This window comes from Streptomyces cadmiisoli (assembly GCF_003261055.1).
Lineage (GTDB): Bacteria > Actinomycetota > Actinomycetes > Streptomycetales > Streptomycetaceae > Streptomyces > Streptomyces cadmiisoli.
Window position 1 is genome coordinate 4,475,511 of sequence record NZ_CP030073.1, and the last position, 115,343, is coordinate 4,590,853.

Annotated in this window: 95 protein-coding genes, 3 tRNA genes and 3 pseudogenes (1 of these 101 only partly in view); 45 read left to right on the plus strand and 56 right to left on the minus strand. The window is 71.6% G+C overall.

Going from position 1 to position 115,343, the window contains the following annotated elements; genetic code table 11:
• Positions 1-58 precede the first annotated feature (58 nt).
• The gene (locus tag DN051_RS19250; RefSeq protein WP_112439157.1) at positions 59-841 is read left to right on the plus strand and encodes a hypothetical protein; all 783 of its coding nucleotides are present in this window, start codon (positions 59-61) and stop codon (positions 839-841) included.
• Between the two features lie 18 nt (positions 842-859).
• Here DN051_RS19250 and DN051_RS19255 read toward each other — a convergent pair whose 3' ends face one another.
• Positions 860-1,591 carry a GAF and ANTAR domain-containing protein gene (locus tag DN051_RS19255; protein ID WP_053756655.1) on the minus strand — a complete coding sequence of 244 codons (732 nt, stop codon included), beginning with the start codon at positions 1,589-1,591 and terminating at the stop codon, positions 860-862.
• An 88-nt stretch (positions 1,592-1,679) separates the two neighbouring features.
• On the minus strand, positions 1,680-1,889 hold the full coding sequence (locus DN051_RS19260; protein WP_112439158.1) for a hypothetical protein: 210 nt from the start codon (positions 1,887-1,889) through the stop codon (positions 1,680-1,682).
• Positions 1,890-2,030: 141 nt separating this feature from the next.
• Here DN051_RS19260 and DN051_RS19265 point away from each other — a divergent pair, with 141 nt between their 5' ends.
• Positions 2,031-3,380, plus strand: coding sequence for a helix-turn-helix domain-containing protein (locus tag DN051_RS19265; RefSeq protein WP_053756657.1), 1,350 nt, complete (start codon positions 2,031-2,033; stop codon positions 3,378-3,380).
• Positions 3,381-3,390: 10 nt separating this feature from the next.
• Here the strand turns inward: DN051_RS19265 and DN051_RS19270 are convergent, their stop codons facing one another.
• From DN051_RS19270 to DN051_RS19290, 5 genes are all read right to left on the minus strand, one after another.
• Positions 3,391-4,743: an extracellular solute-binding protein gene (locus DN051_RS19270; RefSeq protein WP_053756658.1), complete on the minus strand. Its 1,353-nt coding sequence runs from the start codon at positions 4,741-4,743 to the stop codon at positions 3,391-3,393.
• A complete protein-coding gene (locus tag DN051_RS19275) occupies positions 4,743-7,334 on the minus strand; it encodes a vWA domain-containing protein (RefSeq protein WP_112439159.1) in 2,592 nt (863 codons plus the stop codon). Before DN051_RS19275 ends, DN051_RS19270 begins: the two co-directional genes overlap by 1 nt.
• A gap of 4 nt (positions 7,335-7,338) precedes the next feature.
• Positions 7,339-7,680, minus strand: coding sequence for a hypothetical protein (locus tag DN051_RS19280; protein WP_234388621.1), 342 nt, complete (start codon positions 7,678-7,680; stop codon positions 7,339-7,341).
• A gap of 96 nt (positions 7,681-7,776) precedes the next feature.
• The gene (locus DN051_RS19285; RefSeq protein ID WP_053756661.1) at positions 7,777-8,838 is read right to left on the minus strand and encodes a hypothetical protein; all 1,062 of its coding nucleotides are present in this window, start codon (positions 8,836-8,838) and stop codon (positions 7,777-7,779) included.
• A 461-nt stretch (positions 8,839-9,299) separates the two neighbouring features.
• Positions 9,300-10,499, minus strand: a complete 1,200-nt coding sequence (locus DN051_RS19290; protein ID WP_053760707.1) for a PP2C family protein-serine/threonine phosphatase — start codon at positions 10,497-10,499, stop codon at positions 9,300-9,302.
• Between the two features lie 132 nt (positions 10,500-10,631).
• On the opposite strand from DN051_RS19290, the gene DN051_RS19295 reads away from it, so the two are divergent.
• Positions 10,632-11,072 (plus strand): hypothetical protein, encoded by a 441-nt coding sequence (locus tag DN051_RS19295; RefSeq protein ID WP_053760702.1) that lies wholly within the window; start codon positions 10,632-10,634, stop codon positions 11,070-11,072.
• A gap of 336 nt (positions 11,073-11,408) precedes the next feature.
• Positions 11,409-12,392, plus strand: a complete 984-nt coding sequence (locus tag DN051_RS19300; RefSeq protein WP_234388888.1) for a hypothetical protein — start codon at positions 11,409-11,411, stop codon at positions 12,390-12,392.
• Here the strand turns inward: DN051_RS19300 and DN051_RS19305 are convergent.
• A complete protein-coding gene (locus DN051_RS19305; protein ID WP_112439160.1) occupies positions 12,298-13,620 on the minus strand; it encodes an aminotransferase-like domain-containing protein in 1,323 nt (440 codons plus the stop codon). The two genes, DN051_RS19300 and DN051_RS19305, sit on opposite strands and share 95 nt — an antisense overlap.
• Before the next feature lie 86 nt (positions 13,621-13,706).
• On the opposite strand from DN051_RS19305, the gene DN051_RS19310 reads away from it, so the two are divergent.
• Positions 13,707-14,489, plus strand: coding sequence for an alpha/beta fold hydrolase (locus DN051_RS19310; RefSeq protein ID WP_053760699.1), 783 nt, complete (start codon positions 13,707-13,709; stop codon positions 14,487-14,489).
• A gap of 92 nt (positions 14,490-14,581) precedes the next feature.
• Positions 14,582-16,525 (plus strand): FUSC family protein, encoded by a 1,944-nt coding sequence (locus DN051_RS19315; RefSeq protein ID WP_053760698.1) that lies wholly within the window; start codon positions 14,582-14,584, stop codon positions 16,523-16,525.
• 30 nt (positions 16,526-16,555) lie between these two features.
• On the opposite strand, the gene DN051_RS19320 is transcribed toward DN051_RS19315, so the two are convergent.
• Positions 16,556-18,622 (minus strand): PhoX family protein, encoded by a 2,067-nt coding sequence (locus DN051_RS19320; protein WP_112439161.1) that lies wholly within the window; start codon positions 18,620-18,622, stop codon positions 16,556-16,558.
• A gap of 281 nt (positions 18,623-18,903) precedes the next feature.
• Here DN051_RS19320 and DN051_RS19325 point away from each other — a divergent pair, with 281 nt between their 5' ends.
• On the plus strand, positions 18,904-20,733 hold the full coding sequence (locus DN051_RS19325) for a VWA domain-containing protein (protein WP_112439162.1): 1,830 nt from the start codon (positions 18,904-18,906) through the stop codon (positions 20,731-20,733).
• Between the two features lie 216 nt (positions 20,734-20,949).
• On the plus strand, positions 20,950-22,665 hold the full coding sequence (metG, locus tag DN051_RS19330) for a methionine--tRNA ligase (protein ID WP_112439163.1): 1,716 nt from the start codon (positions 20,950-20,952) through the stop codon (positions 22,663-22,665).
• 78 nt (positions 22,666-22,743) lie between these two features.
• Here metG and DN051_RS19335 read toward each other — a convergent pair whose 3' ends face one another.
• Both DN051_RS19335 and DN051_RS19340 read right to left on the minus strand, forming a co-directional pair.
• Positions 22,744-22,953: a DUF397 domain-containing protein gene (locus DN051_RS19335; protein ID WP_053760694.1), complete on the minus strand. Its 210-nt coding sequence runs from the start codon at positions 22,951-22,953 to the stop codon at positions 22,744-22,746.
• The gene (locus DN051_RS19340) at positions 22,950-23,765 is read right to left on the minus strand and encodes a helix-turn-helix domain-containing protein (protein WP_112439164.1); all 816 of its coding nucleotides are present in this window, start codon (positions 23,763-23,765) and stop codon (positions 22,950-22,952) included. Before DN051_RS19340 ends, DN051_RS19335 begins: the two co-directional genes overlap by 4 nt.
• 44 nt (positions 23,766-23,809) lie before the next feature.
• Between DN051_RS19340 and DN051_RS19345 the strand changes: the two are divergent.
• The 4 genes and pseudogenes from DN051_RS19345 to DN051_RS19360 all read left to right on the plus strand — a co-directional run.
• Positions 23,810-24,067 (plus strand): annotated as a pseudogene (locus DN051_RS19345) (ATP-binding protein); the annotation flags it as partial.
• Positions 24,068-24,393: 326 nt separating this feature from the next.
• A pseudogene (locus DN051_RS19350) lies at positions 24,394-25,272 on the plus strand (helix-turn-helix domain-containing protein); the annotation flags it as partial.
• A 703-nt stretch (positions 25,273-25,975) separates the two neighbouring features.
• Entirely contained in the window at positions 25,976-26,341 is a 366-nt protein-coding gene (locus DN051_RS19355) for a PH domain-containing protein (RefSeq protein WP_053760690.1), read from the plus strand.
• Between the two features lie 129 nt (positions 26,342-26,470).
• Positions 26,471-29,575 (plus strand): FG-GAP repeat domain-containing protein, encoded by a 3,105-nt coding sequence (locus DN051_RS19360; protein ID WP_162624956.1) that lies wholly within the window; start codon positions 26,471-26,473, stop codon positions 29,573-29,575.
• A gap of 92 nt (positions 29,576-29,667) precedes the next feature.
• Here DN051_RS19360 and aspS read toward each other — a convergent pair whose 3' ends face one another.
• On the minus strand, positions 29,668-31,431 hold the full coding sequence (gene aspS, locus DN051_RS19365) for an aspartate--tRNA ligase (protein WP_053760688.1): 1,764 nt from the start codon (positions 31,429-31,431) through the stop codon (positions 29,668-29,670).
• 146 nt (positions 31,432-31,577) lie between these two features.
• Between aspS and DN051_RS19370 the strand changes: the two genes are divergently transcribed.
• Positions 31,578-33,725, plus strand: a complete 2,148-nt coding sequence (locus tag DN051_RS19370; RefSeq protein WP_053760687.1) for an ATP-binding SpoIIE family protein phosphatase — start codon at positions 31,578-31,580, stop codon at positions 33,723-33,725.
• A gap of 63 nt (positions 33,726-33,788) precedes the next feature.
• On the opposite strand, the gene DN051_RS19375 is transcribed toward DN051_RS19370, so the two are convergent.
• The 4 genes from DN051_RS19375 to DN051_RS19390 all read right to left on the minus strand — a co-directional run bounded on the left by DN051_RS19375 (position 33,789) and on the right by DN051_RS19390 (position 38,604).
• Positions 33,789-34,832, minus strand: coding sequence for an AI-2E family transporter (locus DN051_RS19375; protein WP_053760686.1), 1,044 nt, complete (start codon positions 34,830-34,832; stop codon positions 33,789-33,791).
• A gap of 101 nt (positions 34,833-34,933) precedes the next feature.
• Positions 34,934-35,911, minus strand: a complete 978-nt coding sequence (locus DN051_RS19380) for a pirin family protein (protein WP_053760685.1) — start codon at positions 35,909-35,911, stop codon at positions 34,934-34,936.
• A gap of 109 nt (positions 35,912-36,020) precedes the next feature.
• Positions 36,021-37,955 carry a YncE family protein gene (locus tag DN051_RS19385; RefSeq protein WP_112442350.1) on the minus strand — a complete coding sequence of 645 codons (1,935 nt, stop codon included), beginning with the start codon at positions 37,953-37,955 and terminating at the stop codon, positions 36,021-36,023.
• Positions 37,956-38,127: 172 nt separating this feature from the next.
• On the minus strand, positions 38,128-38,604 hold the full coding sequence (locus DN051_RS19390; RefSeq protein WP_053760683.1) for an SseB family protein: 477 nt from the start codon (positions 38,602-38,604) through the stop codon (positions 38,128-38,130).
• 230 nt (positions 38,605-38,834) lie between these two features.
• Between DN051_RS19390 and DN051_RS19395 the strand changes: the two genes are divergently transcribed.
• The 3 genes from DN051_RS19395 to DN051_RS19405 all read left to right on the plus strand — a co-directional run bounded on the left by DN051_RS19395 (position 38,835) and on the right by DN051_RS19405 (position 42,453).
• A complete protein-coding gene (locus DN051_RS19395; RefSeq protein WP_112439166.1) occupies positions 38,835-40,661 on the plus strand; it encodes an acyl-CoA dehydrogenase in 1,827 nt (608 codons plus the stop codon).
• Positions 40,662-40,748: 87 nt separating this feature from the next.
• Entirely contained in the window at positions 40,749-42,044 is a 1,296-nt protein-coding gene (locus tag DN051_RS19400) for a M18 family aminopeptidase (RefSeq protein ID WP_053760681.1), read from the plus strand.
• A gap of 157 nt (positions 42,045-42,201) precedes the next feature.
• Positions 42,202-42,453 carry a DUF6458 family protein gene (locus tag DN051_RS19405; protein WP_053760680.1) on the plus strand — a complete coding sequence of 84 codons (252 nt, stop codon included), beginning with the start codon at positions 42,202-42,204 and terminating at the stop codon, positions 42,451-42,453.
• Positions 42,454-42,465: 12 nt separating this feature from the next.
• Here DN051_RS19405 and DN051_RS19410 read toward each other — a convergent pair whose 3' ends face one another.
• Positions 42,466-44,295, minus strand: a complete 1,830-nt coding sequence (locus DN051_RS19410) for a thioredoxin-like domain-containing protein (protein ID WP_112439167.1) — start codon at positions 44,293-44,295, stop codon at positions 42,466-42,468.
• A gap of 156 nt (positions 44,296-44,451) precedes the next feature.
• On the opposite strand from DN051_RS19410, the gene DN051_RS19415 reads away from it, so the two are divergent.
• Positions 44,452-44,946, plus strand: coding sequence for an LURP-one-related/scramblase family protein (locus DN051_RS19415; RefSeq protein ID WP_112439168.1), 495 nt, complete (start codon positions 44,452-44,454; stop codon positions 44,944-44,946).
• A gap of 10 nt (positions 44,947-44,956) precedes the next feature.
• Here the strand turns inward: DN051_RS19415 and DN051_RS19420 are convergent, their stop codons facing one another.
• On the minus strand, positions 44,957-45,787 hold the full coding sequence (locus tag DN051_RS19420) for a carbon-nitrogen family hydrolase (RefSeq protein WP_112439169.1): 831 nt from the start codon (positions 45,785-45,787) through the stop codon (positions 44,957-44,959).
• A gap of 181 nt (positions 45,788-45,968) precedes the next feature.
• On the opposite strand from DN051_RS19420, the gene DN051_RS19425 reads away from it, so the two are divergent.
• Positions 45,969-46,793 (plus strand): maleylpyruvate isomerase family mycothiol-dependent enzyme, encoded by an 825-nt coding sequence (locus tag DN051_RS19425; protein ID WP_053760676.1) that lies wholly within the window; start codon positions 45,969-45,971, stop codon positions 46,791-46,793.
• 86 nt (positions 46,794-46,879) lie between these two features.
• Entirely contained in the window at positions 46,880-47,713 is an 834-nt protein-coding gene (locus tag DN051_RS19430) for an SAM-dependent methyltransferase (RefSeq protein WP_112439170.1), read from the plus strand.
• 4 nt (positions 47,714-47,717) lie between these two features.
• Here the strand turns inward: DN051_RS19430 and DN051_RS19435 are convergent, their stop codons facing one another.
• Both DN051_RS19435 and DN051_RS19440 read right to left on the minus strand, forming a co-directional pair.
• Entirely contained in the window at positions 47,718-49,028 is a 1,311-nt protein-coding gene (locus DN051_RS19435; protein ID WP_112439171.1) for an MFS transporter, read from the minus strand.
• Positions 49,025-49,675 (minus strand): GntR family transcriptional regulator, encoded by a 651-nt coding sequence (locus DN051_RS19440; RefSeq protein ID WP_053760705.1) that lies wholly within the window; start codon positions 49,673-49,675, stop codon positions 49,025-49,027. Before DN051_RS19440 ends, DN051_RS19435 begins: the two co-directional genes overlap by 4 nt.
• A 206-nt stretch (positions 49,676-49,881) precedes the next feature.
• Here DN051_RS19440 and DN051_RS19445 point away from each other — a divergent pair, with 206 nt between their 5' ends.
• Positions 49,882-50,781 (plus strand): D-alanyl-D-alanine carboxypeptidase family protein, encoded by a 900-nt coding sequence (locus DN051_RS19445; protein ID WP_053760674.1) that lies wholly within the window; start codon positions 49,882-49,884, stop codon positions 50,779-50,781.
• Between the two features lie 80 nt (positions 50,782-50,861).
• Here the strand turns inward: DN051_RS19445 and DN051_RS47285 are convergent, their stop codons facing one another.
• Genes DN051_RS47285 through pdhA (DN051_RS19460) form a run of 3 tightly spaced genes read right to left on the minus strand, consistent with a single transcriptional unit; the run spans position 50,862 to position 54,602 of the window.
• A complete protein-coding gene (locus DN051_RS47285) occupies positions 50,862-52,286 on the minus strand; it encodes a dihydrolipoamide acetyltransferase family protein (RefSeq protein WP_162624957.1) in 1,425 nt (474 codons plus the stop codon).
• Between the two features lie 10 nt (positions 52,287-52,296).
• The gene (locus DN051_RS19455; RefSeq protein ID WP_053760672.1) at positions 52,297-53,280 is read right to left on the minus strand and encodes an alpha-ketoacid dehydrogenase subunit beta; all 984 of its coding nucleotides are present in this window, start codon (positions 53,278-53,280) and stop codon (positions 52,297-52,299) included.
• A 2-nt stretch (positions 53,281-53,282) separates the two neighbouring features.
• The gene (pdhA, locus tag DN051_RS19460; RefSeq protein WP_112439172.1) at positions 53,283-54,602 is read right to left on the minus strand and encodes a pyruvate dehydrogenase (acetyl-transferring) E1 component subunit alpha; all 1,320 of its coding nucleotides are present in this window, start codon (positions 54,600-54,602) and stop codon (positions 53,283-53,285) included.
• A gap of 605 nt (positions 54,603-55,207) precedes the next feature.
• Here pdhA (DN051_RS19460) and DN051_RS19465 point away from each other — a divergent pair.
• Positions 55,208-56,251 carry a phosphotransferase gene (locus DN051_RS19465; protein ID WP_199314954.1) on the plus strand — a complete coding sequence of 348 codons (1,044 nt, stop codon included), beginning with the start codon at positions 55,208-55,210 and terminating at the stop codon, positions 56,249-56,251.
• Positions 56,252-56,277: 26 nt separating this feature from the next.
• On the opposite strand, the gene DN051_RS19470 is transcribed toward DN051_RS19465, so the two are convergent.
• Complete coding sequence (locus DN051_RS19470) at positions 56,278-57,852, minus strand: protein kinase domain-containing protein (RefSeq protein WP_053760669.1); 1,575 nt, start codon at positions 57,850-57,852, stop codon at positions 56,278-56,280.
• A 370-nt stretch (positions 57,853-58,222) separates the two neighbouring features.
• Here DN051_RS19470 and DN051_RS19475 point away from each other — a divergent pair, with 370 nt between their 5' ends.
• A complete protein-coding gene (locus DN051_RS19475) occupies positions 58,223-59,860 on the plus strand; it encodes a protein kinase domain-containing protein (protein ID WP_112439173.1) in 1,638 nt (545 codons plus the stop codon).
• A gap of 82 nt (positions 59,861-59,942) precedes the next feature.
• Here DN051_RS19475 and DN051_RS19480 read toward each other — a convergent pair whose 3' ends face one another.
• A complete protein-coding gene (locus tag DN051_RS19480; protein WP_053760667.1) occupies positions 59,943-60,482 on the minus strand; it encodes a bacterial proteasome activator family protein in 540 nt (179 codons plus the stop codon).
• Between the two features lie 327 nt (positions 60,483-60,809).
• Between DN051_RS19480 and DN051_RS19485 the strand changes: the two genes are divergently transcribed.
• Positions 60,810-61,274, plus strand: a complete 465-nt coding sequence (locus DN051_RS19485) for a hypothetical protein (protein ID WP_112439174.1) — start codon at positions 60,810-60,812, stop codon at positions 61,272-61,274.
• 16 nt (positions 61,275-61,290) lie between these two features.
• Here DN051_RS19485 and DN051_RS19490 read toward each other — a convergent pair whose 3' ends face one another.
• The gene (locus DN051_RS19490) at positions 61,291-62,271 is read right to left on the minus strand and encodes an NAD(P)H-quinone oxidoreductase (RefSeq protein ID WP_053760665.1); all 981 of its coding nucleotides are present in this window, start codon (positions 62,269-62,271) and stop codon (positions 61,291-61,293) included.
• Between the two features lie 182 nt (positions 62,272-62,453).
• Between DN051_RS19490 and DN051_RS19495 the strand changes: the two genes are divergently transcribed.
• Both DN051_RS19495 and DN051_RS19500 read left to right on the plus strand, forming a co-directional pair.
• Positions 62,454-63,476, plus strand: a complete 1,023-nt coding sequence (locus DN051_RS19495; RefSeq protein WP_053760664.1) for an ATP-binding cassette domain-containing protein — start codon at positions 62,454-62,456, stop codon at positions 63,474-63,476.
• The gene (locus DN051_RS19500) at positions 63,473-64,321 is read left to right on the plus strand and encodes an ABC transporter permease (protein WP_112439175.1); all 849 of its coding nucleotides are present in this window, start codon (positions 63,473-63,475) and stop codon (positions 64,319-64,321) included. Before DN051_RS19495 ends, DN051_RS19500 begins: the two co-directional genes overlap by 4 nt.
• Positions 64,322-64,357: 36 nt before the next feature.
• Here the strand turns inward: DN051_RS19500 and DN051_RS19505 are convergent.
• Positions 64,358-65,032: pseudogene (locus DN051_RS19505) on the minus strand (potassium channel family protein); the annotation flags it as partial.
• Between the two features lie 168 nt (positions 65,033-65,200).
• Here DN051_RS19505 and DN051_RS19510 point away from each other — a divergent pair.
• Positions 65,201-66,307: a potassium channel family protein gene (locus DN051_RS19510; protein WP_199314955.1), complete on the plus strand. Its 1,107-nt coding sequence runs from the start codon at positions 65,201-65,203 to the stop codon at positions 66,305-66,307.
• Between the two features lie 190 nt (positions 66,308-66,497).
• Here the strand turns inward: DN051_RS19510 and DN051_RS19515 are convergent, their stop codons facing one another.
• From DN051_RS19515 to pdhA (DN051_RS19535), 5 genes are read right to left on the minus strand one after another with little or no spacing between them, the layout of a single operon-like run.
• Positions 66,498-67,919 (minus strand): molybdopterin molybdotransferase MoeA, encoded by a 1,422-nt coding sequence (locus tag DN051_RS19515; RefSeq protein ID WP_112439177.1) that lies wholly within the window; start codon positions 67,917-67,919, stop codon positions 66,498-66,500.
• Complete coding sequence (locus tag DN051_RS19520) at positions 67,916-68,836, minus strand: NTP transferase domain-containing protein (protein WP_112439178.1); 921 nt, start codon at positions 68,834-68,836, stop codon at positions 67,916-67,918. The genes DN051_RS19515 and DN051_RS19520 overlap by 4 nt, the downstream gene beginning before the upstream one ends.
• A gap of 54 nt (positions 68,837-68,890) precedes the next feature.
• Positions 68,891-70,366, minus strand: coding sequence for a dihydrolipoamide acetyltransferase family protein (locus tag DN051_RS19525; RefSeq protein ID WP_112439179.1), 1,476 nt, complete (start codon positions 70,364-70,366; stop codon positions 68,891-68,893).
• Complete coding sequence (locus DN051_RS19530) at positions 70,366-71,370, minus strand: alpha-ketoacid dehydrogenase subunit beta (RefSeq protein WP_053760659.1); 1,005 nt, start codon at positions 71,368-71,370, stop codon at positions 70,366-70,368. The genes DN051_RS19525 and DN051_RS19530 overlap by 1 nt, the downstream gene beginning before the upstream one ends.
• Positions 71,367-72,503 carry a pyruvate dehydrogenase (acetyl-transferring) E1 component subunit alpha gene (gene pdhA, locus DN051_RS19535; protein ID WP_053760658.1) on the minus strand — a complete coding sequence of 379 codons (1,137 nt, stop codon included), beginning with the start codon at positions 72,501-72,503 and terminating at the stop codon, positions 71,367-71,369. The genes DN051_RS19530 and pdhA (DN051_RS19535) overlap by 4 nt, the downstream gene beginning before the upstream one ends.
• A 175-nt stretch (positions 72,504-72,678) precedes the next feature.
• Between pdhA (DN051_RS19535) and DN051_RS19540 the strand changes: the two genes are divergently transcribed.
• Positions 72,679-73,179, plus strand: coding sequence for an Lrp/AsnC family transcriptional regulator (locus DN051_RS19540; RefSeq protein WP_199314956.1), 501 nt, complete (start codon positions 72,679-72,681; stop codon positions 73,177-73,179).
• Between the two features lie 10 nt (positions 73,180-73,189).
• Here the strand turns inward: DN051_RS19540 and DN051_RS19545 are convergent, their stop codons facing one another.
• Positions 73,190-73,780, minus strand: coding sequence for a TetR/AcrR family transcriptional regulator (locus tag DN051_RS19545; protein ID WP_112439180.1), 591 nt, complete (start codon positions 73,778-73,780; stop codon positions 73,190-73,192).
• Positions 73,777-75,294, minus strand: coding sequence for a 3-hydroxyacyl-CoA dehydrogenase (locus DN051_RS19550; protein ID WP_112439181.1), 1,518 nt, complete (start codon positions 75,292-75,294; stop codon positions 73,777-73,779). Before DN051_RS19550 ends, DN051_RS19545 begins: the two co-directional genes overlap by 4 nt.
• A 160-nt stretch (positions 75,295-75,454) precedes the next feature.
• On the opposite strand from DN051_RS19550, the gene paaN reads away from it, so the two are divergent.
• Positions 75,455-77,146, plus strand: coding sequence for a phenylacetic acid degradation protein PaaN (gene paaN / locus DN051_RS19555; protein WP_053760654.1), 1,692 nt, complete (start codon positions 75,455-75,457; stop codon positions 77,144-77,146).
• Positions 77,147-77,172: 26 nt separating this feature from the next.
• Here the strand turns inward: paaN and DN051_RS19560 are convergent, their stop codons facing one another.
• The 3 genes from DN051_RS19560 to DN051_RS47800 are packed head-to-tail and all read right to left on the minus strand — an operon-like array spanning position 77,173 to position 80,398.
• Positions 77,173-77,961, minus strand: a complete 789-nt coding sequence (locus DN051_RS19560; protein ID WP_112439182.1) for a TrmH family RNA methyltransferase — start codon at positions 77,959-77,961, stop codon at positions 77,173-77,175.
• Entirely contained in the window at positions 77,958-79,184 is a 1,227-nt protein-coding gene (locus DN051_RS19565) for an HTTM domain-containing protein (RefSeq protein WP_053760652.1), read from the minus strand. Before DN051_RS19565 ends, DN051_RS19560 begins: the two co-directional genes overlap by 4 nt.
• Positions 79,181-80,398 (minus strand): DUF5819 family protein, encoded by a 1,218-nt coding sequence (locus DN051_RS47800; RefSeq protein WP_425471785.1) that lies wholly within the window; start codon positions 80,396-80,398, stop codon positions 79,181-79,183. Before DN051_RS47800 ends, DN051_RS19565 begins: the two co-directional genes overlap by 4 nt.
• 224 nt (positions 80,399-80,622) lie before the next feature.
• Between DN051_RS47800 and paaA the strand changes: the two genes are divergently transcribed.
• From paaA to DN051_RS19600, 6 genes are all read left to right on the plus strand, one after another.
• Entirely contained in the window at positions 80,623-81,654 is a 1,032-nt protein-coding gene (paaA, locus tag DN051_RS19575; protein WP_112439183.1) for a 1,2-phenylacetyl-CoA epoxidase subunit PaaA, read from the plus strand.
• Positions 81,651-81,938, plus strand: coding sequence for a 1,2-phenylacetyl-CoA epoxidase subunit PaaB (gene paaB, locus DN051_RS19580; protein WP_037735018.1), 288 nt, complete (start codon positions 81,651-81,653; stop codon positions 81,936-81,938). The genes paaA and paaB overlap by 4 nt, the downstream gene beginning before the upstream one ends.
• Positions 81,935-82,654: a 1,2-phenylacetyl-CoA epoxidase subunit PaaC gene (paaC, locus tag DN051_RS19585; protein WP_112439184.1), complete on the plus strand. Its 720-nt coding sequence runs from the start codon at positions 81,935-81,937 to the stop codon at positions 82,652-82,654. The genes paaB and paaC overlap by 4 nt, the downstream gene beginning before the upstream one ends.
• Positions 82,648-83,175 carry a 1,2-phenylacetyl-CoA epoxidase subunit PaaD gene (gene paaD, locus DN051_RS19590; RefSeq protein WP_112439185.1) on the plus strand — a complete coding sequence of 176 codons (528 nt, stop codon included), beginning with the start codon at positions 82,648-82,650 and terminating at the stop codon, positions 83,173-83,175. The genes paaC and paaD overlap by 7 nt, the downstream gene beginning before the upstream one ends.
• On the plus strand, positions 83,175-84,236 hold the full coding sequence (locus tag DN051_RS19595) for a 2Fe-2S iron-sulfur cluster-binding protein (protein ID WP_053760648.1): 1,062 nt from the start codon (positions 83,175-83,177) through the stop codon (positions 84,234-84,236). The genes paaD and DN051_RS19595 overlap by 1 nt, the downstream gene beginning before the upstream one ends.
• Positions 84,237-84,345: 109 nt before the next feature.
• Positions 84,346-85,491, plus strand: coding sequence for an acyl-CoA dehydrogenase family protein (locus tag DN051_RS19600; RefSeq protein WP_112439186.1), 1,146 nt, complete (start codon positions 84,346-84,348; stop codon positions 85,489-85,491).
• 208 nt (positions 85,492-85,699) lie between these two features.
• On the opposite strand, the gene DN051_RS19605 is transcribed toward DN051_RS19600, so the two are convergent.
• The 4 genes from DN051_RS19605 to DN051_RS19620 all read right to left on the minus strand — a co-directional run bounded on the left by DN051_RS19605 (position 85,700) and on the right by DN051_RS19620 (position 89,584).
• Positions 85,700-86,047, minus strand: a complete 348-nt coding sequence (locus DN051_RS19605; RefSeq protein WP_053760646.1) for a rhodanese-like domain-containing protein — start codon at positions 86,045-86,047, stop codon at positions 85,700-85,702.
• A gap of 167 nt (positions 86,048-86,214) precedes the next feature.
• Positions 86,215-87,063, minus strand: coding sequence for a hypothetical protein (locus DN051_RS19610; protein WP_053760645.1), 849 nt, complete (start codon positions 87,061-87,063; stop codon positions 86,215-86,217).
• A 67-nt stretch (positions 87,064-87,130) separates the two neighbouring features.
• Entirely contained in the window at positions 87,131-88,582 is a 1,452-nt protein-coding gene (locus DN051_RS19615) for a DUF2252 domain-containing protein (RefSeq protein WP_053760644.1), read from the minus strand.
• A gap of 915 nt (positions 88,583-89,497) precedes the next feature.
• A tRNA-Leu gene (locus DN051_RS19620) sits at positions 89,498-89,584 on the minus strand.
• A 400-nt stretch (positions 89,585-89,984) separates the two neighbouring features.
• On the opposite strand from DN051_RS19620, the gene DN051_RS19625 reads away from it, so the two are divergent.
• The 6 genes from DN051_RS19625 (at position 89,985) to pknB (ending at position 98,139) form a co-directional block, all read left to right on the plus strand.
• Positions 89,985-90,842, plus strand: a complete 858-nt coding sequence (locus DN051_RS19625; RefSeq protein WP_053760643.1) for an FHA domain-containing protein — start codon at positions 89,985-89,987, stop codon at positions 90,840-90,842.
• A gap of 10 nt (positions 90,843-90,852) precedes the next feature.
• Positions 90,853-91,362: an FHA domain-containing protein FhaB/FipA gene (locus DN051_RS19630; protein ID WP_053760642.1), complete on the plus strand. Its 510-nt coding sequence runs from the start codon at positions 90,853-90,855 to the stop codon at positions 91,360-91,362.
• 132 nt (positions 91,363-91,494) lie between these two features.
• Positions 91,495-93,033 carry a Stp1/IreP family PP2C-type Ser/Thr phosphatase gene (locus DN051_RS19635; RefSeq protein WP_112439187.1) on the plus strand — a complete coding sequence of 513 codons (1,539 nt, stop codon included), beginning with the start codon at positions 91,495-91,497 and terminating at the stop codon, positions 93,031-93,033.
• Between the two features lie 27 nt (positions 93,034-93,060).
• Positions 93,061-94,497, plus strand: coding sequence for an FtsW/RodA/SpoVE family cell cycle protein (locus DN051_RS19640; RefSeq protein ID WP_053760640.1), 1,437 nt, complete (start codon positions 93,061-93,063; stop codon positions 94,495-94,497).
• Positions 94,494-95,969: a penicillin-binding transpeptidase domain-containing protein gene (locus DN051_RS19645; RefSeq protein WP_112439188.1), complete on the plus strand. Its 1,476-nt coding sequence runs from the start codon at positions 94,494-94,496 to the stop codon at positions 95,967-95,969. The genes DN051_RS19640 and DN051_RS19645 overlap by 4 nt, the downstream gene beginning before the upstream one ends.
• A gap of 169 nt (positions 95,970-96,138) precedes the next feature.
• The gene (gene pknB, locus DN051_RS19655) at positions 96,139-98,139 is read left to right on the plus strand and encodes a Stk1 family PASTA domain-containing Ser/Thr kinase (protein ID WP_053760638.1); all 2,001 of its coding nucleotides are present in this window, start codon (positions 96,139-96,141) and stop codon (positions 98,137-98,139) included.
• A gap of 76 nt (positions 98,140-98,215) precedes the next feature.
• Here the strand turns inward: pknB and DN051_RS19660 are convergent, their stop codons facing one another.
• From DN051_RS19660 to DN051_RS19685, 6 genes are read right to left on the minus strand one after another with little or no spacing between them, the layout of a single operon-like run.
• A complete protein-coding gene (locus DN051_RS19660) occupies positions 98,216-98,974 on the minus strand; it encodes a class E sortase (RefSeq protein WP_112439189.1) in 759 nt (252 codons plus the stop codon).
• Positions 98,975-98,993: 19 nt separating this feature from the next.
• Positions 98,994-100,091: a class E sortase gene (locus DN051_RS19665; protein WP_112439190.1), complete on the minus strand. Its 1,098-nt coding sequence runs from the start codon at positions 100,089-100,091 to the stop codon at positions 98,994-98,996.
• Positions 100,022-100,660 carry an aminodeoxychorismate/anthranilate synthase component II gene (locus DN051_RS19670; RefSeq protein WP_053760635.1) on the minus strand — a complete coding sequence of 213 codons (639 nt, stop codon included), beginning with the start codon at positions 100,658-100,660 and terminating at the stop codon, positions 100,022-100,024. The genes DN051_RS19665 and DN051_RS19670 overlap by 70 nt, the downstream gene beginning before the upstream one ends.
• Positions 100,657-100,818 carry a hypothetical protein gene (locus tag DN051_RS19675; protein ID WP_199314957.1) on the minus strand — a complete coding sequence of 54 codons (162 nt, stop codon included), beginning with the start codon at positions 100,816-100,818 and terminating at the stop codon, positions 100,657-100,659. Before DN051_RS19675 ends, DN051_RS19670 begins: the two co-directional genes overlap by 4 nt.
• 52 nt (positions 100,819-100,870) lie before the next feature.
• Entirely contained in the window at positions 100,871-101,560 is a 690-nt protein-coding gene (locus DN051_RS19680) for a class E sortase (RefSeq protein ID WP_112439191.1), read from the minus strand.
• 20 nt (positions 101,561-101,580) lie between these two features.
• On the minus strand, positions 101,581-102,360 hold the full coding sequence (locus DN051_RS19685; RefSeq protein ID WP_053760633.1) for a DUF881 domain-containing protein: 780 nt from the start codon (positions 102,358-102,360) through the stop codon (positions 101,581-101,583).
• A 141-nt stretch (positions 102,361-102,501) separates the two neighbouring features.
• On the opposite strand from DN051_RS19685, the gene crgA reads away from it, so the two are divergent.
• Positions 102,502-102,756, plus strand: a complete 255-nt coding sequence (gene crgA, locus DN051_RS19690) for a cell division protein CrgA (protein WP_053760632.1) — start codon at positions 102,502-102,504, stop codon at positions 102,754-102,756.
• Positions 102,757-103,045: 289 nt separating this feature from the next.
• Here crgA and DN051_RS19695 read toward each other — a convergent pair whose 3' ends face one another.
• Both DN051_RS19695 and DN051_RS19700 read right to left on the minus strand, forming a co-directional pair.
• On the minus strand, positions 103,046-103,969 hold the full coding sequence (locus tag DN051_RS19695) for a rhomboid family intramembrane serine protease (RefSeq protein ID WP_112439192.1): 924 nt from the start codon (positions 103,967-103,969) through the stop codon (positions 103,046-103,048).
• A 147-nt stretch (positions 103,970-104,116) separates the two neighbouring features.
• Positions 104,117-104,650, minus strand: coding sequence for a peptidylprolyl isomerase (locus DN051_RS19700; protein WP_112439193.1), 534 nt, complete (start codon positions 104,648-104,650; stop codon positions 104,117-104,119).
• A gap of 319 nt (positions 104,651-104,969) precedes the next feature.
• Here DN051_RS19700 and DN051_RS19705 point away from each other — a divergent pair, with 319 nt between their 5' ends.
• Complete coding sequence (locus DN051_RS19705; protein ID WP_053760629.1) at positions 104,970-105,671, plus strand: DUF5324 family protein; 702 nt, start codon at positions 104,970-104,972, stop codon at positions 105,669-105,671.
• 225 nt (positions 105,672-105,896) lie between these two features.
• Here DN051_RS19705 and DN051_RS19710 read toward each other — a convergent pair.
• Positions 105,897-105,969 (minus strand) — tRNA-Ala (locus DN051_RS19710).
• Between the two features lie 184 nt (positions 105,970-106,153).
• On the opposite strand from DN051_RS19710, the gene DN051_RS19715 reads away from it, so the two are divergent.
• On the plus strand, positions 106,154-106,702 hold the full coding sequence (locus DN051_RS19715; protein WP_053760628.1) for a helix-turn-helix domain-containing protein: 549 nt from the start codon (positions 106,154-106,156) through the stop codon (positions 106,700-106,702).
• Positions 106,703-106,837: 135 nt separating this feature from the next.
• Positions 106,838-108,604 carry a serine/threonine-protein kinase gene (locus DN051_RS19720; RefSeq protein WP_112439194.1) on the plus strand — a complete coding sequence of 589 codons (1,767 nt, stop codon included), beginning with the start codon at positions 106,838-106,840 and terminating at the stop codon, positions 108,602-108,604.
• Between the two features lie 105 nt (positions 108,605-108,709).
• Here the strand turns inward: DN051_RS19720 and DN051_RS19725 are convergent, their stop codons facing one another.
• Positions 108,710-109,984 carry a hypothetical protein gene (locus tag DN051_RS19725; protein WP_246041080.1) on the minus strand — a complete coding sequence of 425 codons (1,275 nt, stop codon included), beginning with the start codon at positions 109,982-109,984 and terminating at the stop codon, positions 108,710-108,712.
• Positions 109,985-110,272: 288 nt separating this feature from the next.
• Positions 110,273-110,401: a DLW-39 family protein gene (locus tag DN051_RS46085; protein ID WP_003999697.1), complete on the minus strand. Its 129-nt coding sequence runs from the start codon at positions 110,399-110,401 to the stop codon at positions 110,273-110,275.
• 348 nt (positions 110,402-110,749) lie between these two features.
• Here DN051_RS46085 and DN051_RS19735 point away from each other — a divergent pair, with 348 nt between their 5' ends.
• On the plus strand, positions 110,750-111,133 hold the full coding sequence (locus DN051_RS19735; protein ID WP_053760625.1) for a DUF6344 domain-containing protein: 384 nt from the start codon (positions 110,750-110,752) through the stop codon (positions 111,131-111,133).
• Between the two features lie 607 nt (positions 111,134-111,740).
• On the opposite strand, the gene DN051_RS45105 is transcribed toward DN051_RS19735, so the two are convergent.
• The 4 genes from DN051_RS45105 to gyrA all read right to left on the minus strand — a co-directional run.
• On the minus strand, positions 111,741-111,911 hold the full coding sequence (locus DN051_RS45105) for a hypothetical protein (RefSeq protein ID WP_162624958.1): 171 nt from the start codon (positions 111,909-111,911) through the stop codon (positions 111,741-111,743).
• A gap of 73 nt (positions 111,912-111,984) precedes the next feature.
• Positions 111,985-112,061, minus strand: a tRNA-Ile gene (locus DN051_RS19740).
• Between the two features lie 168 nt (positions 112,062-112,229).
• A complete protein-coding gene (locus DN051_RS19745; RefSeq protein WP_079001789.1) occupies positions 112,230-113,036 on the minus strand; it encodes a DUF3566 domain-containing protein in 807 nt (268 codons plus the stop codon).
• 18 nt (positions 113,037-113,054) lie between these two features.
• Positions 113,055-115,343, minus strand: the 3' portion of a protein-coding gene (gene gyrA, locus DN051_RS19750) for a DNA gyrase subunit A (RefSeq protein WP_112439196.1). It continues 300 nt past the right edge of the window; the window shows 2,289 of its 2,589 coding nt (coding positions 301-2,589); its start codon lies beyond the right edge, outside the window; the stop codon is at positions 113,055-113,057.

A 115,343-nucleotide genomic window follows, 5' to 3' on the forward strand; every position in this document is an offset into this window, starting at 1 on the left:
CCCGGGCCGGTGGTGCGGTGGGCGTACCACCGTCGGAGTTCCCTGGAGGCACCCCCCGATGACCCGACTCCCGGCCGCCCGCACCCTCCTGGCCGGCGCGCTCACCACGAGTGCGCTGCTGACGGTGGGCGCCTGCTCCGGCATGCAGTCCTGGACGGCACCGCGGGCCGCCCCCGCCTCGCGCGGTGCCACCGCCCCGGTCACCGCACCCCCGTCGGCCACCGCGTCGCCCGCCCTCACCGAGGCCCAGGCCCGGTCGGCGCTGATCACGGAGGTCGACCTGGGTGAGCCCTGGGCGCCGATGCAGGGGACGGCGACCTGGCGGGACGGCCTCCTCAAGGCCAAGACCCCGGACGACCGGCCGGACTGCCAGCGTCTCCTGGAAGGCCTCTACACCGACGAACTGCTCGGCGCCCCGGCCCGCGCGGTGGTCGGCCTGGACGGCGGGTACGCGCAGACCCAGCTGCGCTACCAGGTCACCGCGCAGCGGCCCGCGGACGTGGACCGGACGCTGGCGTGGCTGAAGACGCTGCCGGAGAAGTGCGGGACGTTCACGGCGGTCACGGCCGGTGGCGCCACACAGGAGGTCGAGGTCTTCGAGGCCGAGCTGCCCGAGGTCGGGGACGCGCGGCAGGGCCTGCGGGTCGTGCTCACCGGCGAGCAGGCCGACGAACCCAGCGTCCTCACCGTGGACGTCGCCGCGGTCCGGGTGGGCGTGGACGCCTTGACCCTCACCAACGGCGGGCTCGGCGAGGTGTACAACGAGATCACCACCGGGGTGACCGAGCTGGGCGCGCAACGGCTCGCGGAGGTCAGAAAGCAGGCCAGGGCCGAGGTGTGAGCCCCCGGAAGGAACGGCTCAGTCCCGCTCGAAGCGTTCCCGGTGTGCCACCACCTCGTGTGCCACGTCCAGCACGGTCAGGCCGCGCGCGAACGCGTGCCCGCGCAGCCGGGCCAGCGCCTCGTCGGAGGCGACGCCCAGCTGGGCCATGATCATGCCGATGGCCTGGTGCACCTCGTCGTGCTCGGTGGCCAGTTCGCTCAGCCAGAACCCGTCGACGGTCCGGCTGCCGGTCGGGTCATCGGTCGGCAGCGCCGACAGGGCGACCGTCATGACCCCCGCCATCAGGGTCGCGGTGTGCAGTTCACGGGTGCTGAGCACACCGGGGGTGTCGCGGTACAGGTCGAGGGTGCCCACGCATCCGCCGCTGTCCCCGAGGGGCAGCGCGTAGACGGCCCGTACGCCGGCCGCGGTGGCCTGCTGGGCGAAGACCGGCCAGCGGTGCGCGTCCCGGCCGGACAGGTCGGCGGCGATCACGGGCGCGCCGGTGCGGGCGGCGTGCAGACAGGGTCCGTCGCCGAGGGTGGCCTGGATCTCCATCAGCAGGGCGGCCCGCTCGTCGCCGGCGCCGAGCGGCACGGGCATGCCTCCGCTGCACAACGACACACTCGCGCCGCTCACCGGCAGCAGCCGGACCGCGACATGGCACAGCCTCTTCGGGATCTCCCCGGGACCGGCGCCCCGGACCCCTTCGGCGATCGCGTCGGCGGCCCACGCCCGGTCCGGTTCGTCCCAGGGCCGCACGGTCACTCCCTCCTCCGGCGAGTTGACGGCGCGACACCGCCACCCGCACGGAAACGAGGGCCGACTACCCCTGAGGGCTGACCCGAAACCGCCGCTACCCGGGGCGCCCCGGCTCGTGCGGCGCCGTCGCTCCCTGACCGGGCCGGACCTGGCCGACCGTCGGTACGGGTTCCGGTTCGGTCGCGCGCGCCGGGCCCGCGTTGGCCGCGGTGATCAGCGCGGCGACCGCGACGACGGCGGCGGCGGCCGCCCTGGCGTAACGGGCCGAAGGGCGTCCGTGGGGGGCGGAGCCGGGTCCGGGCACGGCAACCTCGCAACGACAGCGACGGATTAAGCGGCCTTAATCTCCTTCCTAACCTAGGGGGTCGGGGCCCCGGATCGGAAGAGGGACAAGGAGAGTTGAACGGCCTCTGATGTAAGTCCACTTACTGGCATGATTAAGCACATGGCTAAGCGGGACGACCCCGAGACCATCGGACGCAGAGTGCAACAGCTGCGGCACGAGCGCGGCTTGACCCAGCGGCAGTTGGCGGAACCCGCCTACACACCCGCGTACATCTCCACGTTGGAGGCCGGCCGGGTCCGCCCGTCCGACACCGCGCTGCGGCATCTCGCCGAGCGGCTCGGTGTCGCCTTCGACGAACTGGCCACGGGGCGCCCCGCCCATGTCGCCACCGATCTGCGGCTGCGGCTGACCGAGGCGCAGCGCACGCTCGCCACGGGCGCGGCGCAGGAGGCGGCCGACCTGTACGCCGCGCTGCTCGCGGAGGCGGAGACGTACGGACTGGTGGAGGAGCGGGCCACCGCGCTGCTGGGGCTCGGCGAGTGCGGTCTGGACACCGGTGACCTGACCGCCGCCCGCCGCCACTTCGAACGCGCCGAACAGGCGCTGAGCGAGGCCGACGCCCCGCTGCCGGCCCGGGTCCCCGCCCTGCGCGGCAGGGCCGTCTCCCACTACCTGGCCGGGGAGCTGCGGTACGCGGTCTACCTCCTCGAATCCACCCTCGACGAACTCAACCGCGGCGGGCTGCACGACCCGGACGCCCTGCTGCTGCTCTACGCCAGCGCGATAGGCCCGTACATGGACATGGGCGCCCACGCGCGGGCCGCCCAGGCCGCGGAGGTGGCGCTCGCCCTGGCGCCACAGGCGGGCGACCCGGCGCTGGTGGCACGGATGCACCGCCAGGTCGCCCGCACCCTGGTCGCCGAGGGCCGGCTCGCCGAGGCCGACGCCTCGCTGGCCAAGGCCGCCGAGATGTACCGCCAGCTCCAGATCCGCACGGAACTCGCCAACTGCCACTGGATGCGCGGCTACGTCTACGCCCAGAACGGCCAGCTGGAGCGCGCCGAGGAGGAACTGCGCGCCGCCCAGACCATGCTGTCCGCCAAGCGCGCCGCCCTCTACAGCAGCCAGGTCGCCGTCGAGCTCGCGGACGTGCTGCACCGGCGCGGCAAGTCCGACGAGGCCGGCACCCTGCTGCGCGACGTGCTGGGGGACCTGTCCTCCGAGCGCGGCGCCGTGCACGCGGCCGCCGCGCACCGTCTGCTCGGCCGGATCGCGGAGGACGCCCGGAACACGGACGCGGCCGAGGAGCACTACGTACGGGCGCTCAGCCTGCTGGAACGCGCGGGTGCCGCCGGTGACCTGGCCGATCTGTGCCGGCTCCTGGGCGACCTGCTGCGCCGCACCGGCCGGGTGGAGGCGGCCCTGGACGCCTACCGCACCGGCCTGGGTCACCGTACGGCCCCCGGCACCACCACGCTGGGCCCCGCACCCGCCCAACCGCCCCTGTAGGAGGGGGCGCTCAGTCCGGCAGGGCCCTGCGCAGCGCCTCGTCGAGGTCCGCCGCCAGCGCGGCGTCGCCCGGCGGGCGGTCGGAGAACAGCGCGCCCAGGCGCGCGGTGAAGGTCTGGGTGAACGCGCCGTACAGCGCGGTGCGCGGACGCTGCACGGCCCGGCGCAGCGCCGGGAGCAGGATGCGGGCGGCGTGGGCGGGGCGGCCCGCGGCGTCGCGCGGTATGCGGTCGGCGCTCTCCCCGGACGGCGAGGGCGAGCCGGGGGCCGCGGTGCAGCGCACCGAGTCGTCGGTGTAGGCCGACACCCGCGTCGCCGCGAACCCCGCGTCCAGCAGGCAGCGTTCGCTGTCCTCGCCGGTGAGGAACTTGATCAGCTCGACCGCCTTCGCCGACCGCTGGGAGCCCTCGGCCACCGCGAGGTTCTGGCCGCCGAGCACCGCCCGGCCGGGCAGCGGGGCCACCCCTAGCTGCTCGTCGGTCAGCGACTGGTGCAGGGCGCCGTAGGCGTACGGCCAGTGCCGCAGGAACGTGGTGCGGCCCTCGGCGAAGTCCGCCATCGACGCGGCCTCGTCGGAGTGGACGGCGTCCTGGAGGAGGTACGGCGCCTGGGTGCGCCGGCGCAGCTCGGCGACGCCCTCCGTCAACTGGGCGACGGTGGCCCGGTAGCGGCCGTCGCCGTCGGTGAGGGCGAGGTCCGGCACGGCGGACGCGAACGCCTCGACGGCGTTGACGGTGCGCCCCTCGTACGGGGCGAGCTGCGTGGTCCAGCCCTTCTCGTAGCCCTCGGGCCGGTGCTCGTCCAGGGTGTTGACCAGTTCCTCCAGCTCCCGCCAGTCGAGGCCGCCGCTCAGGTCGGTGCGCTGCACGCCGCCGTCCCGGAGGTGGTCGCGCCGGTAGTAGAGCAGACCGACGTCGCTGTTGAAGGGCGCCGCGTACACGCGCCCGTCCCATCGGGCCGTACCGGCGACGGACTCGATCACGTCGGAGTCCAGCACGTCGTCGGGCAGCGCGCGGACCAGACCGGCCGCGGCGAACTCCGGCACCCAGGTCACGTCGAGGTTCACCACGTCGTAGGACGCGCTGCCGGACTGGAGGGCGCCGAGGAGCTGGCTGCGCTGTTCGTCGGCGCTGCCGGGGAGTTCCACGAGCCGGGCGCGGTAACCGGTGTTCGCCTTCTCCTGCTGCCGGTTCCAGACGTCGATCAGCTGCTGGCGGATGCCGTTCCTGCCGGTGACGTCCCGGCCGCTGGCGACCACGATGTCGCCCTGCACGTCGGCCGAGGGCGCGGCGCCCGGACCGCCGCCGCCGGTGCACCCGGCGAGCAGCAGCAGGACCAGCAGCGCGGCCAGCCGGCGGGCCATCAGCCCTCCCCCGTTCCGGTGCGGGCCACCTCGGCGGCCAGGCCGGCGCCGAGTTCGTCGTCGGCGTCCAGACAGCGGCCACCGGCCGCCGCGGAGATCCGCGCCCCCGGCTTTCCGGCCGCGCAGCCGCCGCTCACCAGGGACACCGTGGCGACCGGCACGTTCGCGGAGCGCGCCCGGTCCAGCACGTCGTCGAGGCGCGCGCCGGTCAGCCGGCCGGCGTCCTCGTCGTCGGTGAGGTGGACGATCAGCTGGGGCCGGTCGTCGTCGGCGCCCCGGCCGGCCATCTCGTCGAGCGCGGCGAGCAGGGCGGCGTACGGATCGGCCTCGGCGTCCCGGACCCGGGCCCGCCCGCCGAGCGCCTCCCGCGCGCTGCCGCGGCTGTGCGGGCCGAACGGCAGCAGCGTCTCGTACGAGCGTCCCGGGGCGGTGCCCGCGACCGCCCACACGCCGTACTCGTCGCGCTCGCCGAGCCCGCCGAGGGACTGCGCGAGCAGTCCGGGCCCGCCGCTGGGACCGTCCCATCGCGTGGCCATCGAACCGGAACTGTCGAGCAGGAACAGCACCCGGCCGGGCCCGCGGGCGTCGCGGTACTTCCTCAGCGCCGTCTCCATCGCGTCCCGCCCGGCGGACTCGACGAGCGGGGCCGGCGCCCGCAGCACCCCCTCGGGAATCCTCCCGTCCGTCTCCAGCAGGGCACGGTTGCCGTCCGGGGCGCGGAACCCGGCCTCGGCGAACACGGCCTCTCCGCCGTCCCCGGTGAGCCAGTCGCGGAAGTCGCCGGCGGCGTCGTCCCGGGCGGACCGGTCGAGGTCGGCGCCCTGCCAGCGCACCCGGACGAACACGGGCTCCAGGCCCGGTACGTCGCCCGGGTACTGGGCGAGCCGCGGGGTGCGCGTCGTCCGGTCGCAGCCGACGCCGCTGCGCATCAGGAACTCCGGCACGATGGCCGCGGTGCGCCGGTCGGCGGCGGCGTCGTCGGGCAGCGCGCACATCAGGTCGGCGGCCGTGGGGGAGGGCGGGCCACCGGGGTCGATCTCCCGCTCGATCCGGCTCGGGTCGGAGCCGGGCGGGCCGAAAAGCGCCGTGGTGGCGAGCAGCGCCCCGTCCGCGAACTCCGGGTCCGGGCGGCGCACCTCGGCGTCCCGGTGCCGCTCGTGCAGGGCGCGGATCATCTCGGAGAGCGGGCGTCCGGCCCGTTCGTCCAGCGAGAGGACGCCCATGCCCCGCGGCACCGCCAGCACCATCGGGGAGTACGCGATCAGCCGGTCGTCCGGCTCCAGGCGGGCGAGGGCGTCCGTGTCCTGGTGGGTGGTGACCCGGGCGACGTCCGCGAGTGTGGCGGGGATCCAGACGTCCGGCTGCGGACCGATGTCGCGCTGCGGGTTGAGGTCCTCGCGGGGCTCGTGCCAGGCGCCGGACTCGCGGCGCAGCGCGGTGACCGCGTCGGCGGAGCCCGCGCTGTAGACGGTGATGCCGCTGCGCCGGCAGCCGTCGTCGCCGGTGTTCCGATCCGACGTCAGATACGCCTCGGCCGCCGCGCCGACCGTCGCCTCCAGGTCGGGATCGGTCAGGACGCGCAGTTCGAGCGCCGGCGCGCACGGAGCGGACCCGCCCACCAGGCCCAGCAGACCGTGGATGCCGAGGCCCAGGGCGGCCGCGATGAGGAGGACGGCCGCCACCGTGCCGGCGCGGCGCCCGGCCCGTACCGGGCGAGGGAGGCGAACCCGGCGGCGGGCGGGGCCGGGCCGCGGGCCGGCAGGCCGTCCGCCGGTCGGCTCGCGCGCCGACGGGGTGGGGCGTTCCTGCCCCGGCGGGTCCGGGGTGCCGGGTCCGCCGGCCGCCGGGGCGGGGCCGCGGGCCGACAGCAGCACGTCCTCGTCGGGTTCGGTCCGGCTCTGCGGGGTCCAGGGCTCGCCGCGCAGGGTCTCCAGGCGGCCCTCGGCCATCCGGGCGCGCAGCCCGTCCGACAGCTCGCAAAAGCCCAGCTCGCCCGGCACGTCCAGCAGGTCCAGCAGCTGTCCGGTGAACGGCGTCGGTGTCCGTGCGTCGCCCGCGTCGATGCGGTGGTTGGCCTGCACGCTCATCAGCAGCAGTACGCGCCGCTTGTCCCGGAAGGTCTCCCATATCCAGCCGGCGTTGCCCGCGAAGCAGCAGTCGAGGACCACCACGATCCGCTCGGCCGGACTGCTGGCCAGCCAGGTCAGCACGGTGGTGAACATCTCCGCGCCGGGGAAGACGGCGTGCCCGCCCGCGATCACGCTCGCGTTGCGCATCTGGAGGAACAGCTCGTCACCCGCGCTGGGAATCGCGCCGTGCCCGGCGAAGTACAGCAGGAGCAGGCCCTCGGCCTCCTCGGCCGCGGTGCGCAGCGCGCGGTCGAAGTCGTCCAGGGACGGCGACCGGGCGACCGTCACCTCGTCCTCGGCGAACACCCGGCCCGCGGCCAGTACGTCCGAGAGCCGGTCCAGGTTGTGCCCGACGGCCGGCAGCGGGCCCGGCACCCCGTGCGGCGGCTCGGTGAAGTCGTACGCGGAGACACCCACCAGCAGCGCCCGGTTCTTCCGCCCCCGCGGGTCGAAACGGGTCACCGGCCTACCCGTCGAGGTCGACGGGATCGACGCTGCCCTCGGGCGGATCGCCGTCCTCCACCTCGCGGCGATTGACCCGCCAGGCCTCGACCGCCTTCGTCACCTGCACCACCAGATGGTTCAGGGCGACCGACGCGGACCCTCCGATCATCGCCACGATGATCTCCATGCCGACGCCCATCGGGGCACCGGACCCGTCCGTGCGGCGCCGTTCGTGGATGCGGAGCTCACCCGCCCGCACCATCTCGTCCAGCCGCTGCTCGCGTTCGAGCCATCTGCGCAGCGCGCCGACGTCCTTCTCCGTCGCGGTCTCGTCCAGGCGGACCCGGACGACTCGGTTGGCCACTCCATCCCCCTCAGCCATAACTCACCATCATGGCACCGGTGTTGTGGACTGGGGAGGGGCCGGACGAGGCTTCCGCGCGCCTCGCGGGACGAAGGCTCAGAACTGCGTCTGGGGCTCCAGCGCCCGCAGCTGCCGCTCGACGTGGTCCAGGGCGCCGGCCCGCCGGCCCGGCACCCGGCCGCGCAACCGCGCGAGTTCCGCGCCGAGTTCACGGGCCCGCGCCGCGTCGCGGATCTCGCCCCACTGGTGGTGGGCGCGGTCCACGGCCGCCTCCACGCCGGGCGCGTCCTCGGCCTGCCCGGCGGCCAGCCGCGCGGCGGCCACCGCGAGCCAGGTACGGCAGCTGCGGGCCGCGTCGCCCGCCAGCATCGCCAGGTCCGCCCGCACCTCCGCCCAGTGCAGCGCCTCCTCGGAGCCCGCGCCGTGCGCCCGTACGGCCGCCTGCTCCCAGCGTGCGGCCAGGCCGTCGGCGTCGCCGTGCCGGCCGGCCCGGACCGCCGCGGAGACGGCGGCGTGCGGATCGCTCACGGCCGGCGCCCGCGCGGCGAGCACGAGCCCGGGGTCCTCCTCGGTGAGGCGGCCCAGTGCCTGCTGGTGCAGTTGCTCCAGCGGCGGCCGATGGCCGCTGCGCAGGATCGTCGCGACGGCCTTCAGATAGGAGGGTCCGGCCGTCGAACGCCGGCCGGGCGGTGGTGCGATACGGCCGAAGACGGCGCTCTCGCGGCCGCAGTCCAGCGGCGCGGAGCGCAGCAGCGGCCAGCTCTCGGCGTCCGCGTGCAGGTCGAGGAAGAGGGTGGTCGCCCCGGGTGGCCGCAGCCGCAGTTCCTCGCGGAACCAGTGCCAGGGGAACGCCGTGTACCGCACGGTGGCGGGTGTCGTCCGCGCGAGCGCGAGATGCGGCAGCCGCTGGCGCCGGTCCAGCTGGATCTGGCCGGCCACGTACACGGTCAGCGGTCCGGGCGCCGCCGCGGCCGCCCGCAACCGGGTGAGGACGGCCTGCGGCTCCAGCGGATCGGCGAGTTCGACGACGTTCGCGGTCGGTGTGCCCGCCAGTACGGCGGGCGCCACGGCGGCGAGCACCGGAAGCACGGCCGCCGCGTCCACCAGCCGCCCCTTGCCCACGGGCGCGCCGGCCACCAGCAACACGGTCCCCGGCATGATCCCTCCCAGTCGATCACCTGGACAGCACGGTATGCCACGCCGTGCGTCCAGGGGCGGCCGAACGGCCCGGCAGGCGCGGTGCCACCCAGACCCTGCACACCGCCCACAGCCTGCGCACGACGCGTGGCCCACGCACCGTCCGAGGCCCGCGCACCGCCCGGGAGTCCGCGCACCGCCCGGGAGTCAGCGCGCCCCCACGGCCCGGTCACCACTCAAAGCCCACGCACCGCCCGGGACCCCGCGCGGCGCCCACAGCCTGTGGACCGCCCGAAGCCCGAGCCACCCGCAACCGCGCACCGCGGCACCGCGCACAACCCCACGCCACCCACGACCCCACACCGCCCACAGCCTGTGGACCACCACCCGGCGCCCCCGCCGCCCGCGCATCACACGGACCCCCCACCCGCCCCGCCGCTCCCCGCCCCGCCGCTCCCCGCGCCCCGCGCCCCGCGCCCCGATCACAGTCTGCGTACCGCGAACACCGTCGTGTCGTCGGCGAGGTGGCCGCCGCAGTGGCGCAGCACGCCCTCCCGGACGAGCGCCACCAGCTTGCGCGGCCGTGCGGCCCGCTCGTCCGCGGCCAGCACCCGGGTCACCTCCGCCGCCAGCGGATAGAAGCAGCCCGTGCCGTCCCGGGCCTCCGTCACACCGTCCGTGGTCAGCAGCAGCGTCTCCCCCTGGGCCAGCGGAAATCGCCGCAGCGTCGGCAGCGGCGGCCCACCCGGTGTCGCCGCGCTCGCGAGCTCCGCGAGCCCCAACGGCAGCCCGTCGCCCAGCGGCAGCCTCCGTACCCCGCACGGCCCGGCGACCAACGGCGGCTCGTGCCCGAAGTTCACGACGTCCACCACGTCGCGGGCGTCGTCCGGGAACCCCAGCAGTACGGCCGTGGCGAACCGCGGTTCCGGCGTCCGCCCCAGATCGGCCATGTGCCGGCGGTGGCGCCCCATCCGCACCTCCAGGCGCTCGGCGACCGTCGACAGTTCCCCCTCGTGGTACCCGGCCTCCCGGAACGCGCACAGCAGCACCGCGGCCGTCTCCACCGCCCCCAGCCCCTTGCCCTGCACGTCACCGACCAGGACCCGGGTGCCGTGCAGTCCCGGCTGGATGTCGTAGAAGTCGCCCCCGATGCGCGCGTCGCTCTCCGCGGGGAGGTACACCGCCGCGTGTTCGAGCCCGCCCCACCCCGTGGGCAGCGGACGCAGCACGGTCCGGCCGGTGGTCTCGGCGATGTCCCGCATCCGCAGATGGTGCGCCTGCGCGCGCAGCCGCACCAGACACGCCAGCACGGCGAGCACACCGCCGATCGCGACCAGGACGAAGTCGGGCATCCCGGCCCGGTACGCGTCGGGGAAGTAGCTGTCCGCGACGAGGTACGTCACCAGGGCCAGCACCCCGTACAGCACCGTGCCCCAGACCCCGCAGATCGCGGCGGCGATACCGGGCACCAGCACGATCCACGAGATGATCCGGAAGTCTGCGCCGGTGTAGGCGTCGAGCACCACGATCCCGGCGAGCAGCAGCAGCGGAGCGACCCAGGCGACGCTGCGGCCTCGCACCCGCAGCGGCCACCGCTCGCCGAACGCGTCCGCGCGCCCGGCGCGGGCATACCGGTCGAGGAGCCGCCGTCTGCCGTCGCCGGCACCGCTCACGGGCTCCATGCGCCCCAGCGAAACACGGCCCAGGTCGCCCCGCATCTCTTCCCCCCGCCCCGGCCGACTTGCCACCGGCCGGGCCGGGGTGTGCCCTGGAAGCCGGGGGCAAGGCAGAGCAGGGACGAGAGGAGTGCTGTCATGGCTCACGCGGCACCAGCGCCCGGCCGGACGGCCGTCGCCACCCGTACGCCCGACATCCTCAGCGAGCGCGCCCACGCGATCGGCAGATGGGCGGTGCCCGTCGGGCTCGGGCTCGTCTACGGCTACTGGGCCGCGGCGAACGAGCGCAGCGGCGGACCCATCACCGGCTGGAACCTGCTCCTCGGATTCGTCTCAGCGGCCGTGTTCGCCGCCGTGTTCTTCGGCCTGCTCCAAGTGGCCCCGCACATGCGGCGCGAGGTGCACGCGGTGGTGTGGTCGTCCTTCGCCGGGATCGCGTTCGGCTTCATGTACAGCCTGACCGGCGCGAGCATCCTGCGGTCGGTGGTGATGTCGCTCGCGGTCGCCGCGACCTTCTTCGTCATCCTGTTCTACCGCTACTACACGCACGAGGACGCCGAGGGCCACCGGATCTCCTGACGGACGGCTGGCGGGCCCGGCGCGCGGCCCGGGACAACGCGTGGACCCCGGCTCTCCCGCCGGGGTCCACGCCTTCCCTCATCCCTCCACCCACCGGACGACGGGTAACCGGCCCCGGTCGCCCGGTGAGGATCCGGACGTGCTCCGCTCCGCACGGCATCGGGGCCGGGGAGCCGGAGCCCGTGGGGCCGCGCGGCGAGGTCCGGTCGACGACGGGCCGAACGCCCGCGGCCACGACTCCAGGAAACACCCGATCGGGTCAACCCTCCACCGGAGGGCGCCGACCCGGGGACCGCCACCGGGCCCGGGTCCGCGACCACCCCTTCGGCTCGACGCATGCACCCGCTTGCCGTCACCCCGCTCGCCCCGCCACCGCCCAGGCCGTTGGCTGAACGGGTGGCGTCCCGCTCCTCCCGCTCCGTCCGCCTCCGCAACTCCCTGTCGGCGGCGCTGATCGCGCTGTCCTGTGTGCTGCTGCCGTTCGCGGCGCTGTCGGTGTGGGCGGCGTACGGGCTGGCGGACACCGGCCGCTACGTCCGCACGATGGCGCCGCTGGCCGCCGATCCGGCGGTGCGGGACGCGGTCGCGGACACCGTCGGGGACGAGGTGCTGCGCGAGGCCGGGCTGAGCCGGCGGCAGGGCGCCATGGGGCCGTTCGTGCAGGACGCGGTGCGCTCGTTCACCGAGACCGAGGCCTTCCGGGTCGGCTGGGACGCGGCGAACCGGGTCACGCACGCCGCCGTGCTGCGCGCGCTGCGCGAGGACCGGGGCGGCGCGGTCACCGTGGACCTGGCGCCGGTGACGACCCGGGTGAAGCGCCAACTGACGATCGACAACATGCCGTTGGCCCGACACATCCCGGTCCGGCACACCGAGGTCGCCGTTCTGCCGGCCCGGGACCTGGACCGGCTCCGAAAGGGGTACCACGTGCTGGAAGTGGCCGCAGTCTGGCTGCCGGTCGCGTCGCTGGTGTTCGCCGTCGCCGGTATCGCCCTGGCGACCTGCCGGCGGCGCGCGGTCACCGCGACCGCGCTCGGCACGGCGCTCGGGGGCGCGCTGCTGGGCCTGGCCGTCGCGATCGGTCGCCGTCTCACCCTGACCGACCTGCCCGCCGGGGTCTCACGGCCGGCCGCGGGCGCGGTCTACGACGCGCTCACCGCGACCCTGCGCACCGCGTCGTGGGTGCTGCTCGCGCTGGGCCTGACGGTGGCGGGCGCGGCCTGGCTCACCGGCCGCTACGGCCCTGGCGGGCGACGTCGGCGAGGGTCTTCAGAGCACGATCCAACTCGGCCTCAGGGACCGACGCGAGTCCGAGCCTGACGGCGTCCGGGGTGCGGCTCGCGTCGACGGCGAACGCGGGACCGGGTGTGACGGCGACGCCGTGCGCCGCGGCGGCCGCGGTGAAGGTGTCGGCCCGCCACGGCCGGGGCAGCTCCCACCAGGCGTGATAGGCGTGCGGGTCGGTGCGTACGGTGAAGTCGCGCAGGTGCCGGCGGACGAGCCGCTGGCGCCGTCCGGCGTCCGCGCGCTTCGCGGTGACCAGTCGCTCGACGGTCCCGTCCTCGATCCACCGCACCGCCGCCTCCAGCGCGAACCGGCTCGCGCCCCATCCGCCGCCGCGGACGGCGTCGGCCACCGCCTCGACGCGGTGCGGCGGCACGGCGAGGAAGCCCACGGTCAGTCCGGGGGCGACCCGCTTGGAGAGGCCGTCGACGACATGGCTGAGGTGGGGCGCGTGGACGGCCAGCGAGGTCCCGGGGCGCAGAAACGCCCAGATGCGGTCCTCGACGACCGGTATCCCCAGGTCGGCGGCGGTGTCGGCGAGAAGGCGCCCGCGGTCCTCGCTCATGGTGAGCGACGTCGGGTTGTGCAGGGTGGGCTGGACGTACAGGGCGGACAGGGGAGCGGCGCGGTGGGCGGCGGCCAGGGCGTCCGGGCGCAGCCCGTCCTCGTCGGTGGCGAGCGGCACGAGCGTGAGGGCGAGCCGCGCGGCGATCTCCTTGACGAGCGGATAGGTCAGCTCCTCGACACCGACCCGGCCGCCGGGCCGGACCAGGGAGGCGAGCGCGGCGCAGATCGCCTGGCGGGCGTTGCCCGTGAACAGCAGCCGCGCGGGGTCGGGGCAGTCCAGGAGGGCGGCGGCCGCGGCGCGGGCGGGGGCGGTGCCGGTGGCGGCTGCCGGACGCAGTGCCTCGGCCAGGACGTCGGGGCGCAGCAGCGGGGCGAGGACGGGCGCGAGGAGCGCGGCCTGGCCGGGAACGGACGGGTAGTTGAGTTCCAGGTTGACGGGCGGCCCGGTGACGGGCTCGGCGAGGGCCCGGCCGCCGCTGACCGGCGGGGCGGCCCGGACGAAGGTGCCGCGTCCGACCTCGCCCACCACCAGTCCCCGGCGGACGAGTTCGCCGTACACCCGTCCCGCGGTGGACGGGGCGATGCCGCGCCGTCGCGCGAACGCCCGCTGCGGGGGCAGCCGTTGTCCGGGGCGCAGCCGTCCGGCCGCGATGTCGTCGGCGATGCGGTCGGCCAGGGCCAGATAGTCGGTGTCCACGCGCGCCTCCTGTCCGCTGCCCCGGATTGCACCGAGGGCAAAGATCTTATTGCACCGAGGAGTTGGGGCGGCCTAGGGTCGAGCGCATGGCACCCTTCCTTGCATACGAGGACAAAGGCCCCCATTCCTCACGGCTACCGCTCGTCCTCGTCCACGGCCACCCCTTCGACCGCACCATGTGGGCCCCGCAGATCGAGGCGTTCGCCCCGGACCGCCGGGTCGTCGCCCCCGATCTGCGCGGCTACGGCGCCTCACCGGTGACGCCCGGCGTCACGCTCCTGTCGCGGTTCGCCCGGGACATCGCCGAACTGCTGGACGAGCTGGCGGTGCCCTCCTGCGTCCTGGCCGGCCTGTCGATGGGCGGCCAGATCGCCATGGAGTGCTACCGCCAGTGGGGCCCGGATCGGATCCGGGGCCTGGTGCTGGCGGACACCTTCGCGGCGGCCGAGACCCCGGACGGCAGACGCGCCCGCAACACCATGGCGGACCGCCTCCTGCGCGAGGGCATGCGCGGCTACGCCGACGAGGTCCTGGGAAAGATGGTCGGCCCCTCCGCTTCCGCCGAGGTCGCGGCGCATGTGCACCGCATGATGACCGCCACCTCGCCCGAAGGGGCGGCGGCGGCCCTGCGCGGTCGCGCCGAGCGCCCCGACTACCGCGATCTGCTGACCCGGGTCGCGGTCCCGGCGCTGGTGGTCGTCGGCGCCGACGACGAGTACACCCCGGTCTCCGACGCCCGCGCGCTGCACGCCGCCCTCCCCGACGCCACCCTCCAGGTGATCGACTCCGCGGCCCACCTGCCCAACCTGGAGCGCCCGGACCGGTTCAACGCCGCTCTCGCCGCGTTCCTGACCCGCGTCGACGCGTAGCGGCCGCGCCCCCCACGGCACGAGGTCGGCGGCACCCGCCCGCCGCCACTCGCTTCACCAGCGGAAATGACCGGCCGTGACCATAATGGGCCATGCCCCGCGAGTTCCCCGTCGGCCTCACGCCCCCCGACTGGCTGGTCCGGAACCTCCAACCCCAGAAGGCGCCCGTCAACCAGCCCGCCATGGTCCGCGCCGCCGTCGCGATGACCCTGCCGCTGGCCGTCGGGCTCGTGGCCGGACGCCCCGAGTACGGCGCGCTCGCCTCCATGGGCGCGCTGTCCGGCGTCATCGGCGACACCGCGGACGCCTACCGCATGCGGATCCTCAACATCGCCGTACCGCAGTTCTTCGGCGCCGTCGGCATCACGCTCGGCTGCCTGGTGTACGGCCACGGCTGGATCGCCGTCGCCACCGTCACCGGCGTCGCCCTCGTCTCCGGGATGATCTCGACGATCGGCGCGGTGGCCTCCGTCTCCGGGCTGCTCCTGCTGCTCAACACGGTGATCGGGGCGGGGCTGCCGATCCCCGGCGCGTGGTGGCTGGCACCGCTGCTGATGACCGGCGGCGGACTGCTCGTCCTCTTCCTCGCCCTGTTGTCCTGGCCGCTGCGCTCCCGGGTCCCGGAACGGACGGCGGTCGCGGACGCCTACCGGGCCGTCGCGGACCTCCTCGCCGTCTGCGGCAGCGACTCGGAGGTGGCCTACGACGACGCCCGGCACGCCGCCACCCAGGCCCTCAACCAGTCCTACGACCTCGTCCTGACCCACCGCGCCCGCAGCCACGGCCGCAGCCCCGACCTGACCCGGCTGATCGCCCGGCTGAACGCCGTCACCCCGCTCGTCGAGGCCGCCCCCACCGTCCGCCTGAACGGCCGGCCGCTGCCGCCGGAGGTGCCCGGGGCGGTGCGGCGCCTGGCCGACGCCGTGGAGGCGGACTCCACGACACCGGTGGACCTGCGCCTGCCGCTGCCGACCACCGAGACCGGCCGCGCCGTCGACCACGCGCTGCGCTACGCCGCCGAGGTCGTGACGGCCCCGGACATCGACCCGCGCGGCGTCGCCGACCACCTCGGCCGCCCCGCCGCCTTCCGCATCCGCGCCGCCCGCGCCGCCCGCGGCGTCCTGCTGTCCGCCGGCTCCTGGCGCTACGGCCTGCGCCTCGCCCTGTGCATCGGACTCGCGCAGGTCCTGGTCTCGATCGCCCCGGTCCCGCGCTCCTACTGGGTCGCCCTGACCATCACCTTCGTCCTCAAGCCGGACTTCGGGTCCGTGTTCTCCCGGGCCCTGCTGCGCGCGCTCGGCACGGTCGCCGGACTGGTCGTCGCGGCGGCGGTGCTCGCCGAGGTGCCGCGGGGCTGGGCGGACATCCCGGTCCTGCTCGTACTGGCCCCGCTGATCCCGGCCCTCACCCCGCGCGGCTACGGCTACCAGACGGCCGCCATCACACCGGTGATCCTGCTCCTGTCCGACGTCCTCAACCGGGCGGGCACGGCCCTGCTCCTGCCCCGTCTGCTGGACTCCCTCATGGGGTGCGCCATCGCTATCGTGGCCGGCTACCTGCTCTGGCCGGAGAGCTGGCACGTCCGGGTGGGCGACCGGCTGGCCGACGCGGTCGCCGACACCGCCCGCTACGTGGAGGCCGCGTTCGGGGACACCACCGACCCCGTGGCCCACGCCCGGATGCGCCGCCGCCTCTACCGCGACCTGTCCGGCATCCGTACGGAGTTCCAGCGGGCCCTGACCGAGCCGCCGCCCACCGGCCGCCGGGCCGCGGCCTGGTGGCCGCTGGTCGTCGCGGTGGAACGCATCGTGGACGCGACGACGGCGGCCCGGGTCCGTGTCGGGCACGGAGCCGCGCCGCCGTCGGAGGCGGAGATCGATCAGGTCGCCCTGCAACTGCGGGAGCTGTCCGAGGGCGTCCGCGAGGCCGAGGTGCTGGTACCGGTGCGCAGCGACCTCACGGGCCCTTCCGGCAGTGTGCTGGAACCCCTCCGCCAGGAGGTGGCCGCGGCCCGGGCCATCGCGTCACCGCGCTGACCGTGCCGCGGCCGGGACCGCCGCGTCGGCTCAGACGCCGATGTCGCTGCCGTCCTTGCGCCACACGGCCACCACGGCGGGCCGCACGATCCGGCCCGGACCGTCGGGCCACGTGCTCGCCGGCTTCTCCACGGTCGCGCCGCTGATCTCGCCCGGGTGCTGCACGGCCACCAGCACACGCCGGTCCTGGACCAGCGGACCGCAGGTCTCCGCGCCGATCGGCACGGTCAGGAACTGCTTCAGCTCACCCCGCCGGTCACCGCGGGTGGCCACACCGAAGAGTCCGTCGTGCGAACCCAGCTGGGCGCCGTCGGTGGAGATCCACAGGTTGCCGTGGTTGTCGAAGGCCACGTTGTCCGGGCAGGAGATCGGGCTGACGTCGTCCTTCGGGAACCCGGCGAAGTAGGTGGCCGGGTCCTCGGGGTCGCCGGCGACCAGGAACAGCGTCCAGGCGAACCGGGTGCTCTCGGCGCGGTTCCAGCGCTCGGTCAGCTCCAGGATGTGCCCGTGCTTGTTGGCGTTGCGCGGGTTGGCCTCGTCCGCCTTGGCGTTCGCACCGACACCGCGGTTCGTGTTGTTGGTGAGGGCGACGTACACCTTGCCGGTGTGCGGGTTGGGCTCGATGTCCTCGGGACGGTCCATCTTCGTCGCGCCCACCTTGTCGCCGGCGAGCCGCGTGAAGACGAACACCTCGTCGGCCGTCATGCCCTCGACGTGGCTGACGGCGCCGCGCGAGGTGGCGGTGGCCAGCGGGATCCACTCGCCGGAGCCGTCGAACTCGCCGTCCTTCGGCAGCTTGCCGGTGCCGTCGATCTCGATGGCCGGGGAGTCACCGGTCAGCTTGGCGACGTACAGCGTGCCCTCGTCGAGCAGCGACAGGTTGTGCTCCCGCACCGCCCGGCTCGAACCCTTCTTCATCCGCTTGCTGCCGACGAACTTGTAGAAGTAGTCGAAGCGCTCGTCGTCACCGGAGTAGACGACCGGGCGGCCGTCGTCCGTCAGGCGCACGGTCGCGCCCTCGTGCTTGAAGCGGCCCAGCGCGGTGTGCTTGCGCGGCGTGGAGTCCGGGTCGTACGGGTCGAGCTCGACGACGTAGCCGTGGCGGTGCACCTCGTTGGGCTCCTGCGCGACGTCGAAGCGCTTGTCGAAACGCTCCCACTTGCGCTCGGTGGCGCCGGTGCCGATGCCGTAGCGCTTGTCGGTGTCACGGCTCGCGTTGGCGAAGTACTGGTTGAAGTTCTCCTCGCCGTGCAGCGTGGTGCCCCACGGGGTGGTGCCGCCGGCGCAGTTGTTGAGCGTGCCGAGCACCTTCCTGCCGGTCGGGTCCGCGGAGGTCTTCAGCAGGTCGGAACCCGCGGCGGGACCGGTGAGCCGGAACTCGGTGGTGGCGGTGACACGGCGGTTCAGGGGGTGCCGCGACACGGGCGTGAGCCGGCCGGTGCGGTGCTCCCCCTCGACGACGACGGCGGACAGGCCGTGCGCCGCCCAGGCGATCTCGACCTGCTCGCGGGTCGGGTTGGCGGCGTCGTAGCCGCGGAACATGAGCACCTCGTCGGTGTACTCGTGGTTGGCGACGAGGATCTGGCGGTTGTGCTCGCCCGGCAGCGGGAGCAGCGCGATGAAGTCGTTGTTGTACCCGAACTGGCCGGCCTGCGCCTTGGCCGTCTGCTTCTCCGGGTCGAAGGCCGGCGCACCGCGCAGGATGGGCTCGCCCCAGCGGATGACGACATCCTGGGCGTAGCCCTCGGGAATGGTCACGACGTCGTTCGTGTTCGGGGCGACCGGCTCGAAGCGCAGACCGCGGGCACCCTTCGAGCCCGGCTTGTGCCGGCCGGCGGCGGGCGCGGCCTCGGCCTGCGGGGCGGCGGCGACGGAGAGCGCCGTGCCGGCCGCGGCGGTCGCGGTGACCACGGCCGCGGCCCGCATCACGGAGCGGCGGCTGAGGGCGCCGGCGATGACGTCGCCGACGTACGGGTTGGCGGTGGTGTTCGGCACCTCGTGGAAGCAGGCGTCACCACAGCGGAAACGGCAGGTCATGGCGGACCGGCCGCCAGGGTGTGAGTCATTGGTTCTGATGATCGGCAGCAGATTGCGCACCTTGATCCCCTTGCTTCCCCTTGTATCCAGCCTGACGGACGGTATGAGGACGTTTGTGCGGGAGCGGGGCGGCCGAATGAACGTGACGTGAACCCGGGGTGGCCGTAGGGAAGTTGTGGCACGGGGTACGGTCCCGGCTCGGGAAGTCCGGATGCGGACCTTGACGGCGAGGGTGCGCATCCCCTCGCCCCTCCCCAAGATCCCTATCCGGGACCGCTAACCTTACGTGTCCGTCCTGGCCAGGGATTGACGGGCATCAACTCACGCGAAGGGTTGCGCACATGGGCATTCTCACTCTCCTGCGGAACGCATTCGGCCGCTCGCGCAAGGCGCGGACCACCGAGGCAGAGGGTGCGGAGCAGGTACCCACGCAGCCGACGGCGGAGGAGCAGACACCCGCTCGTCCGGCCCCGGAGCAGGCTCCCGCCGAGCCGCGGGCGGAGGCGGTGACGCTCCCCTCCCCGTCCCCGGAGCCGACTCCCACGCCGCATCTCCCGGAGCCGCGCCAGGAGCACGAACTGGTCTCGGCGGCCTTCGACAACATCTCGGTCCCGAACCCGGCCCCGCCGGCGGAGGACAACCTCCCGGCCAAGACCCCGGCGCCCACCGAGCCCACCGCGCAGGCGGAGCCGAAGCCGGAGCCCGCCCCGGAAGAGACCCCCACGGCCCCCGAACCGACGACGGCCCAGAAGCCGACGGAGGAGCCGGAACCCACTCCGGAAGCGGAGCCCGCCGCGCAGGCGGAGTCGGCCCCGGAACCGTCCGCAGAGCACGAGCCCGCGCCCGAGCCCGCCGCCGAACCGGAGCCCGAGACCGAGCCGGCATCGAAGGACGAGACGCCCGAAGCGACGCCGGAGCCGGAGCCTGAACTGACGTCGAAGGACGAGGTCCCCGACACGGCGCCGGAGCCCGAGACCCAGCCGGAATCGCAGGACAAGACGCCCGAGCCGGAGCCCGAGACCCAGCCGGAGTCGCAGGACGAGGCATCCGAAGCCGCCTCCGAGCCGACACCGGAGCCGCAGGCCGCCACCGCGACGGACACCCCCGCGGACACCGCCACGGCGGACGCCGAGCCCGAGCCCGAGGCAGCGCCTCAGCAGCCCACCGCCGACACCGAGGCCGCCCCGCGGCCCGAGCCGGAAGCGGCCGAGGAGCACGAAGCGGTCCAGGAGCACGAAGCGGCCGAGGAGCCGAATCCGGCCACGACCGTGGAGCCGGCCGCCGCGGAACCCGCGGCCGCCGGCGGCGAGGACACCCCGCAGGGGCCACCCGCACCCGACAACGAAACCCGCACGGGTGGTGCGGGTGGGAACGAAGACCCGGCCGAAGGCCGGGTGCCCACCCCCGCTGCCGCACAGGCAGAAACCAACCCCGCGGAAGCGAACCCCGCAGAAGCGAACCCCGCAGAAGCGAACCCCGCAGAAGCGAACCCCGCAGAAGCGAACCCCGCAGAAGCGAACCCGGCGGAAGACACCCCGCTCCCCGCGGCAGCGCTCCGCACCGCCTACACCGCCGCCGCCAAGACCCTCGACATCCACACCCTCACCGGCACCACCGCGAAGGTCTACCTCGTCCTGGACCGCTCCGCCTCGATGCGCCCGTACTACAAGGACGGCTCCGCACAGGCCCTCGGCGACCAGACCCTCGCCCTCGCCGCGCACCTCGCCCCCGAGCCCACCGTCCACGTCGTGTTCTTCTCCACCGAGGTGGACGGCACCGCCGACCTCACCCTCACCGACCACGAGACGAAGATCGACGACCTGCACGCCTCCCTGGGCCGCATGGGCCGCACCAGCTACCACGCGGCCGTGGAGGCGGTGATCGCGCACCACGAGAAGTCGGACCCCGGCACCCCCGCACTGGTGGTCTTCCAGACCGACGGCGCGCCGGACGCGAAGACCCCCGCCACCCAGTCCCTCACCGACGCCGCGAAGAACCACCCCAACGTGTTCTTCTCCTTCGTCGCGTTCGGCGAGCACGACAACAAGGCCTTCGACTACCTCCGCAAGCTGAAGACCGACAACGCGTCCTTCTTCCACGCGGGCCCCGCCCCGAAGGAGCTCACCGACACGGAGCTCTACGAGGGCGTCCTCGCCCACTGGCGCCCGTAGCCCTCACGGCCCCGCAAGCCCTGCGAGCCCCACAAGCCCCGCAGGGCACCGCACCGCACCGCACCCCGCTCCACCCGGCCGCCCGCTTCCCACCCCTTAAAACGGGAAGCGGGCGGCCTACCCGTGTCGGCTACGATTTCAAGGTTCGAAGACGACCCCATACGCCCCGAAAACCGGCGGTCGTCACCCCGCGTAGCGACTTGGGAGCAGCCCGCGATGGCTCGACACCTCATCACCAGCGCCCTTCCGTACATCAACGGGATCAAGCACCTGGGCAACATGGTGGGGTCCATGCTCCCGGCCGATGTGTACGCCCGCTACCTCCGCCAGCGCGGCCACGACGTCCTGTACATCTGCGCCACGGACGAGCACGGCACCCCCGCCGAGCTGGCCGCCAAGGAGCGGGGCCTGCCCGTGGACGAGTTCTGCGCCCAGGCGCACGACGCCCAGAAGGCGGTCTACGACGGCTTCGCCCTCGCCTTCGACTACTTCGGCCGCAGCTCCTCCCCGGAGAACCGCGAGATCACCCAGCACTTCGCCCGCAAGCTGAACGAGAACGGCTTCATCGAGGAGCGCGCGATCCGCCAGGTGTACAGTCCGGCCGACGGCCGCTTCCTGCCGGACCGCTACGTCGAGGGCACCTGCCCCCACTGCGGCTACGACAAGGCCCGCGGCGACCAGTGCGAGAACTGCACCCGGGTCCTGGACCCGACGGACCTGATCAACCCCCGTTCGGCGATCTCCGGCTCCACGGACCTGGAGGTCCGCGAGACCAAGCACCTCTTCCTCCTCCAGTCCAAGCTCCAGCACGAGGTCGAGGAGTGGGTCTCGCGGCACGAGGAGGACTGGCCGCAGCTGGCCTCCTCCATCGCCCGCAAGTGGCTGAACGAGGGCCTGCACGACCGTGCGATCACCCGCGACCTGGACTGGGGCGTCCCGGTCCCGGCCGACACCTGGCCGGACCTGGCGGCGGAGGGCAAGGTCTTCTACGTCTGGTTCGACGCCCCGATCGAGTACATCGGCGCGACGAAGGAGTGGTCGGACCAGGACCCGGAGAACCGCGACTGGAAGTCGTGGTGGTACGAGGCGGACGACACCGTCCGGTACACCGAGTTCATGGCCAAGGACAACGTCCCGTTCCACACGGTGATGTTCCCGGCCACCGAGCTGGGCGTGCGCGAGCCGTGGAAGAAGGTCGACTACGTCAAGGCCTTCAACTGGCTGACGTACTACGGCGGCAAGTTCTCCACCTCGCAGAAGCGGGGCGTCTTCACCGACCAGGCGCTCGCCGTCCTGCCCGCCGACTACTGGCGCTACTTCCTGATCGCCAACGCCCCGGAGTCGGACGACTCGTCCTTCACCTGGGAGCACTTCACGGCGACGGTGAACAAGGACCTCGCCGACACCCTCGGCAACTTCGTCAACCGCGTCCTGTCGTTCTCCAAGAAGCGCTTCGGCGAGGAGGTCCCGGCCGGCGGCTCGCCCGGCGAGGCGGAGACCCGGCTGGGTGAGGAGATCGCCCGGCTGCTCGCCGAGTACGAGCAGCAGATGGAGGCGCTCCAGTTCCGCAAGGCGGCCGCCGCGCTGCGCGCCCTGTGGTCGGCCGGCAACTCCTACCTGGAGGAGAAGGCCCCCTGGCTGGAGATCAAGACCGACAAGGACGGCGCGGCCCTCACACTGCGCACGGCGATGAACCTCATCCACCTGTACGCGGTGGTCTCCGAGCCCTTCATCCCGACGACCTCGAAGGCCATGCGGCAGGCGTTCTCGCTGGCCGACGACACGGCCGCCTGGGTCTCGGCGGACGAGGCGAAGGCCCTGACCGGCGTCCCGGCCGGCACCCCCTTCACCGTCCCGCCGGTCCTCTTCGCCAAGCTCACGGAGGACGACCTGGAGGCGTACAAGGAGCGCTTCGGCGGCGAGGCGGCGTAACGAGCGGCCGTAGACGAGTGGGGCCCGGTGACGTCGTAGCGACGTCACCGGGCCCCGCGTTTGTCCAGCAGTGCGCGCTCAGCGCCCGGAAGCGTAGGTGACGAAGTCCGCCCAGGCGCCGGGCGTGAGCGCCAGCCGGGGGCCTTCGCTGTTCTTGGAGTCACGGACGTGCACGGTGCCGGGGGTGACAGCGCATTCCACACACGAGTTGCCGTCGTTGCCGCCGCTGTAGCTGCTCTTGAACCACGCCAGCTCGGAAGCGTCCCCGGCAATGGTCTTGCGGTTCATGTTTCTCCCAGCAGTTGCTCGATCAAGGCCAGCGACTCCCGCGGAGAGAGCGCCTGAGCCCGGATAATGCCATACCGCAGTTCAAGGATGCGCAGGTGTTTGGGCTCGGTGGTCGCCCGGCCGTTGAACGCGCCGTCCGAGCGCCCCACAGCCGTACCGTCCGGGAACTTCAGCAACTCGATGCGACCGTCCAGGCCGGAGTGGGTGTCGCAGTTCATCGGCATCACCTGAAGCACGACGTTGTGCAACCGGCCCACCTCCAGCAGACGTTCGAGCTGCTGACGCCACGCCATTGTGCCCCCGATGGGCCGCCGCAGGACCCCCTCTTCCAGGACGAAGCCGAGTGCAGGCGCGGGCGAGCGCTCGAAGACCGACTGCCGGGCGAGACGAGCGGCCACCATGCGTTCCACGTCGTCCGGCGAGTACGGCGGCTGCGCCGCCCCGATCACGGATCGCGCGTGCTCCGACGTCTGCAACAGGCCGGGGATGATGTGGCACTCGTACAGAGCGATCTCGACCGCTTTGGCCTCAAGCTTCCCCAGCTCCCGAACCTTCTTCGGATACCGGACCCTCTTCACGTCCTCCCAAGCCGCCGCGATGAGCCCGCCCGCGCTTAACACCTCGTCGGCCTTGTCCAGATACTCCTGCCGGGGAATCCGCTTCCCGCCCTCGATCTTGTAGACCAGGTCCTCCCCGTACCCCACGGCCACCCCGAACTCGGCGGCCCGCATGCCCCTCGCCTCGCGCCGCAGTTTCAACTGCCGGCCCACTGTCGTGATGACCGCGACGCCCCATTCGTCGTCCGGATCCACCTCCCACCCCGGCTCGTCCGCCTCGCCCTTGAGCCGAGCCCCGAGCCGCGAACGCCGCCACGCACGGCCGGCTCCCCGGCCGGAGCTTCCGCCTCGCCCTGCACGCCACCACCGACGTACTGCGCATCGAGGTGACGGACACCCGCGGTGACGATCTCCCCCTCCGCCCACCACCCGCCCCCGACGCCGAGTCAGGACGCGGCCTGCTCCTCGTCGAGGCCTTCGCCGACCGCTGGGGCGTGCAGATCGGACCGGCCCCCCGCAAGACCGTCTGGGCGGAACTCGATCTACCACCAGCTTGACCAGCGAAAACAGCACCGGCACCGGAACCCGACCGCGTGTGTTCCGGTGCCGTCGGCCGTCTTTTCCAAAAACCACGAGGGAGAAAGGAACCGCACCAAGCCCCACCCCTCCCGCCCACGGCGCAACGCTCACTCGCCCGGGTGAACATCACCAAGTGAACTGGATTCGCGGCAGGTTGCCTGCCCTACGCTCAGCGCAGCACGACACGACAACCCCAGACATGCAACGGCCCTCGCCGGGACTGGCATCCCAGTGCGAGGGCCTGACCACCAAGGAAGCACAACCTTCCCGACGGCCTGACCACCTAGGAAGCACAACCTTCCCGATGGATACCCAAAACCCTAGCGTGCACCCGCCCGCCCAGTCCCGTATCAGCGGGAAAAACCACCCCCACCGACAGGCCCACGCGAAGGGGCACCCCGGCGGCGTCACCCACGACAACACCCGCCACACCACCCGCTTCACGGTGATCGGCAACCACCTGGCCCAGCACCCGGACCTGTCGCTGCTGGCGATCGGACTGGCCTGCCACATCCAGTCGCTGCCCAGCGGCGCGAGCGTCGACATCAAGACCCTCGCCCGCCGCTTCCCCGAGGGCCCCACCCGTATCGCCGCCGCCCTGCGTGAACTGGAGACCCACGGCTACCTGCGCCGCACCCGCGAACGCACCGAGACCGGCCGGATCGTCACCCGCACCGTCTCCTGCAACCAGCCAGGGCACCGCGGATCCAACTCCGCCGACACCCCCGACCGACCCAGCCGCGGAAGCGCCGCCGACAGATCCCCGCCCCGCAAGCTTTTACCCGCCGTGCCGAAACCCGCTGATCCCGCGCCGACCCTCCTCCGGACAGCCCTCGATGTCCTCTCGAGCCTGCGCCGCACAGACCCGCGGCTTCTCCTCTCCGCCGCCGACGCCGAGCACCTGGCTCCCGGCGTCGCCGCCTGGCTGGAACGCGACCTCGCCCCTACCGCCGTGCGCCGCGCCCTGACCGAGAACCTGCCGCTGGAACGCCTGATCCGCCCGGCTGCCCTCCTGGCCCACCGCCTGGCCGCACAGTTACCGCCCTTGCCCCCGATCCGCCCAATGGCCTCCTCTGCCCCGACCTCCAGGCACCCGATCCAGACATGCGACGGCTGCGACCGCGGCTTTCGCGCACCCACCCCCGGCCGCTGCCGCGACTGCCGATCCGACCCGATGGAGGCCGTCTGGTGCCGCAGCACGACGGGCCCTGACGCCAACCCACCGGCCCTCACCGCTGTAGCCCCTAAGCGTCCGGACGAGACGCAGATGACGAAGGGCGAAGCCATCAGGGCAGTGCGATCCGCCGCCGGTCTTCCCCGAACGGCTGCCCGCCCCGATGCCGACCCGGCAGGACGAACACCCCTTTGACCCGACAGGACCCCAGGTGCTGCCCTCTTTCGCCGCAAGAACTCCAGCTACGGCTGACCGGCCCGGACACCGACGGTGGCGCTCTCCGCTTCCAGTGGGGCGACGCACTGCTGCAACCCGTCGAGCACCTGGTCTCGGTGGCCGCAGGCACTCCCGTACAACTCGAACTCACCGGGATCTCGACAGGCAGCACCATCGTGCACGCCCGCCCGGTCACCACGCCTGCCGATGATTCCGGGGCCGACGCCATCGATGCGCCCGCCACATCCGCCGCTTCCACCGGCCTCGGCGCCCTCACCACGATGCTCGACGCCCTTGAGTCGGAGCGCGACATCCGCGACGTCACTGCCGCTCGAACCTCAGGAGGGCTTCGACGGCGAGCCGGCGTGACCGAACCCACCTGCCCCCCCCCACGTCATGATCTGGACAACATGGCCGAATGTGAAGATCATGTGAGGCCGCTGCCGTATCGGGTCGCGTCCGACGGGGCGAGCCGACCGACTTGGGGGGTCCTTTCATGGCACTGTTCGGAAACGCGCACAGCATCGATCCGGGGACGGCTCAGCAGGACTTCGCGCGCCTGCTGGGCCAGGGGGAGCAGGTGCACGCGGCGTACCTGCTGATCCGCGACACCATCCTGTTCACCGACCGCCGTCTGATCCTGGTCGACAAGCAGGGCATCACCGGCAAGAAGGTGGAGTACCACTCCATCCCGTACCGCAGCATCACCCACTTCGCCGTCGAGACCGCCGGCACCTTCGACCTCGACGCCGAGCTGAAGATCTGGCTCTCCGGTTCGGCGACCCCGGTGCAGAAGACCTTCACCAAGGGCGTCGACATCTACGAAGTCCAGGCGATCCTCACGCAGTTCGTGGCGAGGTGACCCGCGGGAGCGCGGCGGCCGGCGCTCGGCCGCCGCGTTCCTCCCTCACCTGCGATGACGGTGTTCCGCGCTGATAGCATCCGCGCCATTGTGCGGGGGCGGGGACCCTCGCGGGGAGGGACATCAGACGTGGGCAGACACGCCCTGAGACGGCGCGGCATGGCCGCCGCCGTCTCCTCGTTCGCGGTCGCCGTCGCGGCCGTATCCGTCGCCGTCCTGCCGGAGGGCGACGCCTCGGCCGGTCAGGCCCCGGCGGCCGACATCACCGAGATCACCCTGCCCGACCCGGCCGGTACCCGTCCGCGCGCCGACCGGCCGCTGGTCGCCGGTCCGAGCGGCTACCTGCACCGGCAGAGCGGGATCGCGGGGCTGCTGTGGACGGACTCGTCCGACGGCGGCACGGTCACCGTACGGACCGACGACGGCGTCTACACGCCCGCCGGTGTCTGCGAGAACCTGGGCTCCACCACCTGTCCGACGGCCTGGTACGGCGCCGACGCGGACCTGGTCGCCCTGCCGGGCGCCGGCTCCGTCGCCCTGTGGGACCCGGCGACGCGCACGGCGTCGGAGTTCACCTCCGACCAGCCCTACCGGGGGCTCGCCGGACGGACCATGATCACAGAGCAGGCGCTGCACGACAAGGCGGACGGCGCCTGGCGGTCCCGTCCGATCACCCCGGCCGGCACCCGGATCACCTCGGGCATGATCACCTCCGCCGACGCGCACGGTGCGATGTTCCGGGTGGGGACCGACCTGTACTACCTGGACCTGGAGACGGCGGTCGCCACCGAGGTGTTCACCGGTGTCGGCTCCCGCCCGGTCACCGTCCAGAGTGACGACCGGATCGGCTGGTACGACTCCGCCTCCGGCAACCTGCACCTCAAGTCGCGCACCGACCCCGGCGGCGCCGGGGAACTGCTCGACCTGCCGTCACCCGGGGCCCAGCTGGACGGCGCCCCGGTGCTGACCGACGACCGGCTGCTGCTGCCGCTGCACACCGGCACCGGCACGAGCGCCCTGACCGCCGTGTCCCTCGCGGACGGCGGCTCGACGACCCTGCTCGCGCAGGCGGGCGCGTACCTGGTCCGGGCCTCCGGTGACACCGCCCTGGTCACGGGCGGCACCGGCGCCACGGACTGGTGGGTGCAGCGCGTGGCCCAAGGCGGCGACGGCTCGCTCGCCCTGGAGCGCCAAGCCCAGGTCCCGGCCCTGGAGAACGCCAAGACCGGTCTCGCCCTCAGCCGCGGCAGCCTGCGCGTGGCCGAGGACGACCCGGACGGCACGATGGACACCACCACGGTGCGCACGCTCGCCGCGGCCGACGGCCGGCTGACCGCCTCCGAGCCGAAGACCGGCGACAAGATCGACCCGGTGTGCGCTTACGCGGGCGCCGACTGCTCGACCCTGTGGGGCAACCTGGGCACCGGCCCGCGTGATGTCTTCCTCACCACGTTCTACGACGGTGACGAGGGCGGCACCGGTTCGGCCCGCGCCGACCGGCTGGTCGGGATGAACGACGGCTCCTCCGACAGCACCCTGGAGTTCCGCACCGAGGGCGGCACGATCGTCGACGTCTCGGACGGCTACGCGGTCTACAACTCCGGTGACACCGCCCCGGCGCAGTACGTCGGTGAGTTCGGGCGGGGACAGAAACTGAAGCGGTCCGTGCGCGCCGCCGCCCTGAACGGCTCCACGCTGTGGAGCGCCTCCACGACCGGCAAGCTCACCTCCTACAGCCTGGCCGAGAACCGCACCCTGGCCACGGTCACCGTGCCGGGCCTCGGCTGCGTGCCGAGCGAGCTCCAGGCGGCGGGCCGCTGGGTGTACTGGGCGTGCGGCGACGGTTCGGCCGGTGTGTACGACACCGTGGCGGCCACGTCCCGCGCGGTGACCGGCGGCGACGTACTGCTCGGCGACGGCTTCACCGTCCGGCACGACCACGGCGCCGGCACCCTGGAGCTGACCGACGCGAAGACCGGCACCACCCGGGTCCTGACCACCGACGTCGCCGGCAGCGGCCTCGCGGTGGACCGCCGCTTCAAGTGGACCGTGGACGAGTACAGCGGCATGGTCGCCTGGACCGACCGGTACGAGCGGATCCACGTCGCCCGGACCGGCGTCACGCCGTCGCCCGTGACGGCCTTCGCGTCCGAGGCAACGGGCTCCGTGTCCACAGGCATGCCTTTCCAGGGCTCATGGCTGCTGTCCCGCCCGGTCACGTCCTGGTCGGTGACGTTCACCTCCGTGCAGAGCGGCGCCACCGGCAAGGCGACCCGCACGATCACCGGAGCCGGCGCGTCGGCCCGGGTGACGGCGGACTGGTCCGGCACCACGGCCGCCGGTGGCCACTTCCCCAACGGTCACTTCACCTGGACCCTCAAGGCCACCGGCACCGACACCGCCACGGCCGTCACCGTGGCGACCGGCAAGGGCTTCCTGACCCGGGGCGCGGCCGTGCGCCACGACTTCGGCGGCCCCGACGGCCCCGACGGCCGGGGCGACCTGCTCACCCTGAACTCCTCCGGCGGTCTGACCTACCAGTTCGGCACCGGCACCGGGAAGTTCGGCGACAAGGCCACCGGCACCGGCTGGGCCACCAGCATCAAGGCGGTCCCGTTCGGCGACCTGAGCGGCGACCGCTGCAACGACGTCCTGGTCCGGCTCAGCAGCGGCGCCCTGCGCCTGTACAAGCCGGGCTGCGGCAAGGCGGTCACGCCCAAGACGTCGTACACCACCCTGGCGAGCAGCGGCTGGACGTCGTCCGACGTGCTCACCTCGCCCGGCGACGTGAGTGGTGACGGACGCCCGGACCTGATCACCCGCACCACCTCCACCGGCGCCGTGTACCTGCACAAGGGCACCAGCACCGGCAAGCTGTCGTCGCGCGTGAAGCTGTACGCCGACTGGAGGGGCTACAAGAAGGTCATCGGCGCCGGTGACCTGAACGGCGACGGCATCGGTGACCTGCTCGCCCAGGACAAGGCCAACACCCTCTACCGGTACAACGGCAAGGGCGACGGCACCTTCGCGGCCCGGGTGAAGGTCTTCGGCGACTGGGGCGGCTCGTACAACGTGGTGGTCGGCGTCGGCGACATCACCGACGACGGCAGGGCCGACCTGGTCTCCCGGGACACCAGCGGGAACGTGTACCGCAACAGCGGCGACGGCAAGGGCTCCTTCGGCGGCCGCGTGAAGATCGCGACGGGCTGGAGCGGCTACAAGTCGCTGTCCTGAGCTGTGCCGAGCTGTCCTGAACTGCTGAGGGCACGGACGACGGAAGGGCCCGGAACCGCTACCGGTTCCGGGCCCTTCCGTGTGCCGCCGGGCTACTTCGGCTGCGGCTTGCGCACCGACAGGTGCAGCTCCCTCAGCCGCGCCTCCTCCAGCTCCGTCGGCGCGCCCATCATCAGGTCCTGGGCGTTGCCGTTGAGCGGGAAGGCGATGGTCTCGCGGATGTTCGGCTCGTCGGCCAGCAGCATCACGATGCGGTCGACGCCGGGCGCGATGCCGCCGTGCGGCGGGGCGCCGAAACGGAACGCGCGCAGCATGCCGGCGAACTTCTCCTCGACGGTCTCCCGGTCGTACCCGGCGATCTCGAAGGCCTTGAGCATGATGTCGGGCTCGTGGTTCCGGATCGCGCCGGAGGACAGCTCGACACCGTTGCAGACGATGTCGTACTGCCAGCCCAGGATGTCCAGCGGGTCCTGGGTCTCCAGGGCCTCCAGACCGCCCTGCGGCATCGAGAACGGGTTGTGCGAGAAGTCGATCGCGCCGGTCTCCTCGTCCTTCTCGTACATCGGGAAGTCGACGATCCAGCAGAAGCGGAAGACGTTCTCCTCGAACTGCCCGGCGCGCTTGGCGGCCTCGACCCGCACCGCGCCCATGATCTTCGAGACCTCGTCGAACTCGCCCGCGCCGAAGAACACGGCGTGCCCGGCCTCCAGGCCGAGACGCTCGGTGAGGACCTTGACGTTCTCCTCGGTGAGGAACTTCGCGATCGGGCCCGACAGCGAACCGTCCTCGGCGACCCGGACCCAGGCCAGGCCCTTCGCGCCCTGCGAGACGGCGAAGTCGCCGAGCTGGTCGAAGAACTTGCGGGGCTGGTCCTGGACGGCCGGCACGGCCAGCGCGCGCACGTGCTTGCCCGCGAACGCCTTGAAGTCGGAGCCCTCGAAGACGTCGGTGATGTCCACCAGCTCCAGCTGGGCCCGCAGGTCCGGCTTGTCGGAGCCGTACTTCAGCATCGCCTCGCGGAACGGGATCCGCGGGAACGGGGACGTCACGTGGCGGCCGTTGCCGAACTCCTCGAACAGCTCGGTCATCAGCTGCTCGATCGGCTGGAAGACGTCCTCCTGCTCGACGAAGCTCATCTCGACGTCGAGCTGGTAGAACTCGCCCGGCGAGCGGTCCGCGCGCGCGTCCTCGTCGCGGAAGCAGGGCGCGATCTGGAAGTAGCGGTCGAAGCCGGAGATCATCAGCAGCTGCTTGAACTGCTGCGGGGCCTGCGGCAGCGCGTAGAACTTGCCCGGGTTCAGACGGGACGGGACCACGAAGTCCCGGGCGCCCTCGGGGGAGGTCGCCGACAGGATCGGGGTCGCCATCTCGTTGAAGCCCAGCGCCGTCATCTTGTGCCGGATCGCCGAGATGACCGCCGTGCGCAGCATGATGTTGCGGTGCATGCGCTCGCGGCGCAGGTCCAGGAAGCGGTACTCCAGGCGCCGCTCCTCGTTGACCCCGTCCTCGGCGTTGATCGTGAACGGCAGCGGCTGGGCGGCGCCGAGCAGCTCGACCTCGCCCACCTCGACCTCGACCTCACCGGTCGGCAGCTCCGGGTTGACGTTCTCGGCGCCACGGGAGACGACCTTGCCGTCGACCCGGACCGTGGACTCCTTGGTGACCTTGTCCAGGGCCTCGTAGGCGGGCGTGCCGGGGCGGGCGACGAGCTGCGTGATGCCGTAGTGGTCGCGCAGATCGATGAAGAGGATGCCGCCCAGGTCGCGCCGATTGTGCAGCCAGCCACTCAGCCGGACGTCGGTGCCGACGTCAGAGGCGCGGAGCTCGCCGCAGGTGTGGGACCTGTACCGATGCATCGTCGTTCATCCAGTCTTCGCGGATCGGGGCCTGTTTCACGTGAAACTTGATCCCAGGGTACCGGCCGACCGGGACGCCATCCCCACCATTTGGGCCCACCCGGCATCGGTGGCACCGTTCGATCACCTCTTCTTAGAGTGGGGCAATGCGCACTGGTGAGCCCCTGCCCGCCGTGGAGGACGTTCTGACGTCCCTCGCGACCGGCGTGTGGCACTGGGACAGTGTGGCCAAGCAGATCACCGTGGACGCCGAGGCGGGCCGACTGCTGGGCCTGCCCGCGGAGCCGGGCACCTACCCCCCGGCCGTCGTGCGCGCCCGTTTCCACCCCGTCGACTGGGACGAGGTCGACGGCATCATGCAGCTCTCCGTCGCGCAGGACACCCTCGGCGAGTTCCGGCTGCGTGTCTTGGACGGAGACGGCCGGATCGTGCGCACCGTGCGCAGCCGCTCCCGTTCGACGTTCGACCCCGTCCGCCAGGTGTACGACATGATCGGCACCCTCCAGGAGGTCACCGAGCCCTCGCCGGGAGCCGCCGCGCGCACCCCGGTCACCGGTGACCGGCGGCGCTCCCGGGAGGCGTTCCTGCTGGACGCGGGCCGGGCGCTGGCCGAGGCCCGCTCCACGGCGGAGGTGCTGCGGGTCGCGGCCGGTCTGTCGATGCCGGGGTTCTCACCGGACGGGCTCGCGGTGTTCGGCGTGGAGGCCGACCGGCTGACGGTCATCGGCCACCACGGGCAGCAGCCCGGCGACGAGGAGCCCTTCACCTACATGCCGCTGGAGACGGACTACCCGGCGGCGGAGGTGGTGCGCACCGGCCGGGCGGTGTATCTGTCCGCGCCCGAGCAGTACAGGTCCCGCTATCCGCTCACCTGGCCGCTCGCCGAGCACTTCGGCCGGAAGTCCTGGGCGTTTCTGCCGCTGACCTTCGCCGGGCGCACGATGGGCGCCTGGATGGCGGCCTTCGCCTACCCGGTGGCGTTCACCCCGGACGAGCGGTCCGTGCTGACCACGGTGGCCCGGATGCTCGCCCAGGCCCTGAGCCGGGCCGGCGCCGCCGAGTCGGAGCGGGAGCTGACGGACGGCCTCCAGCGCTCCATGCTGCCCACCCTGGGCCCCCGGATCCCCGGTATGAGCGTCGCCGCCCGCTACATCCCCACCGGCGGCGGCCTCCAGGTCGGCGGCGACTGGTACGACATGATCCCGCTGCCCGGCGGCACATCCCGGTCCGAGCCCGGGGAAGGCCGGTTCGCGCTGGTCATCGGGGACGTCCAGGGGCACGACGTACGGGCGGCCGGGCTGATGGGCCAGCTGCGGATCGCTCTGCGGGCGTACGCCTCCGAGGGCCACCGGCCCGACGCCGTGCTCTCCCGGGCCTCCCGTTTCCTGCACGGCGTCTCCGCCGCCGACGACGACCCCACGGACCTGCGCTTCGCGACCTGTCTGTACGTCGAGGCGGACCCCGTGACCGGTGTCCTCGACATCGCGCGGGCCGGGCACCCCGACCCGGCGATCCGGATGGCGGACGGCACGGTGCTCAAGCGTCCGACGGCGGGCGGCCTGCCCCTCGGCATCGACCCGGACGCCGACTACCCGACCTCGCGGATCGTCCTCGAACCGGGCGAGACGATGATGCTCTGCACGGACGGCCTGATCGAGACCGGCGGGCACGACCTGGACACCGGCTGGCTGCGCATCCGGTCGATCCTGGAGCGGCAGGACGGCGACCTGGAGCAGCTCGCCGACGCGCTGGTCCAGGCGGTGCACGGGCCGTCCTCCCACCACACCACCGGCCCGCTCGCCGACCGGCGCGAGGACGACATCGCCCTCCTGCTGCTGTGCCGGCAGGGCGACGGGCGGGGCGACGGGGCCGTGCCGGCGCGGCCGGCCGGGCGCCGCACGATGCTCACGGTCGCCCAGGCCGAGCCGGAGCGCGTCGCCGTGGCCCGGCAGCAGCTGCGCGAGTTCCTGCACGACTGGACCTCGCCGGAGCAGGTCGACACCGCGGTGCTGCTGCTCTCGGAGCTGCTCACCAACGTGCTGGTGCACACGGACGCCGACGCGCTGCTGGTCGCGGAGATCATCGGGGAGCCGGACGGCGGGCGGCGGATACGGGTGGAGGTCACCGACGCCGGTGACGATCTGCCGCACCGGCGCAGGCCGGGGGAGCTGGCCTCGTCCGGCCGGGGGCTGCTGCTGATCGAGCTGCTGGCCCAGGCCTGGGGGGTGTATCCGCGCGGCGAGGGCAAGAGCATCTGGTTCGAGCTCCACCAGCCGGGACGGACGACCGGCTGACGCCCGCGCCGAGGCGGGCGCGGATCGGCGAACGACCTGCACGCGGCGCCCCGAGGCGGTGCCTCAGGCCTTCGGCGGACCGGTCGCGCCGCCGGTGCGCAGTTCGTGCGCCACCCCGAAGGCGGCGGCGGTCAGCGGCACCGCGAGCAGCATGCCGAGGATGCCCGCGACGGACGCCCCGGCGGTGATGGTCAGCATCACGGCCGCGGGATGCATCTGCACCGTCCGGCTCTGGATCATCGGCTGGAGCACATGCCCCTCCAGCACCTGCACGGCGAGCACCACCCCGAGCACCCACAGCGCGATGACGAACCCCCGGTCGGCGAGCGCGACCAGCACCGCGACCGCGCCGGAGAGGAAGGCGCCGAGGTAGGGGATGTAGGCGCCGACGAAGACCAGTGCGCCGAGCCCCGCGGCACCCGGCACTCTGAGCACCAGCAGCCCGACGGTGATGCAGACGGCGTCGATGAACGCGATGAAGGTGGTCCCGCGCATGAACCCTTCGACGGCCCGGTAGGCGCGCCGTGCCATGGCCTCCAGGGTGTCGGCTCGCCCGTGCGGGGCGAGCGCGCGCAGGGTGCCGGCGGCCCGGTCGGAGTCCCGCAGGAAGAAGAAGACCAGCAGCAGCGCGAGGACCGCGACGGCGATCGTCTCGCCGACGACGCTGACCCCGCTGATGACGCCCGACGCCGCCGTTCCGCCGAACTTGGCCAGCAGCTCGCGGCCGTTGGACAGGATGTCGTCCAGGGAGGTCCCGGCGGCCCCGAAGTGCTCCGTGAGTCCGCGGGCGGCCCGTCTGAGCGAGGCCACGATCTGGTCGCCGCTGTCGATGAGCGCGGCGACGACGATGTACACGGCCCCGCCGACCACCGCCACCACGGCCACGCAGGTGAGTGCCGCCGCGACCGACCGGTTGACGCGCGCGTCGACCAGCCGCCGGTGGAGGGGCCCGAGCAGCGCGGTGCCGAGCAGGGCCAGCAGCACCGGCACCACGGCCGTCCGCAGCGCGCCGCACAGCAGGATCCCGACGTAGCCGACCCCGGCGACGAGCAGGATGGCGGCGCACCACTGGGCGATCCTGCGGACGGGTTCGGGAAGCAGCTGCACCCGTCCAGACGATCACGCCACGGGCGGGCTGTCCTGCGCGGACGGCCCGCCCGGGTGACGGAGCGTCAGCCGAGGGTGCCCCGGCCGACGCTCACGCGCGGTCAGTCCTGCGGACCGTCGCCCGACATGCCGTGCACGGCCGGGACGGTGCCGAGGCGGCCCTTCTGGAAGTCCTCGAAGGCCTGCTGAAGCTCCTCGCGGGTGTTCATCACGAACGGCCCGTAGTGCGCCATCGGCTCGCGGATCGGCTTGCCGCCGAGGAGGACGACCTCCAGGTCCGGCGTGTTGGAGTCCTGCTGCTCGTCCGCGCGGACGGTCAGCGAGCCGCCGGCGCCGAAGACGGCGGTCTGGCCCTTGTGAACCGGACGGCGGTCGGTGCCGACCGCGCCGCGGCCCGCGAGGACGTAGGCGAGGCCGTTGAAGTCCTCACGCCACGGCAGGGTGATCTCCGCGCCGGGCGCCAGCGTCGCGTGGATCATCGTGATCGGGGTGTGCGTGGCGCCGGGGCCCTCGTGACCGTCGAGCTCACCGGCGATGACGCGGATCAGCGCGCCGCCGTCGGGGGAGGTGAGCAGTTGGACGCTGCCGCCGCGGATGTCCTGGTACTTGGGCGGCATCATCTTGTCCTTGGCCGGGAGGTTCACCCACAGCTGGAGGCCGTGGAAGAGGCCGCCGGACATGACCAGGTGCTCCGGCGGGGCCTCGATGTGCAGCAGTCCGGAGCCCGCGGTCATCCACTGGGTGTCACCGTTGGTGATGGTGCCGCCACCGCCGTGGGAGTCCTGGTGGTCGAAGATGCCGTCGATGATGTAGGTGACGGTCTCGAAGCCGCGGTGCGGGTGCCAGGGGGTGCCCTTGGGCTCTCCCGGCGCGTAGTCCACCTCTCCCATCTGGTCCATCATGATGAACGGGTCGAGATGGCGGTAGTTGATCCCGGCGAACGCTCGGCGCACCGGGAAGCCCTCACCCTCGAAACCGCTCGGCGCGGTGGTGACGGCCAGCACGGGGCGTGCCACGGCGTCGGCGGGTGCGGCCACGCGGGGCAGCGTGAGCGGGTTCTCGACGGTCACTGCAGGCATGTCGGTACCTCCTTGTGCTCCGAGTTTAGTTGAGCATTGAACTTTCTGCCACCCTGAACAGAGAAAGCCCGGAGGGCATTCCCTCCGGGCCATCTCATCGTCCGGTCCGTTAATTGCTGAAGTAGAGGTACTTCCACGAGCCGTACGTCGTGGAGTTCACGTTGTCACCGGACGAACCGTTCACGTACACCGACCGCATCCGCGCCCGGATGCCCGACTCGCCGGGCGCCCCGAGGCTCACGGCCGACTTGCCGTTGGTTCCGAGCGGGAAGTACTGCGAGTCCCCGGAGTACCACCGGCCGTCGTAGTAGACCTGGAGGTCGAAGCGCTGCTGACGACCCGGGTAGTAGGTCATCGTCGTGGTGAGCAGCGGGTCGGTGTTCTTGCGGAACCAGTAGTACGTCGTCGAGCCGATCTTGCCGGTCTTGTAGTGCCGCGAGACGGCGGTGGAGACCTTGACCCGGGCGTAGCCCGTGGACTTCACCGTCTTCGGCTTGTACCGGGCGTCGCCCTTGAAGACCGCGGTGACGACGGTGTCCCGGGTCATGTCGACCCAGGCGGAGATGTTGCCCTTGGAGTCGACCCGCCCGACCTTGATCCGCTTGTCGGGCCGGTCGCCGCCGTACGGGTTCGCCCAGATCTCGACGGAGCGGTTCTTGTAGGTCGTCCCGAGGTGGGCGGTGAACTTGGCGTCGGTGCCGTAGTTGTACACCTTGCCGTTGTTGTTCAGGCTCAGCGAGGTCGAGGCGCGGGAGACCGTCACCTTGTCGGAGGCGCTGACCGCGGTGTGCTCCGCGTCGCCCGCGTAGGAGACCTTGTAGGTGACCGTGCCGCCGGCCGGCGGGGTGTCCGTGAAGGAGTACGTGCCGTCCGACTTCACCGTGACGGCGGGGAGCGCCTTGCCGCTCGGGCTCTCCAGGTCGGTACGGGTGACCGCCAGCTTCACCCCGCTCGGCAGCGGCACCGTCGCCGTGATCCAGCCGGTGACGGTGAGCTTCTTGGCGCGGGTGGCCGTGGACGGGGCGTTCACCGAGAGCGTCGGCACGTTCATCGTCGGCTCGGTGAGCGCCTTGAGGGTGTAGCCCCCGCCGGTACCGGCCAGGACGAAGACCCGCGCGGAGTCCGGCGACCACGCCAGGTCGCCCGCGCCGTAGCTGCTGCTGGTGGTGTAGGTGCGCAGCGGCGCTCCGGCGTCGGGCCGGTACACCGCGACCTTGCCGCCGTTGACCTGGGCGACCAGCCCGTTCGCGGCGACGTCGGCAAACTGCCCGGACGGGTAGGACCCGGCCTTCGTGAACCCGCCGTTCGCGTACGCGTCCCGGTCGTGGCCGTTGACCAGCACCTGGGCGGCGCCGGGCACCAGGTCGATGTCCCGGATGCCGTCGTTGAGCGAGTAGTCGCCGTGGTGCCAGGCGACCTCCTGCGCGGTGCCGCCGGACACGTCCAGGACGGCCATCGCGCTCGTGGACAGCCCGGTCTCCCCGACCGCCAGCAGCCCGGGGCTGTTCGGGTCGGTGTCGAGCAGCACCTGGCCCCAGACCTTGCCCGGGTACTGGCCGAGCGCCACCGGGTCGGCCCCGCTCGACGGGTCCACCGCCGGGTCGACCGAACCGAGGTCGCCGTCCCACTGGTCGCCGTAGGAGAACCAGGCCTTGCCGCCGGCGAAGGCGACGTACCGCGGTCCGGTGTCGGTGGCGACCGGGTGGCGCTGCTTGATGTCGAGGGTGGCCGGATCGAGGGCCACGATCTCGTGCCGGTCGGGTGCCGCGGCGTACAGGGTGCTGCCGTCGTCCGAGAGCGCCAGGTCGGAGACCGCGCCGATGCCGGTCACCCGGTCGACGACGGTGCCGGAGTAGTCGGCCGCCACGATCGCTCCGGCCGAGGCGTCGCCGACGAAGACCCGCTGCTGGGCGCCGTCCACGGCGATCCCGCCGGGTGTGGTGACCGTCGCGGCGGCCGCCGACGCGGAGCCGGCCGACAGGGCGGTCAGCGCCGCCGAGCTGAACAGGACCGCGAGTGCCGTCGCGGCCGAGGTGCTGCGCATGCGCACAGTGATGAAACCCCCACAGGAATACCCGGTTCTCACCGGGAGATGAGAGCGCCGCGCGACACCCGGGGCGACCGCCGGCAGGCGGTGGCGCACGGGGCGCGGCTGCCGGGGCAGCCTAAGGCATGGCTCTGACAATCGGGGAGGGGATTTTCGCCGGGCCGGGCGGTCAGCCGTACATCCTGCGCATCGCGAAGTCGACCATCTCCTCCACGGCCTTCGCGTCGAAGACCATGCGGTGCTCGCCCTCCATGTCGACGACGAAGCCGTACCCGGTGGGCAGCAGGTCGATCACCTCGGCGCCGGTGATCACGAAGTACTTGGACTCCTTGCCCGCGTACCGGCGCAGTTCCTTGAGCGAGGTGAACATCGGGATCACCGGCTGCTGGGTGTTGTGCAGGGCGAGGAAGCCGGGATTGTCGCCGCGCGGGCAGTACACCTTCGACGTCGCGAAGACCTGCTGGAAGTCCTCGGCGGCCATCTGTCCGGTGGTGAAGGCGCGCACCGCGTCCGCGAGCGACGGCGGGGACGGCTCCGGGTACAGCGGCGGCTGCTGGCCATAACCGCCGACACCGCCGGGCTGCTGCGGCTGGGCGTACTGCTGCTGCGCAGCGCCGCCGTCCATGGGCTGGCCGTATCCGTACATGAGCGCAAGCGTACCGAGCGCGCGGCACCGCCCGTGGGGGCATGACGAGTTCACGGCCGGGGCCGGGCCCCGAGCAGGGCGCGGCCCGCCGCTGCGGTGGGCCCTGTCACAGATGGCCGGAACGGGGTTGCGTCTTATTACCGACGGGTAGCATCATCTTAGCTACTTGTTGGTACGTGAACTAGATGCGAGGAGCCAGTGCCTCGCCGATCTCCTACGGAGCTGTCGTTATGGGGCACTACAAGTCGAATCTCCGCGACATCGAGTTCAACCTCTTCGAAGTCCTCGGGCGGGACAAGCTGTACGGCACCGGCCCGTTCGAGGAGATGGACGTCGACACCGCCAAGAGCATCCTCGACGAGCTGACCCGGCTGGCGGAGAACGAGCTGGCCGAGTCCTTCACCGACGCCGACCGCAACCCGCCGGTCTTCGACCCGGAGAACAACACCGCGCCGGTCCCCGCGTCCTTCAAGAAGAGCTACCAGGCCTTCATGGACTCCGAGTACTGGCGCCTCGGCCTGCCCGAGGGCATCGGCGGCACCACGGCTCCCCCGTCGCTGATCTGGTCGTACGCGGAGCTGGTCCTCGGCGCCAACCCGGCCGTGTGGATGTACTCCTCCGGCCCCGCCTTCGCCGGAATCCTGCACGACGAGGGCAACGACGCCCAGAAGGAGATCGCCCGGATCGCCGTCGAGAAGCAGTGGGGATCCACCATGGTCCTCACCGAGCCCGACGCCGGCTCGGACGTCGGCGCCGGCCGCACCAAGGCCGTGCCGCAGGAGGACGGCTCCTGGCACATCGAGGGCGTGAAGCGCTTCATCACCTCGGGTGAGCACGACATGTCGGAGAACATCCTCCACTACGTGCTGGCCCGCCCCGAGGGCGCCGGCCCCGGCACCAAGGGCCTGTCCCTCTTCCTCGTCCCGAAGTACCTCTTCGACTTCGAGACCGGCGAGCTGGGCGAGCGCAACGGCGTGTACGCCACCAACGTCGAGCACAAGATGGGCCTGAAGGCCTCCAACACCTGCGAGATGACCTTCGGCGACCGGCACCCCGCCAAGGGCTGGCTGATCGGCGACCGGCACGACGGCATCCGCCAGATGTTCCGCATCATCGAGTTCGCCCGCATGATGGTCGGCACGAAGGCGATCTCCACACTGTCGACGGGCTACCTGAACGCACTGGAGTACGCCAAGGAGCGCGTCCAGGGCCCCGACCTCGCCGACTTCATGGACAAGACCGCGCCCAAGGTCACCATCACCCACCACCCCGACGTGCGCCGCTCGCTGATGACGCAGAAGGCCTACGCCGAGGGCATGCGCGCCCTCGTCCTCTACACCGCCTCCGTGCAGGACGCCATCGCGGTGAAGGAGGCCTCCGGCGAGGACGCCTCGACGGAGCACGCGCTCAACGACCTGCTCCTGCCGATCGTCAAGGGCTACGGCTCCGAGAAGGGCTACGAGCAGCTCGCCCAGTCGCTCCAGATCTTCGGCGGCTCCGGATTCCTCCAGGAGTACCCGATCGAGCAGTACATCCGGGACTCCAAGATCGACACCCTCTACGAGGGCACCACGGCGATCCAGGGCCAGGACTACTTCTTCCGGAAGATCGTCCGCAACCAGGGCGCCGCACTGAACTCGCTGGCCGAGGACATCAAGAAGTTCCTCGCCCTCGGCACCGGCGGCGAGCAGCTCTCCGGCGCCCGCGAGCAGCTCGCCAAGGCCGCCGTCGAGCTGGAGGCGATCGTCGGCCTGATGCTGACCGACCTCGCCGCCACCGAGCAGGACGTCAAGAACATCTACAAGGTGGGCCTGAACACCACCCGCCTGCTCATGGCCTCCGGTGACGTGATCGTCGGCTACCTGCTCCTCAAGGGCGCCGCGGTCGCCGCCGAGAAACTGGAGACGGCCTCCGCCAAGGACAAGGCGTTCTACACCGGCAAGATCGCCGCGGCGAAGTTCTTCGCCGCCACCGTCCTGCCCGGCGTCACCCTCGCCCGCAAGCTCTCCGAGAACGTCGAACTGGACCTGATGAAACTGGACGAGGCCGCCTTCTAGACGGCACTCGCCGCACCGCATCGCCCCGACGAGGGCCCGCTCCCGGTGATGGGTGGCGGGCCCTCGTACGTCGTTAAGGTGAACCCCATGAGCGAACCCTCCCGCTTCGACCGCGGCCACACCGACGACCTCATGTCCTTCCTGGCGGCGAGTCCGTCGCCGTACCACGCCGTGGCGAACGCCGCCGAACGGCTGGAGAAGGCCGGCTTCCGACAGGTCGCGGAGACGGACGCCTGGGACGGGACGAGCGGCGGCAAGTACGTGCTGCGCGGCGGGGCGATCGTGGCCTGGTACGTCCCCGAGGGCGCGGCACCGCACACCCCGTTCCGCGTCGTGGGAGCGCACACCGACTCACCCAACCTGCGCGTCAAGCCGCTGCCGGACACCGGGGCGCACGGCTGGCGCCAGGTCGCCGTCGAGATCTACGGCGGCCCGCTCCTGAACTCCTGGCTGGACCGCGACCTGGGCCTGTCGGGCCGGCTCAGCCTGCGCGACGGCTCGACCCGCCTGGTGAACGTCGACCGCCCGCTCCTGCGGGTCCCCCAGCTCGCCATCCACCTGGACCGGTCGGTGGCGTCCGAGGGCCTCAAGCTGGACAAGCAGCGCCACCTCCAGCCCATCTGGGGCCTCGGCAACGACGTCCGCGACGGCGACCTCATCGCCTTCCTGGAGTCCGACGCCGGCCTCCCGGCCGGCGAGGTCACCGGCTGGGACCTGATGGTGCACTCCGTCGAGCCGCCCGCCTACCTGGGCCGCGACAAGGAACTGCTCGCGGGACCGCGCATGGACAACCTGCTGTCCGTGCACGCGGGCGTCGCCGCGCTGACCGCCGCCGCCGCGAGCGGGGCCCTGCCGTGCATCCCGGTCCTGGCCGCCTTCGACCACGAGGAGAACGGCTCCCAGTCGGACACCGGCGCGGACGGCCCGCTGCTCGGCGGCGTACTGGAACGCTCCGTGTTCGCCCGCGGCGGTTCCTACGAGGACCGCGCCCGCGCCTTCGCCGGCACCGTCTGCCTGTCCTCCGACACCGGACACGCGGTCCACCCCAACTACGCCGAACGCCACGACCCCACGCACCACCCCCGCGTCAACGGCGGCCCCATCCTCAAGGTCAACGTCAACAACCGCTACGCCACCGACGGTTCGGGACGCGCGGTCTGGGCCGCCGCCTGCGAGAAGGCGGGCGTCCCCTTCCAGTCCTTCGTCTCCAACAACTCCATGCCCTGCGGCACCACCATCGGCCCCATCACGGCCGCGCGGCACGGCATCAGGACCGTCGACATCGGGGTGGCCATCCTGTCCATGCACAGCGCACGCGAACTGTGCGGCGTCGACGACCCGCACATGCTGACGAACGCCCTGGTGGCGTTCCTGGAAGGCTGACCCGCACACCCCACCGGCTCAGCACCCCCGGCCCGCGACCGCACGGAGCCGCCGCCCCGCCCACGCGCGCCGGCGCTCCCGGCCCGGCATGCTCACGCCGACCGGGGGTACCCGCACCCGACCGGAACCACCGGACCGGAAGGGCAGGCGACAGCTCATGGGCCTCGGCGGGTGCATCATCCTCATCGCCGTGGGAGCCATCCTCACGTTCGCGACCGACTGGGACATGGAGGGCGTCAACCTCGACCTCGTCGGCGTGATCCTGATGATCGTGGGTCTCATCGGCGTCACGACGTTCAGCAGCATCGCCCGGCGCCGGCGCGTCGTGATGCGCCCCTCGGCGCCGGTCGTCGAGGAACAGCGGCAGCCCCACCGGCGCGACGGCTACAGCGACGGATACGGCGCGTGAGCCCGCCCCGGCTCAGGCGTCCAGCCCCGCCAGGACCAGCGGCAGCCGGTCCGTCCCCGCCTCGGTGAGACGGACCGGCACACCCCAGTCCTGCTGGTGCACATGACAGGCCGGGTACTCGTTGGCCGGGTCGTCGTCGCAGGACGCGGCCATCGCGGAGACATGCAGGACACCCTCCGCGACGGCCGGGTCAAGCTCCAGCACACGCGACAGATCCGTACCCGCCCCGTCGCCCTCCCGCAGCAGCTCCGGCGGCGTCGACGACACCAGCAGCCGCGTCGAGGGACCGAACCGCGTGTCGAGCTTCTGCCCGGCGGGGGCCTGGAAGATCACCTCCAGCCGAAGACGCCCCGCGGCGACCTCCGTGGCCGCGCGCTGCGTCCGGTGCGCCACCGCCTCGACGCGGACCGCCTCCTCCGGCAGCCGCAGCCGGGTCAGCCGGTGCCGCGCCGACTCGACCACCACGATGTCGTCGCCGACCAGGACCGCGCCGCTCGGCTCACGCAGATCCGTGGCCAGCGTCGTGACCTCCCCGGTCGCGGGGTCGAAGCGGCGCAGCGCGTGGTTGTAGGTGTCGCTGACGGCGACCGAGCCGTCCGGCAGAGCGGTCACACCCAGCGGGTGCTGGAGGAGGGCCTGCTCCGCGGCACCGTCCCGGTGCCCGAAGTCGAACAGACCGGTGCCCACCGCCGTGTGCACCGAGCCGTCCGGATCGACCCAGCGCAGCGCGCTCGTCTCGGAATCGGCCAGCCACAGCCGGTCGGGCGTCGCGGCCAGCCCCGACGGCTGCGCGAACCAGGCCTCCGCGCCCGGACCGTCGACCAGGCCCTCGTTGGTCGTACCGGCCGCGACGGCGACAGAGCCGTCCGCCGCGTCGTACGTCCACAGCTGGTGGACACCCGCCATCGCGATCCACACCCGGCCCCCGAAGACGGCCACGTCCCACGGCGAGGACAGGTTCACCTCGCGGGCCGGGCCCGAAGTGGCATCGCCCTGCATCCACTGGCCGCCGGTGCCCGCCACGGTGCTGACCTCACCGGAGGCGAGGTCCAGCCGCCGCAGCGCGTGGTTGACCGTGTCGGCGACGATCACCGAGTTGCCGTCGAGCAGCGCCAGACCCTGCGGCTCACTGAACGACGCCCCGTCCGCCGGCCCGTCCGCGAACCCGCGCGCCCCGGACCCGACGCGCCGCACGACGCTCTCCCCGTCCTCCGCCAGCTCCACCAGCTGGTGCCGCGTCGTGTCACTGACCAGGAAGTTCCCACCGGGCAGCAGCACCGCCTTGCCCGGGAAACGCAGCACCGTCGGCTCCGGCTCCGGCGCCACGTACGGACCGTCACCACGCCGCAGCGTGCCCTTCGCGGCGTGCTCCGCCTCCAGCTCGGTCACCAGCCGCTCGATGGCGTGCACATGCCCCTCACCCGCGTGCTGCGCGACGACGTACCCCTCGGGATCGATCACCACCAGCGTCGGCCAGGCCCGCACCGCGTACTGCTTCCAGGTCGCGAGCTCGGGGTCGTCCAGGACCGGGTGCTCCACGTCGTACCGCTCGACGGCGTCCGCGACCGCCGCGTGCTCGGCCTCGTGCACGAACTTCGGCGAGTGCACCCCGATGACCACGACCGTGTCCCGGTGCTTCTCCTCCAACTCCCGCAGCTCGTCGAGAACGTGCAGACAGTTGATGCAGCAGAACGTCCAAAAATCCAGCAGGACAATGCGTCCGCGCAGGTCGGCGAGGCTGTACTGCTTCCCGCCCGTGTTCAGCCAGCCGCCCTTGCCGGTCAGCTCGGGGGCACGGACACGGGCGCGGCGACGGGTCGGGGCCGGGGATGAATCGGTCATGGATCAAGAGTGCCACCCGCCGCCGACAGTCGGAAAAGCGCCCGACCCGTGGCCGCCTCCACGCGATCGGGTACGGCGGCGCCGCGCCGCGGCCCCCGCAGCCCGGTCGGCCTACCGGTGGCGTTTCGGATCCGTCGTCGGGGAACCGGTCACGGCATGAGATTCCTCGTGCGCGATCGGCTCCTGTCCTTCGGTGACGACTACTGGATCGAGGACGACCGCGGCAACAAGGTCTTCCTCGTGGACGGCAAGGCGATCCGGCTGCGGGACACCTTCGAGCTGAAGGACACCCAGGGCAGGGTGCTGATCGACATCCACCAGAAGATGTTCGCCCTGCGGGACACGATGGTCATCGAACGGGACGGCGAGGCGCTCGCCCGGATCCGCCGCAAACGGCTGTCGCTGCTGCGCAACCACTACCGGGTGACCCTGGTCGACGGGACGGAACTCGACGTCAGCGGCCGGATCGCCGACCGCGAGTTCGCCGTCGAGTACGACGGTGAGCTGCTCGCCGTGATCTCCCGGCGCTGGCTGCACGTCCGCGAGACCTACGGCGTGGACGTCGTCCGCGACGACGCGGATCCGGCGCTGCTGATCGCGGTGACGGTCTGCGTGATCCACCTGTCGGAGAAGGAGCGGGAGGAGGACTAGCGCGGCGGCCCTAGGACCGGTGGCGGGGCTCCGGGGCCACGACGCCGAGCACCCGGTCCTTCAGGGCCGGGAACTGCTCCCGGGTCTGCGCCACCTTGCCGGGCTCGAACTCCACCGTGAGGACCTCCTCGCCGGCGCCGGCCTCCGCCAGCACCGTGCCCCACGGGTCCACCACGATCGAGTGGCCGGCCTGCGCAACGCCCGCGTGCGTCCCGGCCGTGCCGCAGGCGAGGACGTACGCCTGGTTCTCCACCGCGCGGGCCTGCGCCAGCAGCGTCCAGTGGGTGCGCCGCCGCTCCGGCCACCCCGCGGGGATCACGAAGGTCTCCGCGCCGGCGTCGACGAGTCCGCGGAAGAGTTCCGGGAAGCGCAGGTCGTAGCAGGTGGCGACGCCGACCGTGGTCAGGCCCGGCAGACGGACCGTCACCAGTTCGTCGCCCGCGCCCATCAGCACGGCCTCGCCGCGGTCGAAGCCGAAGCGGTGGATCTTGCGGTAGGCGGCGACCAGATCGCCGGAGGGGGAGAAGACGAGCGAGGTGTTGTACAGCGCTCCCTCGCCCGCGGTGCCGCCCTCGGCCTCGGCCCGCTCGGGGATGGACCCGGCGTGCAGCCACACCCCCGCGTCCGTCGCGGCCTTCGCCATGGCCTCGTACGTCGGCCCCTCCAGCGGTTCGGCCTGCCGGGCGAACTCGTCGTGGGCGAACGCGCCGGTGGTCCACAGCTCCGGCAGGACGACCAGATCCGCACCGGCCTGTTGCCGTACGAGGGCGGCCGCCCGACGCCGACGCGAATCAACCGATTCGCCCTCATCTACGGCGATCTGGATCAGCGAGGCGCGCACACTACCACCGTCCTGGCATTCGAGCCGTCCACACGGGCCTACGATCGTCACACGAAAGCACTGCCGGGGTGCCTCACAGCAGCGTAACTTAGCGTTTCAAGACGCCCGCCGACAGCAGCCACCTCCCACTGGCAATGCCGCCAAACCTGCCCGTGTCCCGACCGCCGAGGGGTCCCGTTCCGTGAGTCTGCATCCCACCCTCCAGCCCTACGCCGACGCCTGGACCCACTCCATCGAAGCCATATCCGAGCTGGTGCAGCCTCTTGTGGAGGCCGACTGGAACCGGCGGACGCCGTGCCCCGGCTGGTCCGTGCGCGACATCGTGTCCCATGTCATCGGGCTCGACTGCGAGATGCTCGGCGACCCGCGCCCCATCCACACCCTGCCGCGGGACCTGTTCCACGTCACCAACGACCACCAGCGCTACACGGAGATGCAGGTCGACGTCCGCCGTCACCACACGTCGCCGGAGATGACGTCCGAGCTGGAGTACACGGTCATCCGCCGCAACCGGCAGCTGCGCAACGAGTCCCGCGACCCGGGGACGAAGGTGCGCGGGCCGCTCGGCACGGAGCTCACCCTCGAGGAGTCCATGCGGAGCCACGCGTTCAACGTGTGGGTGCACGAGCAGGACCTGCGGGCCGCTCTCGGCCGCCCCGGCAACCTGGACTCCCCCGGCGCGCAGGTCGCCCGTGACGTCCTGCTGGCCGCGCTGCCGGAGCTCGTCGCGGAGAAGGCCGACGCACCCCGCAGCTCGGCGATCGTCTTCGACGTGCACGGTCCGGTCGAGTTCCTGCGCACGATCCGGGTCGACATCCAGGGTCGCGGCACGCTCGAGACGGCCCCCGCCCTCGGCCCCGCCGCCACGTTCACCCTCGACTGGGAGACCTACGTACGGCTCGCCTGCGGGCGGGTGACGCCGGAGGCGGTCAAGGACCGGGTGAAGGCGGAGGGCGAGCCCGGCCTGACGGGCGCGATCCTGCGGAACTTCACGGTGACGCAGTAGGTCCGGCGCCGCTGCCGCCCCGCCGGGGCCGCCGCGCGCCGATATTCGATGTCGGCCGGCCGGTCCGGGCGCGTACCGTGCCGGCCATGACCGACACCCACACCGGCACCGCACACCCGGACACCGCGACGGACACCGCGGACGCCGCCGATGCCGCCGATGCGTCGGGCCCGCCCCGGCTCACCCGGCTGACCTTCCACGGTCCCCTCTCCGAGGCGCGGGCGGACGCCCTGGTCGGGCGGCTGGCCCGGAACGCGCCCGCGAGGGTGCTCGACATCGGCTGCGGCTGGGGCGAGTTGATGCTGCGCGTGCTGGACGCCGCGCCCGGCGCGCGGGGAGTCGGGATCGACGTCAACGCCGAGGACCTGGCCCGCGGCCGGCGCGCCGCCGAGGTCCGGGGGCTCGCCGATCGTGTCGAGTTCGTCGAGGAGTCGGCCGTGGGGACCGCGCGCGGCCCCGCCGACCTGGTCCTGTGCGTGGGCGCGAGCCAGGCGCTGGGGGCGGCGGAGCCGCCGCACCACCTTCCCGAGGCCCTGCGCGAGCTGCGCCGGCTGGTCCGCGACGGGGGCCGGGTCCTGCTGGGCGAGGGCTTCTGGCACCGTGCCCCGACCGCCGCCGAGCTGTCCGGGATGTGGCCGGGCGCCTCGGCCGCCGACCACCACGATCTGGCGGCCCTCGTCGAGCTGGCCGTCGAGGCGGGCTTCCGGCCCGAGTGGACCGAGGCGGCCACCGCGGAGGAGTGGGACGAGTTCGAGTCGGGCTACCTGGCGGACGTCGAGGTGTGGCTCGCCGCTCGCCCGGGGCATCCGCGCGCGCCCGAGACCCGCGAGCGCGCCGACCTGCACCGGTCCCGCCGGTTCAGCTACCGGGGCGTGCTGGGGCTCGCGTACCTCACGCTGGTGCCCGTCGTCGGCCGCTGAGCGGTCAGGCCGGTACGTGCACGGTCTCCACCCGGCTCGCCACCAGCCGCTCCCGCTCCCGGCGGACCGCCCGGCCGCGCAGGCGCAGGATCTGGGAGACGCCGAGCGCCTGGAGGACGAAGACGCAGGAGAAGGCCACGGTGTAGTTGCCGCCGGTCGCGTCCAGCAGCACTCCGACCGCGAACAGGGTCGTCATGGAGGCGATGAAGCCGCCCATGTTGGTGATCCCCGACGCGGTGCCCTGCCGCTCGGGCGGGTTCGCGGGCCGGGCGAAGTCGAAGCCGATCATCGAGGCCGGGCCGCACGCCCCGAGCACCGTGCAGAGCACGATCAGCAGCCACATCGGGGCGTGCTCGGCGGGGTGGGCGAGCGTCGCCGCCCACAGCAGCGAGGTCGCGCCGACGGTACCCAGCGCCAGCGGCAGCCGCGCCCCGTGGTGCCGGGCGATGATCTGCCCGTACACCAGTCCGACGGCCATGTTCGACAGCACGACCAGGGTGAGCAGTTCACCGGCCGTGGCCCGGGACAGCCCCTGCGCCTCGACCAGGAAGGGCAGTCCCCACAGCAGCAGGAACACCATCGCCGGGAACTGGGTGGTGAAGTGCACCCACAGTCCGAGGCGGGTGCCCGGCTCGCGCCAGGACGCGGCGATCTGGCGGCGTACGTACGCCGTGCCCCGGTGGGGCACCGGGGCGGGCTCGTGGCCCTCGGGGTGGTCCTTCAGGAACAGCAGCACCAGGGTGAGCACGACGACACCGGCGAGCGCGCTGCCCGCGAACGCGGCGGTCCAGCCGATGCCGTGCAGCAGGCGGGCGATGAGAAGTGTGGAGACCAGGTTGCCCGCCATGCCCACCAGACCGGCGAGCTGCGCGATCAGCGGCCCGCGCCGGGCGGGGAACCAGCGGGTGCCGAGCCGCAGCACGCTGATGAACGTCATCGCGTCGCCGCAGCCCAGCAGCGCGCGGGAGGCGAGGGCCATGCCGTACGAGGGGGAGAGGGCGAAGCCCAGTTGCCCCAGGGTGAACAGCACGGCGCCCATGGCCAGCACCTTCTTGGTGCCGAGCCGGTCGACGAGCAGGCCGACGGGTATCTGCATGCCGGCGTAGACCAGCAGCTGGAGGATCGAGAACGTCGACAGCGCGGAGGCGCCGACGTCGAAGCGGTCGGCGGCGTCGAGGCCGGCGACGCCCAGGGAGGTACGGAAGATGACGGCGACGAAGTAGACGGAGACCCCGGTGCCCCACATCGCCAGGGCGCGCCGCCCGCCGAGCGTGCCGCCGGCCCCTTCGGGCACCGGCCGCGCGGCCTGGCTCATCGGACCTCACCCCGGGCCAGGTGCGAGAACCACCCGACGTGCCGGTGGACGAGATCGACCGCGGCGTCCGCGTCGCCGGAGCGCAGGGCCTGGAGTATCTCCTCGTGTTCGGCGAGGGTCTTGGCGATCCGGTCGGGGTGGGAGTGCATGACGGCGACGCCCATCCGCAGCTGCCGGTCGCGGAGTTGGTCGTAGAGCCGGGCGAGGATCTCGTTGCCGCCGCTGCGGACGATCTCGGCGTGGAAGCAGCGGTCGGTGACGGCGGCGCCGGCCAGGTCCCCGGCGGCGGCCTGTTCCTTCTGGCGGGCGAGCAGTTCGGACAGGCGCTCGATGAGGCCGGGCGGTGCGGGCACGGCCTTGCGGGCGGCGTGCTCCTCGACCAGCAGGCGGGTCTCGACGACGTCCGCGATCTCCTGTGCGGAGACGGGCAGGACGAGGGCGCCCTTCTTCGGGTAGAGCTTGATCAGCCCTTCGACCTCCAGCCGGAGGAGCGCCTCGCGCACCGGGGTGCGGGAGACGCCGACGGCATCGGCGAGCTCGCCCTCGGTGAGCAGGGTGCCGCCCTGGTAGCTGCGGTCGAGGACCGCTTGTTTGACGTGGTGGTAGACGCGGTCCGCGGCGGGGGGTTGCTTCACTGCCAAGGGCATGGCCACAGGATAGATACATCACGTACCCATGCGGTGCCTCGTCCAGCATGCGGACCCGTCGGGGCCGCGAAAAAAATTCTGGATCTCCCTCGTTCGCCGCACAACCAATCGTGCGGCTCGAAGGTCACACACACGCGGCCTTCACTGCCTGCATCCGCCAACCCGGCCGCGCCATAGGAACTTTCGACGTATTCGGGGTATCTCAGTTGATAACCGGCATCAAGGGCATCCGCTTCCGCAGGACCGTCGCAGTGACGGCGACCGCCGGCGCCATGCTGGCCACCGGAGCCCTCTCCGCGGCACCCGCGCAGGCCGCCACCGCGCCCACGATCGTCGCCAAGGGCGGCTACATCATGGACAACGCCAACAGCAAGACGCTGTACACCAAGGCTGCCGACACCAAGCGCGCCACCGGCTCGACGACCAAGATCATGACCGCCAAGGTCGTGCTGGCGCAGCCGAACCTCAATCTGGACGCCAAGGTCACGGTCCAGAAGGCGTACAGCGACTACATAGTGTCGAAGAACGCCTCTTCGGCGCGTCTGATCGTCGGTGACAAGGTCACCGTCCGCCAGCTGCTGTACGGCCTGATGCTGCCGTCCGGCTGTGACGCCGCCTACGCGCTCGCCGACAAGTTCGGCACGGGCACCACGCGGGCCGCCCGGGTGAAGTCGTTCATCGGCAAGATGAACGCCAAGGCCAAGCAGCTCGGCATGACGAACACGAAGTTCGACTCGTTCGACGGCATCAGCAACGGCTCGAACTACTCGACGCCGCGCGACCTGACCAAGCTCGCCAGCAGCTCGATGAAGAGCTCCACCTTCCGCGCCATCGTGAAGACGAAGTCCACGAAGCAGAAGGTGACGACGAAGAACGGCGGTTACCGCTACTACACCTGGACCAACACGAACACGCTGCTCAGCAACTACAGCGGCGCCATCGGCGTGAAGACCGGCTCCGGCAGCATCGCCAAGTACTGCCTCGTCTTCGCCGCCACCCGCAACGGCAAGACCGTCATCGGCACGGTCCTGACCTCCACGTCCGCCACGCAGCGCGAGACGGACGCGAAGAAGCTCCTGAACTACGGCTTCGCCAAGCTGGGCTGACGGCAGTCCGTCACTCCCGCGCACGTCGAAGGGGCCGGCCGCATCGTGCGGCCGGCCCCTTCACGTCGTACTCGCGTGTCTCACGCCCAGGTGATCAGCCGCTTGGGCTGCTCCAGGACCGCCGCGACGTCCGCGAGGACCTTCGAGCCCAGCTCGCCGTCGACCAGCCGGTGGTCGAAGCTGAGCGCCAGGGTCGTCACCTGACGTGGCTTCACCTTGCCCTTGTGCACCCACGGCTGGAGCTTGATCGCTCCGACCGCCAGGATCGCGGACTCGCCCGGGTTGAGGATCGGCGTACCGGTGTCGACGCCGAAGACGCCGACGTTGGTGATGGTGACCGTGCCACCCTGCATCGCCGCCGGTGACGTCTTGCCCTCACGGGCCGTCGACACCAGCTCGCCGAGCGCCCCGGCCAGCTGCGGCAGGGTCTTGTCCTGCGCGTCCTTGATGTTCGGGACGATCAGGCCGCGCGGGGTGGCCGCGGCGATGCCCAGGTTCACATAGCGCTTGAGCACGATCTCCTGGTTCGCCTCGTCCCAGGACGCGTTGACGTCCGGGTTGCGCTTGATGGCGACCAGGAGCGCCTTGGCGACGAGCAGCAGGGGGTTCACGCGCAGACCCGTGAACTCCTTGTCCTCCTTCAGCTCCTGGACCAGCTTCATCGTGCGCGTCACGTCGACCGTCACGAACTCCGTGACGTGCGGCGCGGTGAAGGCCGAACCGACCATGGCGGCGGCGGTGGCCTTGCGGACGCCGCGGACCGGGACCCGCTCCTCGCGCGCGATGTCGTACGAGGCGGGCGCCGGGGCAGCCGCGACCGGGGCGGGAGCCGCCGCCGGTGCCGCTTCGGGGGCCTTCGGGGCGACCGCCGCGTGGACGTCGTCCCGGGTGATGACGCCGTCCGGGCCGGTCGGGGTGACCGTCGCGAGGTCGACGCCGAGGTCCTTGGCCAGCTTGCGGACCGGCGGCTTGGCCAGCGGACGCTCCTGGGCGCCGACGGGCGCGGGAGCGGCCGGGACCGGGGCGGGCGGGGCGGACGGGACCGCACCGTGGCCGTTCATCTCGGACTGGATCGCCGCGGCGGCCGGCTGCGCCGGGACCTCGGCGGTCTTGCGCGGGCGGCGCTTGGTGGAGGAGGCGGCCACGCCGTAACCCACCAGCACCGGCTGGCGGGCCTGCGGCTTCGGCTCCTCCTGCGGCTCGGCGGGCGCCTCCGGCGCCGGCGCCGGCGCCGGCGCCGCACCGCCACTGACGTCCACCGCGATGATCGAGGTGCCGACGTCCACCGTGGTGCCCTCGGGGAAGTGCAGCGCGCGCACCACCCCGTCGTACGGGATGGGCAGTTCGACGGCGGCCTTCGCCGTCTCGACCTCGCACACCACCTGGCCGTCCGTGACCGTGTCACCGGGCTGGACGTACCACTTGAGGATCTCGGCCTCGGTCAGTCCCTCGCCCACGTCGGGCATCTTGAACTCGCGCACGGAACTTTCCGTCATCGTCGTCACGACCCTCTCCTCAGTACGCCAGCGAGCGGTCGACGGCGTCCAGCACCCGGTCCAGACCGGGCAGGTACTCCTCCTCCAGGCGGGCCGGCGGGTACGGCGCGTGGTAGCCGCCGACCCTCAGCACCGGGGCCTCCAGGTGGTAGAAGCAGCGCTCCGTGATCCGGGCGGCGATCTCCGCGCCCGAGCCGAAGAACACCGGCGCCTCGTGCACGACCACCAGGCGGCGGGTCTTCTCCACCGAGGCCTGGATCGAGTCGAAGTCGAGGGGGGAGACCGAGCGCAGGTCGAGGACCTCCAGGGAGCGGCCCTCCTCCGCGGCGGCGTCCGCGACCTCCTGGCACAGCTTCACCATCGGGCCGTAGGCGGCCAGGGTGAGGTCGGTGCCCTCGCGCACGACCTGGGCCTTGTGCAGCGGGCCGGGGATGGCCTCCGTGCTGACCTCGCCCTTGTCCCAGTAGCGCCGCTTGGGCTCGAAGAAGATCACCGGGTCGTCGCTCTGGATGGCCTGCTGCATCATCCAGTAGGCGTCGCTCGCGTTCGACGGCGAGACGATCTTCAGGCCCGCGACGTGCGCGAACAGCGCCTCCGGGGACTCCGAGTGGTGCTCGACCGCGCCGATGCCGCCGCCGTAGGGGATGCGCACGACGACCGGGAGCTTGACCTTGCCCAGCGAGCGGGCGTGCATCTTCGCGAGCTGCGTGACGATCTGGTCGTACGCCGGGAAGACGAAACCGTCGAACTGGATCTCCACGACCGGCCGGTAGCCGCGCAGGGCCAGTCCGATCGCGGTGCCGACGATGCCCGACTCGGCGAGCGGGGTGTCGATGACGCGGCTCTCGCCGAAGTCCTTCTGGAGGCCGTCGGTCACGCGGAACACACCGCCGAGCTTGCCGACGTCCTCGCCCATGATGAGGACCTTGGGGTCGGTCTCCAGGGCACGCCGCAGCGATTCGTTGATCGCCTTGGCCAGAGCCATGTTCTTTTCAGCCGCCATGATCAGACCCCCTCAGCCGGCGCGTCCGCGAACGACGCCTGGTAGGCGGCGAACTGGGCCCGCTCCTCGTCGACGAGCGCGTGCCCGTCCGCGTACACGTTCTCGAAGATGGCGAACCGGTCCGGGTCCGGCATCGCACGCACCGCTTCGCGCACCCGCCTGCCCAACGTCTCGCTCTCCGCCTCCAGTTCCGCGAAGAATCCCTCGTCCGCGTGGTTCGAGGACTCCAGATGGCGGCGAAGGCGCAGGATCGGGTCCTTCGCCTCCCAGGCGGCCCGCTCGTCGTCGTGACGGTAGCGGGTGGGGTCGTCCGAGGTGGTGTGGGCGCCCATCCGGTACGTGTACGCCTCGACCAGGGTCGGTCCCTCGCCGCTGCGGGCCCGCTCCAGCGCCCACTTGGTGACGGCGAGGCAGGCCAGCACGTCGTTGCCGTCGACGCGGACGCCGGGGAAGCCGTAGCCCCGGGCGCGCTGGTAGAGCGGCACGCGGGTCTGCTTCTCGGTGGGCTCGGAGATCGCCCACTGGTTGTTCTGGCAGAAGAACACCACGGGGGCGTTGTAGACCGCGGAGAACGTGAACGACTCGGCCACGTCGCCCTGGCTGGAGGCGCCGTCGCCGAAGTAGGCGATGACGGCCGAGTCCGCGCCGTCCTTGGCCACGCCCATCGCGTAGCCGGTGGCGTGCAGCGTCTGGGAGCCGATGACGATCGTGTAGAGGTGGAAGTTGTTGCTGTTCGGGTCCCAGCCGCCGTTGTTCACGCCGCGGAACATGCCGAGCAGGTTGGTCGGGTCGACGCCGCGGCACCAGGCGACGCCGTGCTCGCGGTAGGTCGGGAAGACGTAGTCGTCCTCGCGGGTGGCCCGGCCGGAGCCGATCTGGGCGGCCTCCTGGCCGAGCAGCGACGCCCACAGGCCCAGCTCGCCCTGGCGCTGGAGGGCGGTGGCCTCGGCGTCGAAGCGGCGGGTGAGCACCATGTCGCGGTACAGGCCGCGCAGCTGCTCGGGGGTGATGTCGGCGACGTACTTCTCGTACGCGGCGGTCTCCGCGCCCGTGACGCGTTCGCCCTCGGGCGTCAGCAGCTGCACGAGCTCGGGGCCGGCCGACGGCTCGGCACCCGTGGCGCTGCCGGCTCCGGCTGCGCGCGCGCCCTTCTTGGCGGGTGCGGCCTTCTTGGCCGGTGCGGCCTTGGCGGTCGTCTTCTTGGCGGTCGCGCGGCTGGTGCGCTGGGTGCCGGTGGCGTCGGCTGCTTCGGCGCCGGCGGACCCGGCCTTGCTTCCGGCGCTGCGTCGCGGCTGGCGCGCGGCAGTGCTCTCCACGGTCACGTGTGCTCCTCCGTCGGTCCGGCCCCCGGGGTTGCCGGTAGGCCAGTGCGGCTCACCTGTTTTCGACCACCGGGCACGGGGTGGGTGCCACTCGGCCGGGAACAGGCGTGACAGGTGCCCCGGCGAGCGCCCTGCAACATGCACGTTACCCAGTGCTCCACATTTCTGTGAAACCCCTCCTGACCTGCGTTTTTGCTTGGAAATCCAAGTAAATCGAAAAGCCGGGAAGGGGCCCAGGTCACAGCCCTGCAGGGGGCCGGAACACGGGCACGTTATCCCGCTCACCCAGGTCACGGGAAGAGTCGGCGTGTGACACCGGCTTCCTACCTCAAGGATGACAAATCCTGCTATGTACACCCGTAGACCTCGCCGTACGGCGTGGCGCGCCCGCTCGGACGGCCCGGAAACGCGAGAAAAGATGCTTTCGCACGGGTCGCCGCGACCGGTTCGGCGACCGGCACGACCAGTTCAATTCCGGCCACCGCGCCACCGCTGGACGTCGGACACGTCCTGTCGCCACACGATTGTGACCGAAGGCGACCATCGGCGACTTACTGTGACAACGCCCAGCTCACAGCCTCGTCCGGTGCCCTAGCATCGGGCGCGTGCCGCGCTTATGTGTACCGCCCACCGCGCCTCCCGCGCCCCCTTTGAGCGCCCTCCTGCGCCAGTACTCCGCCGGGTCCCCCCTCGCCTGCGCACCGGTCGACCAGGGGCTGCTCAACCGCGGCTACCGGCTGTGCACGACGCGTGGCCGCTACTTCCTCAAGCATCACTTCGATCCCGACACCGCCGACCCCGCCGCGATCGAACGCCGGCACCGCGCCACCCAGCGGCTGGCCGACCTCGGCGTCCCGGTGGCCCCGCCGCTGCCGGCCCGCGACGGCCGCACCGTCGCCGTCGTCGGGGGCCACGCGTACGCCCTGCACCCCTGGATCGACGGCCGGCACCGGCACGGCGGTCAGCTCGGCGCGGCCCAGTGCGCACGGCTCGGGGCGCTCCTGGGGGCCGTCCACGCCACCCTGGAGCGCGTGATGCCGCCGAAGGGGCGTACGCCTCCGGCCACGAGCCCTCACCCGGTGGAGAGCGCCGACCCCGCCGACACCTTCGACCTGATCGACGATCTGCTGGCCCGGGTGCGCCGGCACCGCCCCGCCGACTCCTTCGACGAACTGGCCCGGCACCGGCTCCTGGAACGCCGCGCCCTGCTGGAGCGGCACGCGGACCGGCGTCCCCCGCGCGGCGGTCCGGTGGGCTGGGTGCACGGCGACTTCCACCCGTTCAACCTGCTCTACCGGGGCGACGCCCCCGCCGCGATCGTCGACTGGGACCGGCTGGGCGTTCAGCCCCGCGCGGAGGAGGCGGTGCGCGCCGCCGCGATCTTCTTCGTACGGCCCGCGGGCACGCTGGACCTGCCCAAGGTGCGGGCGTACGCGCGTGCGTACCGGCGGACGGCCGGGGTGGCACCGTCGGAGCTCTCCGCGGCCGTGCACCGTGTGTGGTGGGAGCGTCTCAACGACTTCTGGATGCTGCGCTGGCACTACGAGCGCGGTGACACCCGCGCGGACCCCCAGTTCCCGGCCGCCTCGGCGCTGGCGGTGTGGTGGACGCGGGAGTACGACGCCGTGTGCGGGGCGTTCGCCGGCTGACGCGCGCCCCGCTCACCGACGGCGGCTCAGGCGCCGTCGCCGTCCTCCGGCGGGTCGACCGGATCGGTCGCGCCGCCCGTCCCGGTGTCCGTCGGGCCCGGGTCCGAGGGCTCGGGGTCCGAGGGCTCGGGGTCCGAGGGCTCGGGGTCCGTCGGGTCGGGGTCCGTCGGGTCGGACTCGGTGGGGTCCGGGTCCGTCGACTCGGACTGCGAGGACGACGCCGAGGGGTCGGGCGAGGGGTCCCAGTTGCCGCCGGACCCCTCCTGGTCATCGGTGTTGCTGTCCGTGGGCCCGTCGGTCGCCTCGTCGCTGGGCGTCTCGCTGGCCTTCTCGTCGTCCTTCGTCTGCGAGGAGGTCGGCGACTGCTTCGTACCGGGACCGCCGTCGTCGCCGTTGCCGCGGTTGACGGCCAGCGCGACGCCCGCCGCGATCGCGATCACCGCGAGGACGGCCAGTATCCACAGCTTGCCGCGGCCGCTGCCCTTGTTGCCGTGCCCCTCGAAGCCGCCGTCGTCGCCCCCGCCGTACGACGGCAGGATCGGATGCGGGATCTGGGTGGTGCCCTCGGCGGAGTGCGGCAGGGCGGTCGTGCCCGCCATGCCCGTCGCCCCGGTGTGCGGGCCCTCGTGCAGGTTCACCGGGCCGGTGTTCCAGGTGCCGGTGTGGCTGCCCTGGTCGTACAGCATCTGGAGGCCGTACTGGACCAGCCCGCGCATCTCCTCCGCGGTCTGGAAGCGGTCGTCCGGGTCCTTGGCGAGCGAGCGCATCGCCAGGCCGTCGAGCTCCGGCGGCGCGACGTCCGAGGCCTCGGACGGGGGAGTCGGGATGTCCTGCACGTGCTGGTAGACCACGGACAGCGGGGTCTCGCCCACGAACGGCGGGCGCAGCGCCAGCAGTTCGTACAGCAGACAGCCCGTCGCGTACAGGTCGGAGCGGTGGTCGACGGCCTTGCCGAGGGCCTGCTCCGGGGAGAGGTACTGCGGGGTGCCCATGACCATGCCGGTCTGCGTCATCGTCGTGGACGCGCCGTGCAGGGCGCGCGCGATGCCGAAGTCCATCACCTTGACGGCGCCGTTGTTGGTGATGATGACGTTCGCCGGCTTGATGTCGCGGTGCACGATGCCGTGCTGGTGCGAGTAGGCGAGCGCCTCCAGGACACCGGAGACGATGATGAGGGCCTGCTCCGGGCCCGGCGCCTCGGCGTTCATCAGCAGATCGCGGATGGTGCGGCCCTCGACCAGCTCCATCACGATGTACGGCACGGACTGGCCGCCGATCACGTCCTCGCCGGAGTCGTACACGGCGACGATCGCATGGTGGTTGAGGCCGGCCACCGACTGGGCCTCGCGTGTGAAGCGGGCCTTGGAGACCGGGTCCTCGGCCAGGTCGGCGCGCAGCAGCTTGACCGCCACGGTGCGCCCGAGGCGTACGTCCTCGGCCGCGAACACCTCTGCCATGCCGCCCCGGCCGACTCGGTGGGTCAGCCGGTACCGGCCGTCCCCGACCAGTCCTCCGTTACCCCACATCTCCGGCGCATCTGACATTCCGCCGCCAGTCGCCTCGGGGTCGGACGGGCCCTGAGCGCGCTGCTGCTGTGCCATCAGTCCTCGCCGTCGTTTCTGCCCGCGGTGCGCGCGGTGTTGTTGCGGTCTCCGTCGGCCACGCTACAGCCTTCACGCCGGTCGCTGGTCCGGGATGGAGGCCCGGACCGGCCCGAGGCGGACCGGCCGTCGAACCGGTCATCAAACCCTCGGGCCGTCGCGGCGTGCAAATCCTGTGTACCGGGCGTACGCCCGCTGTAACGCTTCCGCGACGCTTCTTTCGCGTACGGTCACGGAACGGGCACCGAGCTTGACGTGTCAGTGCCCTCCGGCAGACTTGGCCGGGAATGACGCAATCGATCAAAGACATTCGATCAACGCGGGAGCCCCGTGGCAAATCGCCGCGGGTGCCCATGGGGGACGCAGAAAGATGAGCCAGGACGGCGCACAGGGCCAGTACGCGGGACGGGCGCTCGCCGGCGGCCGTTACCAGCTGCGTGACTTGCTCGGCCAGGGCGGAATGGCGTCGGTGCACCTCGCGTACGACTCGGTGCTCGACCGCCAGGTCGCGATCAAGACGCTGCACACCGAACTGGGCCGCGAGCAGGCCTTCCGCGAGCGCTTCCGCCGCGAGGCCCAGGCGGTGGCGAAACTCACGCACACGAACATCGTCTCGGTCTTCGACACGGGCGAGGACGACCTCGACGGGATGACCACTCCGTACATCGTCATGGAGTACATCGAGGGCCGCCCGCTCGGATCGGTCCTCGACGAGGACATCCGGCAGCAGGGCGCGATGCCCGCCGACAAAGCCCTCAAGGTCACCGCCGACGTGCTCGCCGCGCTGGAGATCAGCCACGAGATGGGCCTGGTCCACCGGGACATCAAGCCGGGCAACGTGATGATGACCAAGCGCGGCGTCGTCAAGGTGATGGACTTCGGCATCGCGCGCGCCATGCAGTCCGGTGTGACCTCGATGACGCAGACCGGCATGGTCGTCGGCACCCCGCAGTACCTCTCGCCGGAGCAGGCGCTCGGCCGCGGCGTGGACGCCCGCAGCGATCTTTACTCGGTCGGCATCATGCTGTTCCAACTGGTCACCGGGCGGCTGCCGTTCGAGGCGGACTCGCCGCTGGCCATCGCGTACGCGCATGTGCAGGAGGAGCCGGTCGCGCCTTCCTCGATCAACCGCTCCCTGCCGCCGGCCGTCGACGCGCTGGTGGCCCGCGCGTTGAAGAAGAACCCGAACGAGCGCTTCCCGACCGCCGAGTCGATGCGCGACGAGTGCCAGCGGATCGCCGCGTCCTTCCACGCCGCCCCGCCGAGCATCGTGCCGGGAACCCCGGCGCAGAGCGGCGCCGGCGTCGGCTCCGCGGTGTTCCCGCCGGTCGACCGGTCCACCCCGGCGCCCACGGGCGGTGTCCAGACGCCGTACCAGCCGGTGCCGGCCCCGAACCCGTACGGCACCCCGACGCCGTCCCCGGCCTACGGCTATCCGCAGCAGGGCGGCTACCAGACGCCGAACCCGGCCGCGTACGCGCCGCAGCCGGCGTCGTCCACGCCGCCGCCGTACAACATCACGCCGCAGCACCAGACCCCGTCGGGCGGCGGCAGGAGCAACAAGCCGGTGGTCATCGGGTCCGTCCTCGTCGCGGTGATCGCGGTCGGCGGTCTGATCGCGGCCCTCGCGCTGAACGGCGGCAACAAGGACGACAAGGGCGGGGGCGACCCCAGCACGTCGGCCTCGGTCTCGGCCGACCAGGCGGCGGGCTACCGCGGGCCGGACACCTCCAAGACCATCGAGAAGGAGGAGTGCACGGAACCGGAGGAGTCGTACAACGACCCCGACAAGATCCGGCTTCCGGACTTCACCTTCAAGTACATCAAGTCGGTCAAGGAGTGCTTCCAGGCCGCCGGATGGCACTTGAAGGAGGTCGAGGTCGACGAGAACACGTACGGCGAGGGCTCCGTCAGGGAGCAGTTCCCGCCGGCCGGCACCGACGTCGACCCCGAGGACATGCCCGAGATCACCCTCAAGGTCTCCACGGGCAACCCGCCGTCGTCCTGACGGACGGTCGCCCCGGAACGAGGAAAGGCCCGGCGTGCCGGGCCTTTCGGCTGTGCGGACGACACCGCTCCCGGAAGAGGCCCTACAGGTACGGCCCGCCCGAGCGGCCGCCCAGGTGGCCTTCCTCACCCTCGTGACCGACGCCCGGCGGCAGGGCCCGGCGCATCTGCTCCAACTGGGCACGCGCGGCCATCTGCTGGGCGAACAGGGTCGTCTGGATCCCGTGGAACAGGCCCTCCAGCCAGCCCACCAACTGGGCCTGCGCGATCCGCAGTTCGGCGTCGCTGGGGGTCGCCTCGTCCGTGAACGGCAGGGAGAGCCGCTCCAGTTCCTCGACCAGCTCCGGCGCCAGGCCGTCCTCCAGCTCCTTCACCGAGCTGGCGTGGATCTCCTTGAGCCGGACCCGGCTCGCCTCGTCCAGGGGAGCCGCGCGCACCTCCTCCAGAAGCTGCTTGATCATGCTGCCGATCCGCATGACCTTGGCCGGCTGCTCGACCTGCTCGGTGACCGGGATCTCGCGGGAGTCCTCGTCCGTGCCGCCGCCGAGAGCCATCCCGTCCTGGCCCACGACCAGGATCTTCTGCGCGTTCTCCGGCGACCTGTCGTTCCTCGGCATCTCCATGCCGCCATTCTCTCGCACGGGTGCTCCTCTTCGACGTGTGCCCCCTGGGACGGATGATCCACCCCGTACAGCCGTTCGGAGTCACCCCGCGTGCCGGGGCTTGCGGCAAATGTGAGGATTGTTCCGTCGATTGTGGCGACCTGGCTTCGGGAGGGGGTCACCGACGTGACTCCACGGCTGTCTGTCCGGCGTGCGACGAGGGCGCTCACGGGCGCCGGCCTGGGGGCGGCCGTGCTCTGGTGCGGGACGTTATCGGTGTGCGGGGGCGCTTCGGCGTACGGGGGAGAGCCCGCCCACGGCGGCCCGGCGTCCCGCGGTGCCGTGTCCATGGACCGCGTTGTCGTCTCCAGGGACCGCGGTGCCGTGTCCACGGACCGTGTCCGGGCGGTGGGCCCGCTTGTGATGCCGTACGGGGCCGCTGCGGTGGCCGACGCGAAGGCGCCGTCGCCCGACGACAGCCCGTCCGGCTCCGCCTCCGCCGGTGAGCCGACGCGGGCCGGGAGCCGGGCGGGCGAGGGACGGCAGCGGCCGGGCCGTATCGAGCCGCCGAGCGACGAGGCGACCGCGCCGACGGGGAACCGCCGCCCCGCCGACGACGTGCCCGAACCGCCGTCCCCGTCCGGCGACCCGACCGCGCGGGAGCCCGGCACCGTTCAGGAAGCCGCTCCGGACTCCGGACGCCCCGGCGGACCGGTGGTGACGACCCTGCCGCTCGGCAGCGGTCTGGTGCTGATCGGGCTCGGCCTCGGACTCACCTTCGTCGCCCTGCGGGTGCGGCGGGGCCCCGAGTGACCCGACCGCGCCCTTCCTACGGTGCGACCAGCAGGACCTTGCCGACGTGGCCGCTCTCCTCGACGAGGCGGTGCGCGGCGGGAGCCTCGTTCATCGGCAGCTCGCGGTCGACGACCGGCCGGACGTGACCGGCGGCCAGCAGGGGCCAGACGTGCTCGTGCACGGCCGCCACGATGGCCGCCTTCTCACTGAGCGGCCGGGCGCGCAGCGAGGTCGCGCTGATCGCGGCCCGCTTGGCGAGCAGCGCGCCGATGTTCAGCTCGCCCTTCACGCCGCCCTGCATGCCGATGATCGCGAGCCGGCCGTTGACGGCGAGGGCGCGGACATTGCGGTCCAGGTACTTCGCGCCCATGTTGTCGAGGATGACGTCGGCGCCCCTGCCGTCGGTGGCCCTCTTGACCTCCTCGACGAAATCCTGCTCGCGGTAGTTGATCAGGATGTCGGCGCCCAGTTCGGCACAGCGGTCCAGCTTCTCCTTGGTACCCGCGGTGACGGCGACCCGGGCGCCCACGGCCTTGGCGAGCTGGATCGCCATGGTGCCGATGCCGCTGGAACCGCCGTGCACGAGCAGGGTCTCGCCGGGAAGGAGGTGGGAGACCATGAAGACGTTCGACCAGACGGTGCAGGTCACCTCGGGCAGTGCCGCCGCCTGCCGCAGGTCGACGCCCTCGGGAACGGGCAGCAGCTGACCGGCGGGTACGGCCACCTTCTCTGCGTAGCCGCCGCCCGAGAGCAGCGCGCACACCTCGTCGCCGACGGCCCAGCCGCCCACACCGGGTCCGATCGCGGCGATCCGGCCGGAGCACTCCAGGCCGGGATAGCGGGAGGCGCCGGGGGGCGGGTCGTAGAAGCCCTGCCGTTGCAGGACGTCGGCGCGGTTGACCGCGCTCGCCGCGACGTCGAGCAGGACCTCGCCCTCGCCGGGCACCGGGTCCGGGACCTCGTCCCACACCAGCGCCTGGGGCCCACCAGGTTCGGGAATCGTGATCGCATGCATGAGGGGGACGCTACTCCTCACCCCCGCAATCGGTCGTCGGACCGACGCGGCTCCGTCGGAGGTCCCGCCGGCTCTCCGCCGCTCGGCCGAAACCAGGGAAAATCCCCGTGCGGTACCGATGAGTTTGCGCGACCGTGGGGGTCCTCCATGCGTAACCGGAGTACGCGGAAGGACACCCCACCATGAGCCAGCAGACGCCCCGTCTGGCCATCGAGACAGCGGGCTTGGTGAAGACGTTCGGCGAGACGAGGGCTGTCGACGGCGTCGACCTGGCCGTGCCCACCGGCACGGTGTACGGCGTCCTCGGCCCGAACGGCGCCGGCAAGACCACCACCGTCAAAATGCTCGCCACCCTGCTCAGGCCCGACGGCGGCGAGGCGCACGTCTTCGGCCACGACGTCGTCCGGGAGGCGGACGAGGTCCGCAGCCGGGTCAGCCTGACCGGCCAGTACGCGTCCGTGGACGAAGACCTGACCGGTTTGGAGAACCTCATCCTGCTGGGCCGGCTCCTCGGCCACGGCAAGAAGCCCGCGCGTGAGCGGTCCGCGCAGTTGCTGGAGGCCTTCGGCCTGACCGAGGCGGCCGGAAAGCAGGTGAAGAACTACTCCGGTGGCATGCGGCGCCGAATCGACATCGCCGCGTCCATCCTGAACACACCCGACCTGCTCTTCCTCGACGAGCCGACCACCGGGCTCGACCCGCGCAGCCGCAACCAGGTGTGGGACATCATCCGCGCGGTGGTCTCGCAGGGCACGACGGTTCTGCTGACCACTCAGTATCTGGACGAGGCGGACCAACTGGCCTCGCGGATCGCGGTCATCGACCGGGGCAAGGTGATCGCCGAGGGGACCAAGGGCGAGCTGAAGTCGTCCGTGGGAGCCGGGTCCGTGCATCTGCGGCTGCGGGATCCGGAGCAGCGGGCGGAGGCCTCGCGGGTGCTGGCGCTGGCGCTGGAGGCCGATGTGCAGCTGGAGCCCGATCCCGTGGCGCTGACCGCCCGGGTCGGTGCCGGTGCGGACAACGGCCGGGGCGCCGCCGAGCAGGCCGCCCGCGCGCTCGCCGAACTGGCCCGCGGCGGCATCGTCGTCGACAACTTCTCGCTGGGCCAGCCCAGCCTGGACGAGGTGTTCCTCGCCCTCACCGGACACGACACCAGGGCCCACGAAGAGGCCGCCGACGCCACGAAGGACGGGGCAGCCGCATGAGCACCGTGACACCGACCGAGACGAAGGAACTCGCCCCGGTCACCGCCGAGTCGCTGGCCGAGCTGCTGGTCACCAAGGAGCGTCCGCCGCGGCCGAGCGCGCTGTCCGCGTCGCTGACCTTCGGCTGGCGGGCGATGCTCAAGATCAAGCACGTCCCTGAGCAGCTGTTCGACGTCACCGCCTTCCCGATCATGATGGTGCTGATGTACACGTACCTGTTCGGCGGGGCGCTGGCCGGGTCGCCGGAGGAGTACATCCAGTTCCTGCTGCCGGGCATCCTGGTGATGTCGGTCGTGATGATCACGATGTACACGGGTGTCTCGGTCAACACGGACATCGAGAAGGGCGTCTTCGACCGGTTCCGCAGCCTGCCCATCTGGCGGCCGTCGACGATGGTCGGCTATCTGCTCGGTGACGCGCTGCGGTACACCATCGCGTCCGTGGTGATGCTGACCGTCGGCATGGTCCTCGGCTACCGGCCGGACGGCGGTGTCGCCGGGGTGGTCGCCGGGATCGCGCTGCTGGTCGTCTTCTCGTTCGCGTTCTCGTGGATCTGGACGATGTTCGGGCTGCTGCTGCGCACCGAGAAGTCGGTCATGGGCGTCAGCATGATGGTGATCTTCCCGCTGACCTTCCTGTCCAACGTCTTCGTCGACCCGAGCACCATGCCGGGCTGGCTCCAGGCGTTCGTCAACAACAGCCCGGTCACACATCTGTCCTCCGCGGTGCGGGGGCTGATGGGAGGCGACTGGCCGGCGGACGAGGTCGCCTGGTCGCTCGGGTGGGCCGGGGTGTTCGTGCTGGTCTTCGGGCCGATCACGATGCGGCTGTACAACCGCAAGTAGGACGTCGCCCGGCGCGCTCCACGCGCCGCCGGAGGGTCACAAGCGCGGGCCGCGCCGGGTCTCCGGTGCGGCCCGCGGCACGATGACGATCACACGGTCCGTCAGCTCCAGCTCCCGTAGGGCCGGGTCGTCGTAGCCGAGGAGCCGGTGCCCGCGCACGACGCTCACCACCAGGTCGCCGGTCTCGCGCGGGCGCTTGCCCGCCTCCGCCTTGGTGACGGGGCGCTCGACGATGTCCAGGCCGCTGCCCTGCCGGATGAGGTCGTCCATCACGACGCCGGCCGCCGGGCTGAGCACCGACAGCCCCAGCAGACGTCCGGCCGCGCCCGCGCTGGTGATCACCTCGTCGGCGCCGGACTGCTTCAGCAGCGGCGCGTTCTCCTCCTCGCGCACCGCGGCCACGATCGTCGCCTCGCGGTTGAGCTGGCGGGCCGTCAGAGCCACCAGGACGGCCGTGTCGTCGCGCTGGGTCGCGATGATGATCCGCCCCGCCCGCTGCACCTCGGCCCGCTTCAGCACATCGCTGCGGGTCGCGTCGCCGACGACACCGGCGTAGCCCTCGGCCGTCGCGGCGTCGACCGCCTTGGGGACGGGATCGATGACGACGACCTGTTCCTTCTTCAGACCCGCGGCACAGCCGGCCTGGATCGCGGCCCGGCCTTTCGTGCCGAAACCGACGACGACGGTGTGGTCACGCAACGGGATTCTCCAGGGGTCACGAGGAACAAAAGCGGTCCGGCCTTGCCCCGACGCTACCCAGCCTGCGGGAGACCGCCGCACCCGGACGGCGTGTCGGGCAGGGGGCTCGGTGACGAGCGCGGACCCGGTACGAAACCATGGAGCCGAACGTCCGGATCACCACAGCAGGGGGCACACGCCATGAGGGCCGACGAAAAGCCGACTTCTCAACGGGTGAGGCCCTCCGTCCTGAGGACGCTGTGGAGCCGCTCGCACAAGGAGGCACGCGCCGACGCGGAGGCGGGCCGTGCCATAACGATGCCGACGCAGAGCGCCCTTCCGCCGCTCCAGCAGGTCATCAAACGGCTGGTCCTGGCGCTGCTCGTACTGGCGGTCACCGTCTTGATCGTCTACCTCGACCGCGCGGGCTACAACGACAACTCCGACGGCTCGGTCAACCTGCTCGACGCCGCGTACTACGCCACCGTCACCCTCTCCACCACCGGCTACGGCGACATCACCCCGGTCAGCGCGACCGCCCGGCTCACCAACATCTTCGTCATCACGCCGCTGCGCGTGCTGTTCCTGATCATCCTGGTCGGTACGACCCTGGAGGTGCTCACCGAACGCACCCGCCAGCAGGTCCGTATCCACCGGTGGCGGTCCCGGATGCGCGACCACGTGGTGGTCATCGGCTACGGCACCAAGGGCCGGCACGCCGTGGAGACCCTGATCGGGCAGGGCATCTCCCGGGACCGCATCGTGGTCGTGGACGCGCAGCGCAAGGTCGCCGAACAGGCGAGCGACGACGGGCTGGTGGCGGTGACCGGGGACGCGACCCGGTCCGAGACCCTGCTCAAGGCGGAGGTGCAGCGCGCCACGCGGGTGATCATCGCGCCGCAGCGCGACGAGACCGCCACCCTGATCACGCTCACCGCCCGCCAGCGCAACCGCCACGCCACGATCGTCGCCGCCGTCCGGGAGGACGAGAACGTGCCGCTGCTCAAGCAGAGCGGCGCGGACACCGTCGTGACCAGCTCCAGCTCGGCCGGCCGGCTGCTCGGGACGTTCATGGCGAGCCCGACCGTGGCGCGGACCCTGGAGGACCTCATGACCCTGGGCAGCGGGATGGACATCATCGAACGACCGGTGACCGAGGACGAGGTGGGCCGGACGCCCCGCGAGTGCACGGACCTGGTCGTGGCGGTGGTGCGCGACAAGAAGGTCATGGACTACACCGAGGGCTGGCGCTCGGAGCTCCGGCGGGGAGACCGGGTCATCACGGTGAGCCGCCCCGTCGCGGTCTGAACCCGGCTCCGACCCCGGCTGCGCACCTACCGCTGCGGCTTCGGCTGCGTGGCCACACCTATGGCCACACCTACGGCGGCAAACCGGTCTACGGCCGACCGGTCTGCCGTCTACCGGGCTGCCGTCTACCGGGCTGCCGTCTACCGGTCTACGGCCGACCGATCCGCCGCTACGGACCGTGACCGATGTTTCACGTGAAACACACCCCGATCCCCGCTGCCGCCCACGGCAGATCGAGGATCTCGACCTCCTGCCCCGGCCGCGCACCGCCCGGCGGCACAACCGCGAGGGCATCGGCCGCGGCGATCCCCCGCAGCATGGCCGGACCGTTGTAGTGCAGCGGCACGGCACGGTCGCCCCGCAGCACGAGCGGGACGAGCCGGGTGTCGTACGGATGCCCCTGCACGGTGTCCTGCAAGGGCAAGGTGTACGGCTCCTGCGCCGACCGGGCGGCGAGCGTACGCAGCAACGGCTCGGCCAGGGTGAGCAGGCCGGAGACGGCGGCGAGAGGGTTGCCCGGCAGACCGACGAGGTGCTGGTGCTCCTTGGTGCGTGCCAGCAGCATCGGATGCCCGGGGCGCACCTGGACCCCGTTCACCAGCAGCTCGGCGCCCAGACGGCTCAGCGTGGGGTGGACGTGGTCGACAGGGCCCGCGGCCGTCCCGCCCGTGGTGACGACCAGGTCGGCGTCGCTCTCCGCGATGGCCCGGTGCAGGGCGTCGGCGTCGTCACCGAGCCGCCGCACCACGCCGACCTCGGCGCCGAGCGCCCGCAGCCAGGGCGGCAGCATCGGGCCGAGCGCGTCCCGGATCAGTCCGTCGTGCGGCCGGCCCTCGGTGAGCAGTTCGTCGCCGAGCACGAGGACGTCGGCACGGGGACGGGGGATGGCGGTGAGGGTGTCGTACCCGGCAGCAGCGGCGAGACCCAGCACGGCGGGGGTCACGAGGGTGCCGGGCGGCAGGAGATGGTCGCCGTTGCGGCACTCCTGGCCCCGGGGCCGGATGTCCTGTCCGTGCCCCACCTCTCGGGTCGCGTGCAGCCTCGCCTTGTCGTCCGTACGGCCGTGCTCGCTGCGCAGCACCGCGGTGGTGTCGGGCGGGATCCGGGCGCCGGTGGCGATCCGCACGGCCTCGCCGTCGCCGAGCGGCGCGGCCTCGGCGTGCCCGGCCAGAACACCCTCGTCGCGTACCGCCCAGGGTCCGGGCCCGGCGACCGCCCAGCCGTCCATGGCGGAGGTGTCGAAGGAGGGGAGATCGGTCAGGGCGGTGAGGGGCGCCGCCAGAACGAGACCCAGCGCCTCGTCGAGGGACACGGAGACGGGTGCGCGGCGAACCCGTCCACGGGCCGCACGGGCGGCGGTCTCACGCGCGTCGGGCCAGGGGGTGGCCTTGTGGTGCCGGTCCCCCGCTCGCGGTGACGCGCCGTGGTGAGGCCCGCCCTCCGTCCGCGCGCCGGCGCCGTCCTGTGAAGCGGCGTCGCCCTGCGAGGACGGAGCGGACGCAGGGCCGGCGGTGCCGTTGCCCCGGTCCTCCCGGTCGGCCTTCACGAGCGCCAGCGCCTCGTCGACACCCAGGTCGTCGACATCCCCGCTGCGGACATCGTGGGCCGTCATCCCGCGTCCGGGCCGGTACCGGGCTTGCCGTCCGCGGCGTTCTCCACGGCGTCCTCCTCGGCCCAGCGCCGGGCGAGGGCGGCGGCCTTGCGGGCGGCCTCGGCGACGGCTTCGGGGCCCCCGCCGGACCGGGCCGCGGCGTAGCCGACGAGGAAGGTGGTCAGCGGTGCCGCCGGCCGGGCCACCCCGTGGGCGGCGTCGCGGGCGAGATCGAGCAGGACACCGGTGTCGACATCGAGGTCGATGCCGAGCTCGTCCTTGACTGCGGAGATCCATTCATCCAACACGTGCCCATGCTCCCTGATGCGTGCCCTGGCGGTGGCGATGTCGTCCCAGGTGTCGCAGTCGAAGGACGCGACGGGGTCGGAGATGCGGGTGAGGTTCAGTGCGGCGGTCAGGCGCCGCAGGGGCAGTCCGGTGAGTCCGCCGTGCTCGGTCCGCAGGGACGCGAGTGTCCCGTGCAGGGGCCGCGCCCGGTAGGCGGCCACGAGCGGCTGGTCGCGGCCGTCGGGGTCGGTGAGAACCACTCCGTCGGCCGTGCCCGCGTCCAGCTCGGCCAGCAGCCCCTTGACCGTGGGCGTGCCGAGGAAGGGCAGGTCGGCCGAGAGGAGCACCACCCGGTCCGCCGTGGTGTGGGGCAGCCCGGCGCCGAGCGCCGCGAGCGGTCCGCCGCCCGGTGGGTCCTCCCGCGCCCAGGTGACCGGCCGTGCCGTCGGCCTCGGGTCGGCGACGACGACCGTGTTCCGCGCGTCGGCGCAGGCGGCGAGCACCCGGTCGAGCAGTGCCCGTCCGCCCACGCGTACCCCGGGCTTGTCCGCGCCGCCGAGCCGCCGCGCGGCACCGCCGGCGAGGACGACGGCGTCGTAGTCACCGTCGTGCTCGCCGGGTGAGCGGCTGCCGTGCCGGTTCTGGCTCATCCCCCGAGTATGCGGGCCGTCCTCCGGCCCGGGGAACGAGCGGGAACCGCCCAGTCACAGAGAGCGCAGCAGCACCGCCGGCTGTTCCACGCAGTCCGCGACATACCGGAGGAAACCGCCTGCCGTACCGCCGTCGCAGACCCGGTGGTCGAAGGTGAGCGACAGCTGGACGACCTGCCGTACCGCCAGTTCGCCCTCGTGGACCCAGGGTTTGGGCACGATACGGCCGACGCCGAGCATGGCCGCCTCGGGATGGTTGATGATCGGCGTGGAGCCGTCGACACCGAACACGCCGTAGTTGTTCAGCGTGAAGGTGCCGCCGGTGAGCTGCGCCGGGGTCAGCGTCCCGGTGCGGGCCGCCTCGGTCAGCCGGGCCATCTCCGCGGTCAGTCCCTCGGCGTCCCGCGTGTGCGCGTCCCGGACGACGGGGACCACGAGTCCCCGCTCGGTCTGGGCCGCGAAACCGAGGTGGACGTGGTCGAGCCGGACGACCTCCCGGGCCGCCGTGTCCACCGTGGAGTTGAGCTCCGGGAAGCGGGCCAGCGCGGCGGTGCAGATCCGGGCCAGCAGCGCGAGCAGGGAGATCTTGGGTCCACCGGACGCGTTCATCGCGGCGCGCGCCCGCATGAGTTCCGTCGCGTCGGCGTCCACCCAGCAGGTCGCGTCCGGGATCTCCCGCCGGCTGCGGGAGAGCTTGTCGGCGACGGCGCCCCGGACTCCCTTGAGAGGCACGCGGGTGCCGCCGGGGGCGACGGCGGAGGCGGGAACGGCGGGCTGGGGTTCGGCCACGGCGGGGGCGGCGGCAACGACGGCCTGTGCCTGCGCCGTGCGGCCCTGTGCCGCGGCGGCCCGCAGCGCGTACTCCACGTCCGCGCGCAGGATCAGCCCGTCGGGTCCGGAGCCGTGCAGTTCCCGCAGGTCGAGCCCGTTCTCGCGGGCGAGCCGGCGCACGAGGGGCGAGATCACCGGAACGGGACCCTCACCACGGGAGGCGTCCTGACCGGGAACGGCGGCGACCGTGGGAGCCGGAGCAGGCGGGACCGGTGACGGGCGGGCCGGCGGGGCCGACGACGCGGGCGTCGCCGGAGCCGCGGGTCGCACCCTTCTGCGCCGGGCGGGCGCGGTGCCGGTGCCGTAGCCCACCAGGACGTTGCCCGAGCCCTCGGCCGCACCGCCCGGAGCGTCGGCCGCGGCCGGGCGGCTGTTGCCATTCACGGACGCGGGCGGGTCCTGCCGCCCGTCCCGGGCCGGAACCTCGCCGGGACCCGGGGTGTCGGCGGCCGACGCGCCCACCGCGACCGTCAGCAGCGGGGCGCCGACGGGCAGTTCCGCGCCCTCCTCGCCGAAGCGCGCGGTGACCACGCCGCCGTACGGGCAGGGCACCTCGACCATCGCCTTGGCCGTCTCGACCTCGACGACCGGCTGGTCAATGGCGACGACATCGCCGACCTGCACCAGCCAGCGCACGATCTCCGCCTCGGTGAGCCCCTCGCCGAGGTCGGGGAGCTTGAACTCCAGCACCTGTGCCATCAGCTCTCGGCCTCCCATTGCAGACGCGCCACCGCGTCCAGGATCCGGTCGACGCCGGGCAGGTGGTGCCGCTCCAGCATCGGCGGCGGATAGGGGATGTCGAACCCGGCCACGCGCAGCACCGGTGCCTCCAGGTGGTGGAAGCAGCGCTCCGTGACCCGGGACGCGATCTCCCCGCCCGGTCCGCCGAACCCGCCCGACTCGTGTACGACGACCGCTCGCCCGGTCCGCCGTACCGAGGCGCAGACCGTTTCGTCGTCGAACGGCACCAGTGAGCGCAGGTCGACGACTTCGAGGTCCCACCCCTCGGCCCGAGCCGCCTCGGCGGCTTCGAGGCAGACGGGCACCGACGGCCCGTACGTGATGAGCGTGGCGCTCCGGCCGGAGCGCCGCACCACCGCGCGGCCGATCGGTTCAACGCTCTGCGGATCGTCCGGGTTCCAGGTGTCCTTCGACCAGTACAGCCGCTTGGGCTCCAGCAGGACGACCGGGTCGTCGGAGGCGATGGCGGCGCGCAGCAGGCCGTAGGCGTCGGCGACGGTGGCGGGCGTGACGACATGGAGCCCCGGAGTCGCCATGTAGTACGCCTCGGACGAGTCGCTGTGGTGCTCGACGCCGCCGATGCCGCCGCCGTAGGGGATGCGGATGGTGATGGGCAGCGGCATCGCGCCGCGCGTCCGGTTGCGCATCCGGGAGACATGGCTGATGAGCTGCTCGAACGCCGGGTAGGCGAACGCGTCGAACTGCATCTCGACCACCGGCCTCAGGCCGTACATGGCCATGCCGACGGCGGTGCCGAGGATGCCCGCCTCGGCGAGCGGGGTGTCGGTGCACCGGTCCTCGCCGAACTCCTTGGCGAGGCCGTCGGTGACACGGAAGACACCGCCGAGCCGGCCGACGTCCTCGCCCAGGACGTGCACGGTGGGGTCGGCGGCCATCGCGTCGCGCAGCGCGCGCGTGAGGGCCTGCGCCATGGTGGCGGGCTTCACGGCGACCGTGGTCATCGGTCCCCTCCGTCCTGCTCGGCCGCCAGCTCGGCCTGCAGCATGGCCTGTTGTTCCCGCAGTTGCGGGGTCGGCTCGGCGTACACATGGGCGAACAGGTCCATGGGGTCCAGCACCGCGTCCTGGTTCATCCGGGCGCGCAGATCCGCGGCGAGTTCCTCGGCCTCCTCACGCGCGTGCCGGATGCCGTCCTCGTCGATGAGGCCGCGCTCGGTCAACTCCCGCTCCAGGAGCGCGATCGGGTCGTGCGCCCGCCAGGTCTCGACCTCGGAGTCGGCCCGGTAGCGCTTGTCGTCGTCCGCGTTCGTGTGGGCTTCCATGCGGTACGTCACGGCCTCCACGAGGGTGGGACCGCCGCCCTCACGCGCGCGTCGCACCGCGTCGGCGAGGACCTCGTGCACGGCGGCGGCGTCGTTGCCGTCGACCAGCCGGCCCGGCATCCCGTATCCGACGGCCTTGTGGGCCAGGGACGGGGCGGCGGTCTGCTGGTCGAGCGGCACGGAGATCGCGAAGCCGTTGTTCTGCACCAGGAAGACGACCGGGGACTGCCACACGGCGGCGAAGTTCAGCGCCTCGTGGAAGTCCCCCTCGCTGGTGCCGCCGTCGCCGACCATGGCCAGCGCGACGACGTCGTCGCCCTTGAGGCGGGCGGCGTGCGCGAGGCCGACGGCGTGCGGGAGCTGGGTGGCGAGCGGGGTGGACAGCGGGGCCACCCGGTGGGCGTACGGGTCGTAGCCGGTGTGCCAGTCGCCGCGCAGCAGCGTCAGGGCCTCGACGGGGTCCACGCCGCGGGCCACCACGGCGAGCGTGTCGCGGTAGCTCGGGAAGAGCCAGTCACGGTCCTCCAGGACCAGCGCGGCGGCGACCTCGCAGGCCTCCTGGCCGGTGCTGGACGGATAGACGGCGAGACGGCCCTGCTTGGTCAGGGCGGTGGCCTGCGCGTTGTACCGCCGGCCGCGCACCAGGTGCGCGTGCAGCCGGCGCAGCAGGTCGGGGTCGGCCTTGCCGGCGGCCTCGGTGCCGAGGACTCGGTACGGAGCCGTGTCAGGCAGCAGCGGCGCGGGGTCGGTACGGGGCTGCCAGGCGGGCGGCGGCGACGGCCGATACGCGCCACGCTGCTCCATGACCGTCATGACGGCACCTCCTCGTGGGAGCGGCTTGGAGAGGCGCGTCGGTTGTGATGCGCCTCACCTACCGATTGTTCGGTCGACGGCACATTTTGGCTACAGGCCCCCTCGGGCTGTGGACAAACGGTTCTCCACAGCCTGAGATGGACGCATTACGTCCATGGTAGGGAGGCGGGGGGACATGGCATCTGAACAAATGGCCGAAGGCCCGGAGGCCGGGTCCGTCACGGCGCCGGCGCGTCCGCTCGACGCCATCGACGAGGACATCCTGCGGATACTCCAGGCGGACGGCCGCGCGTCGGTGCGGTCCGTGGCCGAACGGGTCCATGTCTCGCGCGCGAACGCCTACGCGCGGATCAACCGCCTGGTCGAGGACGGTGTGATCCGCGGCTTCGGCGCCCGGGTGAACCACGAACGCGCCGGTCACGGGACGTCGGCGTACATCACACTGAAGATTGTCCAGAACTCCTGGCGGACGGTGCGCGAGCAGCTCAGGCAGCTGCCCGGCGCCTCCCACATCGCCCTCGTCGGGGGCGATTTCGATGTGCTGCTGCTGGTGCACACCCCGGACAACCGGGCGCTGCGCGAGCTGGTGCTCACCCGGCTCCAGGCGATACCGGAGGTGCTCAGCACCCGGACCCTGCTGGTCTTCGAGGAGGAGGACCTGGAACCGCAGGGCTGACCCGAGGACCTCAGTCGTCCTGCCGGAGCCCGCCGAAGATCAGCCGCGCCACCGCGTCGGCCACTTCGTCCTCGCTCATGCCCCGCCCGTCCGGGCGGTACCACTCCACGATCGAGTTGATCATCCCGAAGACCAGCCGGGTGGCGAGCCGTACCTCCACGTCGCCGCGCACATCGCCCTCCGCGGCAGCCGCCTTCAGCAGCTCGGCCACCCGGTGGTCGAAGTCCCGGCGCCGCTCCAGGGCCCAGCGCTCGGTGCCGGTGTTGCCGCGCACGCGCAGCAGCAGCGTCACGTAGGGCAGTTCGGCGATGAGCACCTCGACCATGCGCCGCACGACGTACTCCAGCCGCTCGGCGGCCCGCCCCACACGCGCGTGCTCCTCGTCGAGGATCCCGAAAAGCCCGTCCAGCGCCCGGCTCACGGCCCGGCGCAGCAGCTCCTCCTTACCCGTGACGTGGTGGTAGATGGAGGACTTGGAGATCCCCGCCGCCCTGGACAGGTGCTCCATGGAGGTGCCGTCGTAGCCGCGCTCGTTGAAGACCTGGACGGCGACCGACAGCAGCGTCTCCGGCGTGTACGTGTCGCGCTTGGCGGTGGTCATGAGGTGCTGCCCTCCCGCTTGTCGGTGGCGTACGCGTGGCGGTACAGCGCCAGGGAGGGCGCGTAGCGCCCGGAGGGGTCGCGCAGGTGGAGGTCGTCCAGGAGAGCGTAGGCCCAGTTGCGGCCGAGGCGGCGGCTCCACTCGAAGGGGCCGAGGGGGTAGTTGACGCCCAGCCGCATCGCGGTGTCGACGTCCTCCTCGGTGGCGACCCCCTTGGCGACGGCGTCGTACGCCAGGTCGACGATCCGGGCCACCGTGCGGGCGACGATCATGCCGGGCATGTCACCGATGACGCTGACCTGCTTGCCGAGCGCCTGGAACAGGCCGGTGGCCTCGGCGAGCGTCTGCGGCGAGGTGTCCTGGGAGGCGGACAGGGCGATGCGGGTGGCCCTGCGGTAGTCGAGCGCGAGGTCGAAGTAGACGACGTCGCGAAACTCCACCGAGGTCTGGCCGTCGGCGAGCACCAGCTGGCCGCCGCCGGGCAGCACCAGGCGCGTGCCGTGGTCCTCGTCCTCCTCGCGGACCGGGACGCCCGCCTCACGGATCAGTGCGAGCAGTTCGGACGCCGGTCCCAGATCGCCCTCGGCGACCACGTACGCGGGCGGCCGCGCGGGATCCGCGGTGTGCGGTTCGTCCGGCTCGGCGCCCTCCCGGTAGTCGAACCAGCCCTGTCCGGTCTTGCGGCCGAGCCGGCCGGACTCGACCAGGCGACGCTGGGCGAGCGAGGGCGTGAAGCGCACGTCCTGGAAGAAGGACCGCCACACGGAGTGCGTGACGGACTCGTTGACGTCCTGCCCGATGAGGTCGGTCAGCTCGAAGGCGCCCATCCTGAAGCCGCCCGACTCGCGCAGCACGGCGTCGATGGTGGCCGGGTCGGCGCCCTGCGCCTCGTGGACCGCGAACGCCTCGGCGTAGAAGGGCCGGGCGATCCGGTTGACGATGAAGCCGGGGGTGTCGGCGCAGGCGACCGGGGTCTTGCCCCACGCGCGTGCCGTCTCGTACGCGCGCGTGGCCGAGGACACGTCGGTCGCGAACCCCGAGACGACCTCGACGAGCGGCATCAGCGGGGCGGGGTTGAAGAAGTGCAGTCCGACGAAGCGGCCCGGGGCGCGCAGGGCACCGCCGATGGCGGTCACCGACAGCGACGAGGTGTTGGTGGCGAGCAGGCAGTCCTCGGCGACCACGTCCTCCAGCTCGCGCAGCAGGTCCTGCTTCGCCTCCAGCCGCTCCAGGACGGCCTCGACGACCAGGGCGCAGTCGGCGAGCTCGGCGAGGGTCTCGGCGGGCAGCAGCCGGGCGCGCGCGGCATCCCGGTCGGCGGCGGTGAGCCGGTCCTTCGCGACGAGCCGGTCGAGCCGGGCGGCTATCGCGTCGGCGGCTTCCAGGGCCCGGCCCGGAACGGCGTCGTACAGCCGAACGGGGTGGCCCGCGATCAGCGCCACCTGGGCTATGCCCTGGCCCATGGTGCCGGTGCCGACCACGGCCACGGGACCGCTGAGGTCGAGTGCTGTCATGTGCGCGATCCTCCCGCACGGGGTTTTCCACAGATGCGGCGGACCCCCTTGTCCCGACCGATCGTTCGGTTACTCTAACTCTGACTGCCTGATTCTGCCCATGTCTTAGCCCAGGTCATGAGCTCGACGAAGAGTTCTTGAGACGAGGAGTTGGTCCCGCATGGCCGCCGAACTCACCGCCCACGAGCTGGTCGCCCAGCACCGGCCCACCCTCGACCAGGCGCTGGAAGCGATCCGCACGCGCGCGTACTGGTCCCCGCACCCCGAACATCCCAAGGCCTACGGAGAACACGGCAGCCTGGACGCGGCCGCGGGCAAGGCCGCCTTCGACGCCCTGCTGGGCACCCGCATCGACCTCGGCCAGCCCGGCACGGACGACTGGACGGGCGACGAGCTCTCGCCGTACGGCATCGAGCTGGGCGTCACCTACCCGCACGCGGACGTCGACGTCCTGCTGCCCGCCATGAAGGCGGGACAGCGCGCGTGGCGCGACGCGGGCGCGGAGATCCGGGCGATGGTCTGTCTGGAGATCATCAAGCGGATCAGCGACCGGACCCACGAGTTCGCGCACGCGGTGATGCACACCAGCGGCCAGGCCTTCATGATGGCCTTCCAGGCGGGCGGCCCCCACGCGCAGGACCGCGGCATGGAGGCCGTGGCGTACGCGTACGTGGAGCAGGTCCGCACCCCCGACACCGCGGAGTGGACCAAGCCCCAGGGCAAGCGGGAACCGCTCGCGCTGACCAAGCGGTTCACGGCCGTCCCGCGCGGCATCGCACTGGTCATCGGCTGCAACACCTTCCCCACGTGGAACGGCTACCCCGGCCTGTTCGCCTCCCTGGCCACCGGCAACGCGGTCCTGGTCAAGCCCCACCCGCGCGCGGTGCTGCCGCTCGCGCTGACCGTGCAGGTGGCGCGCCAGGTGCTGGCCGAGGCCGGCTTCGACCCGAACCTGGTCGCGCTGACCGCCGACCGGCCCGGTGAGGGCAGCGCCAAGACGCTCGCCACCCGCCCCGAGATCCGCATCGTCGACTACACCGGTTCGACGGCGTTCGGCGACTGGCTGGAGGCCAACGCCCGCCAGGCGCAGGTCTTCACGGAGAAGGCGGGCGTCAACACGGTCATCGTCGAATCCACCGACGACTACCGGGGGATGCTCGCCAACCTGGCCTTCTCCCTGTCGCTGTACAGCGGCCAGATGTGCACCACCCCGCAGAACCTCCTCGTCCCCCGCGACGGCATCCGCACCGACCAGGGCCCCAAGTCCTACGACGAGGTGGTCGCCGATCTGGCCGCCGCCGTGGACGCCCTCCTCGGCGACGACGCGCGCGCGAACGCCCTGCTCGGCGCCATCGTCAACCCGGACGTCAAGGCCCGCCTGGACGCGGCGGCCGGCCTCGGCGAGGTCGCGCTGGCCTCACGCGAGGTCACCAACCCGGACTTCCCCGGCGCGGTGGTCCGCACCCCCCTCATCGTGAAGCTCGACGGCGCCAAGCCGGACGACGAGGCCGCCTACATGAACGAGTGCTTCGGGCCGGTCTCCTTCGCCGTCGCCGTCGACTCGGCCTCCGACGCCGTGGAGCTGCTGCGCCGCACGGTGCGGGACAAGGGCGCGATGTCCGTCGGCGCGTACACCACCGACGAGGAGGTCGAGAGCGCGATCGAGGAGGTCTGCCTGGAGGAGTCCGCCCAGCTGTCGCTGAACCTCACCGGCGGGGTGTACGTCAACCAGACGGCCGCGTTCTCCGACTTCCACGGCTCGGGCGGCAACCCGGCGGCCAACGCGACCCTGACCGACGGCGCGTTCGTGGCGACCCGCTTCCGGGTGGTGGAAGTGCGCCGCGAGGCCTAGGACCGGTCCGAGGGCGCCGGCGCGGCTCAGGCCGTGGCCGGCGCGCCCCCGGTCGCGCTCCAGTGGTACAGCGTCATCGCGACACTGGTCGCGAGGTTGTAGCTGGAGACCTGGGGGCGCATCGGCAGCGCCACCAGATGGTCGGCCCGTGCGCGCAGTTCGGCGGACAGCCCGCTGCGCTCCGACCCGAAGGCCAGCAGCGCGTCGTCCGGGAGCTTCAGCCCCCGGATGTCCTCGCCCTCCGGATCGAGGGCGAACACCGGGCCCGGCGGCAGTTCGCCGACGGTCAGCCGCTCCACCGCGGTAGCGAAGTGCAGCCCGGCCCCGCCGCGCACGACGGTGGGATGCCAGGGGTCGAGCGTGCCGGTGGTGACCACGCCGGCCGCCCCGAAACCGGCGGCCAGGCGGATCACAGCGCCGGCGTTGCCCAGGTTGCGCGGCTGGTCCAGCACGACGACGGGTGCGTCCCGGGAAGTCCGGGCCAGCGCCCGCAGACCGGCCTCGCGCGAGGGCCGTACGGCCAGGGCCGCCACGGCGGTGGGATGCGGCCGCGGGACGAGGGACGCGTACACCTTGTCGGAGACCTCGGTGAGCAGCGCGTCCAGCGTCTCCCGTACGTCCGGAGCCAACTCGTCGGCCAAGGCCAGCGCGGCGGCCCGGTCGACGGTGACCGCGACGGGCACCGAGGCCCCGAAGCGCACGGCGTGCTTGAGCGCGTGGAAGCCGTCGAGCAGCACACTGCCCTCGGCGAGCCCGCGCCAGACGCTCACGGGATCCGCCCCGGGCCGGTGTGCGGGGCTCGCGGACTCGGTCATGCCCTGAAGCCTACGTGGGACTGCTCCGGCTCCCCGAGCCGCTCGGGCACCTCACGCTGCGTCTGGGCCGGCACCTTGACGCGGTCGCGCGGGAACAGCCGTCTGCGCACGCGTACGACCCGGTCACCCAGTCCGCGCAGGAACGACGTCGGCAGGAAGACCGAGTCCGCCGCGATCATCGCCAGCGAGAAGAACGGCAGCCCGAGCACCACGGCGATCACCGCGTGCTCGGTGATCATGGCGGCCAGCAGGACGTTCTTGACCCGCCGGTTGAACAGGGTGAACGGGAAGGCGACCTGCATCAGGACCGTGCCGTAGGTCATGAGCATCACCATGGTGCCGCTGGCCGTCAGCAGTTCGGCGAGCCCCGGCCACGGCGAGAAGTAGTCGAGATGCAGCGGGTAGTAGACCGCGGTGCCGTCCTGCCAGCGCGAACCCTGGACCTTGTACCAACCGGCCGTCGCATAGATCAGACAGGCCTCGGCCATGATCACCAGCAGTGCGCCGTTGTGCAGGATGTTGGCGATCACATCGAGCATGATCCGCGGCTCGGCGCTCCCGGCCCGGCGCCCGACGATCCACCACAGGGCCTGCACCACCCACGCGCTCCACAGCAGCGCCGGCACGAACCAGTCGCCGTCGAGCCGGCCGAGCACCGTGACCGCCAGCAGCATCAGACCCAGCACGGCCCAGAGCACCGGACCGGTCCGGTCGGCGACCCGCTCCCCACGCGCGCGTGCCTCCCGGGCCCGCCGGGCACGCCGCGCGTCCAGCGACCACACCTGGCCGCAGCGGGTGAACACCAGGTAGATGCTCATCAGGTGCAGTACGTTGTCGCCGCCGTCGCCCACGAAGACGCTGCGGTTCTGGAGCGAGAGCACGCCGACCATGAACAGCACGGACATCGTGCGGCTGCGCCAGCCCACCAACAACAGCAGACTCGACACGGCGGCCAGCACATAGACGGACTCGAACCAGAACTGCCCGTCGGACCACATCAGCGCGGTGAACGCGCCGTTGGCCCCGATCAGCTGCTCGGCCAGACTCCAGCTCCACGGCCCGTCGGGCCCGTACAGCTCCTGCCGGTGGGGGAACTCACGCAGCAGGAACAGCAGCCAGGTCCCGGCGAAGCCGATCCGGATCACCGCGGTCTGGTACGGCCCGAGCGCGGACTCGGTGATACGCGCTATGCCACGGGAGAGGGCCAGGGCGAAACGGCTCACGGCGCACCCTCCCCGGCCTCGTCCCGCGTCACCGACCACCAGGGCAGGGCGCGGTAGCTCGGTTTGAGCGGGATCTGCTCGTCGCTCCATTCGGGCGGGCGGACGTTGCTGGTCCGCGAGCGGACCTGGACCCGGTCGACGACGTCACCCGGACCGGCCACGTCCACCCGGTCCAGGCGCTGCTCCACCAGGCGGCGCAGATACTTCTCGCTCAGCGCTCCGCGCAGCCCCGAGGGCCGGTTGGCGCTGTCGTGGGTGGCGGCGTAGAAGTCCCAGGCGCGGCGCAGCTGGTTCTGCTGGGTGTGGCTGGGCAGCAGATTGCCGTCGATCGCCCGGCCGTCCTGCGCGGACAGGTCGTACCAGCGACTGGTGCGTATCTCGCCGCCCGCCGTGCTGATCTCGGCGCGGACCTGCACGGCGACGTTCTGCTGGAGGGGGTTCGGGGCGAACAGCTTCCAGTTCTGTTCGAACTCCGGATAGACCCAGTTCTCGATCGCCTCGTTGTGCTTCTTGGAGACCGTGTTCGACGGCGCGATGTGCAGGAAGACCATGCCGGTGTGGACAGACACGGCGACGGCGACGACCGCGAGAGCGAGAGCGACGCCGATCCGATAGCGCAGGGAGAGAGCGGCGACACCGGTACGGGGCTCGGCGGGGGGCCCGAGGGGGTGCTCGGTGGGGTGCCCGGTCGGAGGAGGGGACGGCGGTATCGGTGGTACGGGGGGCGCGAGCGGGAGCACCGGGGCGAGCGACGCGAGGGGTAGGTCCCGCCCGTCCTGCTGGTGCAGGCCGCTCTGCCCGTCCCGCTGGTCCAGCCCGCCACGCCCGTTCCCCTGCTCCCGACGGCCCGGCTGGTCGTTCTGTTTCTTCTGTTCCTGCCGGACCCACGCGTTCCGGGGGTCCGGCAGGTCCTGCGGCTCCGGCTGATCCTGGGGGTCGTGCTGGTCCTGAGGGTGTTGGGGGTCCGGCTGGGCCTGAGGGTCGTGCTGGTCCGGCCCTTGCGGAAGGCCCTGCTGGTCCTGGGGCTCCGGGTGATCCTGAGGGTCCTGGGGGTCCTGGGGGTCCTGGGGGTCCCGTTGGCCCTGCGGCTCCGGCTGATCCTTGAGGTCCCGCTGGTCCTGGGGGTCCGGCTGATCCTTGAGGTCCCGCTGGTCCGGCGCATGCGGAAGGCTCGCACCTCCGTCGTACGCGTCCTTCGCGCCGTGCGCGTCCATCACGCCCCGTTTCCGATCCCGGTCCGTCCCTGCCGCCCGGCGGCCCTTCGCACGCGAACGCTACTCAGGCCGCCCCACCCGGCACAGCCCTCTTCGATCGACCGGCCCGCAGGTTATCCACAGCGGTTGACACCTTACGGCCCTCGACCGACCATGGAATCGCACGAACCGAACGATCGGTCGGGAGAACGCTTCCGGGCGGAGCCCAGGGTCGAGGGGGCCTCATGGCGACAGCAGCCGCGCACCAGACGGACAGCACAGCGGCGTTCCACAGCGACGACGCCTCCGCCGGTGCGGATGGATTCGAGCGCGCGTTCGACGCCGCGGTGGCGGCCGACGAGCGCATCGAGCCACGCGACTGGATGCCGGACGCCTACCGCTCCACACTCATCCGGCAGATCGCGCAGCACGCCCACTCCGAGATCATCGGTATGCAGCCGGAGGCGAACTGGATCACGCGCGCGCCCTCGCTGCGCCGCAAGGCCATCCTGATGGCCAAGGTCCAGGACGAGGCGGGCCACGGGCTGTATCTGTACAGCGCGGCCGAGACGCTCGGCGCGAGCCGCGAGGAGCTGCTGGACAAGCTGCACTCGGGCCGCCAGAAGTACTCCTCGATCTTCAATTACCCCACGCTGACCTGGGCGGACGTCGGCGCGATCGGCTGGCTGGTGGACGGCGCCGCGATCACCAACCAGGTGCCGCTGTGCCGCTGCTCCTACGGCCCGTACGCGCGCGCTATGGTGCGCGTCTGCAAGGAGGAGTCCTTCCACCAGCGCCAGGGGTACGAGCTGCTGCTCGCCCTCAGCCGCGGCACCCCCGAGCAGCACGCGATGGCGCAGGACGCGGTCGACCGCTGGTGGTGGCCGTCCCTGATGATGTTCGGCCCGCCCGACGACGAGTCCCAGCACTCGGCGCAGTCGATGGCCTGGAAGATCAAGCGTCACTCGAACGACGAGCTGCGCCAGCGCTTCGTCGACATCTGCGTCCCGCAGGCGGAGTCCCTGGGCCTCACCCTCCCGGACCCGGACCTGACGTGGAACGAGGAGCGCGGACACCACGACTTCGGCGCCATCGACTGGACGGAGTTCTGGGACGTCCTCAAGGGCAACGGCCCGTGCAACGAGCAGCGCCTGACCCAGCGCAGGCGGGCGCACGAGGAAGGCGCCTGGGTGCGGGAGGCGGCCGCCGCCCACGCGGCCAAGCGCGCGGCCCGGACCGCACGCACGACGGAGACGACGGGAGCCACGCAAGCATGACGAACACCGACTGGCCGCTGTGGGAGGTCTTCGTGCGCTCGCGCCGCGGTCTCTCCCACACCCACGCGGGCAGCCTGCACGCCCCGGACGCGGAGCTCGCCCTGCGCAACGCGCGCGATCTGTACACCCGGCGCGGCGAGGGCGTCTCGATCTGGGTCGTCCCGTCGACTGCCGTCACGGCCTCCTCGCCCGACGAGAAGGACCCCTTCTTCGAACCGTCCGCGGACAAGCCCTACCGCCACCCGACGTTCTACGAGATCCCGGAGGGAGTGAAGCACCTGTGACCACCACCGTTCCGGCCTCCGCCGCACTCTCCCTCGGCGACGACGCCCTGGTGCTCTCCCACCGTCTCGGCGAATGGGCCGGCCACGCCCCCGTGCTGGAGGAGGAGGTCGCCCTCGCCAACATCGCGCTGGACCTGCTCGGCCAGGCCCGTGTCCTGCTGTCGCTCGTCGGCGACGAGGACGAACTGGCCTATCTGCGCGAGGAGCGCGCCTTCCGCAACCTCCAGCTGGTGGAACAGCCGAACGGCGACTTCGCCCACACCATCGCCCGCCAGCTGTTCTTCTCCACCTACCAGCACCTGATGTACGCCGGGCTGGCCGCCGGCGACGGCCCCTTCGCCCCGCTCGCGGCGAAGGCCGTCAAGGAGGTCGCCTACCACCGCGACCACGCCGAGCAGTGGACCGTGCGGCTCGGTGACGGCACGAAGGAGAGCCACGGGCGGATGCAGCGGGCCTGCGAAGCGCTGTGGCGGTTCACCGGCGAGATGTTCCAGCCGGTGGAGGGCCTGGACATCGACGGGGAGCGACTGGAGACCGCCTGGCTGAAGTCGGTCACAGAGGTCCTGGGCCGCGCGACCCTGACGCTGCCCACCGGACCGCAGTCGGGCGCATGGACCGCGGGCGCGGGCCGCCAGGGACTGCACACCGAGTCCTTCGGGCGCATGGTCGCCGAGATGCAGCACCTGCACCGCAGCCACCCGGGGGCGTCATGGTGACCGGCACCACCACGCTGGAGGCGGAGCTGCTCCGGGTCGCGGGCGCGGTGCCCGACCCCGAGCTGCCCGTGCTCACCCTGAGCGAGCTGGGTGTGCTGCGCGCGGTGCGGGTGCGCGGCGACGCGGTCGAGGTCGACCTGACCCCGACGTACACCGGCTGCCCCGCCATCGAGGCGATGTCGACGGACATAGAACGGGCGCTGCACGACCACGGCGTCAGGGAGGTCACCGTCCGCACGGTGCTCGCCCCCGCCTGGTCCACCGACGACATCACCCCCGAAGGACGCGACAAACTAAGCGAGTTCGGCATCGCACCCCCACGGGTGCGCCACGACTCCGGACCCGTGGCACTGGAGCTGGGCCCGACCCGCACGCTCATCGACGAGACGGACCCCGTCCGCTGCCCGCACTGCGGGTCCGCCGACACCGAGCTGCTCAGCCGTTTCTCCTCCACCGCGTGCAAGGCGCTGCGCCGCTGTCTGTCCTGCCGCGAACCGTTCGACCACTTCAAGGAGTTGTGATGGCCCGCTTCCACACGCTCCCGGTGACCGCGGTCGACCGGCTCACCGACGACTCCGTGGCCGTCACACTCGCGGTCCCCGAAGAACTGCGCGAGCAGTACCGGCACGCCCCCGGTCAGCACCTCGCCCTGCGGCGCATGGCCGACGGCGCCGAGATCCGGCGCACGTACTCCATCTGCTCCCCCGCGCCGGCCGACGGCACGGGTCCGCGCACCCTGCGGGTGGGGGTGCGGCTGGTCGAGGGCGGGGCCTTCTCGACGTACGCGATGAAGGAGATCAACGTCGGTGACGAGCTGGAGGTGATGACACCGGCGGGCCGCTTCACCCTCGACCCGGCGCCCGGTCTGTACGCCGCCGTCGTCGGCGGCAGCGGCATCACCCCGGTGCTCTCGATCGTCTCGACGCTGCTCGACCGCGCGCCGAAGGCCCGGTTCTGCCTGGTGCGCAGCGACCGGACGGCCGCCTCGACGATGTTCCTGGAGGAGGTCGCCGACCTCAAGGACCGCTACCCGGAGCGGTTCCAGCTGGTGACGGTGCTCTCCCGGGAGGAGCAGCAGGCCGGACTGCCGACCGGCCGGCTGGACCAGGAGCGGCTGACCGAGCTGCTGCCTGCGCTGCTGCCGGTGGCGGATGTGGCGGGCTGGTTCCTGTGCGGCCCGTTCGGGCTGGTGCAGGAGGCCGAGCGGGCGCTGCGCGCGCTGGATGTACCCCGTGCGCGTATCCACGAGGAGATCTTCCATGTGGACGCCGGAGCCCTTGTGGCGCCCGCGGCCTCGGCTCCGGCGCACAGCACGGTGACCGCGCGGCTGGACGGCCGGGGCGGTACCTGGCCGGTGCAGGACGGCGAGTCGCTGCTGGAGACGGTGCTGCGCAACCGGCCCGACGCGCCCTACGCCTGCAAGGGCGGAGTGTGCGGCACCTGCCGAGCCTTCCTGGTCTCCGGCGAGGTGCGCATGGACCGCAACTTCGCGCTGGAGACGGAGGAGACGGACGCCGGGTACGTACTGGCGTGCCAGTCCCATCCGGTGACCGAGCGGGTGGAGCTGGACTTCGACCGCTGAGGACGAGCACGGGACGCCCGCCGCCGCCTCCCGCTCATTCCCTTCTTCTAGAACCTGTTCTATCTTGACGCTCCGTCAGATCAACGGAGCCGCTCGGGAGGACAGGACCGTGGACTTCACCTTCACCGAGGAGCAGCAGGCGGCGGCCGAGGCGGCGCGCGGCGTCTTCGCCGACGTCGCACCGGACACGGTGCCCAGCCCCGCGCTCACCACGGGCGCCGTGGCCGAGGGCCTCGACCGCGCGCTGTGGGACAGGCTGGCCGCCGCGGACCTGATCGGACTGCTGCTCGACCCGGAGTACGGCGGGGCGGGCCTCGACGCCATCGCGCTGTGCCTGGTGCTGCGCGAGTCGGCGAAGGTGCTGGCGCGGGTTCCGCTGCTGGAGAGCTGTGCCGCCGCCGCAGCCGTACAGGCCTACGGCGGCGAGGAGTTGAAGTCGGCCGTACTCGCCGCCGCGGGACGCGGTGAGACCGTGCTGACCGTCGCCGCCGAGGGCCGCACCGGGGGCCACGATCCCGCCGAACGTGCGGTCACCGCGCGGCGGGGCGGTGCGGACGGGGCGGACTGGATCCTCGACGGGGTGCAGACGGCGGTGCCGTGGGCGTACGACGCCGACTTCATCGTCGTACCGGCGCACACCGACGCCGACCGCAGCGTCCTCGCGCTCATCCCCCGCGGCCACGAAGGGGCCGTGCTCGCCGAGCAGTTCTCCACCACCGGCGAGCGGCTCGGCGAGCTGCGGCTGGAGTCGGTACGGCTGCCCGCCCGGTATGTGATCTCGGCCGACGGTGCCTGGGAGTGGCTGCGGGAGCTGCTGGCCACCGGGACGTGCGCGCTGGCGCTGGGGCTCGGGGAGCGGGTGCTGCGGATGACCAGTGACTACACGAGCAAGCGCGAGCAGTTCGGCTATCCGGTCGCCACCTTCCAGGCCGTGGCCGTGCAGGCCGCCGACCGGTACATCGACCTGCGCGCCATGGAGGCCACCCTGTGGCAGGCAGCTTGGCGGATCGGCTCGGGCGCACCGGGCGCGCTGCCCACCTCGGGCGACGTGGCCGTGGCCAAGATCTGGGCCTCGGAGGGCGTACGGCGGGTCGTGCAGACGGCACAGCATCTGCACGGCGGGTTCGGCGCCGACGTCGACTACCCGCTGCACCGGTACCACGCCTGGGCCAAGCACCTGGAGCTGTCGCTCGGCCCGGCAGCCGCGCACGAGGAGGAACTGGGCGACCTGCTCGCGGCCCATCCGCTGTCCTGACCGAACCCGTTGTCCTGACACCGAACCCGACCGACCCACGGCCCGGTGACCGCGGTCTCATGACCGCGGCCCGGTGACCGGCGGCCCGGTCATCGGCACCGGCACCCGGTGCTTGTGATCCCCGGCAGGTCGCCGGACTCTGCCGGAACCGAAACCGAAACCGGAACCGAAACCGAAACCGGAGTCCGAGCCGATGCTTCGGACTCCGTCAGATGACGTGCCCGGGGTCGCCCGTGTCGGTCACCACGGGACGGCCGCCGGCGGCCCACACCTGCATGCCGCCGTCCACGTTCACCGCGTCGATGCCCTGCTGGACCAGATACATGGTGACCTGGGCCGAACGCCCGCCGGAGCGGCAGATGACATGCACCCGGCCGTCCTGCGGCGCGGCCTCGGTCAGCTCGCCGTACCGCGCGACGAACTCGCTGATGGGAATGTGCAGCGCCCCTTCGGCGTGACCGGCCTGCCACTCGTCGTCCTCGCGGACGTCCAGCAGGAAGTCGTCGTCCTTGAGGTCCGTGACCTCGACCGTGGGAACACCGGCTCCGAAATTCATGCTCCCGACGCTACCCGAAGCGCCACCGCTCCTTCAGACCCGGCCGACCGGGGCCACCGACGACACCCTCGGACAGCACCCCCGCCGGACAGCCCCCCGCCGGACAGCGACCGGCCGGACAGCGACCGCACCTCCGGACAGCGACCGCGCCCACGCCCGTCCGGCGCTCAGGCCTGCCCGGTCAGTGCCGCCAGCTCGGCCTCGCGTCCGGCGACCTCCGCCAGCAGTTGCTCGGCGATCTCGTCGAGGAGACGGTCCGGGTCGTCCGGCGCCAGCCGGAGCATGCCGCCGATGGCGCCGTCCTCCAGCTCCCGCGCCACCAGGGTGAGCAGTTCCTTGCGCTGGGAGAGCCACTCGAGGCGGGCGTACAGCTCCTCGCTGTGGCTCGGGGGGCGCTCCTCGGGACCGGGCCCGGCCGCCCACTCCGCGGACAGCTCACGCAAAGCCGCCTCGTCACCGCGGGCGTAGGCGGTGTTGACGCGCGTGATGAACTCCTCACGCCGCTTGCGCTCGCCCTCCTCCTGCGCGAGGTCGGGGTGGGCCTTGCGGGCCAGCTCCCGGTAGAGCTTGCGGGCCTCCTCGCTGGCGCGCACCCGCTGCGGGGGCCGCACCGGCTGATCCGTGAGCATCGCCACGGCCTCCGGGAACAGGCCGTCGCCGTCCATCCAGCCGTGGAACAGCTCCTCGACGGAGGGCATGGGCATCACACGGGCCCGCAGCTCCTGCGCCAGGCGCAGATCCTCGGCGTCACCGGTCCGTGCCGCCTTCGCCTCCGCTATCAACGCGTCCAGCTCCTCGAGCCGGGCGTACATGGGGCCGAGCTTCTGATGGTGCAGCCGGGAGAAGTTCTCGACCTCGATCTTGAAGGTCTCCACCGCGATCTCGAACTCGATCAGCGCCTGCTCGGCCGCACGCACGGCGCGCTCCAGCCGCTCCTCGGGCCGGGGCGCGGCGGCCTCGGGCGTCGCCTGCGCCTCTTCGGCGACACCACCCTGCTCAGCTTCCGGAGTCGTCACGCGACCAGCGTAGGCCACGGCCGGAGCCGTTCCGCGATCATCGGCCCAACCTGGGCCCGCTGAGCTTTCACACCCCTGTCTCCGCCGCGATCCGCCCGGACCGGACCGCCGCCACCAAATGCGCGTGATCCGCCTCCGTGCGGTCGGCGTAGGAGACGGCGAACGCGGCGATCGCCTCGTCCAGTTCGTCGTTCTTGCCGCAGTAGCCGGAGATCAGGCGGGGGTCGGCGCTGTGCGAGTGGGCTCGGGCGAGGAGCGCACCGGTCATCCGGGCGTAGTCGTCGAGCTGGTCGGTGGACAGGGCGGCGGGGTCGACGCTGCCCTTGCGGTTGCGGAACTGGCGCACCTGGAAGGGCCGCTCCTGGACCGTCGTCCAGCCCAGCAGGATGTCGCTGACGACCTGCATCCGCTTCTGGCCGAGGACGACCCGGCGGCCTTCGTGCCCGGGGGACCCGGCGTCGAGCCCGGCGGTCAGCAGATGCGGCAGCAGAGCGGAGGAGCGGGTCTCCTTGACCTGGAGTATCAGCGCCTCTCCGCGATGGTCGAGCAGCAGCACCACGTACGACCGGAGGCCGACGCTGCCCGTGCCGACGACGCGGAACGCGACGTCGTGCACCGTGTGCCGGGCCAGCAGCGGGAGACGGTCCTCGGAGAGGGTCGTCAGATACTCCTCCAGGGAGGACGCCACGGCGGCCGCCTCCGCGTCCGGGACGCGGCGCAGCACCGGCGGGGAGTCGACGAAGCGGCGGCCGCCGTCCTCAGTCGGCTCGGTCGACCGGGCCGCGAAACGACCGCTGGTGTTGGCCCGTGCCTTCTCGGAGACCCGCTCCAGGGTGCCGAGCAGGTCATGGGCGTCGGTGTGGGAGACCAGTTCCTCGTCCGCGATGGCGTTCCACGCGTCCAGGACCGGGAGCTTGGCCAGCAGACGCATGGTGCGGCGATACGAACCGGCCGCGTCCCGGGCGGCGGCTCGGCAGGTGTCCTCGTCTGCTCCGGCCGCCCGGCCCGCGAGCACCAGCGACGCGGAGAGCCGCTTGAGGTCCCACTCCCAGGGGCCTTCGACCGTCTCGTCGAAGTCGTTCAGGTCGATGATCAGGTCGCCGCGGGCGTCGCCGTAGAGGCCGAAGTTGCCCGCGTGGGCGTCGCCGCAGATCTGGGCGCGGATGCCGGTCATGGGGGTACGGGCCAGGTCGTAGGCCATCAGACCGGCCGCGCCGCGCAGGAACGCGAACGGTGTGGCGATCATCCTGCCCACCCTTATCGGGGTGAGCTCGGGGATGCGGCCACGGTTGGACTCCTCGACCGCGGCCGGCGCGTCGGGGCGGGAGTGGTCGAGATCGAGGGAGGCGTGCACGCTCCTCGGGACCCGCTCCCGCAGTGCCTTGCCCTCCTCCTTGGGCGAGCGCCCGCTGTCGGGCCGCCCGGCGAAGCCCGGCACCGACGGGATCCGCCGCTCCGGGCCGGAATCCGCCTCCCGCGCACCGGCCTCGATCCCCGCACCGGCATGGGTCACACCCATCGCCTCCCCCGTACTCGGCCTCGCCCGAACATCAACTGCTGCCGACCGTACAACCGGCCGCCGAATCGCGTCAGACCCTGTGGACAACTCCGCCCCTGTGGACAACCGAACGGCGGCACGCCCGCCCCAGCCGGGGCCGGACACCCGAGAACAACCGCCCGTCCGGACACCGGGCCGCCCGACGCCGCACGCCCGGATGCCCGCTGCCTCACACCGCCGCCTCGCACCCGCCGCCTCGCACCCGGATGCCCCGAGCCGGACGCCCCACGCCCCGCCTTCTGCACACGCCGACGCCCCATGACACGCCACAGGGCTCCACTGCTCGGCACTGGACGGCATCGGAAGTCATCGGAAGGCACTGGACGCCCCTCAACGGCGCTGGACGCCGCTGCACGCCCCTGGACCGGCCAAGGGCGCCCCAGTCCCCCCCAGACCGCTCCAGGCCCCCCTGAGGCGCGCCCAAGCCCCGCACACCGCAACTCCGCAACGCCTGACACCTCAACAGGCCTCCGGACCGGGCAAGTTCGTCAACCCGCAGCCCAACTCGCCCTCCCGGAAACGGTCCAGAAGCCCGGCCGCCCCGGCAGACCAAAAGTCACCACGCAACGGTCGACACCACGCCCCGCCCCCGAAGCCCCCGACCACCGCACGGCCCCCGGGCCCGACCCCGGCCCGGCCTCCAGCCCGAGCCCCACCCGCAGACCCAGCCGGACCCCGAGCCGGACCCCGACCCCGCCCCCTCGACAAGTGCAGGCGAGCGGGGGCCCGCAGACGTACCGCGGCGATCTCCGCCCCCGGGAACGCCCCAGGGGAACGCCCCCGCCTACCCCTTGAGACATCAGTCACAATCAGCGATCGGACCGGGCCGGGAAACGCGAAAGCCCCGCAAGTCCGAAGACCTGCGGGGCTTCCAGCTGGTGCGCGAGGGGGGAGTTGAACCCCCACGCCCTTGCGGGCACTGGAACCTGAATCCAGCGCGTCTGCCTATTCCGCCACCCGCGCATTGGGTGTGTCTTCCGGCTCCGTTTCCCTTGGGGCTGGCGCCTTCCGACATCCAGAACATTAGCACGCTGGCCGGGGTGGGTTCACATCCCTTTCCCGGGCGGGCAGGGGGCCGTCCGTATCAACCTCGTACCGGTCCGGCCCGTCTGCCCGGCAGGCGGGGCGAGTCCGCAGTCCGGTGCGGGACACTTGTTTGCAGCCCCCTCTACGATCCATGGCAGGAGTTCGAAGCAGGGCTCCGCAGGGAACTTCGTCAGGCGTCGACACCCGTCGACCGGGCTGACAGGGGGAACCAGCCGATTCACGGGCGCGTGGATACGATCAGTAAGCAGTACTGGGCAGGCAGCACGAACGGCAGTACCGGCAGTACACAGGACAGCAACGACGGAGGAGGTGCCCCATGGGAGTCCTGAAGAAGTTCGAGCAGCGTCTCGAAGGCCTGGTCAACGGCACCTTCGCCAAGGTGTTCAAGTCCGAGGTGCAGCCCGTGGAGATCGCGGGCGCGCTCCAGCGCGAGTGCGACAACAACGCGACGATCTGGAACCGCGACCGGACGGTCGTCCCCAACGACTTCATCGTGGAGCTGAGCACGCCCGACTTCGAGCGCCTCAGCCCCTACTCCGGCCAGCTCGGCGACGAGCTCGCCGGCATGGTGCGCGACTACGCCAAGCAGCAGCGCTACACCTTCATGGGCCCGATCAAGGTCCATCTGGAGAAGGCGGACGACCTGGACACCGGTCTGTACCGGGTCCGCAGCCGCACGCTCGCCTCCTCCAGCAACCAGCAGGGCGGCGCCCCCGCCGCCGGCGCCCCACGCCCCGGCGGCTACGGCTACCCGCCGCCGGGCGGCCCCGCACAGCCCGCCGGCGCGCCCCCCATGCCCGCATCACCGCCGCCCGGCGGCCGCCCCGGTGGCTACGGCTACCCGCAGCCGGCGCAGCCCGCCGGCTCGCGTTCCGGCGCCGCGTCGGGCTCGCGCACGAGGTACTGGATCGAGATCAACGGCAACCGCCATCAGATCTCCGGCGCGACGCTGGTCATGGGCCGCAGCACCGAAGCCGACGTGCGGATCGACGACCCCGGCGTATCGCGCCGGCACTGTGAGATCCGGACCGGAACGCCCTCGACGATCCAGGATCTCGGGTCCACCAACGGCATCGTGGTGGACGGGCAGCACACCACCCGCGCTACGCTCCGCGACGGCTCGCGGATCGTCGTGGGCAGCACCACCGTTATCTATAGGCAAGCCGAAGGGTGATCCGGGGGCAATGTCAGAGCTGACCCTCACGGTCATGCGGCTGGGTTTCCTGGCCGTACTGTGGCTGTTCGTGATCGTGGCCGTGCAGGTCATCCGCAGCGACCTGTTCGGTACGCGGGTCACCCAGCGGGGGTCCCGCCGGGACAGCGGCCGACCGCAGCAGGCCGCGCGCCAGGCACCACCGCAGCAGCGCCAGCAGCCCGCCGGTGGCCGCCAGCGCCGCAACGCACCGACAAAACTGGTCGTGACGGAAGGCACACTCACCGGCACCACCGTGGCGCTCCAGGGGCAGACCATCACCCTGGGCCGGGCCCACGACAGCACGATCGTGCTGGACGACGACTACGCCTCCAGCCGGCATGCCAGGATCTACCCGGACCGGGACGGCCAGTGGATCGTGGAGGATCTCGGGTCCACCAACGGCACGTACCTCGACCGGTCTCGCCTCACGACCCCCACGCCGATCGCGTTGGGCGCACCGATCCGCATCGGCAAGACCGTCATCGAGCTGCGGAAGTAGTACGACAATGAGCGAGCGGAGCGAGCACGCAGCGGCGGTCCACACCCGGGGCCCCGGCGCGCTCCCGACCGGAGGGTGGGCAGTGTGGCTCGACACGATCGGCTGTATCCGGAGCCGACGGGCGAGGTGCGCATGAGTCTGTCACTGCGCTTCGCCGCCGGTTCGCACAAAGGCATGATCCGGGAGGGCAACGAGGACTCCGGATACGCCGGTCCCCGCCTGCTCGCCATCGCCGACGGCATGGGCGGCGCCGCCGCCGGTGAGGTGGCCAGCTCCGAGGCCATCTCCACCATCGTCCAGCTCGACGACGACGTCCCCGGCTCCGACGTGCTCACCTCGCTCGGTGCCGCCGTCCAGCGGGCCAACGACCAGTTGCGGCAGATGGTCGAGGAGGACCCGTCGCTGGAGGGCATGGGCACGACGCTCACCGCCCTGCTGTGGACCGGTCAGCGGCTCGGCCTGGTGCACGTCGGCGACTCGCGCGCGTACCTGCTGCGCGACGGCGTGCTCACCCAGATCACACAGGACCACACCTGGGTGCAGCGCCTCGTCGACGAGGGGCGCATCACCGAGGAGGAGGCCACCACCCACCCGCAGCGCTCGCTGCTCATGCGGGCGCTCGGCAGTGGTGACCACGTCGAGCCCGATCTGTCGATCCGCGAGGTCCGGGCGGGCGACCGCTATCTGATCTGCTCCGACGGGCTGTCCGGAGTCGTCTCCCACCAGACGATGGAGGACACCCTCGCCAGCTACCAGGGCCCGCAGGAGACCGTGCAGCAGCTGATCGAGCTGGCCCTGCGCGGCGGCGGCCCCGACAACATCACGGTGATCGTCGCCGACGTCCTCGACCTCGACACCGGTGACACCCTGGCCGGCCAGCTGTCCGACACGCCCGTCGTGGTCGGCGCGGTCGCCGAGAATCAGCACCACCTGTCCGACAACGGCATCATGCAGACGCCGGCCGGCCGCGCCTCCGGGCTCGGCCGCCAGGTGCCCGGGCAGGGCGGCGGGGGCGGCGAGTTCGGCCCGCCCGGCTCCGGCGACACCACCGGCTACATCTCGACCGACGGCTTCGGCGACTACACCGACGACGACTTCGTCAAGCCCCGCACCGGCCGCAAGTGGCTGAAGAGATCCTTCTTCGGGGCGCTCACGCTGGCCGTGATCGGCGGCGGCCTGTACGCCGGCCACCGCTGGACACAGACGCAGTACTACGTGGGCACCAACGACGAGCACGTCGCCCTGTACCGGGGCATCAGCCAGGATCTGGCCTGGGTCTCGCTGTCGAAGGTGGAGAAGGACCACCCCGAGATCGAACTCAAGTACCTGCCGCCCTATCAGCAGAAGCTGGTCGAGGCGACCATGGCCGAGGGCGGTCTGAAGAACGCCCAGGCGAAGATCGACGAGCTGGCCGTGCAGGCTTCCGCGTGCAAGAAGGAAGCGGACCGGCGCACCGCCGAGAGCGAGAACAACGCGCAGACCGGCCAGGGCGAGGCGGGTGGCACCACGGGAACCACCCGTGTCTCTCTCACGTCCAAAGCCTCGCCGAGCCCTTCGGTTTCCGGATCACCGAACCAGACCCCGCCCCCGTCAGCGACCGCCACTCCCAGCCCCGGCCCCAGCCTCTCGGAGGAAGAGCAGAAGGTCGTCTCGCTGTGCGGTAAGCAGTAGGCAAGCCGTGAGAGGCCCCGTCACACGATGAGCAGTACTCCCAACACGTCGACGCAGCACACATCCACGATCGGCTCGATCGGCACGCCGAGCCGGCGCAACACCGAGCTCGGGCTCCTGGTGTTCGCCGTCGTCATCCCGATCTTCGCCTACACCAACGTGGGCCTCGCCATCAACGGGCAGGTACCGGCCGGCCTGCTGGGCTACGGCCTGGGCCTGGGCCTGCTGGCCGGCGTCGGTCATCTCGTCGTCCGGAAATTCGCTCCGTACGCGGACCCGCTGCTGCTGCCCCTCGCGACACTGCTGAACGGCCTGGGCCTGGTGGTGATCTGGCGGCTGGACAAGTCGGAGCGGCTTCAGCAGCTCGCCGAGCGCCAGTACGGGGTGTTCAGCCCGTCCGCGCCGAACCAGCTGCTGTACTCGGCGGTCGGGCTCGCGCTGTTCGTCGCGGTGCTGATCTTCCTGAAGGACCACCGCATCCTCCAGCGGTACACGTACATCTCCATGGTCGCCGCGCTGGTCCTGCTGCTGCTGCCGCTCGTGCCCGGCGTCGGGGCCGACGTCTTCGGCGCCAAGATCTGGATCAGCGTCGCCGGTTTCTCCATCCAGCCCGGTGAGTTCGCGAAGATCATCATCGCGATCTTCTTCTCCGGCTACCTGATGGTGAAGCGGGACGCGCTGGCGCTGGCCAGCCGCCGGTTCATGGGCCTGTACCTGCCGCGCGGCCGCGACCTGGGCCCGATCATCACGATCTGGGCCGTCAGCCTGCTCATCCTGATCTTCGAGAACGACCTCGGTACGTCGCTGCTGTTCTTCGGCATGTTCGTGATCATGCTGTACGTCGCCACCGAGCGGACCAGCTGGATCGTGATCGGTCTGCTGATGTCCGCCGGCGGCGCCGTGGGCGTCGCCTCGTTCGCCAGCCACGTGCAGGCCCGTGTGGACGCCTGGCTCGACCCCTTCGGCTGCTACGAGACGTCCGGCGCGTGCGAGCAGATCGGCCAGTCGATCATGTCGTTCGGTTCGGGCGGAGTGATGGGCACCGGCCTCGGTCAGGGCCACTCGGATCTGATCGGCTTCGCCGCAAACTCCGACTTCATCTTCTCCACCTTCGGTGAGGAGCTGGGTCTGGCCGGCGTCATGGCGATCCTGCTGATCTACGGGCTGATCATCGAGCGCGGTGTGCGGACCTCGCTGGCCGCCCGCGACCCCTTCGGCAAGCTGTTCGCGATCGGCCTGTCCGGAGCCTTCGCGCTCCAGATCTTCGTCGTGGCCGGCGGTGTCATGGGCCTCATCCCGCTGACCGGTATGACCATGCCGTTCCTCGCGGCCGGTGGCTCCTCGGTCATCGCCAACTGGGCGCTCATCGGCATCCTGCTGCGCATCAGCGACACCGCGCGTCGTCCCGCGCCGGCCCCCGCCTCCAACCCCGACGCCGAGATGACCCAGGTGGTCCGCCCGTGAACAAGCCCCTGCGCCGGATCGCGATCTTCTGCGGCTTGCTCGTGCTCGCCCTGCTCATCCGCGACAACTGGCTCCAGTACGTCCAGGCCGACGCGCTCCAGGACAACGAGCGCAACCGCCGTATCTCCATCGAGCGCTACGCGCAGCCGCGCGGCGACATCATCGTCGACGGCAAGCCGGTCACCGGCTCCAAGGCGACGTCGGGCAGTGACTTCAAGTACAAGCGCACCTACAAGAACGGCCCCATGTGGGCGCCGGTCACCGGGTACGCCTCGCAGGCGTTCGGCGCCAACCAGCTGGAGAGCATCGAGGACGGCATCCTCACCGGCAACGACGACCGGCTGTTCTTCCGCAACACCCTGGACATGATCACGGGTGAGAAGCAGCAGGGCGGCAACGTCGTCACCACCCTCAACTCGGCCGCTCAGAAGGCCGCCTACGAAGGCCTGAAGGAGCGCGGCAAGGGCGCGGTCGCCGCCATCGAGCCGTCCACCGGCAAGATCCTGGCCCTGGCCTCGTACCCGTCGTACGACCCGTCCTCGTTCGCCGGCAACTCCACGGACACGGACTCCAAGGCCTGGCTGAAGCTCCAGAAGAAGACCAACCCCGACGACCCGATGCTCAACCGGGCGCTGCGCGAGACGTACCCGCCCGGCTCCACCTTCAAGGTGGTGACCGCGGCCGCCGCGCTGGAGCACGGGCTGTACACGGACGCCGACGCGCGCACCAAGACGCCGCTGCCGTGGACCATGCCGGGCACCACCACCGAGCTGCCCAACGAGGGGAACATCCCCTGCAAGGACGCGACGCTCCGGGTCGCCCTGCAGTACTCCTGCAACACGGTCTTCGGCAAGGTCGGATCCGATCTCGGCAACGACAAGATGCTGGAGACGGCGAAGAAGTTCGGCTTCACCGAGGAGCAGTTCGTCCCGGTCCGCTCCACCGCCTCGGTGTTCTCCGACGACATGAACCCGTCGCAGACCGCGCTCTCCTCCATCGGCCAGTTCAACACCGCCGCGACCCCGCTCCAGATGGCGATGGTGGCGTCGGCGGTGGCCAACGACGGCAAGCTGATGAAGCCGTACATGGTCGACGAGCTCCAGGGACCCGACTTCGACCCCGTCGAGAAGACGGAGCCGGAGACGCTGAGCGAGCCGCTGTCCCCGGAGAACGCACAGATCCTCCAGTCGATGATGGAGACCGTCGTCGACAAGGGAACGGGCACCAGCGCGAAGATCGGCGGCGTCACCGTGGGCGGCAAGACCGGTACCGCCCAGCACGGTGTCGACAACAGTGAGAAGCCGTACGCCTGGTTCATCTCGTACGCCAAGGTCAGCGACGGCAGCGCGCCGGTCGCCGTGGCCGTGGTCGTCGAGGACGAGGACGCGGACCGCGGCGACATCTCCGGTGGCGGTCTCGCGGCGCCGATCGCGAAGAGCGTGATGGAGGCGGTCATCCAGAGCAAGCAGTGAGTCCCGTCACGTCGCCTTCACAACGGTGCACGTTGCGATACCGGTCCTGTATCGGCTGACGGGCTCGGCCAGGTCACACCAGATGAGCCGGGTACGGTAGGCCCGGACGGCAGCCTCCGGCCGCGCTATGCGCCGGTCGGGACCGACGGAGAGGGCTGGAAGGTAGCTTATGGAAGAGCCGCGTCGCCTCGGCGGCCGGTACGAGCTGGGCCAGGTGCTCGGCCGTGGTGGCATGGCGGAGGTCTACCTCGCGCATGACACCCGCCTCGGCCGCACCGTGGCGGTGAAGACGCTCCGCGCGGACCTCGCGCGTGATCCGTCGTTCCAGGCCCGCTTCCGCCGGGAGGCCCAGTCGGCCGCCTCGCTCAACCACCCCGCGATCGTGGCGGTCTACGACACGGGCGAGGACTACATCGACGGGGTCTCGATCCCGTACATCGTCATGGAGTACGTCGACGGCTCCACGCTCCGCGAGCTTCTGCACAGCGGCCGCAAGCTGCTGCCGGAGCGCTCCATGGAGATGACCATCGGCATCCTCCAGGGCCTGGAGTACGCCCACCGCAGCGGCATCGTCCACCGCGACATCAAGCCGGCCAACGTCATGCTGACGCGCAACGGCCAGGTCAAGGTGATGGACTTCGGTATCGCCCGTGCCATGGGTGACTCCGGTATGACGATGACGCAGACCGCGGCCGTGATCGGCACCGCCCAGTACCTCTCCCCGGAGCAGGCCAAGGGTGAGCAGGTCGACGCGCGGTCCGACCTGTATTCGACGGGCTGCCTGCTGTACGAGCTGCTCACCGTGCGTCCCCCGTTCGTGGGGGACTCCCCGGTGGCGGTCGCGTACCAGCACGTCCGCGAGGAGGCGCAGCCTCCGTCGGTCTTCGATCCGGAGATCACGCCGGAGATGGACGCGATCGTCCTCAAGGCGCTGGTCAAGGACCCGAACTACCGGTACCAGTCGGCGGACGAGATGCGCGCCGACATCGAGGCGTGCCTCGACGGCCAGCCGGTGGCGGCCACGGCCGCCATGGGTTCGGTCGCCTACGGCGGCTACCCGGACGACCAGCCGACGACGGCCCTGCGCTCCGACGGCCACGGCGGCGCGACCACGCTGCTGCCCCCGACCAACCCGGACGACGGCGGTTACGGGTACGGCTACGACGAACGCCCGGACCGGCGCCGCCAGAAGAAGTCCAACACCTCCACGATCCTCCTCGTCGTCGCGGCCGTCCTGGTCCTCGTCGGCGCGATCCTGATCGGACGGTGGGCCTTCGGCGGCGGGGGTGTGGGCAACGACACCGTCAAGGTGCCGAACCTGGTGGGCCAGACCGAGGCGGACGCCAAGCAACAGGCGGAGAACAGCGATCTGAGCCTGTCGGTCAGCAGGAAGCCCTGTGAGAACCAGAAGAAGGGCAACGTCTGCAGCCAGGACCCGGGGAAGGAAACGACGGTCGACAAGGGCACCGCGATCAACGTGGTGGTCTCGACCGGGGCGCCCAAGGTGGCGGTGCCGAGCGTGATCGGACTCTCCGAGGAGCAGGCCACGTCCAAGCTCGAGGGCGACGACTACGAGTTCAAGGTCAAGACGGAGGCGCGGGAGTCCACCGAGGAGCCGGGCACCGTCCTCGACCAGGACCCGATCAAGGGCAAGGAAGTCGAGAAGGGCTCCACGATCACCCTGACCGTCGCCAAGGCCGAGGAGAAGGCCACCGTCCCGAACGTCGTCGGCCAGACCTGTGACGCCGCTCGCGCCCAGTTGGAGGGCAACGACCTCACGGGCACCTGCGTCGATCAGCCGACCGACGATCCGAACCAGGCCGACAAGGTCATCGAGACCACGCCGGGCGTGAACTCGCAGGTCGACAAGGGCTCCACGGTGACCCTGAAGATCGGCAAGCTGCAGCAGAAGAAGACCAAGGTGCCGACCGTCATCGGACGGACGGTGGCCGAGGCCCGGCAGATCCTGAACCAGGCCGGCTTCACCAACATCCAGTTCGAGCCCGGCAGCGATCAGGGCGACGGGGCCCGTGTCATCGGGCAGAACCCGCTCGGTGAGCAGGAGGTCGACAACCCCGGCGCCACACCGGTCGCGCTGCGCACCATCCCTGGTGACGGCAACAACAACAACGGCGGCGGAGGATTCTTCGGAGGGAACGGCTTCGGCTGACCCCGCCACTGACGCCACGAACGAGTGGGCCCCGCCGGGACTTCCCGGCGGGGCCCTTTCGTTCCCGGGGCGTCCGTCAGCCCTTGCGCAGTTCCTTCGGCGGCGTCCGCTCGCCGTCCACCTTCTCCACCCGCTCCAGCTCGCCCCAGACGACGTAGCGGTACCGGCTCGTGAAGACCGGGGTGCAGGTGGTCAGGGTGATGTACTTGCCGGCCTTCTTCCGGCCGGACTCCTTCGGGATCGGGTCGAGGACCTTGACGTTGTACTTCGAGGTCTCGGGAAGGATGGAGTAGACCTTGTAGACGTACCACTTGTCCTTCGTCTCGAAGACGATCGGGTCGCCCTTCCTCAGCTTGTCGATCTTGTGGAACTTCGCGCCGTGGCCGTCGCGGTGCGCGGCGAGGGAGAAGTTGCCGTTCTTGTCGCTGGTGGGCAGGGTCGCCTTGACGGGGTCGGTGTAGTAGCCGGCGACGCCGTCGTTGAGCAGCCCGGTGGACGTGCCCTTCTTGATCAGGATCTCGTGGTCGTCCATGGCGGGCACGTGCAGGAAGCCGATGCCGTCCTTGGTGTCCAGCGCGCCGGGGCCCGAGGGCTCGTCCGACGTGGCCCAGTGGTCCCGGACCTTGTCGCCCTCCTGGTCCGCCTTGCGGTCCGCGAGGACGTTCGTCCACCACAGCGAGTAGACGACGAACAGGCCGAGTACCAGGCCTGCGGTGATCAGCAGCTCACCGAGGACGCTGACCGCCATGGCGATCCGGCCGGGGCCGCGGCGCCGCGGCGTGCGCGCCGCCGGGCCGGAGTCGGTGTGCTCTTCGCGATCGGTGGTCGATGCCACTGTTCCTTCGCCCCTGCCCTTAGCTGACTAGCGCATCCGGCTTGCCCTTGCTGCGCGGCCGTTCCTCGACCATCTTGCCCCAGACGATCATTCGGTACTTGCTGGTGAATTCCGGTGTACAGGTCGTCAGCGTGATGTACCGGCCGGGCTTCGCGAAGCCCGAGCCCTGGGGCACGGGATCGAGGACGCTCACGTTGCTCGGCGACGTCACCGGAAGGATGGACGCCATGGTGTAGACGAAGTAGGTGTCCTGGGTCTCGACGACGATCGGGTCGCCCGGGTCGAGCCGGTTGATGTACCGAAACGGTTCACCGTGTGTGTTGCGGTGGCCGGCCAGCCCGAAGTTCCCGGTCTTCGCCTCGGGCATCGCCGTCTTCAGCGCGCCCTCGGCGTAGTGCCCGACCATCCCCCGGTCGAGCACCTTCTTGCTGTTGGTGCCCTCCGCGATCGGCACGACCACGTCGAGCTTGGGTATGTGCAGCAGGGCGAAGCCCTGGCCCGGTTCGAAGGTGCCCGGGTTGCGCTTGCCGTTCGCCCAGTCGTCCTGGAGCTGGCTCGCCTCGTTGCCGGCCTGCGCCTGCGCCCGTACGTTCGTCCACCACAGCTGGTACGTGACGAACAGCAGCATCAGCACGCCGGTGGTGATGAACACCTCACCGATCAGCCGGCTGGCGACGACGGCCGGGCTCGGTCTGTTCGCCCGCGCCTGCCGGCGGGCCTCCACACGGGACAGCGGAGGCCGGGCGGCACCCGTGGCCTCGGTCTCCGCCGCTTCGGCGGCCCGGTGGGTGCCTCCATGGCGGCCGCGGCGCCCTTTGGCGGCCTTCCTGCGCGCCGCGCGGCCACCGGGGGTGGGTCCGGTGCCCGAGTCGGCGCTTCGCGCGCGAGCACCCGGTACAGACCCGTCCAGGGGCCCCGTCGCGTTCGGCGGATCGGGTATCCGCAACGCGACGGTCTCCTCGTCGACGGGGATGTACGGCGCCTGGTACGGCTCCCGGGACGGGGCATACCCCTCAGGGCCGTACCAGTCCGTACCGGGCGCACCCGTCACGCCGAGGCCCTGCCCACCACCGGGGCGAGCCCGGCCGATCTCGCCACCGCGCCCCGGTCGCCGCACTCAACCAGCCAGTTGGCCAGCATCCGGTGCCCGTGCTCGGTCAGTACCGACTCGGGGTGGAACTGCACACCCTCGACGGGCAGTTCACGGTGCCTGAGGCCCATGATGATGCCGTCGTGGGTGCGGGCGGTGACCTCCAGCTCGGCGGGGACGGTGACCGGCTCGGCGGCCAGGGAGTGGTAGCGGGTCGCCGTGAACGGCGTGGGCAGTCCGGCGAAGACGCCCTTGCCGCCGTGCTCGACGAGCGAGGTCTTGCCGTGCAGCAGCTCCGGCGCGCGGTCCACGACTCCGCCGTACGCGACCTGCATCGACTGCATGCCCAGGCAGACGCCGAAGACCGGCACGCCGGTGGCCGCGCAGTGCCGGACCATGTCGACGCAGACACCGGCCTGTTCGGGGGCGCCGGGGCCCGGCGACAGCAGCACGCCGTCGAAGCCGTCCTGGGCGTGTGCCGTCGACACCTCGTCGTTGCGCAGGACCTCGCACTCGGCGCCCAGCTGGTACAGGTACTGGACCAGGTTGAAGACGAAGCTGTCGTAGTTGTCGACAACGAGAATGCGCGCGCTCACTGGTTGTCCACCGTCACATCGTTGAAGGGAAGCAGCGGTTCGGCCCACGGAAAGACGTACTGGAACAGGACGTAGACCACGGCCAGGGCCAAGACCAGCGAGACCACGGCCTTCACCCACGCGTTCCCCGGCAGATGCCGCCAGATCCAGCCGTACATGCCGTTCCTTCCGTCGCACCACGGCACCAGACTCACGCCGTACTGCACCAGACTAACGGCGCAGGGCGGCTGGTTTCCCGGTCTCCACAGGCTGTGTGGAATCCAGATGGGCCCAGACGATCAGGCGGTGGCTGTGGCCCCACTCGGGTTCGCAGGTGGTCAGTGTGAGATAGCGGCCGGCGCGGGTGTACCCGGATTTCCGGGGCACCGGATCGATCACGCCCACGTCCGTGGGGACGGTCTTGTACGGCCCCTTGCTGATCCGGTACGTGAACCAGGTGGTCCCGTCCGTCAGCACCACCGCGTCCCCCTTGCGCAGCTCGGGGAAGTCCTTGAAGGGATCCCCGTACGTACGGCGGTGGCCCGCGACGGAGAAGTTGCCCTTCTGCCCGAGCCGGGCGGTGCCCGCGTAGTGGCCCAGGCCCTTCTTCAGGGTCCCGGTGCCGGTGCCCTCCAGGACGGGCTTGTTCCACGTGAAACCGAGCCGCGGGATGTACATGATCGCGAAAGGCCTGCCGTTCTCGTACGGCGCGGGCTCGGGGGGACTGTCCGGGGCGGGACCGGCGGCCGCGGGCGGCTGTACCGCCCCCTTGGCCCACTCCTCCTGGAGCCGGTCGATCTGGTCGTCCATGACGGTGTCGGCTCGCACGCCGGTCCAGAACAGCACGTAGACGACGAACAGCACGATCACGGTGCCGACGGTGATGCACAGCTCGCTGACGGTCCTGACGATCACGCGCACCGGCGGCTCCTGAGAGGCGCTTATTCCACGGGCTTCGCGTAGTGCAGGTCCACTGTGCCCGAGTAGCCCGGCAGAGTCACCGCCCCGTTCTCCTCGACTTTCCAGCCCAGGCCGTAGACGTTGACGTACACCATGTAGTTCTGGATCGCCGGCGAGGCCGTCAGCGCCCGCTGGAGCTTCTCCGGGTCACCGACAGCCGTGATCTTGTACGGGGGCGAGTAGACGCGGCCCTGGAGGATCAGGGTGTTGCCGACGCAGCGCACGGCACTGGTGGAGATCAGCCGCTGGTCCATGACCTTGATGCCCTCGGCGCCGCCCTCCCACAGGGCGTTCACCACGGCCTGGAGGTCCTGCTGGTGGATGACCAGGTAATCGGGCTGCGGCTCGGGGTAGCCGGGGAGCTTGGCGGTGGCGTCGGGCGGGGCGTCGTTCAGCGTGACCGTGATCGCGTCGCCGGTGAGCTTCTGGGTTCCCGCGCGCTTCTCCAGCGCGGCGAGTTCGTCGTCCTCGGCCTTCGTACGGCCGTCGTCCCGCTCGGCCAGCGACTCGACGTCCTCGCGCAACGCCGCGTTGGACTCGCCCCGCTCACCGTTCTGACGGCTGCGTTCATGAATCAGGTCGGAGAGCTTCAGCAGGGACGCGTCCGTACGGATATTGGTGCCCTTGGCCGTATTGAAGCTGGTGAAGAATATGAGGCCCGCGAGGGCGAAGACGGCCACCGTGAGCAATCGCACGGGCCGGAAGGCCCGTCTGCGGGCAGGGCTGGATCCCGTCTCGGGGGAGTCGGCAGAATTGCTCAACGTACCCTTATCTCCTTCGACGCCGCGGAAGGACTACGCTAACGGACGCCCGGGGGAGCACTCAGTTTCCCCTTGTACGCTGCCCCGAGCCCGACCCAGTTCTCTGCGCGGCCACGCAGCGCATCGACAGGAGAGACCCTCGTGCCGAAGTCACGTATCCGCAAGAAGGCCGACTACACGCCGCCGCCGTCGAAGCAGGCCACCACGATCAAGCTGACCAACCGCACCTGGGTCGCACCCGTCATGCTGGCCATGTTCCTCATCGGCCTGGCCTGGATCGTCGTCTTCTACGTCACCGACGGTTCGCTGCCCATCGACGCGCTGGGCAACTGGAACATCGTGGTCGGCTTCGGCTTCATCGCAGCCGGATTCGGTGTCTCCACCCAGTGGAAGTAGCCGGTCGAAGACCGGGCCACCGGGCGATGAACACAGCTCTGCCCAGGGCTATCCACTGAGTTATCCACAGCCGTTGTCCACAGTGGGGAAAAAGAACGACGATCTGTGGATAACCCATCGGGTGTTGACGCCGGTGTGACGGAACGACTGGTAACCGAAAGTCTGTTCGCCCCCTGCCTGACCTGCGGAAACACGGGTCGGTGACAGGGGGCACACCTGTTCCCGCACTCCGTGCACAAGATCCGGCACACGTTGTGGAAAACCCCTGCTCAGGAGGTGGACGCCCGGCTCAGGTGAGCTGGAGCGTCCGCAGCAGGACCATCACCACGACGACGCCCAGGACCACCGCGCAGGTGCCGTACTGGACCAGCGTCCGCCGCTCGCGCGGGGCGTGGACCATGGCGTAGCCCATCACCAGACCGGCGACGAGGCCACCGATGTGGGCCTGCCAGGCGATGTTGCTCCAGCCGAAGGTGAAGATCAGGTTGATCGCCAGCAGGACGAGGACCGGGCGCATGTCGTAGTTGAGCCGGCGCATGAGCACGGCCGTGGCACCGAAGAGTCCGAAGATCGCGCCGGACGCACCCAGGGACGCGGTGCTCGGCCCCTCCAGCAGATAGGTCAGAGCGCCGCCCGCAAGGCCCGAGACCAGGTAGAGCGTCAGAAAGCGAGCCCGTCCGAGGGCCGCCTCGAGGGGGCCGCCGAGCCACCACAGGCTCAGCATGTTGAAGGCGATGTGCCAGACGGCCTCGTGCGTGAACATCGAGGTGATCAGGCGGTACCACTCGCCCTCCGCGACGCCTTCCGTCGACCCCCAGGGCGCCGGCGGCCACTCGCCGATGAGGACGAGGCTGCCCAGCAGCGACGGGCGGACCCGGACCAGGACGAACACCGCGAGGTTGATCACGATGAGCAGCTTGGTGAGCAGCCGCGGGTCGGCCGCGACGGTGCCACCCGCGATGGTGCGGGGGCGGGACGCGCCCGGCGCGTGTCCGGTGCCGGCGGCGCCCCGGACGCATTCGGGGCACTGGAAACCGACCGAGGCGCTGACCATGCAGTCGGGGCAGATCGGGCGGTCACAGCGGGTGCAGCGGATACCGGTCTCGCGACCCGGGTGCCGGTAGCAGACCGGCGTGCCCCCGGAACCCCGCGGGCTCTGGTCCTCCGGGCCGTGGTCCTGCGGGCCCTGCGGGCTGCCTGGCGCCTGGTCCATGAGGTCCCCTCATTGTCGAGTCCGGCTGAACGCCCCGCTCTCTTTACGGACGAGCGGGGCGTTTTGTTCCCTACGGGAGATCCAGGACTCGACCCTCGCGGGCCGGGCGGCCCTCATGGGCCTCGCGACCCTCGTGGGCTCTCGGACTCAGCCTTCGCGGGTCTCGACGACGACCGACTCGATGACGACGTCACTGAGCGGGCGGTCGGTGCGCGGGTTGGTCTGGGCGCTCGCGATGGAGTCGATGACCTTCTGGCTCGCCGCGTCCGTGACCTCGCCGAAAATGGTGTGCTTGCGGTTCAGCCACGCCGTCGGGGAGACGGTGATGAAGAACTGCGAGCCGTTGGTGCCCGGACCCGCGTTCGCCATGGCCAGCAGGTACGGCTTGTCGAACTGGAGGTCCGGGTGGAACTCGTCGGCGAACTGGTACCCCGGGCCGCCCGTGCCGTTGCCCAGCGGGTCACCGCCCTGGATCATGAAGCCGCTGATGACCCGGTGGAAGACCGTGCCGTCGTACAGCTTGTCCGTGGACTTCTGCCCCGTGGCGGGGTGGGTCCACTCCCGCTCGCCCTTGGCGAGCTCGACGAAGTTCTTGACCGTGATCGGCGTGTGGTTCGGGAAAAGCCGAACGTCGATGTCGCCGTGGTTGGTCTTCAGGGTGGCGTAGAGCTGCTCAGCCACGATCTGCCTTCCGTTGTCTTTCCGTAACCCCACGATCCTCGCACGACACGCGCCCTGCGTCGCCCGAGGTGCGCCTCCGAGCGGGGAATCCTCTCGTACCGCTTGCGGATTTCCCGACGAGTCGTTCCGCGACACAAGCACAAAGCGACGATCCGTGGCATTGTCGACGACAAGCTCCTGTTGAACGTATTCATCCGCTATTGCACGGCAACCGTGACCCGGATGCCCGCCCTCGCATGCCGTCCAGCGTGTTGACAGGCATGATCCGTAAAAGGGTGGAAAGTCGAAATACCGTACGCCACCGAGGAGGAGGAAACCCGTGACCCGCATCGACAGCGTGCGCGCCGCGACCGGCTCGGCGAAGGACAGCGTGCTGCACGCCGCGGAAGTGGTGGCGCCCTACGCCGACACGGCGAAGGACCGGGCTACGCACTACGCACACGAGGCGCGCGTACGGCTCGCGCCCGTGATGTCGCAGGCGGCCGAGCAGGCCCGCGTCCAGTACGAGTCGTATCTCGTGCCCCGCCTGGAACAGGCCCGTTCGCATGTGCCGCCGAAGGTCGACCACGCCGCCCACGAGGCTGCTTTCCGTACCCGTCTGGCTGCCCGGCAGGCCGCCGACTACTCCCGTCCGCGGTTCGAGCAGGCCGTGGCCGTCGCCGGGCCCGTCAAGGACGAGGCCGCGGCGAGGGGCGCTGCCGCCCTGGCAGCACTGCGCGGCAGCGTCTCGGCCGAGGACATCCACAAACTGGTCCGCAAGCACGAGCGGCGGGCGAAGGCGGGCCGGGCAGTGAAGGCGCTGGCCGTCGTCGGCGCCGTCGCGGGCAGCCTGTTCGCCGCCTGGAAGTGGTGGGACAGGCAGGCCAACCCCGACTGGCTGGTCGAGCCTCCCGCCGCGACCGAGGTGTCCGAGTCAGGTCGGCTCACGTCGGTGGACGGCACCGGCCCGTCGGCTCTCGACCCCGAGGTGCAGGCCAAGGAGGCCGAGGAGGAAGCCCGCAAGCGGGACGACCGCGGCTGAGCTACCGGCCTGTGGGGCGGAAGACCGAGGGTCTTCCGCCCCACGGCGTTGTTTCACGTGGAACGTGGCATCGCCGATGGAACGCGGCATCGCCGACAGCGTCGTCGTGACGGCCGGGACGAGACCGCCGCCCAGGCAAGCCCCAGCCGCGTTCCAGACACGTCCCAGACACGAGAAAACCCCATCCGACCCGCATTTCTGCAGGTCAGATGGGGTTTCTTGGTGTGGAGCCTAGGGGAGTCGAACCCCTGACATCTGCCATGCAAAGACAGCGCTCTACCAACTGAGCTAAGGCCCCTTGAAGGGAGACGTCCGGCCGGAAGAGACCTCCCACCGGCAGGCGCCGCAGACCAGAGTAGCGGGTCACCCCCGGTATCTCGCAAAAAGATTGGGGGGTCCCCGTGAACGACCACTCTCCGTAAGATGCTCGGCGTGGTTCGCGACAGCGAACCACGGTTTTGGGGAAGCGATGGGGAGACGCAATGGACGCCGCACAGCAGGAAGCGACCGCGAGAGCGCGGGAACTGCAGCGGAACTGGTACGGAGAGCCGCTGGGGGCGCTCTTCCGTAAGCTTATCGACGATCTTGGACTCAACCAGGCTCGGCTCGCAGGGGTGCTGGGACTGTCCGCACCGATGCTGTCCCAGCTGATGAGCGGTCAGCGGGCGAAGATCGGCAACCCTGCCGTGGTGCAGCGGGTGCAGTTGCTGCAGGACCTGGCCGCGCAGGTGGCCGACGGCAGCGTGAGCGCCGCCGAGGCCACCGAACGCATGGAGGAGATCAAGAAGTCGCAGGGGGGCTCCGTACTCAGCAACAGCACGCAGTCCCCGACGAATTCGGGAGCGCCCACGGTCAAGCGGGTGGTCCGCGAGATCCAGTCGCTGCTGCGCTCGGTGGCGGCCGCGGGAGACATCATCGATGCCGCGGACACCCTCGCACCGAGCCATCCGGAACTGGCAGAGTTCCTCCGGGTGTACGGCGCGGGCCGCACCTCCGACGCCGTCGCGCACTACCAGTCGCACCAGAACTGATCGCGCGGTCCGGTCGCCGCAGGGGGTCGCGGCAACCGGACCGGCGCGCGTGAAGGTCGCCCGAGGAGTCGTGCCCCTCACCGAGGGGCAGGCAAGGGGAAGCCGGGATCGCAGGGGGAGGAGCGGCGCGCAGCGATGGGTGAGGTCTTCGCCGGACGGTACGAACTGGTCGACCCGATCGGGCGCGGTGGAGTCGGTGCCGTCTGGCGCGCCTGGGACCACCGTCGACGCCGCTACGTGGCCGCCAAGGTCCTCCAGCAGAGCGACGCGCACTCGCTGCTCCGCTTCGTCCGTGAGCAGGCACTGCGCATCGATCATCCCCATGTGCTGGCGCCCGCCAGCTGGGCCGCCGACGACGACAAGGTCCTGTTCACCATGGATCTGGTCGCCGGCGGTTCGCTGGTCCATCTCGTCGGGGACTACGGCCCGCTGCCCGCGCCCTTCGTGTGCACCCTGCTGGACCAGCTCCTGTCGGGGCTGGCCGCCGTGCACGCGGAGGAGGTCGTGCACCGGGACATCAAGCCCGCCAACGTACTGCTGGAGGCCACCGGCACGGGCCGCCCAAAGCTGCGCCTGTCCGATTTCGGCATCGCGATGCGGCTCGGTGAGCCGCGCCTGACCGAGACCAATCTCGTGGTCGGAACGCCCGGGTATCTCGCACCCGAGCAAATGATGGGCGCCGAGCCGGACTTCCCGTCGGATCTGTTCGCCGTGGGGCTGGTCGCGCTGTATCTGCTGGAGGGGGCCAAGCCCGACGCCAAGGTGCTCGTCGAATACTTCGCCGCGCACGGGACTCCACGTGCGCCCGCCGGCATTCCGGAGCCGTTGTGGCAGGTCGTGGCCGCCTTGCTCCAGCCGGATCCGCAGGCCCGCTTCCGCACGGCCACGGGGGCACGCAAGGCGCTGGCCTCGGCTGCCGAGCTCCTGGCCACGCCCGGTCCCGACGACGAGCAGATCGAGATCTTCGACCAACTCGGACCGTTGCCAACGGGGTTCGCTCCCGAGGGGCCGCTCACCTCGGCGACCGGAGTGCGGCCGTACTCGGGGACGGGCACCGGCGGTGAGACAGTCCAGCCGGGCGCCATCGGTGAGGCGACCCCCACGGGTGCCGAGGACCCGGCCGCTTCCTCTTCCTTGTGGCCCGGCACGGGATCCGTGCGGTCCGGGCCTCACACGCCCGTCGGGACCCCGGATCCACGTCACGGGCACCTGACTCCCCCGAGCAACGCCCCACACGCTGCGCCCCCCGCCCCACACGGCGCGCAGTCCCTCCCGGCCGAGTCCCCCACCCCTGCCCGGCACCCCGAACGGTCGCCCTCTCCCGATCCGGCGCAACCGGCCGCCATGTCGGAGACGGGCAGCTTCCACCTGCCGCCGCCCCAGCCAACGGACACCTCCGCTGGGCAGCCGACCGCTGACCCCCGACAGCCACAGCAGCCCCATCAGCCGCAGCCGCAGGCCCAGCCGCCCGCAGCGGAGCACCAGGGCGCACCATCGCCGCATCCGCAGCGACCGTTCCTCGTCTCCCCCCACGACACCACGCATGTACTGCCCTCCCCCCAGCCGCACGCACCGCCGTATCCGGCGCCGCTGCCGCCCCGGGCGATGCCCCGCGGCGCGGACACCTCTACTGCTTCGTACACCGCTCAGGACCGGCAGGTTCCCCCCACCGCACCACCGATTTCGCACCGCCCGGCCGATGAGCCCGGCGACCGCCGCCCCGCCGACCGGCATTCCGCAGGTCATCGCCCCGAGGGCAATCGCTCCGGCCGCCGCCGTGCCGGCCGCCGCCGTGCCGGCCGCCGCCACCGGCCGGGTCCCCCCGCCAAGGTGGCGTTCCCACTGCTCCTGCTGGCCCTGGCCTGCTACGCCGTGGGTTTCTGGGCGTTGACCCGCATCTGACCGTCCCCGGCAACCCGCGGGCACCCACGGCCACCCGCCGGATGACCACGCCCGCGGGCACCGCGACTGGCCGAGCCCGCGTCCACCCGCATCCGCCACCCCTGGCTAGCGAACGAGTCCGCCCCTCCGTCGTGCCGCCGCCGTCCACACCCCGAGCCCGACCAGGATCACGGTGCCGGCGCCGATCCCGCCCACCGCAAGCGCCGTCATCGCGGTGTCGCCGCCCGCCGCGCCGCCGGGGCCCGAACCGCCCGGACCCCCGCCCGGAGCCCCGCCTGCGACCTCGAAGAGGTCCTCCGGCACGGGCTGCCCGGCGTAGTCGGGCCCTTCCTGCGGCGTTCCCGTCACGGCGACGCGCAGCGTCAGCCCGAAGGGCCCCTCGCCGAATTCCTCGGCCACGTCCGCCGAGAGGTGGACCACCAGGTAGTACGAGCCGGCGAAGCGCATGCCGGCCACCCGCCGGGTGAAGGAGTGGCGGTTGACGTGCGCGACCGGCGGCAGCGGATCGAGCGCGGCCGAGCGCGGCTTCCCGTCGTAGCCGACGCCGGCGTCCTCGACCGGGCCGCGCACGGGGTTGTAGAGGGACAGGTCGAGCGCGCCGACCACATAACCGGCGCCCTCGTCCGCACGGCCGAGCTCGGCGGTGGCGTACAGCTGCTGTCCCCAGTCGACCGGGACCTCGTAGAACAGGGTCTGACCGGGCTGGATGTCGGTGCCCCAGACGCCCTGCCGCACGGCCGCCGCGGTGCTGAAACCGGCCCCGCCCGACCGCCCTACGGGCTCGTCGGCGGGTGGCTCGGGGGTCGCGGAGTTCCAGGACTGCGGCGCCTTCGTGGCGGCGGGCCCCGTCAGGTCCGGTTCCTCGACCGCGGCCAGCTCCAGGTCCCAGTCGCCGGACACGGAGTCGCGCGTACCGGCCCGCTCCACGACCACGTAGTACGTGCCCGCGTCCTGGCATCGGCTGCCACCGGCCTCGCGCGCGCCCCACGCGGCGACGGGGTGCGGGCTGCGACCGGCGCCGAAGGTCGTCGAGTCGGAGGAGCAGGTGCTGCCCTCCGCGTCCCGCACCGTCACCTTGATCCCCTCCACGGCGGTGACCTCGGCGTCCGGGGCGGGCACCGCGGTGACGGAGACATAGGTGTTGGAGTCGGCGTCGAGGACGAGCCGGTAATGAGCCTCGGCACCGGCCGGGAGGGTGCTCCGGTACGTCCTGCCCGGTTCCAGGAGTGCGGCGCCCGCCTCGCTCGTCGCGGCCGGGACGGAGCGGACGTTGTCGTCGAAGGCGTAGCCGGGGCCGTCCGCCGTCCCGGCGGCCGTCGCCGAGGGGGCGGTCAGGGCGGCCGTCGTACCCATCGCCGCCGCGGCCAGCGCAACACGCACGCGTACTGCCGGAAAACGGCCGCGAGGCGCTGCCACGGACGCCGGGGAAGCCCCGGACCCCCCGGACCCTGTCGTACGCCGCCCCATCACGCGCCACCCCCGCAAGTGCCGATCGTCGAACCGTCCGTACCCTGGCCCATCCTGCTCCGCAAGTCCACGTGACGACGGGGTGATCCCGACAGGCGTCCGAAACCCCCCGGACCGCGGGCGTCCCGTCAACCGGACGCGGACACGCAAAACCCCGACCGCGCAGGCGGCCGGGGTCTGTTCAGTATGTGATGTCGATTCTCACGAACCCGTGGGCACGGAGTCGGTCGCCTCCGTCCACAGATCCTGCTCGGCGCGATCCGCCTGGATCTGGCGGTACACGAGGAGCCCGCCGATGGCGGCCAGTGCGACCAGGAGAAGCTTCTTCACCGCGCGACCTCGTCTTTCGTTGACGTAGGGGACCTCTGGCGCCCGACTATACACACCGCCCGATATCGATCGGTGACCTGCGCCGGGCCCCAACTTCCCGCCGGGACAGCCCTTTCGCGGCGGACGACGGCCTTCAGATCCGAGAGTGATCACACCCCTACACAGGGTGAGATTTGCCCCTCTTCCTCCGTGCTTCTCCCTCGTTCAGTGCTTTTCGCCGCTCTTACAGCCATCCGAGTGGTGTTGATCTGAAGATCGACGCGCCACGTGTGTAGGTCCACCACTTCGCGGCCCCCATACACATCATGAGGACAGTACGCAAATCGCCCAACCCGAAAGTGAGGGGCCATGACCAGGAACAAGGTCATGAAGCTGTGGAATGTCGTAGTCACCGCCTTCCTCGCGCTGTTCGCGGCGCTCGGCTTCACCACGACTTCCGCCACCGCGGCCACCGCGACCGCTGTACCGCAGACCGAGTCGGTCAGCAACAGCACCGCGCAGGCTCCGGCCCAGGCGGTGTCTCTCAGTCCTTGGTCCAAAGCCAGGCTGCTGCCCCCCACGATGAAGCAACGGATCCGGGCCGAGGCCCACGGCAAGTCGCCGAGTTGCCGCCACCGCCCACTCACTCAGGCGGAAGCGTCCGGCACCGCGGCTGATCCGGCCCGCACCGACTGCGACTCCCGGACATCGGTCTGGGAAGAGGCCCTCACACTGCCACTCCAGCGCCGCTGACAGGCACGGATCGCCTCACCCCGCTTCATCTGCCCCTCCGTTTCACCCAGCAGGTCCTTCGAGTGCAGGGCCGTACGTTCCAGGCCCTTCCGCTCCGGACCCGCACCCTTCAGAACTTTTGTCCGCAGGCCCTTTCACTTCAGGCCACAGCGCTCCGGGTCCCATGACTTCGGGCCCCCGCGCCTCGGTCACCCCTGTCATCATCACGGCGAACTTGCGTACGCCACCTCACAACGAGGCCCGGCCACTGGTACCAGTGGCCGGGCCTTCACACGTTCCACAGCCTTCCCCATCCGCAGAGGATCGCGGCAGAGGATCACACCGCTCCGCTCCCTTCACCCCTGGGACGCCCGGCCGCAGCGCCACCGCTCGCCAGGAAGCCGCAGCGTCCCCACTCGCCTGAAAGCCGCAGCGCCGGCCCGCCGAGGCCGGGCACCAGCGCCTCTCGGTCACGCGGGAGGAAGCCGCTCCTGCCCTCGCCGGCCCGCCCTCGCCGCCCTGGCCCCCGCCGCCCTGCCAGAAGATCCACTCATCGGTTGAGGTGCCACGCCGTCGCGCCGGTCCCGACCATGATCGGACGAGGTCGGACAAGGCCGGACAAGGCCGACTACGGGTTCGGACCATCCGAAGCGAACGACAAGATCGTCACGAGCAACCCGATCAGCACGATCACGAACCCGCCCAGGAAAACCCAGCCGCAGTACGCCCCGTCCAACTTCCCGCGTTCGTAAGGATCGTCGTAGGGGTCACGGCTGCCGGGTCCAGCAGGATCAGTCATCGCGCCTCATCGGCTGGTGTCACCCGTAGACGGCGAAGACCCCCAGCCCTGATGGGCTGGGGGTCTTCGACACTGGTGGGGCTAACAGGATTTGAACCTGTGGCCTCATCCTTATCAGGGATGCGCTCTAACCAACTGAGCTATAGCCCCGCCGCGCTCTGCGGTGTTCGTCCCGCGCGCTGACTCCTGAAGATTAGCGCACGACCGGGGCAGTCCCAAAATCGATAGTCGGACGGGGTTTGAAGCGCCCGGGCCACCGGAGCGGCAGTACCCGTCACCGAAGCGGCGGTACCGCTCACCGAGGTGCCGGTACCGTCCTCACTCGTCCTCGGCCAGCGTCAGCTCCACTCCGCCGACGAAGCCCGCGGAGAGGTTGTAGATGAACGCGCCGAGCGTCGCCAGGGCCGTCGCCAGGACGACGTCGATGACCGCGATGATCGTGGTGAACATCAGGACGTTGGGCAGCGACAGGAACGCCTGGAGATCGAAGCCGTTGGACTCGTTCGAGCCCGTCGCCTCCGAGATGGTGCCGCCGACCGTGGAGAACACGCCCATCGCGTCCATGACCATCCACAGCACGGCGGAGGCCACGATCGTGCAGATCCCGAGCGCGATGGAGAGCAGGAAGCTGACCTTCATCACGGACCACGGGTCGGCCTTGGACACCCGCAGCCGGGCCTTGCGCACCCTGGGCGTGGTGCGGGCTCCGGTGCGCGGCCGCCGTACGGCGGCACCCGCCGCCGCCGGCGCACCGGCCGCGGCCGGGTAGGCCTGCGGCGGGTGGTAGGGGCCGCCGGCCTGCTGCGGCTGGCGCTCCCCGGGAAGCGGGGACGCCGTCTGCTGCGGCGCGGCCGTCTGCGCCTGGGCGCCCTGAGCGGCCGGGCCCGCCCCAGCCGCGTACTGCTGGGTCTGCGGGCCTCGGGTGTCCGTCACAGTTCCCCCCTGGGATCCATGAGTGTCGGGCGAGCGCGAGTCGGTCGCATGGGGCTTTTTGATCGCTTGCAGATTGGTCGTCTGCGGATCCGTCGCCTGCGCGGCGGAGCCACGACCGCCGCCGTCCGTCGCCGGTCCGGTCGGGGTACCGGCCGGAATGCCGGCCGATCCGGCGCCCGTGGCTCCGCTCACGCTGACTCACTCCTCGTGCTACTCGGCCGAGGGCGTCTCGCCCTCTTCCGTGCCGTCGGGGACACCCTCGGCGGACTCGTCGGCGGCGATGTCGCCGTCGACCGCCTCCGCCTCGCGTCCCGCCTCGGCGTTACGAGCGATACCGACCACGGCATCGCGCTTGCCCAGATTGATCAGTTGGACGCCCATGGTGTCACGGCCCGTCTCCCTGACCTCGTTGACTCGCGTGCGAATCACACCGCCGGACAGCGTGATGGCGAGGATCTCGTCGGTCTCCTCGACCACCAGCGCGCCGACGAGCGACCCGCGGTCCTCGACGATCTTGGCAGCCTTGATGCCGAGGCCGCCGCGACCTTGGACGCGGTACTCGTCGACAGCGGTCCGCTTCGCGTACCCGCCGTCTGTGGCAGTGAACACGAACGTACCGGGTCGAACAACATTCATCGAGAGCAGTTCGTCTCCCTCACGGAAACTCATGCCCTTCACACCCGATGTCGCACGTCCCATGGGCCGCAGTGTTTCGTCCGTCGCGGTGAACCTGATCGACTGCGCCTTCTTGCTGATCAGCAGAAGATCGTCGTCGGACGAGACGAGTTCGGCTCCGATCAGTTCGTCATCGGATCCGTCCTCACGCTCGCGAAGATTGATCGCGATCACACCGCCGGAACGAGGCGAATCGTAATCCTTCAGAGGCGTCTTCTTGACCAGGCCGCCCTTCGTGGCCAGGACCAGGTACGGAACCGCCTCGTAGTCGCGGATGGCGAGGATCTCGGCGATCGACTCGTCCGGCTGGAAGGCCAGCAGGTTGGCGACGTGCTGGCCGCGCGCGTCCCGCCCGGCGTCCGGCAGCTCGTACGCCTTGGCCCGGTAGACGCGGCCCTTGTTCGTGAAGAACAGCAGCCAGTGGTGCGTCGTCGACACGAAGAAGTGGTCGACGATGTCGTCCTCCTTCAGCTTCGTGCCGCGCACCCCCTTGCCGCCGCGCTTCTGGGCCCGGTAGTCGTCCGCCTTGGTGCGCTTGACGTAGCCGCCGCGCGTGACGGTGACGACGATGTCCTCCTCGGCGATGAGGTCCTCGATGGACATGTCACCGTCGTAGGGGATCAGCTGGGTCTTGCGGTCGTCGCCGTACTTCTCGACGATCGCGGCCAGCTCCTCGCTGACGATGCCGCGCTGGCGGACCGGCGAGGCGAGGATCTGGTTGTACTCGTTGATCTTCGCCTGGAGCTCGTCGTGCTCCTGGACGATCTTCTGGCGCTCCAGAGCGGCCAGCCGGCGCAGCTGCATCTCCAGGATCGCGTTGGCCTGGATCTCGTCGATCTCCAGGAGCGCCATCAGGCCCACGCGCGCGATCTCGACGGTGTCGCTGCGCCGGATGAGCGCGATGACCTCGTCGATGGCGTCCAGGGCCTTCAGCAGGCCACGCAGGATGTGTGCGCGCTCCTCGGCCTTGCGCAGCCGGAAGCGCGTACGGCGGACGACGACCTCGATCTGGTGCGTCACCCAGTGGCGGATGAACGCGTCCAGGGACAGCGTGCGCGGCACGCCGTCGACCAGCGCCAGCATGTTCGCGCCGAAGTTGGTCTGGAGGTCGGTGTGCTTGTACAGGTTGTTCAGGACGACCTTGGCGACCGCGTCCCGCTTGAGGACGATCACCAGGCGCTGGCCGGTGCGCGACGAGGTCTCGTCGCGGACGTCCGCGATGCCGCCGATCTTGCCGTCCTTCACCAGGTCGGCGATCTTCTGGGCGAGGTTGTCCGGGTTGACCTGGTAGGGCAGCTCGGTGACCACCAGGCACTGGCGGTTCTGGATCTCCTCGACCTCGACGACCGCGCGCATGGTGATGGACCCGCGGCCGGTGCGGTACGCCTCCTCGATGCCCTTGCGGCCCACGACGAGGGCGCCGGTCGGGAAGTCGGGGCCCTTGATGCGCTCGATCAGCGCGTCGAGCAGCTCCTCGTGCGAGGCGTCCGGGTGCTCCAGGTACCACTGGGCGCCGGACGCGACCTCGCGCAGGTTGTGCGACGGGATGTTGGTCGCCATGCCGACCGCGATACCGGCCGAACCGTTGATCAGCAGGTTCGGGAAGCGGGACGGCAGGACGGTCGGCTCCTGGGAGCGGCCGTCGTAGTTGTCCGTGAAGTCGACGGTCTCCTCGTCGATGTCGCGGACCATCTCCATCGACAGCGGCGCCATCTTGCACTCGGTGTAGCGCATGGCCGCCGCCGGGTCGTTGCCCGGCGAGCCGAAGTTGCCGTTGGAGTCGACGAGCGGCATGCGCATCGCCCACGGCTGGGCGAGACGGAC

What these genes read in the sequence shown, in the direction of transcription:
- DN051_RS19250 (WP_112439157.1), top strand. Translation starts at nt 59, where the DNA reads ATGACCCGACTCCCGGCCGCCCGCACCCTCCTGGCCGGCGCGCTCACC.
- DN051_RS19265 (WP_053756657.1), top strand. Translation starts at nt 2,031, where the DNA reads ATGGCTAAGCGGGACGACCCCGAGACCATCGGACGCAGAGTGCAACAG.
- DN051_RS19270 (WP_053756658.1), bottom strand. Translation starts at nt 4,743, where the DNA reads ATGGCCCGCCGGCTGGCCGCGCTGCTGGTCCTGCTGCTGCTCGCCGGG.
- DN051_RS19285 (WP_053756661.1), bottom strand. Translation starts at nt 8,838, where the DNA reads ATGCCGGGGACCGTGTTGCTGGTGGCCGGCGCGCCCGTGGGCAAGGGG.
- DN051_RS19290 (WP_053760707.1), bottom strand. Translation starts at nt 10,499, where the DNA reads ATGGAGCCCGTGAGCGGTGCCGGCGACGGCAGACGGCGGCTCCTCGAC.
- DN051_RS19295 (WP_053760702.1), top strand. Translation starts at nt 10,632, where the DNA reads ATGGCTCACGCGGCACCAGCGCCCGGCCGGACGGCCGTCGCCACCCGT.
- DN051_RS19300 (WP_234388888.1), top strand. Translation starts at nt 11,409, where the DNA reads ATGCACCCGCTTGCCGTCACCCCGCTCGCCCCGCCACCGCCCAGGCCG.
- DN051_RS19310 (WP_053760699.1), top strand. Translation starts at nt 13,707, where the DNA reads ATGGCACCCTTCCTTGCATACGAGGACAAAGGCCCCCATTCCTCACGG.
- DN051_RS19315 (WP_053760698.1), top strand. Translation starts at nt 14,582, where the DNA reads ATGCCCCGCGAGTTCCCCGTCGGCCTCACGCCCCCCGACTGGCTGGTC.
- DN051_RS19325 (WP_112439162.1), top strand. Translation starts at nt 18,904, where the DNA reads ATGGGCATTCTCACTCTCCTGCGGAACGCATTCGGCCGCTCGCGCAAG.
- metG (WP_112439163.1), top strand. Translation starts at nt 20,950, where the DNA reads ATGGCTCGACACCTCATCACCAGCGCCCTTCCGTACATCAACGGGATC.
- DN051_RS19335 (WP_053760694.1), bottom strand. Translation starts at nt 22,953, where the DNA reads ATGAACCGCAAGACCATTGCCGGGGACGCTTCCGAGCTGGCGTGGTTC.
- DN051_RS19355 (WP_053760690.1), top strand. Translation starts at nt 25,976, where the DNA reads ATGGCACTGTTCGGAAACGCGCACAGCATCGATCCGGGGACGGCTCAG.
- aspS (WP_053760688.1), bottom strand. Translation starts at nt 31,431, where the DNA reads ATGCATCGGTACAGGTCCCACACCTGCGGCGAGCTCCGCGCCTCTGAC.
- DN051_RS19370 (WP_053760687.1), top strand. Translation starts at nt 31,578, where the DNA reads ATGCGCACTGGTGAGCCCCTGCCCGCCGTGGAGGACGTTCTGACGTCC.
- DN051_RS19380 (WP_053760685.1), bottom strand. Translation starts at nt 35,911, where the DNA reads ATGCCTGCAGTGACCGTCGAGAACCCGCTCACGCTGCCCCGCGTGGCC.
- DN051_RS19385 (WP_112442350.1), bottom strand. Translation starts at nt 37,955, where the DNA reads ATGCGCAGCACCTCGGCCGCGACGGCACTCGCGGTCCTGTTCAGCTCG.
- DN051_RS19390 (WP_053760683.1), bottom strand. Translation starts at nt 38,604, where the DNA reads ATGTACGGATACGGCCAGCCCATGGACGGCGGCGCTGCGCAGCAGCAG.
- DN051_RS19395 (WP_112439166.1), top strand. Translation starts at nt 38,835, where the DNA reads ATGGGGCACTACAAGTCGAATCTCCGCGACATCGAGTTCAACCTCTTC.
- DN051_RS19400 (WP_053760681.1), top strand. Translation starts at nt 40,749, where the DNA reads ATGAGCGAACCCTCCCGCTTCGACCGCGGCCACACCGACGACCTCATG.
- DN051_RS19405 (WP_053760680.1), top strand. Translation starts at nt 42,202, where the DNA reads ATGGGCCTCGGCGGGTGCATCATCCTCATCGCCGTGGGAGCCATCCTC.
- DN051_RS19410 (WP_112439167.1), bottom strand. Translation starts at nt 44,295, where the DNA reads ATGACCGATTCATCCCCGGCCCCGACCCGTCGCCGCGCCCGTGTCCGT.
- DN051_RS19415 (WP_112439168.1), top strand. Translation starts at nt 44,452, where the DNA reads ATGAGATTCCTCGTGCGCGATCGGCTCCTGTCCTTCGGTGACGACTAC.
- DN051_RS19430 (WP_112439170.1), top strand. Translation starts at nt 46,880, where the DNA reads ATGACCGACACCCACACCGGCACCGCACACCCGGACACCGCGACGGAC.
- DN051_RS19435 (WP_112439171.1), bottom strand. Translation starts at nt 49,028, where the DNA reads ATGAGCCAGGCCGCGCGGCCGGTGCCCGAAGGGGCCGGCGGCACGCTC.
- DN051_RS19440 (WP_053760705.1), bottom strand. Translation starts at nt 49,675, where the DNA reads ATGCCCTTGGCAGTGAAGCAACCCCCCGCCGCGGACCGCGTCTACCAC.
- DN051_RS19455 (WP_053760672.1), bottom strand. Translation starts at nt 53,280, where the DNA reads ATGGCGGCTGAAAAGAACATGGCTCTGGCCAAGGCGATCAACGAATCG.
- DN051_RS19470 (WP_053760669.1), bottom strand. Translation starts at nt 57,852, where the DNA reads ATGGCACAGCAGCAGCGCGCTCAGGGCCCGTCCGACCCCGAGGCGACT.
- DN051_RS19475 (WP_112439173.1), top strand. Translation starts at nt 58,223, where the DNA reads ATGAGCCAGGACGGCGCACAGGGCCAGTACGCGGGACGGGCGCTCGCC.
- DN051_RS19480 (WP_053760667.1), bottom strand. Translation starts at nt 60,482, where the DNA reads ATGGAGATGCCGAGGAACGACAGGTCGCCGGAGAACGCGCAGAAGATC.
- DN051_RS19485 (WP_112439174.1), top strand. Translation starts at nt 60,810, where the DNA reads ATGGACCGCGTTGTCGTCTCCAGGGACCGCGGTGCCGTGTCCACGGAC.
- DN051_RS19490 (WP_053760665.1), bottom strand. Translation starts at nt 62,271, where the DNA reads ATGCATGCGATCACGATTCCCGAACCTGGTGGGCCCCAGGCGCTGGTG.
- DN051_RS19495 (WP_053760664.1), top strand. Translation starts at nt 62,454, where the DNA reads ATGAGCCAGCAGACGCCCCGTCTGGCCATCGAGACAGCGGGCTTGGTG.
- DN051_RS19500 (WP_112439175.1), top strand. Translation starts at nt 63,473, where the DNA reads ATGAGCACCGTGACACCGACCGAGACGAAGGAACTCGCCCCGGTCACC.
- DN051_RS19510 (WP_199314955.1), top strand. Translation starts at nt 65,201, where the DNA reads ATGAGGGCCGACGAAAAGCCGACTTCTCAACGGGTGAGGCCCTCCGTC.
- DN051_RS19515 (WP_112439177.1), bottom strand. Translation starts at nt 67,919, where the DNA reads ATGACGGCCCACGATGTCCGCAGCGGGGATGTCGACGACCTGGGTGTC.
- DN051_RS19520 (WP_112439178.1), bottom strand. Translation starts at nt 68,836, where the DNA reads ATGAGCCAGAACCGGCACGGCAGCCGCTCACCCGGCGAGCACGACGGT.
- DN051_RS19525 (WP_112439179.1), bottom strand. Translation starts at nt 70,366, where the DNA reads ATGGCACAGGTGCTGGAGTTCAAGCTCCCCGACCTCGGCGAGGGGCTC.
- DN051_RS19530 (WP_053760659.1), bottom strand. Translation starts at nt 71,370, where the DNA reads ATGACCACGGTCGCCGTGAAGCCCGCCACCATGGCGCAGGCCCTCACG.
- pdhA (WP_053760658.1), bottom strand. Translation starts at nt 72,503, where the DNA reads ATGACGGTCATGGAGCAGCGTGGCGCGTATCGGCCGTCGCCGCCGCCC.
- DN051_RS19540 (WP_199314956.1), top strand. Translation starts at nt 72,679, where the DNA reads ATGGCATCTGAACAAATGGCCGAAGGCCCGGAGGCCGGGTCCGTCACG.
- DN051_RS19545 (WP_112439180.1), bottom strand. Translation starts at nt 73,780, where the DNA reads ATGACCACCGCCAAGCGCGACACGTACACGCCGGAGACGCTGCTGTCG.
- DN051_RS19550 (WP_112439181.1), bottom strand. Translation starts at nt 75,294, where the DNA reads ATGACAGCACTCGACCTCAGCGGTCCCGTGGCCGTGGTCGGCACCGGC.
- paaN (WP_053760654.1), top strand. Translation starts at nt 75,455, where the DNA reads ATGGCCGCCGAACTCACCGCCCACGAGCTGGTCGCCCAGCACCGGCCC.
- DN051_RS19560 (WP_112439182.1), bottom strand. Translation starts at nt 77,961, where the DNA reads ATGACCGAGTCCGCGAGCCCCGCACACCGGCCCGGGGCGGATCCCGTG.
- DN051_RS47800 (WP_425471785.1), bottom strand. Translation starts at nt 80,398, where the DNA reads ATGGACGCGCACGGCGCGAAGGACGCGTACGACGGAGGTGCGAGCCTT.
- paaA (WP_112439183.1), top strand. Translation starts at nt 80,623, where the DNA reads ATGGCGACAGCAGCCGCGCACCAGACGGACAGCACAGCGGCGTTCCAC.
- paaB (WP_037735018.1), top strand. Translation starts at nt 81,651, where the DNA reads ATGACGAACACCGACTGGCCGCTGTGGGAGGTCTTCGTGCGCTCGCGC.
- paaD (WP_112439185.1), top strand. Translation starts at nt 82,648, where the DNA reads ATGGTGACCGGCACCACCACGCTGGAGGCGGAGCTGCTCCGGGTCGCG.
- DN051_RS19595 (WP_053760648.1), top strand. Translation starts at nt 83,175, where the DNA reads ATGGCCCGCTTCCACACGCTCCCGGTGACCGCGGTCGACCGGCTCACC.
- DN051_RS19605 (WP_053760646.1), bottom strand. Translation starts at nt 86,047, where the DNA reads ATGAATTTCGGAGCCGGTGTTCCCACGGTCGAGGTCACGGACCTCAAG.
- DN051_RS19615 (WP_053760644.1), bottom strand. Translation starts at nt 88,582, where the DNA reads ATGGGTGTGACCCATGCCGGTGCGGGGATCGAGGCCGGTGCGCGGGAG.
- DN051_RS19625 (WP_053760643.1), top strand. Translation starts at nt 89,985, where the DNA reads ATGGGAGTCCTGAAGAAGTTCGAGCAGCGTCTCGAAGGCCTGGTCAAC.
- DN051_RS19630 (WP_053760642.1), top strand. Translation starts at nt 90,853, where the DNA reads ATGTCAGAGCTGACCCTCACGGTCATGCGGCTGGGTTTCCTGGCCGTA.
- DN051_RS19635 (WP_112439187.1), top strand. Translation starts at nt 91,495, where the DNA reads ATGAGTCTGTCACTGCGCTTCGCCGCCGGTTCGCACAAAGGCATGATC.
- DN051_RS19640 (WP_053760640.1), top strand. Translation starts at nt 93,061, where the DNA reads ATGAGCAGTACTCCCAACACGTCGACGCAGCACACATCCACGATCGGC.
- pknB (WP_053760638.1), top strand. Translation starts at nt 96,139, where the DNA reads ATGGAAGAGCCGCGTCGCCTCGGCGGCCGGTACGAGCTGGGCCAGGTG.
- DN051_RS19675 (WP_199314957.1), bottom strand. Translation starts at nt 100,818, where the DNA reads ATGTACGGCTGGATCTGGCGGCATCTGCCGGGGAACGCGTGGGTGAAG.
- DN051_RS19695 (WP_112439192.1), bottom strand. Translation starts at nt 103,969, where the DNA reads ATGGACCAGGCGCCAGGCAGCCCGCAGGGCCCGCAGGACCACGGCCCG.
- DN051_RS19715 (WP_053760628.1), top strand. Translation starts at nt 106,154, where the DNA reads ATGGACGCCGCACAGCAGGAAGCGACCGCGAGAGCGCGGGAACTGCAG.
- DN051_RS19720 (WP_112439194.1), top strand. Translation starts at nt 106,838, where the DNA reads ATGGGTGAGGTCTTCGCCGGACGGTACGAACTGGTCGACCCGATCGGG.
- DN051_RS19735 (WP_053760625.1), top strand. Translation starts at nt 110,750, where the DNA reads ATGACCAGGAACAAGGTCATGAAGCTGTGGAATGTCGTAGTCACCGCC.
- DN051_RS45105 (WP_162624958.1), bottom strand. Translation starts at nt 111,911, where the DNA reads ATGACTGATCCTGCTGGACCCGGCAGCCGTGACCCCTACGACGATCCT.